Source organism: Streptomyces callyspongiae, from assembly GCF_047200695.1.
Classification (GTDB): Bacteria; Actinomycetota; Actinomycetes; order Streptomycetales; family Streptomycetaceae; genus Streptomyces.
On sequence record NZ_JBJZOM010000004.1, the window covers coordinates 1 to 115,343 of the forward strand.

General features: G+C 71.6%; 71 protein-coding genes, 1 pseudogene and 1 riboswitch. Of the genes and pseudogenes, 24 read left to right on the plus strand and 48 right to left on the minus strand.

What is annotated here, in order from left to right:
• Positions 1 to 326: pseudogene (locus ACL06G_RS04420) on the plus strand (mycothiol conjugate amidase Mca); the annotation flags it as partial.
• A 147-nt stretch (positions 327 to 473) separates the two neighbouring features.
• Here the strand turns inward: ACL06G_RS04420 and ACL06G_RS04425 are convergent.
• Positions 474 to 1,286, minus strand: a complete 813-nt coding sequence (locus ACL06G_RS04425; protein ID WP_412788024.1) for a DUF1028 domain-containing protein — start codon at positions 1,284 to 1,286, stop codon at positions 474 to 476.
• Positions 1,287 to 1,402: 116 nt separating this feature from the next.
• On the opposite strand from ACL06G_RS04425, the gene ACL06G_RS04430 reads away from it, so the two are divergent.
• Both ACL06G_RS04430 and ACL06G_RS04435 read left to right on the plus strand, forming a co-directional pair.
• Entirely contained in the window at positions 1,403 to 2,131 is a 729-nt protein-coding gene (locus ACL06G_RS04430) for a haloacid dehalogenase type II (protein WP_412788025.1), read from the plus strand.
• 77 nt (positions 2,132 to 2,208) lie between these two features.
• Entirely contained in the window at positions 2,209 to 2,832 is a 624-nt protein-coding gene (locus ACL06G_RS04435) for an LAETG motif-containing sortase-dependent surface protein (protein WP_412788026.1), read from the plus strand.
• A gap of 81 nt (positions 2,833 to 2,913) precedes the next feature.
• Here the strand turns inward: ACL06G_RS04435 and ACL06G_RS04440 are convergent, their stop codons facing one another.
• Complete coding sequence (locus tag ACL06G_RS04440; protein WP_412788027.1) at positions 2,914 to 3,495, minus strand: GNAT family N-acetyltransferase; 582 nt, start codon at positions 3,493 to 3,495, stop codon at positions 2,914 to 2,916.
• A gap of 191 nt (positions 3,496 to 3,686) precedes the next feature.
• Between ACL06G_RS04440 and ACL06G_RS04445 the strand changes: the two genes are divergently transcribed.
• The 6 genes from ACL06G_RS04445 to ACL06G_RS04470 all read left to right on the plus strand — a co-directional run bounded on the left by ACL06G_RS04445 (position 3,687) and on the right by ACL06G_RS04470 (position 8,498).
• Positions 3,687 to 4,097 (plus strand): hypothetical protein, encoded by a 411-nt coding sequence (locus ACL06G_RS04445; protein WP_412788028.1) that lies wholly within the window; start codon positions 3,687 to 3,689, stop codon positions 4,095 to 4,097.
• Positions 4,094 to 4,567 (plus strand): thiol-disulfide oxidoreductase DCC family protein, encoded by a 474-nt coding sequence (locus ACL06G_RS04450; protein WP_412788029.1) that lies wholly within the window; start codon positions 4,094 to 4,096, stop codon positions 4,565 to 4,567. The genes ACL06G_RS04445 and ACL06G_RS04450 overlap by 4 nt, the downstream gene beginning before the upstream one ends.
• Before the next feature lie 11 nt (positions 4,568 to 4,578).
• Entirely contained in the window at positions 4,579 to 5,373 is a 795-nt protein-coding gene (locus ACL06G_RS04455; RefSeq protein ID WP_412788030.1) for a TetR family transcriptional regulator, read from the plus strand.
• A 67-nt stretch (positions 5,374 to 5,440) separates the two neighbouring features.
• Complete coding sequence (locus ACL06G_RS04460) at positions 5,441 to 6,247, plus strand: SDR family NAD(P)-dependent oxidoreductase (protein ID WP_412788031.1); 807 nt, start codon at positions 5,441 to 5,443, stop codon at positions 6,245 to 6,247.
• Entirely contained in the window at positions 6,244 to 7,611 is a 1,368-nt protein-coding gene (locus tag ACL06G_RS04465) for a glycosyltransferase (RefSeq protein WP_412788032.1), read from the plus strand. The genes ACL06G_RS04460 and ACL06G_RS04465 overlap by 4 nt, the downstream gene beginning before the upstream one ends.
• Complete coding sequence (locus tag ACL06G_RS04470) at positions 7,605 to 8,498, plus strand: DMT family transporter (RefSeq protein WP_412788033.1); 894 nt, start codon at positions 7,605 to 7,607, stop codon at positions 8,496 to 8,498. The genes ACL06G_RS04465 and ACL06G_RS04470 overlap by 7 nt, the downstream gene beginning before the upstream one ends.
• 60 nt (positions 8,499 to 8,558) lie before the next feature.
• Here the strand turns inward: ACL06G_RS04470 and ACL06G_RS04475 are convergent, their stop codons facing one another.
• The 6 genes from ACL06G_RS04475 to ACL06G_RS04500 form a co-directional block, all read right to left on the minus strand.
• Positions 8,559 to 9,512, minus strand: coding sequence for a helix-turn-helix transcriptional regulator (locus ACL06G_RS04475; RefSeq protein ID WP_412788034.1), 954 nt, complete (start codon positions 9,510 to 9,512; stop codon positions 8,559 to 8,561).
• 233 nt (positions 9,513 to 9,745) lie between these two features.
• A complete protein-coding gene (locus ACL06G_RS04480; RefSeq protein ID WP_412788035.1) occupies positions 9,746 to 9,910 on the minus strand; it encodes a hypothetical protein in 165 nt (54 codons plus the stop codon).
• A gap of 84 nt (positions 9,911 to 9,994) precedes the next feature.
• Complete coding sequence (locus tag ACL06G_RS04485; RefSeq protein ID WP_412788036.1) at positions 9,995 to 11,044, minus strand: polyprenyl synthetase family protein; 1,050 nt, start codon at positions 11,042 to 11,044, stop codon at positions 9,995 to 9,997.
• 316 nt (positions 11,045 to 11,360) lie between these two features.
• Entirely contained in the window at positions 11,361 to 12,119 is a 759-nt protein-coding gene (locus ACL06G_RS04490; RefSeq protein ID WP_412788037.1) for a thioesterase II family protein, read from the minus strand.
• A gap of 94 nt (positions 12,120 to 12,213) precedes the next feature.
• The gene (locus ACL06G_RS04495) at positions 12,214 to 13,410 is read right to left on the minus strand and encodes an NAD(P)/FAD-dependent oxidoreductase (protein ID WP_412788038.1); all 1,197 of its coding nucleotides are present in this window, start codon (positions 13,408 to 13,410) and stop codon (positions 12,214 to 12,216) included.
• Positions 13,407 to 13,601 carry a ferredoxin gene (locus ACL06G_RS04500; RefSeq protein ID WP_412788039.1) on the minus strand — a complete coding sequence of 65 codons (195 nt, stop codon included), beginning with the start codon at positions 13,599 to 13,601 and terminating at the stop codon, positions 13,407 to 13,409. Before ACL06G_RS04500 ends, ACL06G_RS04495 begins: the two co-directional genes overlap by 4 nt.
• 528 nt (positions 13,602 to 14,129) lie before the next feature.
• On the opposite strand from ACL06G_RS04500, the gene ACL06G_RS04505 reads away from it, so the two are divergent.
• The 3 genes from ACL06G_RS04505 to ACL06G_RS04515 all read left to right on the plus strand — a co-directional run bounded on the left by ACL06G_RS04505 (position 14,130) and on the right by ACL06G_RS04515 (position 16,344).
• Entirely contained in the window at positions 14,130 to 14,423 is a 294-nt protein-coding gene (locus ACL06G_RS04505; RefSeq protein ID WP_412788040.1) for a LysR family transcriptional regulator, read from the plus strand.
• Between the two features lie 98 nt (positions 14,424 to 14,521).
• The gene (locus ACL06G_RS04510) at positions 14,522 to 15,022 is read left to right on the plus strand and encodes a cobalamin B12-binding domain-containing protein (protein ID WP_412788041.1); all 501 of its coding nucleotides are present in this window, start codon (positions 14,522 to 14,524) and stop codon (positions 15,020 to 15,022) included.
• Positions 15,019 to 16,344 carry a methylaspartate mutase gene (locus ACL06G_RS04515; RefSeq protein WP_412835449.1) on the plus strand — a complete coding sequence of 442 codons (1,326 nt, stop codon included), beginning with the start codon at positions 15,019 to 15,021 and terminating at the stop codon, positions 16,342 to 16,344. The genes ACL06G_RS04510 and ACL06G_RS04515 overlap by 4 nt, the downstream gene beginning before the upstream one ends.
• 69 nt (positions 16,345 to 16,413) lie before the next feature.
• On the opposite strand, the gene ACL06G_RS04520 is transcribed toward ACL06G_RS04515, so the two are convergent.
• The 6 genes from ACL06G_RS04520 to ACL06G_RS04545 all read right to left on the minus strand — a co-directional run bounded on the left by ACL06G_RS04520 (position 16,414) and on the right by ACL06G_RS04545 (position 22,048).
• Complete coding sequence (locus ACL06G_RS04520) at positions 16,414 to 17,025, minus strand: flavin reductase family protein (RefSeq protein WP_412788043.1); 612 nt, start codon at positions 17,023 to 17,025, stop codon at positions 16,414 to 16,416.
• Between the two features lie 12 nt (positions 17,026 to 17,037).
• Positions 17,038 to 18,108: a MupA/Atu3671 family FMN-dependent luciferase-like monooxygenase gene (locus tag ACL06G_RS04525; protein WP_412835450.1), complete on the minus strand. Its 1,071-nt coding sequence runs from the start codon at positions 18,106 to 18,108 to the stop codon at positions 17,038 to 17,040.
• Between the two features lie 174 nt (positions 18,109 to 18,282).
• A complete protein-coding gene (locus ACL06G_RS04530) occupies positions 18,283 to 19,080 on the minus strand; it encodes an ABC transporter permease (protein WP_412835451.1) in 798 nt (265 codons plus the stop codon).
• Between the two features lie 15 nt (positions 19,081 to 19,095).
• Complete coding sequence (locus ACL06G_RS04535; protein ID WP_412788046.1) at positions 19,096 to 20,247, minus strand: SAM-dependent methyltransferase; 1,152 nt, start codon at positions 20,245 to 20,247, stop codon at positions 19,096 to 19,098.
• A 44-nt stretch (positions 20,248 to 20,291) separates the two neighbouring features.
• On the minus strand, positions 20,292 to 21,080 hold the full coding sequence (locus tag ACL06G_RS04540) for an ABC transporter permease (RefSeq protein ID WP_412788047.1): 789 nt from the start codon (positions 21,078 to 21,080) through the stop codon (positions 20,292 to 20,294).
• Positions 21,077 to 22,048, minus strand: a complete 972-nt coding sequence (locus ACL06G_RS04545) for an ATP-binding cassette domain-containing protein (RefSeq protein ID WP_412788048.1) — start codon at positions 22,046 to 22,048, stop codon at positions 21,077 to 21,079. Before ACL06G_RS04545 ends, ACL06G_RS04540 begins: the two co-directional genes overlap by 4 nt.
• A gap of 352 nt (positions 22,049 to 22,400) precedes the next feature.
• On the opposite strand from ACL06G_RS04545, the gene ACL06G_RS04550 reads away from it, so the two are divergent.
• The gene (locus ACL06G_RS04550) at positions 22,401 to 22,967 is read left to right on the plus strand and encodes a DUF3995 domain-containing protein (RefSeq protein ID WP_412788049.1); all 567 of its coding nucleotides are present in this window, start codon (positions 22,401 to 22,403) and stop codon (positions 22,965 to 22,967) included.
• 31 nt (positions 22,968 to 22,998) lie between these two features.
• Here ACL06G_RS04550 and ACL06G_RS04555 read toward each other — a convergent pair whose 3' ends face one another.
• From ACL06G_RS04555 to ACL06G_RS04640, 18 genes are all read right to left on the minus strand, one after another.
• Positions 22,999 to 23,775 carry a thioesterase II family protein gene (locus ACL06G_RS04555; RefSeq protein WP_412788050.1) on the minus strand — a complete coding sequence of 259 codons (777 nt, stop codon included), beginning with the start codon at positions 23,773 to 23,775 and terminating at the stop codon, positions 22,999 to 23,001.
• Complete coding sequence (locus ACL06G_RS04560; protein ID WP_412788051.1) at positions 23,772 to 25,040, minus strand: cytochrome P450; 1,269 nt, start codon at positions 25,038 to 25,040, stop codon at positions 23,772 to 23,774. Before ACL06G_RS04560 ends, ACL06G_RS04555 begins: the two co-directional genes overlap by 4 nt.
• A 137-nt stretch (positions 25,041 to 25,177) precedes the next feature.
• Positions 25,178 to 36,910: a non-ribosomal peptide synthetase gene (locus tag ACL06G_RS04565; RefSeq protein ID WP_412835452.1), complete on the minus strand. Its 11,733-nt coding sequence runs from the start codon at positions 36,908 to 36,910 to the stop codon at positions 25,178 to 25,180.
• Positions 36,904 to 51,078, minus strand: a complete 14,175-nt coding sequence (locus ACL06G_RS04570) for a non-ribosomal peptide synthetase (protein WP_412835453.1) — start codon at positions 51,076 to 51,078, stop codon at positions 36,904 to 36,906. Before ACL06G_RS04570 ends, ACL06G_RS04565 begins: the two co-directional genes overlap by 7 nt.
• A gap of 2 nt (positions 51,079 to 51,080) precedes the next feature.
• Complete coding sequence (locus ACL06G_RS04575; RefSeq protein ID WP_412835454.1) at positions 51,081 to 65,345, minus strand: non-ribosomal peptide synthetase; 14,265 nt, start codon at positions 65,343 to 65,345, stop codon at positions 51,081 to 51,083.
• A 283-nt stretch (positions 65,346 to 65,628) separates the two neighbouring features.
• A complete protein-coding gene (locus tag ACL06G_RS04580; RefSeq protein WP_412835455.1) occupies positions 65,629 to 67,305 on the minus strand; it encodes a phytoene desaturase family protein in 1,677 nt (558 codons plus the stop codon).
• Between the two features lie 44 nt (positions 67,306 to 67,349).
• A complete protein-coding gene (locus tag ACL06G_RS04585; RefSeq protein ID WP_412785637.1) occupies positions 67,350 to 68,060 on the minus strand; it encodes a 2-hydroxychromene-2-carboxylate isomerase in 711 nt (236 codons plus the stop codon).
• 42 nt (positions 68,061 to 68,102) lie between these two features.
• The gene (gene fabG, locus ACL06G_RS04590; protein ID WP_412785636.1) at positions 68,103 to 68,849 is read right to left on the minus strand and encodes a 3-oxoacyl-[acyl-carrier-protein] reductase; all 747 of its coding nucleotides are present in this window, start codon (positions 68,847 to 68,849) and stop codon (positions 68,103 to 68,105) included.
• 21 nt (positions 68,850 to 68,870) lie between these two features.
• Positions 68,871 to 69,365, minus strand: a complete 495-nt coding sequence (locus ACL06G_RS04595; RefSeq protein WP_412785635.1) for a 3-hydroxyacyl-ACP dehydratase FabZ family protein — start codon at positions 69,363 to 69,365, stop codon at positions 68,871 to 68,873.
• Positions 69,362 to 69,826, minus strand: a complete 465-nt coding sequence (locus tag ACL06G_RS04600; protein ID WP_412785634.1) for a 3-hydroxyacyl-ACP dehydratase FabZ family protein — start codon at positions 69,824 to 69,826, stop codon at positions 69,362 to 69,364. Before ACL06G_RS04600 ends, ACL06G_RS04595 begins: the two co-directional genes overlap by 4 nt.
• A complete protein-coding gene (locus tag ACL06G_RS04605) occupies positions 69,823 to 70,086 on the minus strand; it encodes a phosphopantetheine-binding protein (protein ID WP_412835456.1) in 264 nt (87 codons plus the stop codon). The genes ACL06G_RS04600 and ACL06G_RS04605 overlap by 4 nt, the downstream gene beginning before the upstream one ends.
• 41 nt (positions 70,087 to 70,127) lie before the next feature.
• A complete protein-coding gene (locus ACL06G_RS04610) occupies positions 70,128 to 71,240 on the minus strand; it encodes a beta-ketoacyl synthase N-terminal-like domain-containing protein (protein WP_412785632.1) in 1,113 nt (370 codons plus the stop codon).
• A gap of 29 nt (positions 71,241 to 71,269) precedes the next feature.
• Positions 71,270 to 72,307 carry a thioesterase family protein gene (locus ACL06G_RS04615; RefSeq protein ID WP_412835457.1) on the minus strand — a complete coding sequence of 346 codons (1,038 nt, stop codon included), beginning with the start codon at positions 72,305 to 72,307 and terminating at the stop codon, positions 71,270 to 71,272.
• Between the two features lie 21 nt (positions 72,308 to 72,328).
• Positions 72,329 to 73,183 (minus strand): alpha/beta fold hydrolase, encoded by an 855-nt coding sequence (locus ACL06G_RS04620; protein ID WP_412785630.1) that lies wholly within the window; start codon positions 73,181 to 73,183, stop codon positions 72,329 to 72,331.
• Entirely contained in the window at positions 73,180 to 74,145 is a 966-nt protein-coding gene (locus ACL06G_RS04625) for a beta-ketoacyl synthase N-terminal-like domain-containing protein (RefSeq protein ID WP_412835458.1), read from the minus strand. The genes ACL06G_RS04620 and ACL06G_RS04625 overlap by 4 nt, the downstream gene beginning before the upstream one ends.
• Positions 74,142 to 75,278 (minus strand): beta-ketoacyl-[acyl-carrier-protein] synthase family protein, encoded by a 1,137-nt coding sequence (locus ACL06G_RS04630; RefSeq protein ID WP_412785628.1) that lies wholly within the window; start codon positions 75,276 to 75,278, stop codon positions 74,142 to 74,144. Before ACL06G_RS04630 ends, ACL06G_RS04625 begins: the two co-directional genes overlap by 4 nt.
• A complete protein-coding gene (locus tag ACL06G_RS04635) occupies positions 75,275 to 76,531 on the minus strand; it encodes a beta-ketoacyl-[acyl-carrier-protein] synthase family protein (RefSeq protein WP_412785627.1) in 1,257 nt (418 codons plus the stop codon). Before ACL06G_RS04635 ends, ACL06G_RS04630 begins: the two co-directional genes overlap by 4 nt.
• Positions 76,532 to 76,587: 56 nt before the next feature.
• Positions 76,588 to 76,839, minus strand: coding sequence for an acyl carrier protein (locus ACL06G_RS04640; RefSeq protein WP_412785626.1), 252 nt, complete (start codon positions 76,837 to 76,839; stop codon positions 76,588 to 76,590).
• A 451-nt stretch (positions 76,840 to 77,290) separates the two neighbouring features.
• Between ACL06G_RS04640 and ACL06G_RS04645 the strand changes: the two genes are divergently transcribed.
• Both ACL06G_RS04645 and ACL06G_RS04650 read left to right on the plus strand, forming a co-directional pair.
• A complete protein-coding gene (locus tag ACL06G_RS04645; RefSeq protein WP_412785625.1) occupies positions 77,291 to 78,511 on the plus strand; it encodes a cytochrome P450 family protein in 1,221 nt (406 codons plus the stop codon).
• 170 nt (positions 78,512 to 78,681) lie between these two features.
• Entirely contained in the window at positions 78,682 to 78,903 is a 222-nt protein-coding gene (locus ACL06G_RS04650) for an MbtH family protein (protein ID WP_412785624.1), read from the plus strand.
• 82 nt (positions 78,904 to 78,985) lie between these two features.
• On the opposite strand, the gene ACL06G_RS04655 is transcribed toward ACL06G_RS04650, so the two are convergent.
• From ACL06G_RS04655 to ACL06G_RS04675, 5 genes are all read right to left on the minus strand, one after another.
• Entirely contained in the window at positions 78,986 to 80,950 is a 1,965-nt protein-coding gene (locus tag ACL06G_RS04655; RefSeq protein ID WP_412835459.1) for an ABC1 kinase family protein, read from the minus strand.
• Positions 80,951 to 81,069: 119 nt separating this feature from the next.
• Entirely contained in the window at positions 81,070 to 83,232 is a 2,163-nt protein-coding gene (locus ACL06G_RS04660) for an MMPL family transporter (RefSeq protein WP_412835460.1), read from the minus strand.
• A 167-nt stretch (positions 83,233 to 83,399) separates the two neighbouring features.
• Entirely contained in the window at positions 83,400 to 84,218 is an 819-nt protein-coding gene (locus tag ACL06G_RS04665) for a LuxR family transcriptional regulator (RefSeq protein WP_412785621.1), read from the minus strand.
• Positions 84,219 to 84,369: 151 nt separating this feature from the next.
• On the minus strand, positions 84,370 to 85,113 hold the full coding sequence (locus tag ACL06G_RS04670; protein ID WP_412785620.1) for a hypothetical protein: 744 nt from the start codon (positions 85,111 to 85,113) through the stop codon (positions 84,370 to 84,372).
• Positions 85,114 to 86,653: 1,540 nt separating this feature from the next.
• Positions 86,654 to 87,253, minus strand: coding sequence for a response regulator transcription factor (locus ACL06G_RS04675; protein ID WP_412785619.1), 600 nt, complete (start codon positions 87,251 to 87,253; stop codon positions 86,654 to 86,656).
• A 690-nt stretch (positions 87,254 to 87,943) separates the two neighbouring features.
• Positions 87,944 to 88,101, plus strand: a riboswitch (cyclic di-AMP (ydaO/yuaA leader).
• A gap of 1 nt (position 88,102) precedes the next feature.
• Here ACL06G_RS04675 and ACL06G_RS04680 point away from each other — a divergent pair.
• Positions 88,103 to 88,759 carry a LysM peptidoglycan-binding domain-containing protein gene (locus tag ACL06G_RS04680; RefSeq protein WP_412785618.1) on the plus strand — a complete coding sequence of 219 codons (657 nt, stop codon included), beginning with the start codon at positions 88,103 to 88,105 and terminating at the stop codon, positions 88,757 to 88,759.
• Between the two features lie 27 nt (positions 88,760 to 88,786).
• Here the strand turns inward: ACL06G_RS04680 and ACL06G_RS04685 are convergent, their stop codons facing one another.
• From ACL06G_RS04685 to ACL06G_RS04700, 4 genes are all read right to left on the minus strand, one after another.
• Entirely contained in the window at positions 88,787 to 93,583 is a 4,797-nt protein-coding gene (locus ACL06G_RS04685; RefSeq protein WP_412835461.1) for a DNA repair ATPase, read from the minus strand.
• A 157-nt stretch (positions 93,584 to 93,740) separates the two neighbouring features.
• Positions 93,741 to 95,753 carry an SPFH domain-containing protein gene (locus tag ACL06G_RS04690; RefSeq protein WP_412785616.1) on the minus strand — a complete coding sequence of 671 codons (2,013 nt, stop codon included), beginning with the start codon at positions 95,751 to 95,753 and terminating at the stop codon, positions 93,741 to 93,743.
• A gap of 16 nt (positions 95,754 to 95,769) precedes the next feature.
• Positions 95,770 to 96,381 (minus strand): DUF1449 domain-containing protein, encoded by a 612-nt coding sequence (locus ACL06G_RS04695; RefSeq protein ID WP_412835462.1) that lies wholly within the window; start codon positions 96,379 to 96,381, stop codon positions 95,770 to 95,772.
• Between the two features lie 164 nt (positions 96,382 to 96,545).
• Positions 96,546 to 97,652: a PucR family transcriptional regulator gene (locus ACL06G_RS04700; RefSeq protein WP_412785614.1), complete on the minus strand. Its 1,107-nt coding sequence runs from the start codon at positions 97,650 to 97,652 to the stop codon at positions 96,546 to 96,548.
• Positions 97,653 to 97,882: 230 nt separating this feature from the next.
• Between ACL06G_RS04700 and nhaA the strand changes: the two genes are divergently transcribed.
• The 3 genes from nhaA to ACL06G_RS04715 all read left to right on the plus strand — a co-directional run bounded on the left by nhaA (position 97,883) and on the right by ACL06G_RS04715 (position 101,045).
• The gene (gene nhaA / locus ACL06G_RS04705; RefSeq protein ID WP_412785613.1) at positions 97,883 to 99,298 is read left to right on the plus strand and encodes a Na+/H+ antiporter NhaA; all 1,416 of its coding nucleotides are present in this window, start codon (positions 97,883 to 97,885) and stop codon (positions 99,296 to 99,298) included.
• Between the two features lie 115 nt (positions 99,299 to 99,413).
• Positions 99,414 to 99,893: a cation:proton antiporter regulatory subunit gene (locus ACL06G_RS04710; RefSeq protein WP_412785612.1), complete on the plus strand. Its 480-nt coding sequence runs from the start codon at positions 99,414 to 99,416 to the stop codon at positions 99,891 to 99,893.
• 3 nt (positions 99,894 to 99,896) lie between these two features.
• Positions 99,897 to 101,045 carry a cation:proton antiporter gene (locus tag ACL06G_RS04715; RefSeq protein WP_412785611.1) on the plus strand — a complete coding sequence of 383 codons (1,149 nt, stop codon included), beginning with the start codon at positions 99,897 to 99,899 and terminating at the stop codon, positions 101,043 to 101,045.
• A gap of 20 nt (positions 101,046 to 101,065) precedes the next feature.
• Here the strand turns inward: ACL06G_RS04715 and ACL06G_RS04720 are convergent, their stop codons facing one another.
• From ACL06G_RS04720 to iolC, 4 genes are all read right to left on the minus strand, one after another.
• Positions 101,066 to 101,770 carry a hypothetical protein gene (locus ACL06G_RS04720; RefSeq protein ID WP_412835463.1) on the minus strand — a complete coding sequence of 235 codons (705 nt, stop codon included), beginning with the start codon at positions 101,768 to 101,770 and terminating at the stop codon, positions 101,066 to 101,068.
• A 192-nt stretch (positions 101,771 to 101,962) separates the two neighbouring features.
• A complete protein-coding gene (iolD, locus tag ACL06G_RS04725) occupies positions 101,963 to 103,855 on the minus strand; it encodes a 3D-(3,5/4)-trihydroxycyclohexane-1,2-dione acylhydrolase (decyclizing) (protein ID WP_412785609.1) in 1,893 nt (630 codons plus the stop codon).
• Positions 103,852 to 104,766, minus strand: coding sequence for a 5-deoxy-glucuronate isomerase (gene iolB, locus ACL06G_RS04730; protein ID WP_412785608.1), 915 nt, complete (start codon positions 104,764 to 104,766; stop codon positions 103,852 to 103,854). Before iolB ends, iolD begins: the two co-directional genes overlap by 4 nt.
• A gap of 4 nt (positions 104,767 to 104,770) precedes the next feature.
• A complete protein-coding gene (gene iolC, locus ACL06G_RS04735; RefSeq protein ID WP_412785648.1) occupies positions 104,771 to 105,784 on the minus strand; it encodes a 5-dehydro-2-deoxygluconokinase in 1,014 nt (337 codons plus the stop codon).
• A gap of 301 nt (positions 105,785 to 106,085) precedes the next feature.
• Here iolC and ACL06G_RS04740 point away from each other — a divergent pair, with 301 nt between their 5' ends.
• The 3 genes from ACL06G_RS04740 (at position 106,086) to ACL06G_RS04750 (ending at position 107,698) form a co-directional block, all read left to right on the plus strand.
• Positions 106,086 to 106,988: a sugar phosphate isomerase/epimerase family protein gene (locus ACL06G_RS04740; protein ID WP_412835464.1), complete on the plus strand. Its 903-nt coding sequence runs from the start codon at positions 106,086 to 106,088 to the stop codon at positions 106,986 to 106,988.
• Positions 106,989 to 107,173: 185 nt separating this feature from the next.
• Positions 107,174 to 107,371, plus strand: a complete 198-nt coding sequence (locus ACL06G_RS04745; protein WP_412785606.1) for a helix-turn-helix transcriptional regulator — start codon at positions 107,174 to 107,176, stop codon at positions 107,369 to 107,371.
• A 57-nt stretch (positions 107,372 to 107,428) separates the two neighbouring features.
• Positions 107,429 to 107,698: a heavy-metal-associated domain-containing protein gene (locus tag ACL06G_RS04750; RefSeq protein WP_412785647.1), complete on the plus strand. Its 270-nt coding sequence runs from the start codon at positions 107,429 to 107,431 to the stop codon at positions 107,696 to 107,698.
• A gap of 437 nt (positions 107,699 to 108,135) precedes the next feature.
• Here ACL06G_RS04750 and ACL06G_RS04755 read toward each other — a convergent pair whose 3' ends face one another.
• Both ACL06G_RS04755 and recD2 read right to left on the minus strand, forming a co-directional pair.
• Positions 108,136 to 109,449 carry a citrate synthase gene (locus tag ACL06G_RS04755; protein ID WP_412785605.1) on the minus strand — a complete coding sequence of 438 codons (1,314 nt, stop codon included), beginning with the start codon at positions 109,447 to 109,449 and terminating at the stop codon, positions 108,136 to 108,138.
• Between the two features lie 122 nt (positions 109,450 to 109,571).
• The gene (recD2, locus tag ACL06G_RS04760) at positions 109,572 to 111,854 is read right to left on the minus strand and encodes an SF1B family DNA helicase RecD2 (protein ID WP_412835465.1); all 2,283 of its coding nucleotides are present in this window, start codon (positions 111,852 to 111,854) and stop codon (positions 109,572 to 109,574) included.
• A gap of 193 nt (positions 111,855 to 112,047) precedes the next feature.
• Here recD2 and ACL06G_RS04765 point away from each other — a divergent pair, with 193 nt between their 5' ends.
• Positions 112,048 to 112,977, plus strand: a complete 930-nt coding sequence (locus ACL06G_RS04765) for a bifunctional helix-turn-helix transcriptional regulator/GNAT family N-acetyltransferase (RefSeq protein WP_412785603.1) — start codon at positions 112,048 to 112,050, stop codon at positions 112,975 to 112,977.
• Between the two features lie 4 nt (positions 112,978 to 112,981).
• Positions 112,982 to 113,785, plus strand: coding sequence for a sugar phosphate isomerase/epimerase family protein (locus ACL06G_RS04770; protein ID WP_412835466.1), 804 nt, complete (start codon positions 112,982 to 112,984; stop codon positions 113,783 to 113,785).
• Between the two features lie 89 nt (positions 113,786 to 113,874).
• On the opposite strand, the gene ACL06G_RS04775 is transcribed toward ACL06G_RS04770, so the two are convergent.
• Positions 113,875 to 115,281: a S28 family serine protease gene (locus tag ACL06G_RS04775; protein WP_412785601.1), complete on the minus strand. Its 1,407-nt coding sequence runs from the start codon at positions 115,279 to 115,281 to the stop codon at positions 113,875 to 113,877.
• Between the last annotated feature and the right edge of the window lie 62 nt (positions 115,282 to 115,343).

Below are 115,343 nucleotides of genomic sequence, written 5' to 3' on the forward strand. Positions count from 1 at the left end.
ACTTCAACCCGCAGCGCACCCGCGCCCTCCACGAGGCCCTGCTCGAACGCGGCCTGGCCGTCCGCTGCGGCGCCTGGCTGCGGTTGATGACGCCGTTCCAGCACCGGCACCGGCGGCTCACCACCCGCGTGTCCTGCGGCGACTTCTTCGAGATCCGCGACAAGGCACTGATCGCCCACGCGACGCAGATCGATCCGGACGGCGGCTGGTTCCGCGTCCCGCTGGAGATCCAGCGGGAGATCTGGCCGACCGAGGACTTCGAACTCGCGAGGTCGCTCGTGGAGACCTCGCTCCCCGAGAACGACCTCTTCGCCGGACTCCGTTCCGGCTCCCCGCTCCGGCGGAACGGCCCCCGCCAGGACGCCGCCGCCCCTGCACCGGCGCTCCTCGCCGGCCGTGGCCGGAACGGTTAGCGAGAACCACGGCTCCCACCGCGGGAAGCGGTCCGGTCGGGGCGGGCCCGCCGAGGCGAGTCACCCGTGGGGAGCGCCGCCCCGCAGGTGGTCCAGGACAACGGGGTCGATCCTGCCGGGCACCAGCCGGTCCTCCAGGTTCTCGATCCCCGCCCACGTCTCCAGCGAGGAGTGTCCCCGCACGGCGAGCAGCTCCCGCACCTCCCGCTCCAGCGGACCCGTGAGATCGAGCAGGGAATCCGGGTCGGGCGTGCCGAACAGCATGGTGTGGACCTCGAGGAGGCGTCGCAGTTCCGCCACGGGCGCGGGGTGGTCGTCGACCCGCAGGTCGCAGGCGACGTCGCTGCCGCCGCCGTAGCCTCCTCCCGGCGACACCACGTACAGCGCGGCGCTCTGACGGCCCCTCCGGTCGCCACCGGCATCGTCGCCGGCGGCCAGTGCCTCGAGCAGGCGCCTGTCGAGCCCCTGCTCCCGCGAGGCGGACCAGGCGGCCTCCATGGACTCGACGACCTCGGGCCCGGTGAGGATGTTGCCCTGGATCGCGAACCCGTCTCCGGACGTGCCTCCCGCCCAGTCCAGGCACGCTTCGCCGGTGTAAGTGGCGCCGCGTCCCTCCGGCCCCACGACTCCGACCTGCCGGTGCTCGCGCTCCGCGTCGGCCGCCACGAGCGCACGCACCACCTCGTCCGGCCCGAGTCCGGTGCGCAGCAGTGCCGTTCCCTGCGGCCGGTATCGGAGATTCGCCGTCGCCTGGGTGGCGACCGCGCCCACTCCGGCCTCCGCGGCCGGCACGACAGCACCGACGCCCAGGAACTTGCTGGCCACCGCCACGCCCAGGGCACGCCCCGAGCGCGCCACGATCGAGAAGGTCATGGCAGAGGAGACTAGATCGGGCGTCCGGATGCGCACCAGGGCTGCGGACGGAACGATCCGGAGGGGACGACCGGATCCCATGGCACAACCACCGCACCGAGAGGCAGGAGACGAGCGTGAGGAACACACCGCGTGCCGTACTCTTCGACGTCAACGAGACGCTCAGTGATCTGACACCACTGGCGGAGCGCTTCGAGGACGTGGGGGTCCCACGCAGCCTCATGCCCGGCTGGTTCGCCGGGGTGCTGCGGGACGGCTTCGCCCTGACCGCGGCCGGCGCGTACGCCGACTTCCGTAGTGTCGCCCGTGCCGGATTGCGCACGGTACTCCGCGGAGCGGGCACGACCGGCGACCCGGAGGACGACGTCGAGCATGTCCTCAACGGCCTCGCGGAGCTGACCGTGCACCCGGACGTCCCGGAGGGCGTGCGCGGGTTGCACACGGCCGGGTTCCGGCTGGCCACGATGACCAACGGCTCGGCCGCCGGCGCCACGGACCTGCTCGCTCGTGCCGGCCTCGCGGACTGCTTCGAGGCGCATCTCGACGTCTCGGGGCCGCAGGCCTGGAAGCCGTCGCCCGCGGCCTACCGGTACGCGCTGTCCCGGTTGGGCCTGGATCCGCGGGAGGCCGTGCTCGTCGCGGTGCACCCGTGGGACGTCGACGGCGCGCTGCGCGCGGGGCTGGGCGCGGTGTGGCTCCGGCGGCTCCCGCTCCCCTACCCCGAGGTGTTCCGCGATCCCGACCGGGTCGTGTCCCACCTGGGCGATCTTCCCGCCGCCCTCGGCGCGGGAGGCACGGGTGGAAGCACACGGGGCGGGTGTTCCCACGGAGACGGGGGTGGATGAAAACCTCCCCGAGCAAGGGAGTAGCGTTCGACACTCGCACCACCCCTCTGAACCATCTACCAGCCGGAGTGGGAAAGTTGAGCTCTCAGATACACAGACGCCGTGGCGCCGCCGTCCTCGGCGCGGCAGGCATCGCGCTCGCGGGTTCGGTCCTGTTCGCCGCACCCGCGTCCGCACACACTCCCAACTGGGACGTCACCTGCGACTCGGTCTCGGTCAACCTCAAGTACTACGCCCGCCAGGGCAACTCGGTGACCATCACCGCCGGCGGTGATGAACTGCTGAACGAGGAGTTCGGCAGGAGCTTCGAGCAGAGCGGCATCGCGCTGCCGGAGCACACCGAGCCGCTCGAGGTGCACCTGAAGATCGACGCCTCGGACGACGACCGCTACGACGTGGAGAAGGTCAAGACCTCGCCGGTCTGCGAGGGTCAGGAGGAGCCGGAGCCCACCCCGTCCGAGACTCCTTCCGAGGAGCCGGAGCCCACTCCTTCCGAGACTCCCGAGACCGAGCCTTCGCAGAGCACCAGCGAACCGGCGCCGGAGCCCTCCGAGTCGACCGAGTCGCCCGCTCCCACCGACCTCGCCGAGACGGGTGCCTCCAGCAACGCCCCGCTGATCGCCGGCATCGCCGCCGCCGGCATCGCCGTGGGCGGTGGCCTCCTGGTCGTGGCGCGCAAGCGTCGCTCCTCCCAGGGCTGACGCCCCATAGGGCATGACGAGAGCCCTCCCCGGCCTTCGGGCCCGGGGAGGGCTCTCGTGCGTCCGGCGGCGTCCGCCGTGTCACCACAACTGGTCGATGCGCCCCGGATACAGCTCGAGGCGCGCCTCGTCGAAGTCCGGCCGGTGCTGCCGCGCGGCCGAGGAGAAGAAGGCCGCCATGGTGACCTTGTCGAATCCCGGTACGTCGCTGGGGAAGGGCGCGTCGGGGGTGCCACCCACCAGGACGGTGGCCGGAAGAGCCTCCCAACCGGCGCTCTCGTAGAAGGGCCTGAGGGGCCGGTCGCAGGTGAACAGTCCCAGGTCCAGGTCTTGTTCGACCATGAAGGCACGGCCGGCGGACACCAGGTGGCGTCCGTGGCCGCGCCGGCGCCTCTCGGGGTGCGTGACGACGGTGCTGAGGCCGCCGGCGCGGTAGGTGCGCCCGGCGTGCGTGAGGTCCTTGGTGAGCACGTCGAGCGCGGCCAGCACCGTCCCGTCCTCGACCAGCAGCATCGAGCGGGGATGCAGCGCGGTGTCGTGGACGGGGGCATCGTGCGGAGTGCCGCTGCCGCCCGTGGTGGGCCAGGCGACGTCCTGCAACGCACGTACCTGCACGCGCAGGTCGCGGGGCGTGGACGCTTCGGGGAAGGAGAGGATCTGCACGCCCCGAGTATGCGGACGGGAGGCGGTCCGGAGCCAACCGCCGCCCGGGCGCCGCCCACGCCCGACACCGTTCCGGCACGGTGCAGCACACTGACACTTGAACGCGTTCAACTCGACCTCTACAGTAGGTGCGTCGCAATATTTTGAACGCGTTCAAGAACCCTGGCGAAGGGTTCGCGAAGGGGTGGGACATGGACCTCATGGTGGTCTCGTACATCGTGTACCTGGTGATCAGCGTCGCCCTGACGGTCTGGGTGGCGCGCACGCTGAGCCGCAACGGACGGCTCTTCCTCTCCGATGTGCTCCGCGGGAACGAGAAGCTCGCCGACGCGGTCAACCACCTTCTGGTGGTGGGTTTCTACCTCGTCAACCTCGGCTTCGTGGCGCTCTACCTCAGCAGGGACGGGCACATCTCGACGGTGCGCGGGACCTTCGAGGCCCTCTCGGCGAAGCTCGGTGTCGTCCTGCTGGCGCTCGGCGTGCTGCACCTGGGCAACGTCTGGGTGCTGAACAAGTACCGGCAGCGGAGCACGATGGAGCGCGAGCAGACACCCCCGGTCGAGCCGCAGGGCTGGGTGTCGGCCCCGCGGAGCGGCGCGTGAGGCCCACGGCCGCGGTGACCCCCTCGTACGGGGATCCGCCGCGCAGTGGTGCGCGGCGGATCCCCGTACGGCGACTCCTCGTCCTCCACGACGCCGAGTGCGGGCTCTGCCGCCACGTCACCGCCTGGCTGAGCCGCCAACCGCAGCTCGTCCCGCTGGAACCGGTACCGGCAGGTTCCGCACGCGCCCGGGGCCTCCTGCCGGACCTCGACCACGCCGCCACCCTGGAGGAGATCACCGTCGTCGGGGACAGCGGTCAGGTCTACCGCGGCCCCGCTGCCTGGATCGCCGTGCTGTGGGCGCTCGCAGACCACCGGGCCACCGCCCACCGCCTCTGCACTCCCCTGGGCGCGGGACTCGCACGAGGCATGGTCCTGGCGGCGGCCACGTGGCGGGGGAGCCGCACGGGTCGCGGCGGACGGGACGCCCGCCCCGGGTGCGGGGACGACGGCTGCGGAACCACTGACTAGGCTCGGGTGCCGTGCCAGCAGCGAAGCAGCAGTCGAACGAGGAGACCCCGGGCTCCGCCCGGGCCGCCAAGGGCGAGCAGACCCGCAGCCTGATCCTGGAGACCGCTCTGCGGTTGTTCCGGGAGCGGGGCTACGACCGCACGACCATGCGGGCGATCGCCCGGGAGGCCGGGGTCTCCACCGGCAACGCGTACTACTACTTCGCCGGCAAGGAACACCTCGTCCAGGGCTTCTACGACCGCATCGCCGCCGACCACCGTGCGGCCGTCCGTCCCGTCCTGGACCGGGAGGCGGACCTGGAACCGCGGCTGGCCGGCGTGCTGCACGCATGGCTCGACCTCGCCGAGCCGTACCACGAGTTCGCCTCGCAGTTCTTCCGGAACGCCGCCGACCCGGACAGCCCGCTGAGTCCGTTCTCCCCTGAATCCGCACCTGCTCGTGAGGCGGCGATCGATGTCCACCGGGAGACCCTGGCGGGGTCCCGGGCCAAGGTCTCACCAGAACTGCGCGACGCGCTGCCCGAGTTGATGTGGCTGTCGCAGATGGGACTGGTCCTGTACTGGGTCTTCGACCGTTCCGAGGGACACCGCAGGAGTCGGCGCCTGGCCGACCGCGGCGCCCGCCTCACCAGCCGGGGCATCGCCCTCTCCCGTTTCCGGGTGCTGCGGCCGCTGGTCCAGGAGGTGCACGAGCTGTTCACGGACTTCCTGCCCGGCATGACCCGCCACGCCGCCACCGGAAGCGGCCGCGGGGTTCCGCCCCGCCCGGCGGCGGCGCGGGAGGGGAGCGACGCCCCCGCGACCTGAGCCACGCGGAACCGACACACCCGGACTTGCCGGGCGGAACGGGCGAAAACCGTCATACCGTGGGGTCGTGAGAGACGACTCAGGCGTGGCGCTGATCACCGGCGGGTCGAGCGGGGTCGGCCGCGCGACGGCCCGCGCCCTCGCCCGCCGCGGCAGACCGACCGTCCTGGTGGCCCGCCGACCGGAGCCTCTGGAGGAGGCAGCCGCCGAACTGCGCCGCTACGCCCCCTGCACGCCCGTCGCCCTGGACCTCGCCGGCGGCGACGCCCGCGTCGAGAAGGAGTTCACCCGACTGGCGGAGGAACTGGGTCCGGTGGACGTCCTCGTCAACTGCGCGGGCCACGGCATGTACACCCCGTTCCTGGACGTCAGCCCCGAGGAGACGCGCGCCCTGTTCGAGGTGCACTGGTTCGCCCCCGCGGCAGCCGTCCGGGCCGTCCTGCCCGGGATGCTCTCGCGCGGTCGCGGACACGTCGTCAACATCGCGTCCGTCTCCGCCAAGGCCGGCCCGTGGGGACACGGCGCCTACGCGTCCGCCAAGGCGGGCCTGGCGACCCTCACCGAGAGCCTGGCGGCGGAGTACGGCGGACGCGGGGTGCACTTCAGCGTGGTCCACCCGGGCCTGGTGGACACGCCCTTCTTCCACACCTCCCGCCTGGCGCCGCTGCGCGCGCGGACGGCGCGGCGGATGATCCCGCCCGACCGGGTGGGCCGTGCCGTCGCGGGACTGCTGGAGCGGCCGCGCCCCGAGGTGTGCGTGCCCCGGCACTACCGCGTCCTGGACCTGCTGCGCGCGGTGAGCCCGGCTGCTCTCTCCCGTCTGATCGCCCGGCAGAGCGGCCCCGGCCCCCGCGGGACCGGCGGGCCGTCGTGAGGGCGACGGAGCCGCTCACCGGCCTGCGGGAAACACCTCCGGGGGGCGTGCCGTCGGTCGCCGTCCTGGTCGAGCTGGTCCGGAGCCCGGACGCCGGAGGCCACATGAAGTGCTGGGAGCGCTTCGCCGAAGCCGCCGCGGACCTGGACGCGGCCGCCCTGGGGATGGACCTGACCCTGTACGTCCTGGGGTCGGAGGAACGGGTGGACCGTCTCTCCCCCGCTGTGCGCTTCGTGTCCCTGCGGCCCGTCGTCAGCACCGCGCCGCTGATGCGCGTCAGCGGCGGCGCGGACGTCACGGACCTGGTCCCGTACCACCCGCGGCTGGCGCGGCTGCTGCCCGCGCACGACGTCTGGCACCTCACCCATGTCTTCGGCTTCGCCACGACCGCGGTGCGGCTCGCCCGGCAGGGGCGGCGACGGGTGGGCTCCCGGCTGCGGGCGGGCACGCCGGCCGGGAGACTCGTCGGCTCGGTGCACACCGACGTCCCGGCGCTGGCAGCCGCCTACCTGCACGCCCTCACCGGCCCCCTCACGGTTCCCGGCACGATGGCGGCCCAACTGATCCGGCACCGCCGCGACCGCCTGCTGCGCGCCTGCGACCGGGTTCTGGTGGCCACACCCGAGCAACGCCGTGACATCGCCGCGGCGGTGCCCCCGCACCGGGTGGGCCTCCTCGACCGGGGTGTCGACCACGACCGCTTCGGCCCCGATCCCGCCGCCCGGTCCCGGTTCCACCGGCGTCACGGCATCCCGGAGGACCGGCCCACGGTGCTCTTCTCCGGTCGCGTCGACTCCTCCAAGCGGGTGATGGTGCTGGCCGACGCGTTGCACAGGCTGAACTCCGACGGGGTCCGATCGCACCTGGTGGTCGCGGGCTCCGGACCGGAGGAGGGCGATCTGCGCCGCCTGCTCGGACCGGACGTCACGCTGCTCGGCCCGGTCCCGCAGCCGGTGCTGGCACAGGTGTACGCGGGCTGCGACATCTTCGCGTTCCCGTCGCGGTCGGAGACGATCGGCAACGCGGTGGGCGAGGCCATGGCCTGCCACCTGCCCGTCGTGCTGCCCGCCGGGGCGCGGACCACGCGCTGGCTCTCCCGCCCAGGCGCGGACGGCGTGGTGGTGCGGCGGGACGACGCGGCGGGCTGGTCCGCGGCGCTGCGCCCGCTGCTGCGGGAACCCGAACTGCGGCGCACGCTGGGCGGGAGCGCCGGGAGGACCGCACGCGAGCAGCATCGGACGTGGCGGCAGGTGCTCACCGAGGACCTGCTGCCGGTGTGGCGCTCGGCCGCCGCCCGGAAGGCGCCGGACGCGCCCGGCGGTGCTGCCGTCCCGCCCGGGGGCGGTGACACACACGCATGCTGATCGCTGTCACGGCCTCGCTGGCGGCCGCGGCCTGTTTCGCGGTGGCGGGCGTGCTGCAGCAGCGTGCCGCGACCGGGGAACCGGAACACGAGGCGATGTCCTACCGGCTGCTCACCCATCTGGCGCGGCGGCCGCTGTGGCTGGCGGGGATCGGCTGCGCCATCGTGGCGTACGCCTTCCAGTCCGTCGCCCTTGCGCACGGCCCGCTGTCGCTGGTGCAGCCGCTGCTGGTCACCGAGCTGCTCTTCGCGATCCCGCTGTCCGTACGCCTCTACGGGACGCGGCTCCACCTGCGGGAATGGCTGGGCGCAGCCGCGGTGGCGGTCGGTCTGGCCACGGCCATGGCGGCCGCCGCCCCGCAGCGCTCCAAGCCGGTGGCCGGAGTCGAGGAGTGGACCCTGGCCATGACGGCCGCCGCAGCGGCCACGGTCGGGGTGCTGTTCGTGAGCCGCCGCGTCGGCGGGCCGAGCCGGGCTTCGGTCATCGCCGCGGCCGCGGGCATCGTGATGGGCAGCCAGTCGGTGCTGCTCGCGACGACCGTGGCGACGTTCCGCACCGGTGCCGTCGAACTGTTCACGGCCTGGCAGACCTATCTGCTCGTGCTGGCCAGCATCCTGGGCCTGCTGCTGATCCAGAGCTCCTTCCAGGCGGGCCCGCTGTCGGCGAGCATGCCGGTGATCGACACGGTGGAGCCACTCGTGGCCGTGGCCTGCGGTGTCGTCCTCTTCGACGAGTCGGTGCGCAGCGACCCGATCGCTGTGGGATTCGCGCTGCTGGGCGGTGGCCTCGTACTGACCGGTATCTGGCTGCTGGACACCTCACCGATGCTGCGAGCGCTGCACGAGCGCACCCACCGGCCGGCGGGGGAGGCGGATTGGGACGCTTGACGCGCAGGTGCACGGGGGCCGGCGCAGGATCGGCCGCGCGGCGGGGAAGGCGAGGGGCGGTCAGATGAGACCGACCTGCATCGCCCGTGCCCCGGCCTGGAACCGGCTGCGTGCGTCGAGCACCGCCATGGCGGAGGCGATGTCGTTGCGCACGGTCCGGACACTGCACCCCAGGCGACGAGCGATGGCCTCGTCGGTGAGTCCTTCGGACAGCAGCCGCAGCACGGTCTCGGAACGGTGGCGCTGTGTCGCGGGGCCGGGACTGCGACGTGCCTGTCCCACCGGCGCGCCGTCCGACCAGAGCCGGTCGGCGAGGGCGCACAGGCGTTCCAGCTCGGGACCGGAGCGCACGACGCGGACCTCGCCGGACCTCTCGACCACCACGGACACCGCCCCGTCCATGATCATGGCGCGGACGGGCACCGTCCGCAGGGCCCGTGGTGCGACGGACTCGTCCGCCAGCCATCGGGCATGCGCCGCGGCCGAGGGGTTGCGCAGCACCGGGTCCGCCCACACGGCCCGGAAACCGGCTCCGCGACGCAGCACCATGTCCACGACAGGTCGGGAGAACTCGGACCCGCCCGCCACGAAGTCCGGGACGAGGAACACGACGTCCCGCTCGACCTTGGCGACGATCCGTTCCACCACGAGGGCGACGTCGTGGCGGTGCGTGCCGCCGGATCCGTCCGCGGGTCTCTCGGCCGCCCGCTCGTGCATGGCGATGAACCGGTCGATGTCGGCGGGCCGGGGCTGCGGCGAGCGGCTTCCGTGCATGCGCCGGGCGAGCAGGGCGGGCAGGGTGATGCACGGTTCGACCGCGCGGAACCGCGTCGCGTCGTTCTCCGAGAACGCCGCGAAGCCCTCGGTACGGAGCCCGTCGAGCACCGTCGCGACCTCTTCCTGGGGCCAGCCCAGTGCGCGGGCGAGTTCCCGCGCACGCCATGTCCTTCTCAGGAGCAGCGTCCGGTAGAGGAGTTCCGACCGCCCGTCCAGACCGATCCCGGTGCCAACCACGTCAACCTCTCGGAAATGTCCTTCCCCCCGGGCGATGCCGCCCGTCGTGCACGCCGCAAGCTACTCTTTCGCCAGGGACACGACATGAATGGAGACGGGGTCCGGCAGCTTGGTGCCACGCAGCTCCGCCATCCGTCCGCTGGGCGGTCGGCCGTGGGGGAGAACCGGTCAGAAGCCGGGGCCACCTCGCCGCGGGAACGCCCGTCCGAGGCGCCTCGGACGCCGAGAAGCCCTCAGCATCCGGCCGGGCCCTCTTCGGCGGAGACGGACATGTCGAGCGCGGCGATGTAGTCGTTGAGCAGACCGACCCACGTCTCGCAGGCGTCGCCGGCCGTTGGCAGGTACCCGTGCTCGCGCCCCGGGCCGGTGGCATCCGACTCCGTGTCGTCGCCGTGCATGTGCTCCCCTCTTCCCATGTAACCCCCCTTGCCCCTCCGCGGATCCGCCAGCCGTCGGGCCGGCCGGCGGCGCGGAGCGGCACTTCACTCCCGACGCTCGGCGACGAAGTCGCAGAGCGCCTCCAGTACTTTGACCGCCGGTATGCGCGGCACTGCCGCCAGCGCGAGCCGTGCGCGGGCGAGTCGGTCCAGCATGACGGAACGCGCCTGGACGACGGCGGAGGAATTCTGGAGAATCTGCAGGGTCGTTTCCAGTTGCGCTCCGCGAACGGCGTCGTTCCTCTCGAGAATCTCCTGAAGCTCCCTTCCTCCGTCACCCGGCCCGCACAGGGAGAGGAGCACCGGAAGGCTCGCCACCCCGGAGGCAAGGTCCTTGCCCTGCTCCTTTCCGGTGGCTTCCTGCGGAGCGGTGATGTCGAGGATGTCGTCGGATATCTGGAAGGCGGTGCCCAGGTGTTCACCGTACTCCTCGAGCGCGTGGATCACCTGCCTCGGCGCCTTCGCCTGAAGAGCGCCCATCCGCAGCGAGACCGCGATCAGTGACGCCGTCTTCCCGGCCGTGACATCGAAGTAGTGGAGCAGCTGCGATTCTCCCTTGCCCGGTCCCACCAGTTCCCGCAACTGGCCCTCGACCAGCCGGCCGGAGGTCTCGGCGACGAGTCGCACCGCCTCCTCCCCGAGGCCCGAGGCGACCTGGGCCGCCCGGGCGAGGAGCCAGTCGCCGGTGAAGACGGCGACGGAGTTGCCCCAGCGGGCGTTGGCGCTCTCCACACCGTGGCGGGTGGCGGCCTCGTCCACCACGTCGTCGTGGTAGAGCGAGGCGACGTGCAGCAGTTCGGCGGCCACCGCGGCATCCACGACCCGGTTCGGCTCGCGGGACTCCCCCGTTCCCGCACCCGTGCCGAACCGGGCGCCCAGCAACGTCAGGAGCGGTCTCAGGCGCTTCCCGCCCGCTTTGACGACGTGTCCTGCCGTCTCGGTGACGAACGCGGCGCCCGTCGACTCCACGCAGGAGTACAGACGCCGCTCCACATCGTCCAGGCCGCGGACCAGGATTCCCTGCAGCACGGTGTCGCCACCGGCCAGTTCCCGAACCAGTGAACGCGCACCGACTGCGACGGGCGGTGGTGTCATGTGTGTCCTTCGGCTCGTTTCGGACTCGGGCAGGCCTGAGACGCGCCCCTCCCGCCGGCGCCGTCCGCGGGAGCACGGAATCCGCTCCGGCGCTCGGGGACGGCTCGGTCCCGCACCGGCCCGGGGAGGTTGTCGACACAGGACGTACCGGCATCCGGACACGGAACCGCTGTTCCGGGAAAGCACTTCATCCGCGCCGGACGAATGACACCGGAAATATCGCAGTCGCGATTTTCCCGGTGCAATGCGGATTGCAACTTGCTGCCACCCGCGTCCGGAACGGCCCTGCTCGCACATGCCGCCGGGAGCGCCGCTGTCACGACCCGGCGGAACACCACGCCGGGAGTCCGGCCCACACCTCCGGGGTGTAGAAGTGCCCGCCGGGCAGCTCGAACGCCTCGAACCGCTCACCGGCCACGGTGCGCCACTCGCGCTCCACCTCCGCGAAGGGCTCGCGGTCCTCGGCGCCGTACAGCATCCTGACCGGCATCGTCACCCTGGATCCCGGTGCGAAGCGGTACGACTCCGACACCGCCAGGTCCGCCCGGGCCAGGTCGATCGCCAACCGGCGGAGGTACGGCTCCCGGACCACGACGTCGGGCATCTGACCCAGGTCGCACATCCAGGCCAGCACCGCCTCGTCGCTGTCGTCCGAGCGGGGCAGTCCGGCGCGGACACGGTCCCTCCGGTGCGGTGCCACACCGCCGGAGACGACCAGCGCTTCCGGTGGCGCGGCATCGAGGCGTTCCAACCGGGCCGCGGTCTCGAACGCGATCAGCGATCCCATGCTGTGGCCGAACAGCGTGTAGGGGCGATCGGCGACACCGGCGACGGCCCTCACCACGTCGTCCCGAAGCGTGATCCAGTCGGAGGCGGGCGGTTCGTTGCGCCGCGCCTCCCGGCCCGGGTAGCAGACCAGAGCGAGCTCCACGTCGTCCGGTACCGCATCGGCCCACTTGCGGAACGGGGCCGTACCACCGCCGCAGTAGCTCAGGCACACCAGCATCCGGTCGGCGTGCGGACGTGGTCGGGGGCGCTGGATCGCGGGGGTCGGGGCGGTGGTGGTCCGGTGCATGGGTGGAGGTCCTCCCGGAGTACGGTGCGTCGGTGGCCGGTTCGGGCCGCACCCGGAAGTGCGGCGCCGTCGGATCGGGGCAACGGGCGACGGTTCAGTTCCGCAGTTCGGCTGCGGCCGGTGCTGCGGGTTCCGGGGCGGAGGACTCGGTCACGAGGTTCCGCAGCCGCCGCACTTCACGGGGAGCGTTCCAGCCCAGCACTCCGACGGTCCGGCCCCTCCGGTCGTATGCGGCGGTGAAGCGGCCGTCCGCCGGGTCTCCGCCGAGCAGCCGGAAACCGGCGCCCGGGGGGAAGATCCCGTACGCCTGGATCCGCACGTCGTACTGGTCGGTCCAGAAGAAGGGCACGGGCGCGAACGGACGGCTGTCGCCCAGGATGTCCCCGGCTGCGCTCATCGCCTGCTCGGTGGCGTTCATCCGGTGCTCCGTCCTCAGCCGGAGGCCGAAGCCCGGATGGAACCAGGAGGCGACATCGCCGACGGCGTGAACCGCGGCCGCGGCACGGCAGCGCTCATCGCACTCGACCCCGTCGCCGAGCCGGAGCCCCGAGCCCCGGAGCCACTCGACGGCGGGCGCGGAACCCACGGCCTGGACGACCACCTCGGCCGGCAGCACGGTGCCGTCGGAGAGCTCGACACCCTCGACACGGCCACGGGAACCGCGGAGTCCGGCGACACCGGCCCCGCAGCGGACACGGACTCCGTGGCGCCGGTGCAGCGAGGCCACGAGTCGTCCGACCCGTTCCCCGAACGGCCGGTGCAGGGGCACCGGTGCCGGGTCGACCAGCGTTACCTCGAGTCCGTACGCGCGGGCGGCAGCGGCGACCTCCGTGCCGAGGAAGCCCGCCCCCATGACCACGACCCGGGGGCCGGCGGCCAGTTCGTCGCGCAGCGCGAGGGCGTCGTCCAGGGTGCGCAGCACGTGGACCCCGGCCAGGTCCGATCCCGGCCGCCGGCGCGGCCGGACGCCCGTGGCCACGACCAACCGGTCGTAGGGCACCTCGTCCCCGCTCTCCAGTCGTACGCGCCGCCGGACCGTGTCCAGGGAGCGGGCAACCTGCCCGAGCCGGAGATCGACATCCAGGCCGAGCAGGTGTTCACGGCCGCGCAGCGTCGCACGCTCGGGTGCCCACTCTCCGGTCAGGACCTTCTTGGACAGCGGGGGCCGGTCGTACGGCAGGTGCGGCTCGGCGCCGATGAGCGTCAACGGCCCGTCGTGGCCCCGGCGCCGCAGACTCTCGGCTGTCGTGAGCCCCGCCGCGGAGGCTCCGACGACGACGATCCGGGTCACTCCTCCACCCGGATCGCGAGGGCCGGGCAGGAGTCGGCGGCCAGCCGTACGTCCGCGGCGCGCGCCGGCGAGGGCTCCTCGACGAGCAGCACGGCGATGCCGTCCTCGTCTCGCTGGTCGAACACGTCGTCCGCGGCCAGCACGCACTGGCCGGAGGCGATGCAGGTGTCCTGGTCGATGTGGACCTTCATGCGTCTGCTCCTCGACGGTGAGGCGCGCATCCCGGCCGCGGGCCGGACCGGCCGCGGCCGGAACGTCCCGTCGGCTGCGGAAGCCGCGCGGATGGGGCATGGTGACCGGCCGTCGGCCGAGAGCCGCGGCGGAGGTACGGGAAGGACTCGCGGCACCGCGGAGGCGGCTCCGCAACGGTGCGCACCCGAGTCGGTGGGTCATGCTGCCGGGCGCGGAAGGGGTTGTCCAGACTGCGCCGGGAAGCCGGCACGGCAGGCTCCGGCCATCGCACGGCGGAACAGCCGGGGCGGCGCCGGCAACTGCGGCGCGGCCGCCTCCGCCCCTCGGCCGTCCACCGCCCACGCCACCAGAAACCGGACAATCAGCTGCCCTGCGGCCCGTCCGGAACCCGGCTCCGCTCAGGCCGACTTCCGTTTCCGTTCACCACGTTTTGATCCCTGGCATCTTCCTGCAAGCGCTCGTGACTGCCGAGGGAAAGCCTTGCTAAAGTCCCTCGACACAATATCCCGGTTCCTTGCGAGGCGATAATGCACGAACGTGAATTGCGAGCCTTTGTCGCGATCGCCGAGATAGGCAGAATGGATCTCGCCGCAAAAAAGCTCGGCTACTCCCAACCGGCCATCAGTTATCAGATTATTTGCTTGGAGCGTTCTCTCGGCACGAAACTCTTCACCAGGAATTCCGGTGGAACGACCCTCACCCGGGAGGGCCAGATGGTGCTGTCGTCCGCACGGGCCACGCTGATGCTGATCGACAACATCAAGAAGGAGTGTCGCGAGTTCAGCCGGTCACCGATGGCCGTCTCGGCCCTGTCCTCCTAGCTCGCCCCGGCACAGCGGTGCGAGCGGGACAACTGCCGCGACCACCCCTCCCGTCGACCACTGCGGCGATGTCGCCGTCCTACGGAAAGAGGAGAACCGTGGCACCGCAGGAGAACCAAGTCGTCGCGGCGAGCGGCACGGCGACCGTGCCGCACCGGGGCACCGTGATCGTGTCGGGTCTGGCCAGCGACGCACACACCTGGAACCTGGTCTATCTCCAGCTGCTCATCGAGGAACTGGGCTACCACGTCCTCAACCTCGGCCCCTGCGTGCCCGACGACGTCCTCGTCGAGGAGTGCCGCCGCGCGGAACCACTGCTGGTGGCTCTCGGCAGCGTGAACGGGCACGGCTACAGCGACGGCCTGCGGGTCGTCCGCCGGCTCCGCGCCTGCCCCGAACTCTGCGCCACCACCCTCGTGATCGGCGGCAAGCTCACCGTCTGCGACGAAGCACCGGCGCGGCACGCCCGCGACCTGATGGCGGCCGGCTTCGACGCGGTCTTCCCCGACCGGTCCTCGAACACCACCGACTTCGAAGCCTTCGTGGCCTCGCTGCAGGCCCCTGCCCCACAGCTCTCGACCTCGGGGAGAGGCGCGTGACACGGGTGACGGAACGGCACCGCCTCCCGGCACAGGGAGGGTTCGGCGCGTTCGTCCGCTCCCGCGCAGCAGAAGGCACGCTGGTGGTGCAGCCGCGGATGGGCTTCAGCGACCCGGCACAGATGCGCGCCGGGCTGGCGGCGACGCGGGATGCCGATGCCCCCACCGTCGGCACCCTGACCCTGGACAGCTACACCCGGGTGGGCGAACTCGCCGCCGCCGAGAACGCGCTGCGTCAGGGTATCCCGCTCAACGGCTACCCCATCGTCAGCCACCCCGCCGCCACGACCCGGTCCGTCCTCGAGGGCGTGCAGGACGCGTCCTTCCCCGTTCAGGTACGTCACGGGTCCTCCCGGCCCGGCCACATCGTCCGCGCCCTCATCGGGCTGGGGCTGGACGCCACCGAGGGCGGCCCCGTCTCCTACTGCCTCCCCTACGGGCGAACCCCCCTGGCCGACTCGGTCACAGCCTGGCAGGAGTGCACCGCGGTCTTCTCCCGACTGGGAGTCCTGGGTGCGGAACCCCACATGGAAACCTTCGGCGGCTGCATGATGGGACAACTCTGCCCGCCGAGCCAACTGGTCGCCCTCAGCGTGCTGGAAGCCCTGTTCTTCCGCGAGTACGGCTGCCGCAGCATCTCGGTGAGCTACGCCCAGCAGACGCACGCCGGGCAGGACGAGGAAGCCGTCCGTGCGCTGCGGGCCCTGTGCGAGGTACTGCTGCCGGACGTGGACTGGCACGTGGTCGTCTACGCCTACATGGGGGCGTACCCGACGACCGAGGCGGGTGCCTGTCGCGTGCTGGACGGCGCCGCGGAGCTTGCCGTGCGGACCGGAAGCGAACGCCTGATCGTCAAGACGGTCGCCGAGTCGCGCAGGATTCCCACCATCGCCGAGAACGTGGCGGCACTGGAACGGGCCTCCCGCACCGCCGAGGCCTGCACCCCGAAGGCGTTCGCGGCGGCGGCCACGGATTCGCAGACCTACGCCGAAGCGCTGGCACTGGTCGAGGCGGTGCGGAATCTGGACGCCGATCCGGGTCGTGCGCTGCGCAGGGCGTTCGCACGCGGATATCTCGACATCCCCTACTGCGTGCATCCTGACAACCGCGGACGGACCCGCAGCCTGCTCGACGACGACGGCAGGCTGTGCTGGGCGGACATCGGTTCGCTGCCGCTCACCCACCTCATCCGACCGGGGCGGCGGCGCGAGGTCACCGCCGCGAGCCTGTTGGAGGACCTCTCCCACCTTCGCCGCAAGGCCGATCGGGACGCGGTGGAGGGCAGCTCTCCCACCGCCGTGGGCGGCGCCCCGCAGGACTGACGCGCGACACCCCGTTCCCGCGCCGGACGGCGCGCCGCGCGGAGCGGCCGACCGGGGCGGGGCAGCCGCTCAGCCTGCGGAGGGAAGGGTGGACGCGGGCACCTCGCGGACCTGCTGCCGCGCTCCGGAGCCGACGGAATCCGTCCCGCCGCCGTGGTCGGTTCCGGGCCATCCGACGAACTGTCGGCGCCCGTAGAGCAGCGGCGCGCCCGCGGCGCAGTCCACCCCCACGACCTCCCCGAAGACCACCACGTGATCGCCGACACACTTGGCGTCCATGACCCGGCACTCGGCGAACGCGACGGTGTCGCCCTCCAGCCGGGGCAGGCCGGTGCCGGCGGCCGGCTGCCAGGGCACCTGCTCGAAGTGGCGGCGCGAGGAGTCCGCGAACAGGCGCGCCACCGCGGTGCCGCAGGCACCGAGGAGATTGACCCCGAAGAAACCGTGGGTGCGCACCAGGGGCAGCGTCCGGCTGGTGACCGACAGGCACACGGAGAGCACCGGCGGGTCCAGGCTGACTCCGGACAGGGACGAGCAGGTCATGCCGCGCGGCCGGCCGTCGGTGTCGACGGTGGTGACGACGGACACGCCGGTGGGGAAGGAGCTCATGAACGCGCGATACGCCTCGTCACCGACCGGCTGCGGCTCCACTCCCGTTCCCTTCGTCGCTCCGTGTGTCATCACGGCCCACCGTCACCGGGCCGGCTCGCGGTCCCGCCAGGTCTGCCTGAGCCGGTCCAGGTGCTCCAGACTGCTCAGCACCGTGCCGGTCTCCACACCGAAGTCGATGAGGCAGGCGATCTCGTCGACGCCCACCTCGTGCAGCGTCTCGCACATGCGCAGGCAGTCCTCGACCGTGCCGAACATGCCGCTGGTCTCGAAGTAGCGGTCGAAGGCCTGGCTCACCAGGAAGTCGATGTCGGACGGCCCCATCTTGTCCAGGTCCAGGGCCACTTCGTTCGCCCCGGCCGCCTTTGCAGCGTGGATGACCAGGTCGAAGGAGCTGGCGAGGTACTTGCTGAACGGCTCGCGGACCGTCTCCCTGACCGTCTCGCGGTCGTCGCCGACGAAGGTGTGGAGCATCAGGGCGACATGGCCGTCGCCCTCGGAGGGATCGTGGTGGTCGCGGAAGGACTGGCGGTACTCGCTGATGCGCTTCTCCAGCACGTCCACCCCCTGTCCCAGCAGATGGGTGAGGACGCCGGCGCCCATCTCGCCCGCCTCACGGAAGGTCTGCGGGTTGCCTGCGCTGGTCAGCCATACCGGAAGCTCCGGCTGGACGGGCGGCGGGAAGACCGTGACGTCCACGGTCTCGCCGGCACCGTCGGTGAGAGATGCGGGCTCCTGCCGCCAGAGGCTGCGGATCGACTTCACGGAGTCGATCAGTCCCGACCGCCGGGTGGGGTAGGCCTCGGGCCGCAGGACGAAGTCCGCGGCGTGCCATCCGGAGGCGAAGGCGATGCCCACCCGCCCCTTGGAGAGGTTGTCGACGATCGCCCACTCCTCGGCGATGCGCACCGGGTGGTGCAGCGGTGCCACCACGCTGCCCGCCCGCACCGCGACGCGTTCCGTGACCGCGGCCACCGCCGCTCCCGTCACCGCGGGGTTCGGGTAAAGACCTCCGAAGGCGTGAAAATGGCGCTCCGGGGTCCACACGGAGGCGAAATCGTGACTGTCGGCGAACTTGGCGCCCTCGATGAGGAGCCGATATCTGTCATCGGCGTCTTCCTTGTCGTTCGCGAAGTAGAACAGGCCGAAATCCATGGCGCCTCCAGCCATCGGGCTATGTGCGGTCGGCGGTCGAGCAGAAAGGAAGTACGAGTATTGCTGCCATTCGGCACGCGAAGCCTAGTGGGGACGAAGTGGAATTCCCGGCCACTTCGAAAACTCTGTTCCCGGCGACGGGATTCCCGGTTCCCACGGGATCGCCGAACGGATTCAGCGTGCCCGCCCGTCGCGGTCGTAGACGCGTGTCGCCGCCGGGACGCCGAGAGCGAGCAGCGCCAGGCAGAACGCCACCGCCACGAGGCCGTGGTGCTGGGCGGGCCACGGCGCTGCCGCCGCGACGGACGGGGTGTCGCCCAGCAGCTCTCTCACGGTGCGGTTGACGGCGGTTACCGGGTTCCAGGCGACCACGGCCTGCAGCGGTCCGGGCAGGCCCCCGGGCGGCACGAAGGCGTCGGACAGGAAGGTCAGGGGCAGCAGGCACACCGGCACCACGGCGGTGACGGCCTCGGCGTGGCGGAGTGTCAGGCCGAGCACCACTCCCAGGCAGGCGCAGCCCATCGCCAGCAGCACCTCCAGGCCCATCGCGGCGAGCACGGCGTGCGGTGCCGCCGTGACGGGCCAGCCGAGCACCCGGGCCGCCACCACCACGCTGACCATGGCCGTGCCCAACGGCAGCGCGTCGACGGCGATTCGGCCGCAGAGCAGGGCGGAACGGTCGACGGGCAGCGACCGGAGTCGGTCGAACATCCCGTTCTGCAGATCGTCCACGACACCCAGTGCCGTCAGCGCCGCCAGCGAGACCGCGATGGAGCTGACGACGCCCGCCGAGACGTACGCACCGTAGTCCCCGCCGCCGGGAACCCTCATGCTGCCGCCGAAGAGGATGCCCAACCCCACCACCATGGCGACCGGCATGACGGTGAACCCGATCAGTTTCTCCGGAAGGCGCAGCAACTGGTGGAAGTGCCTGCCGGCGACGGCGCGGGTGGCGACGAGGAACTCGGTCACGGAGAGGACTGCCGCTCAGGCGTGGCCGACCAGCAGGACCCGGTGCATGGGCGTGTCGAGCACCGCCACCCTGCGCAGTCCCGTGGCGGCCAGCCACTCGTCGTACTCGTCCAGCAGGAAGGCGTCGCCTCCGCCGGTGGCCAGCATCGAGGCCGCGAACAGCATCGCGAAGCGGTCCTGGACCGACTTGGCGTCCTTCGCGTCGGTGACCATGTGGTCGGCGATGCAGATGAGGCCGCCGTCGGCCAGCGCCTTCTTCGATCTGTGCAGCAGCTCCTGCGCGGACTCCGGCGTCTGGAGGTGGAAGATGTTGACGAACACCAGCAGGTCGTGCCCGGTTCCCCAGTCCTCCGTCCAGAAGTCCCGCACCTGCACGTCGAAGCGGTCCGCGACACCGAGCCGCTCCGCCTGCGCCCGGGCGATGGGAGCGATGTGCGGGGCCTCCAGGCCGGTGGCGGACCACTGCTCGTACCTCTGCAGCAGCAACTGGCTGTAGAGGCCCGTACCGCAGCCGACGTCCAGCACGGAGGCCGCTCGGTCGGTGGGCCACTCGAGCGTCTCGAACCCGCCGCGCAGTGCCTCGACGATGGGCGGGGCCCAGAAGTTGATGCCCCGCACCAGCGACTCGTAGTTGTGCTCGCTGATCTGGTTGAGCTGGAGTTCCCCGGCCTCGCCCCGGTTGTCGTGCCGCACCGCGTCGGAGAGGTTGCGCCACGAGTGCCAGGCCAGCTGACGGTCGTAGTCCATCTTTCCCACCAGGCTGAACAGCCCGTCGGGAAGGAGGCATTCCCCCATCTCGTCCGACATCCGGTAGAGCGTGGGTCCGTCGTCCGACGGCAGCCGGTCCACGACGTCGTAGGCGTACAGGCCGTCCATCAGGACACGCATCGCACGCCGGTTGGCGCCGCAGGATTCCGCGAGCCGGTCGCTACTCTTCGGGCCGGTGCTCAGTTCGGCGAACACGCCGAGGTCGTGGGCCGACTCGATGATGCCCGGCGCCCACAGCGATATGAGGTGCTCGTAGATCCGGTGCGCCGAGTGCACGACGTTGCCGCTGCCGTGCCAGTCGGGAAGGAGCGCAGTGTCCACGAGCGGGCGGACGTTGTGCTCGGGTGCGGGCACGTCGCCCGCGTCGAGCTCGGTCGGCGTGTTGAGGCCAGGCGTCATCGCAGTGCTCCTTTGGGGTTGGCGGCGCTGTACCGCGGGGCGGTTCACCGGGCTTGGGCGGTCCGGTACCGGCGGGCGGCGAGCGGCATGGCCAGCGCGATCAGGGCCACCACCAGAACCACCGCGATGGGGATGGGGTGCGTCGAGGGGAAGGAGGTGTCACCGGAGGAGATCGGGTTGCCGAACAGTTCGCGCACGGCTCCGACGACCGAGGACAGCGGGTTCCACACGGCGATGGCGCGGAGCCAGTCGGGCAGTCCGCTGAGAGGGATGAAGGCGCTGGAGAGGAAGGTGAGCGGCATCATGACCATGGACATCACGGCGCTGACCGCTTCCACGTTGCGCAGGGAGAGCCCGAGGAGGGCGCCGAGCCAGGAGGCGCCGAGGCCCAGCAGCAGGAGGATGCCGAAGGCGCCCACCACGTCGGCGACACCGGTGTGCAGTCGCCAGCCGATGAGATAGCCGACACCGGACATCACCACGACGGCGACGGAGGAGAGCAGCAGGTCGGAGACGGTACGTCCGATCAGCACCGCGTAGCGCGACATGGGCAGCGAACGGAACCGGTCGACCAGCCCGTTGCGGAGGTCGTCGACCACACCGACGGCGGTGGTCTGCAGGTTGGCGAGCATGACCTGGGCGAAGATGCCGGCCATGATGTACTCGCGGTAGTTGCCGCCCTCCACCTGCATCGCGCTGCCGAAGAGGTACCCGAAGACGATCACGTACATCACGGGCATGAGCGTCACGCTCAGCAGGCGCTCGGGGACCCGGGCGATGTGCCGCAGGTGTCGGCCTGTCAGTGCGATCGAGTCGGTAAGGGCCTCGGTCACGAAACCGCTCCTTCGGTCACCGGCCGCGTGGCGGCGCTGGTCAGGGAAAGGAAGACCTCGTCCATCGAAGGACGGCTCACCTGGAAGTCGGCGACCGGGATTCCGGCTGCGGCCAGGTCGCCCGCCACCGTTGCGATGCCCTTGACGCCGTCGGTCATCGGGACCGAGACGGTGCGCTTCTCCTCGTCGACGAGGGGCTCCTCGCCGAAGCCGCCGAGCACCTTCGTCAGCGCGGCGACGTCAGCCGCGGCGGCGGCGGTGACCCGGAGGCGCTCGTCCCCGACCCGGTCCTTCAGTTCGTCGGGCGTGCCCTCGGCGATGACGCCGCCGTCCCGCAGCACGGCGATGCGATCGGCGAGTTGGTCGGCCTCCTCCAGGTACTGCGTCGTGAGCAGCACGGTGACCCCGCGGCTGACCTGGCTGCGGATGACCTCCCACAGCGTCAGGCGGCTGGTGAGGTCGAGGCCGGTGGTCGGCTCGTCCAGGAACAGCACCGGCGGCTCGGCGATCAGGCTGGCCGCCAGGTCCAGCCGTCGCCGCATGCCCCCGGAGTAGGTCTTCACGGGCCGGTCGGCCGCGTCGGTCAGCTCGAGCCGCTCCAGCAGTTCGTCGGAGCGGGCGCGGGTCGCCGCCCGGCCGAGGTGGTAGAGCGTGCCGATGAGACGGAGGTTCTCCCGCCCCGTCAGTCGCTCGTCGACCGCGGCATACTGGCCGGTGAGGCCGATACGGCGCCGGACCTCCTTGGGGCGGCGGCGCACGTCGAAGCCGGCCACGCTCGCCTCACCCCCGTCCGCGGCGAGCAGAGTGGTCAGGATGCGCACGACGGTGGTCTTGCCCGCGCCGTTGGGCCCCAGCAGCCCGAAGACGGTACCGGCGGGCACGGTCAGATCGACGCCGGCGAGCGCGTCCTTGACCACTTTGCCGCCGTAGCGTTTGCGCAGCCCCTCAGCCCGGATTGCAACGTCCACGCGTTCACCCCATTGATTCACAGTCCGCTGATCGCGGATCAACGGTTCAGCTCGGACAACCCCGGGTTTCCTTCGGGGAAACAAAAACGCTCACGGCTTCACCGGACCGCGGCGGTTGTCGCATCCACGCCGGCGACGCTAGCACCGGAGCTGCACCGCACCGGACTTCTCATCGAAGAATCCGATACGAACCGGAGGGGACTACGGTACGACCAGTGCTAGCATGCATCGGCGTGAACGGGCCGAACCGTGAGGATCTTGCATGACAAACGAGACGTCAACACCGCGGGAATACACCTCGAATTCATCACGGAATGGCCACGGAATAGCACTCGATCCGCGTCCGGGCTGGGTGCATTCCGCCTTCGTTTTCACCCTGGCGTTCACGGCGCTCCATGTCTACTGGGCCGTCGGCGGCACCTGGGGGCTGCCGCTGCTGGCACTGCACAATGCTGAGGCCGTGCGGACGGTCAACTGGGCGGTCTCCGCCCTCATGCTGATCGGCGCCTTCGTGGTCCTGGGGCTCAACCGCCCGGTCGCCCGGAAAGTGCCGTCCTGGATGCTGCTGGTACCGATCTGGGCGGGAACGGTGGTCTGCGTCTCCCATGCCTTGTACGGGTTCGTGACCAAGGGCCTGTACCTGAGCGGGCAGCAGAACGCGGTGGATTTCCCCGTCGTTCCGGGAGTGGACCCGGCGACGGCCGCGGAGAAGAACCACCTCTCGGCCCTGCACGATCTGCTCGTCTTCGAACCGGCCTTCCTGATCCAGGGCGTCCTTCTCGCCCTTGCCGGCCTGCAGTTCCTGACAACCGCGGCCGGGCGCCGCCGGTGGTCGGTGTCGCTGATCGTCGGCGTCCTCGCGATCGACGCCTTCGGTGTCGCACTGGCCCTCGCGGGTCTGCGCTTCGCGGTCAACTGACACCGCACCGACGGCGGCACGGCCGGCCCGTTCAGCCCGCCACGGCGGCCGGGGCGAGCCGGCCCGCGACGTCCAGGACGACGGGCTCGGGGTCCTGGAGGAGATAGAAGTGCCCCCCGGGAAACACCCGGTGGTCGAACGCGGTTCCCGTCGCCGCACTCCACATGCGCAGCCCCTCGACGGGGACGTCCTCGTCGTCCTCGCCGACGTAGGCCGTGACCGGTGTCGCCAGCGGAACGGCCGGCCGCGGCAGGTAGGTCCCGATCAGCCGGAAGTCGGCACGGATCGCGGGCAGTACGAGCTCCCTCAGGTCCGGATCGTCGAGGACCGTGCCGGCCTGCGGGTCGCCCAGCCGGCGGACCTCCTCCATGATCGCTTCGTCCCCCTCGCGGTGGACTCCCTTCGGCACCACCCGGTGCGGCGGGAGCTGGCCCGAGGCGAACAACCCGGCGGCGGCCCGGGATCCGGTGCGCTGCTCCAGCCGCAGGGCCACCTCGTAGGCCACGGAGGCCCCCATGCTGTGCCCGAAGAGTGCCAGGCGGCCGCCGGCCCAGCCCTGCAGCACGTCCGCCACGGCGCTGGTGAGCGGTCCCATCTCCTCGATGCACGGTTCCGTCACGCGGTCCTGGCGCCCGGGATAGCAGACCCCGACCACCTCGATGTCCTCGGGCAGCCACTGCGGCCACTCGCGGTAGACGCTGGCGGCACCGCCCGCGTGCGGGAAGCACACCAGACGCAGCCGCGGCTCCGGAACCCTGCGGTACCACCGCAGCCACCTCGAACCGTTCACGACCGCTGCGCCGTTCACCGTCCCGCCTCCGCACTCTCGTACGCGGCCAGCGCCGCCTCGTCCGGCTCGAAACGCACGGGCAGGCCGCACAGGCCGGTGAGGAAGTTGGAGTGGATGCGCTGCTCCTCGCCCACCACCTCGAATCCGGTGGTGTAGGTCCGCAGGGCCTCCAGCATGGCGTTGACCTCGACCCGGCCGAGGTAGGCACCCAGGCAGAAGTGCGGCCCGTACCCGAAGGTGATGTGCTTGTTGGGCGACCGGTTCAGATCGAAGGTGTAGGGGTTCTCGAACACCTCCTCGTCGCGGTTGGCGGAGCTGTTCCACAGGGTGACGACGTCGTCCGCGGCGATCACCCGCCCGTGCAGCTCCAGGTCGGTGACCGCACGGCGCCCGAAGTGCATGGCGGGCGTGGCCCAGCGAAGGACCTCCTCGGTGGCCGACTCCAGGGTCACCCTGCCGTCGCGCAGCAGCCGCCACTGGTCCGGATGGTCCGTCAAGGTCCGGACGGAGTCGATCATCGAGAGCCGGCTGGTCTCGTCACCGCCGAGGATCAGGCTGTAGCAGTTGAGAACGATCACCTCCTCGGACAGCGGTTCGCCGTCGACCACGCTGTTGGCCAGAACGCTGATGACGTCCTCGGTCGGCTTCGCCCGGCGCTCGGCGACCAGCTCTCCGAAGTACAGCAGGATCTCGTTGCGGGCGAGCCAGGCGTCGGTGTCCGACTGCCCCTCCTCGTCGGAACTCAGGGCGGATTTGGTGAGGGTGAGCAGGAAGTCGCGGTCCGCGGTCGGCACCCCGAGCATGTCGGAGATGGTGTTGAGCGGGATGTGCTCGGCCACGTCCTTCGCGAAGTCGCACTCACCGCGCCGGACGGCGTCCACCACCAGGCGGGTGGTGTTGGCCCGCACCCGCTCGGAGATGTACTGCAGCGCCTTCGGGGAGAAGGCCTTGAGCATCACGTTCCGCAGGTTGCGATGCATCTTTCCGTCGGTGACGGCCAGCATCTTGCCCGCCGCGGAGTCGCCCCCGGCCAGCAGCGTGACCAGCACGTTCCCCTTCTCCGACGTCAACTGCTTGTTGTCCTTGTACAGCGCCATGACGTCGGCGTAGCGGCTGATCACCCAGAAGCCGGGCCGGCCACCCGAGCCGGGGTGCCAGTAGAGCGGTTCCTCCGTCCGCAGATGACGCCAGTAGGCGCTCAGGTCGTTGTCCTCGAACGTCCTGGGGTCCGTCAGGTCCACCGTGGAGAGTTCGTCCGGTATCGGCATCGTCTGCGCGGTCATTGTCCCGCCATTCATAGTCGGCTGCCCAAGGGAGGAATACGACGGCGTGCTCGACGACTCGGCCGGCCGGCGCTGCCGGACGAAATACACGGGTTCGCATTTCCTTCCGGGCGCCGACCGGCCGACCGGTCCTGCGTCTACTTGCTTTCGCGGAGCCGCTCGGCGAGCACGCGGCCGATTTCAGAGGCCGGTTCCGCCTGCATCATATGCGGATGCGTGCAGCGCACTACCTGGTATTCAATTTTTCCAGTTACGTGGGGGCGCCACTGTTCCACCCGCTCAGCCAGTTCCGTTTCCGGTACGGATTCGTCCGGCTCGGCCACGAAGACCAGGAGGTCGCAGTCGAGCGTTCCGGGCTCGAACCCGCCCAGCAGTGTGCGGTTGTTCGCGAACACGTTGGCCAGCGCCCCGATCGCGGATTCGTCGAGGTTGGCGAAGACGCTCTGGCGTTCGCGCAGCACCTCCGCCACCATCGTGTACTCCAGCGGCTCGTCGCCGAGGGAGTCCACGTCGTACCCGACGTAGTCGAGCATGATGCGCAGCGCGTCCTGCTGGTCCGGCAGCCGCTCCGGCTCCGGCTGGCTGCGGTCGATCGGGTACTGGTCGAGGTTCGCGAGCAGTCCGACCTCCTCGCCGGCGGCTCGCAGTTGGGTGGCCATGGCGTGGATGACCAGGCCTCCCAGCGACCAGCCGAGGAGATGGTAGGGACCGCTCGGCTGGACGGCGCGGATCTGCGCCACATAGTCGGTGGCCATGTCCTCGATGCTGGAGGGGAGTTGTGCCTCCGGGTCGGCGAGGCCCCTGGTCTGCAGGCCGTACAGCGGCCGGTCGGACCCGATGGACTTCATCAGGTTCGAGTAGACCCAGCTCAGTCCGCCGGCAGGGTGCACGCAGAAGAGCGGGGCCCGCTCACCCGTGGTCCGCAGCGGCAGCAGGACGTCGAGGGTGTCCTCCTGCGTGTCGCCTCCCAGTTGCTCGGCGAGTTCCGCCACGGTGGGCGACTCGAAGATGGTGCGGATGCTCAGGCGCACTCCGAAGGTCGCCCGCACCTTGCTGACCAGGCGCATCGACATGATGCTGTCGCCGCCGATGTCGAAGAAGCTGTCGTCGACACCGACCGACGGCAGGCCGAGGACCTCCGCGAACAGGCCGCAGAGCACCTCCTCCCGCAGCGTGCGCGGACCCGTTTTGTCGCCGGAGGTGAAGTCGGGGGCTGGGAGGGCCTTGCGGTCGAGTTTGCCGTGCGGGGTGAGCGGCAGTTCCTCCAGCGCGACGAACGCCGCCGGCACCATGTGGTCGGGCAGCCGCTCGGCCAGGCCGCTGCGCAGCCCGGCGGTGTCGATCTCGGCGCCCTCCGCCGGGATCACGTAGGCGACCAGGCTCCTGGCTCCCTCGTCGTTCTCCCGGGCGACGACGACGGCCCGGCCGACGGAGGGTTCCTGGGTGAGTGCGGTCTCGATCTCGCCGAGTTCGATACGGAACCCGCGGACCTTCACCTGCTCGTCCGCACGCCCCACGAACTCCAGCACACCCTCGGCGGTCCACCGCACCACATCACCCGTGCGATACATCCGCTCACCCGCACCACCGAACGGACACGCCACAAAACGCTCCGCCGACAACCCACGCCGACCCAGATACCCCCGAGCCAACCCCTCACCGGCCACATACAACTCACCGGCCACACCCACCGGCACCGGACGCAACCCACCATCCAGCACGAACACCCGCGTATTCACCACCGGAGAACCGATCGGCACCCCACCACCCGGCACCAACGGCCCACTCATCGACACCGCAACCGTCGACTCCGTCGGCCCGTACGCATTCACCATCCGACGCCCCGGAGCCCAACACTCCACCAACTCCGGCGCACACGCATCACCACCCACCACAAGACCACGCAACCCCGACAACTCCCCCGCAGCACGCCCCGGCACACTCGCCAACGCAGCCGGCGGAATCAACGCATGAGACACCCGCTCCGACGCCAGCACACCCGCCAACGCCTCCCCCACCAACGGACCCGAAGGCGGCACCACCAAAGCAGCACCAGCCCCCCACGCCATGCACAACTCCAGCACCGACGCATCGAAACTCGGCGACGAGAACGCCAACACCCGCGAAGCAGCATCCACACCGAACCGCTCCACACACGACACAGCGAACGCCGCCAACCCACGATGCGACACCACCACACCCTTCGGCCGACCCGTCGACCCCGACGTATAGATCACATACGCCGGATGATCGACCCCCAACGGAGCCAACCGCTCACCCTCACCCACCGGCGAACCATCAACACCCTCCAACCCCGGAACCGCACCGACCGACCACCAACGCAACCCCTCGACCACACCGGCGAACCGACCCACCGCCTCCTGCGAGGACAACACCAAAGCCGGCGACGCATCCCCCAACACGAACCGCACCCGCTCCACCGGATACTCCGGATCCACCGGCAGAAAAGCACCACCCGCCTTCGCCACCGCCAGCTGCGCCACCACCATCTCCACCGACCGCGGCAACACCAACGCCACCACCGACTCCGGACCCACACCCGCGCCGATCAACACCCGCGCAAGACGATTCGCCCGCTCGTCCAACTCCCCGTACGACAGCGACTCCCCCTCCGAAACCACCGCCGGAGAACCACCACCACCCGCCACACACGCACCGAACAACTCCGGCAACACCACCGGCACCACACCAGCACGCCCCGAACCGTTCCACTCCACCAACACCCGCCGACGCTCCGAAACCGACAGGAGCTCCGCGTCGCCGACCGGCTGCTCGGGATCGGCGGCGAACCGGTCGAAGAGTTCGACCAGCCAGTCCATCCAGCGCTGCACCTCGGCACGGGCGAACAGGTCACCCCGGTACTCGAACTTCAGCAGCAGGTGCTGCGCGGTCGGTACGGCGATGAGCGAGATCGGGTAGTGGTTCGCGTCGCGCGCCTCGAGACCGGTGATCCGCTGCCCCTCCGTCGGCGTACCGAGGGCACCGGTGTCCATCGGGTAGTTCTCGGTCACGGTGAGGGTGTCGAAGAGTTCGTCGACGCCCTGTGCACGCAGGAGGTCGGACAGGCCGAGGTACTGGTGTCCCATCACCCGGGTCTGCTGCTCCTGGAGCCGGCCCAGCAGTGCCGCCCAGGAGTCGTCGCGGCGCATGCGGACCCGCACGGGAAGGGTGTTGATGAACAGGCCGACCATGTTTTCCACACCGGGGATCTCGGGCGGCCGGCCCGAGACCGTGCCGCCGAACACCACGTCGTCGCGCCCGGTCAGCCGGCCCAGCAGCACTCCCCAGGCGGCCTGGACGACCGTGTTGAGAGTGATGCCGCAGCGTCGCGCGGCAGCTCCCAGCGCGGTGGTCAGCTGCTCGGGGACACGGTGCAGCAGTTCCTCCGGGACTCCGCCCCGGCTGCCGCTGCCGTCGGGAGCGATCAGCGTCGGTTCGTCGACGCCGTCCAGCACGCTCCGCCAGGCGGCGAGGGCGGTGCTCCGGTCCTGCCTGCTCAGCCAGTCCAGGTAGTCCCGGTACGGCGTCGGGGTCGGCAGGTCGCCGCCCGCGTACAGCACGAACAGCTCACGCATGACCAGCGGGGCGGACCAGCCGTCCAGCAGGATGTGGTGCGTGGTGAGCACGAACCGGCACCGCCCGCCGCCGAGGTGCAGCAGGGTGAAGCGGAACAGCGGCGGCTGCTCGACCGCGAAGCGGTCCACCCGGTCGGAGGCCATGAAGTCGGCCAGTGCGGCCTCCTGCTCCTCGCCGGCGGAGGCGCTCAGGTCCACCTCGCGCCAGGGCAGTTCGAGACCGCTGCGCACCACCTGCACCGGTCGGTCCAGCCCCTGCTGGCGGAAGGCGGCACGCAGGTTGGCGTGCCGGCGCAGCAGACCGTGCGCGGCTTCCCGCAGCCGGGACGCGTCCAGGCCGCCCTCGACGTCGACGGCGATCTGGATGTTGTAGACGTCGGGTGCGTCCTCGTCGTACTGCGCGTGGAAGAGCAGACCCTCCTGGAGAGGAGTGAGCGGGAGGACGTCCTCGAGCTGCTCCGGGTCCGCGGCCTCCACCATGTCGATCTGTGTCTGGGTCAGCGGCACCAGCGACAGGTCGGACGGACTGTAGCCGCCCGCCGAGGGACGGTCGACGTGCGCGACCAGGGCCTCCAGCGCCTCGAACCAGGTGTCGGCGAGCTCGCGCACCTCCTCCTCGGAGAACAGTGCCTCGGCCCACGACCAGACGGCGATCAGCCGGGGGCCGTCGGCACGGTCCTGCGTCTGCGCGTTCAGGTCGATGCTGTGGCTCAGCGGAACGTCCGTGTCACCGCCGCCGCCGAGCCCCCCGGACTCCGGAGCCGGGCTCCACTCCTGCGGCGATGCCTGCGTCTCCTCCTCCGCGATGGCGAACCGGCCGAGGTAGTTGAAGCCGACCTGCGGCTTGGGCAGTCCCGCGAGCATGGAGCTGGTCTGCGGGTTGAGGTACCGCAGCAGGCCGTAGCCGATGCCGTTCTCCGGCAGCCGGCGCAGCTGCTCCTTGACCTCCTTGAGCGCCCTGCCCGCGGAGGGGCCTCCGGCGCGGAACTCGTCCCAGTCCAGTCGACCGGGGTCGACGCGGACGGGGAAGAGGCTGGTGAACCATCCGACGGTGCGGTGCAGGTCGACGCCGTCGACGATCTCCTCACGGCCGTGGCCCTCGAGGTCGACGAGCGCCGCCGTGTGGTCGCCCCTGCCGTGAGTCCGCCGCCACCGGGCCAGCGCGGCACCGAATGCGGTGAGCAGAACGTCGTTGACCCTGGCGTGGAACGCCGCCGGCACGGTCGTCAGCAGGCGTGAGGTGAGCTCGGTGGGCAGCACCAGCGACATGGTGCGCGCCGTCGCGGTGATGTCGCGCTTCGGGTCGAGGGGTTCCGGGGTGAGCAGCGGATCGGAGTCGCCCAGCACGTCGGCCCAGGTCTCCAGTTCGCGGACGCGTTCTGTGTCCTGTGCGGCCTCCGTCAGCTTCTGCGCCCACGTGCGCAGCGAGGTACCGACGGGCGCGAGTTCGGGAGTCCGGCCGGCAGCCGCCTGCGCCCAGGCCTCGGAGAGGTCCGGCAGCAGAATCCGCCAGGAAACGCCGTCCACCACCAGGTGGTGCACCACGAGCAGCAGCCGCCCGGCGGCGTCGGGGCCGGCATCGAACCAGACGGCCTGCACCATCGCGCCGGTCTCCGGGTCCAGCCGGTCCCACGCGGCCTGTACATGCTCCCCGATGCGCGCCTGGGTCTCCTCCTTGTCCAGGCCGGCGATGTCCACCCGGCTGACGCAGTCAGCGGCGCGCAGTTCGCCGCGCGGCGGGATGTCGAGGTTCCAGATCAGTCCACCGGTCCGCCGCAGCCGCATCCGCAGCGCGTCGTGGTGGTCGAGCACCGCCTGCAGTGCCGTCTCCAGCCGCTGCAGTCCCAGGTCGGCGGGGGCGACGACCATCATCGTCTGGTTGAAGCGCTTGATGGGCCCGCCACGCTCCCGCATCCAGTGGATGATCGGGAGCAGGGGCACGGTGCCGACACCGTCGTCGTCCCCGCGGTGCTCCTCGACGGAACCGGCGGCGCCGGCCGCCGCGGCGAGCCGCGCGACGGTCTTGTGCTCGAAGACGTCGCGGGCGGTGAACTCGATCCCGGCAGCGCGTGCCCGGCTGACCAGTTTGATGGAGACGATGCTGTCGCCGCCGAGGTCGAAGAAGCTGTCGTCGACACCGACCGACGGCAGGCCGAGGACCTCCGCGAAGAGGGTGCACAGCGTCCGTTCGGCTTCGTTGCCCGCCTCCCGGCTGCTCTGCGCGGGAGCGAAGTCGGGGGCTGGGAGGGCCTTGCGGTCGAGTTTGCCGTGCGGGGTGAGCGGCAGTTCCTCCAGCGCGACGAACGCCGCCGGCACCATGTGCGCGGGGAGTTCGCAGGAGAGCCGTTCGCGCAGCAGCGCCGCGTCGACCTCCGCCCCGGCGGTGGGCACCACGTAGGCCATGAGTTGCTTGCGTCCCTCGTCGTTCTCCCGGGCGACGACGACGGCCCGGCCGACGGAGGGTTCCTGGGTGAGTGCGGTCTCGATCTCGCCGAGTTCGATACGGAACCCGCGGACCTTCACCTGCTCGTCCGCACGCCCCACGAACTCCAGCACACCCTCGGCGGTCCACCGCACCACATCACCCGTGCGATACATCCGCTCACCCGCACCACCGAACGGACACGCCACAAAACGCTCCGCCGACAACCCACGCCGACCCAGATACCCCCGAGCCAACCCCTCACCGGCCACATACAACTCACCGGCCACACCCACCGGCACCGGACGCAACCCACCATCCAGCACGAACACCCGCGTATTCACCACCGGAGAACCGATCGGCACCCCACCACCCGGCACCAACGGCCCACTCATCGACACCGCAACCGTCGACTCCGTCGGCCCGTACGCATTCACCATCCGACGCCCCGGAGCCCAACACTCCACCAACTCCGGCGCACACGCATCACCACCCACCACAAGACCACGCAACCCCGACAACTCCCCCGCAGCACGCCCCGGCACACTCGCCAACGCAGCCGGCGGAATCAACGCATGAGACACCCGCTCCGACGCCAGCACACCCGCCAACGCCTCCCCCACCAACGGACCCGAAGGCGGCACCACCAAAGCAGCACCAGCCCCCCACGCCATGCACAACTCCAGCACCGACGCATCGAAACTCGGCGACGAGAACGCCAACACCCGCGAAGCAGCATCCACACCGAACCGCTCCACACACGACACAGCGAACGCCGCCAACCCACGATGCGACACCACCACACCCTTCGGCCGACCCGTCGACCCCGACGTATAGATCACATACGCCGGATGATCGACCCCCAACGGAGCCAACCGCTCACCCTCACCCACCGGCGAACCATCAACACCCTCCAACCCCGGAACCGCACCGACCGACCACCAACGCAACCCCTCGACCACACCGGCGAACCGACCCACCGCCTCCTGCGAGGACAACACCAAAGCCGGCGACGCATCCCCCAACACGAACCGCACCCGCTCCACCGGATACTCCGGATCCACCGGCAGAAAAGCACCACCCGCCTTCGCCACCGCCAGCTGCGCCACCACCATCTCCACCGACCGCGGCAACACCAACGCCACCACCGACTCCGGACCCACACCCGCGCCGATCAACACCCGCGCAAGACGATTCGCCCGCTCGTCCAACTCCCCGTACGACAGCGACTCCCCCTCCGAAACCACCGCCGGAGAACCACCACCACCCGCCACACACGCACCGAACAACTCCGGCAACACCACCGGCACCACACCAGCACGCCCCGAACCGTTCCACTCCACCAACACCCGCCGACGCTCCGAAACCGACAGGACGTCGACGGACCCCAGGGGGAGCTCCGGTTCGGCGACCACGGCCTCCAGGAAGCGGACCAGCCGCTCGCCCATCCCGTCGACGGTGGCGCGGTCGAAGAGGTCGAGGCGGAACTCCACGAGTCCCTCGATGCCGCGCGGCTCGCCCTCGCGGTCGATGCTCTCGTTGAAGCTCAGTGAGAGGTCGAACTGCGTGGACTTCACCGGGACCTGCCGCACGGTGCAGTCCAGACCGGCCAGACCCATGTCGCTGTCCGGGGTGTTCTGCAGCGCCAGTGAGACCTGGAAGAGGGGGTGGCGGGCGAGCGAGCGCTCCGGGTTCAGCACCTCCACCAGCCGTTCGAACGGGACGTCCTGGTTGGCGTAGGCGGCCAGGTCGGCCTCCCGGACCCGGCCCAGGAGCTCCTGGAAGGTCGGGTTGCCGGAGAGGTCGGTGCGCAGCACCAGGGTGTTGATGAAGAACCCGACGACGCGTTCGAGGGCGTCGTCGCGGCGGCCGGCGATGGGGCTGCCGAGCACCACGTCGTCCGTGGAGCCGAGCACGGACAGCACGGAGGCCAGGCCGGCCTGGAGCACCATGAACAGGGTGGTGCCGGTCCGGCGTGCCAGTGCGACGAGTCCGCGGTGCAGTTCCTCGGGAAGATGGACCAGGACGGAGTCGGCCCGGTAGTCGGCCTCCGTCGGGCGCGGGCGGTCGGTCGGCAGGCGGAGCTCGTCGGGCAGTTCGGCGAGCGTGTCCTTCCAGAACGCGAGCTGCTGGTGGATGCGGCTCTCCGGGTCGTCCTCGGCGCCCAGGATCTCGTAGTTCCACATCGTGTAGTCGGCGTACTGGGCGGGCAGCGGCTGCCAGTCGGGGGCCCTGCCGTCGGCCCGCTCGGTGTAGGCGCGCGCCAGGTCGGCGGAGAACGGGTCGAGCGACCAGCCGTCGCCGGCGATGTGGTGGAGCACGGTCAGCAGGACATGCGACTCCGGACCGGTCTCGAACAGCGTGACCCGCAGCGGCGTCTCGACTGCCAGGTCGAAGCTCTGTGCGGAGGCGGCGGCGATGGCCGTGTCCAGGTCCTTCTCGGTCGTGTGCACCACGGCGAGTTCGCAGCCGGCCTCCGGGGGGAGGATCTCCTGGCGCGGTTCGCCGTCCGTGTCGGGGAAGACGGTGCGCAGACTCTCGTGCCGGGCCACGACGTCGCGCACGGCGGCCCGCATCGCGTCGACGTCCAGCAGTCCGGTCATCTGCACCGCCAGCACGATGTTGTGGGCGGTGCTGTGCCGCTCGAACCGATTCATGAACCACAGCCGGCGCTGTGCATAGGACAGCGGGATCTGCGCGGGACGCTCCACGGGACGGAGCGGTGCCTGGGCCCCGGCGGCGCCGCCGATGCGCTCCACCAGTTCGGCGACGGTGGGCGCCTCCCACAGCTCGCGCAGGGGCAGTTCCACCTCGAAGACCGAGCGGATGCGGCTCACCACGCGGGTGGCGTGCAGCGAGTGGCCGCCGAGTTCGAAGAAGTCGTCGTGGACACCGACCGAGGGCAGGTTGAGCATCTCGGCGAACAGCCCGCACAGGATCTCCTCCTGCGGGGTGCGGGGCCCCTGGCGGGTGACCATGGCCGAGAAGTCGGGAGCCGGCAGGGCTTTGCGGTCCACCTTGCCGTTGGGGGTCAGCGGCAGGGCGTCGAGCGGAACGAAGGCGGCGGGGATCATGTAGTCGGGCAGCCGGGAGCCGGCGTGGTCGCGCAGCGCGTCCACCGGCGGCACGGGGCGGCCGGAGAGCGCCACCAGGTAGGCGACGAGGCGCTTCTCGCCGGACTCGTCCTCGCGTGCCACCACCGTGACCTGGGAGAGGTCCTCGTGCGAGGCCAGCACTGCTTCGATCTCTCCGGGCTCCACGCGGAAGCCGCGGATCTTGACCTGGTCGTCGGCGCGGCCGGCGAACTCCAGTCTGCCGTCCGGGGCCCAGCGGGCCAGGTCGCCGGTGCGGTACATGCGGGTGCCGGGTGCGCCGAACGGGTCGGCCACGAACCGTTCGGAGGTGAGGCCCGTCCGTCCGGCGTAGCCGCGTGCCACTCCGTCGCCCGCGATGTACAGGTCGCCGGCGACGCCACGGGGTGCCGGCGAGAGCGAGGAGTCCAGGACGTAGACCCGCGTCCCGGCGATGGGTCCGCCGATCGCGGGGAGTCCGGGACGCTCGCCGAGTCGTTCCGAGGTGGACCACACGGTTGTCTCGGTGGGGCCGTAGACGTTCGTGACGTCCGCCGCCAGTTCGCGGAGCCGGTCGGCGAGGGCCGCGGGCAGCGGCTCGCCGCCGACCAGTACCCGCAGTCCTGCCAGTGCGCCCGGGTACTCGGCGGTCAGCGCCTGCCACAGGGTCGGGGTCGCCTGCATGAGGGTGGCGCCCCGGTCCGTGATCAGACGGGCGAGAGCGGGCGTGTCCAGGATCTGGTCGCGGGAGGCCAGCACGACGGCCGCACCTGCGCTGAGCGGGACGAAGAGTTCGAGAGCGGCGATGTCGAAGGCGACGGTCGTCACCGCGACGAGGCGGTCCGTCGCTCCGACCGTGAACCGCTGCCGCATGTCGGCCACCAGGTTGGTGAGGTTGGCACGCGAGACCACGACCCCCTTGGGGCGGCCGGTGGAACCCGAGGTGTAGATCGTGTATGCCGGGTGGGCGGGGAGGGCGCGGCGGCCCTCCTCGGGGGCGGTGCACGGCAGTTCCGCCGGAGCGGCCGTCGCGTCGGATGCGTCCGGGGAGATGCGCGGCACCCCGGTGGTCTCGGGAAGGCCGGTGACCGACGAGTCCGTCAGCAGCGCGGCGGGACGCGCGTCGGCGAGGATGTGGGCTATGCGGTCGGCCGGGTACTCCGGGTCGAGAGGGACGTAGGACCCTCCGGCCTTGAGGACGGCGAGCAGCGCGGTGACCAGGTCCGCGCCGCGGGGCAGGGCCACGGCGACCCGGCTCTCGGGGCCGACGCCGCGGCCGACGAGGCGGTGGGCGAGCCGGTTGGCGCGCTCGTCCAGCTCACGGTAGGTCAGCTCGCCACCGGTGTGGACGAGCGCCACGGCCTCGGGCCGCTGTGCCGCCTGCTCCTCGAAGGCCTCCAGGAAGGAGCCGTCGGCGGCCGGGGTGTCGGTGGTGTTCAGCTCCGTCAGGAGGTGGTCGCGCTCGGCGGCCGGCAGTGCGTGGACGCGTCCGACGGGCGCGTCGGGGTCCTCCTGGATCCGGGTGAGGACGTCGACCAGAGCGTCCAGGACGCTCTGCGCACGGGTCCGGTCGAAGAGGTCGGGCCGGTATCCGAGCCGTATGCGCATGCGCCGGCCGGGTGCGGGGAAGAGGGTCAGCGGGTAGTGCGTGGCGTCCTGGCCCACCGCGCCGGTGATGCGCAGCCCCTCGGCGGGCTCGCCGAGTCCGTCGGCCTCCACCGGGTAGTTCTCGAACACGACGAGGGTGTCGAACAGTTCACCGACGACGTCCGAGCGGCCCTGTACGTCGGCGAGCGTGAGGTGGTGGTGGTCCAGTACCCGGACCTGCCGCCGCTGCTGGTGTTCCAGCACGCGGCTCCAGGTTTCCGACGGCCGGGCGGAGACCCGCACGGGCAGCGTGTTGATGAAGGAACCGACCATGTTCTCCACGCCCGGGATCGCGGAGGGTCTGCCGGAGACCGTGCCGCCGAACACCACGTCGTCCCGGCCCGTGAGGCGGCCGAGCAGCACGCCCCAGGCGGCCTGGAGAACGGTGTTGAGGGTGACGCCGCAGCGCTTGGCGGTCTCCGAGAGCCCGTCGCTGAGCTCCTCGGACAGGGTGACCAGCAGGTCCTCGGGGACCACGGCGCCGCGGTCGGCGTCGGGAGCGATCATGGTCGGCTCGGAGACGCCGTCCAGCATCTCCCCCCACGCGTCGAGCGCGGCACGCCTGTCCTGCCGGCCCAGCCAGGACAGGTAGTCGCGGTACGGGGTCACCGGGGGCAGTTCGGCGCCCGAGTAGAGCGCGAACAGCTCGCGCATCAGGAGCGGGCCGGACCAGCCGTCCAGCAGGATGTGGTGGTTGGTCATCAGGAAGCGGCAGCGGTTCTCGCCGAGCCGGATCAGGGTGAAGCGCAGCAGCGGGGCGCGCTTCAGGTCGAAGCGGCGCACCCGGTCCTCCACCATCAGCGCGGCGAGCCGGTCGTCCTGCTCCTCGGCCGGGCCCTCGGTGAGATCGACCTCGGACCACGGCAGGGCGACGTCGCGCTGCACCACCTGGACCGGTTCGCCGTTCCTGCGGCGGCGGAAGCCGACGCGGAGGTTGGCGTGGCGGCGCAGCAGGGCGTCAGCGGCCCCGCGGAGCGCGTCGACGTCCAGCGCTCCCTGAAGGTCCACCGCGATCTGCACGGTGTAGACGTCGAGGGCGTCCTCGTCGTCGCCGGCGTACTGGTAGTGGAACAGCAGGCCTTCCTGCAGGGGCGACAAGGGCAGAAGATCCTCGATGCGCGACTGCTTCACCATGACAACCCCTCGTCGTCCAGTTCGTTCTCGAAATCGTCCAGTTCGTGCTGATCCACCGTCAGGAGGGTGGAGCGGGCCGCCTCCGGCGTTGCGGGGCCGCCGTTCCGCGCCCGGTCGACCATCGAGGTCAGGGCACGGAACCAGGTCTCGGCGAGGCTCCTCACGTCGGCCTCGTCGAACATGCCGTCGGGCCATGCCCAGGCGGCCACCAGGCGGGGACCGTCCGGGTGGTCCTGTGTCTGCGCGTTGAGGTCCAGGCTGTGCGCCATCGGCATGGCGTCGTCGCCGCCGCCGGTCAGACCGGCCATCCCCGGTGGTGGACTCCAGTCCTGCGCCGCGGCCTCGCTCCCGCCTCCGGCGGTGAAGCGTCCGAGGTAGTTGAAGCCGAGCTGCGGGGTGCGCAGCGCCGCCAACTGCTCCGCGGTCCGTTCGTTGAGGTAGCGCAGCATGCCGTACCCGATGCCGCCGTCCGGCAGTTCGGCCAGCTGGGCACGTACCGCGGCGACGGCCGCGTCCACGGCCCGGCCACCGGCCCAGAAGTCGTTGAAGTCCACCCGGCCCGGGTTCAGCCGCAACGGGTGCGAGTCGGTGAACCACCCGACGGTGCGGGAGAGGTCGGCGCCCTTCACGACCGGTTCCCGGCCGTGTCCCTCCGTCTCCACCAGCACCGCGTTGCCCTGGGTGGGCTGCCGCTTGGCGCGCCAGGAGGCCACCGCCACCGCGAAGGCCGTCAGGAGCACGTCCTTGATGCCGGCGTCGAGTGCGGACGGGACGTCGGTGAGCAACGGTCCCGCGGTTTCGGGCGGCAGAGTGAGGCTGAGGGTCTGCGCGGACCCGAACACGTCACGTTCCGGGTCCAGGGCCCGTTCTGCGAGCTGCGGGTCCGGGCCGCCGAGCACGCGGCGCCACAGCGGCAGCTCCTCCAGCCGGCGGGGCGACCGTGCCTCGTCGGCGAGTCTCCGCGCCCAGGTGCGCAGCGAGGTGCCGACCGGCTGCAGCTCCGGTTCCCGGCCCTCGGCGGCCTGCGCGTAGGCGGAGGCGATGTCCGGGAGCAGGATCCGCCAGGACACGCCGTCGACCACGAGATGGTGGACGGCGAGCAGCAGGAGGCCCGGTCGGTCCTCGCCGGCGTCGAACCACACCGCCCGGACGAGCGATCCGGACTCGGGAGTCAGCAGCGCGGCCGCGGCCCGGCCCTCTTCCACGATCACGGCTCGCTGCGTCTCGGTGTCGGCCGCCGCGGTCCCGGCGAAGTCGACGCGCCGCACGACGTCCTCGGCCCGCACCGCGCCGCGGGGCCGCACCTCGGTGCGCCAGGTCCCGTCGCTCCGGTCGAGCAGGACCCGCAGCCCGTCGTGCCGGTCGAGGACGCTCTGCAGGGCAGTGGTGAGCCGGTGCAGGTCGAGCGCGGCGGGCGTCCGGACGATCATGGCCTGGTGGAATCCGTCGATCGGTCCGCCGTGCTCCCGCCACCAGTACACGATGGGCGTGAGGGGCAGGTCGCCGATCCCGGCGTCGGGGCCCTCGGCCCGGGTCTCCGAGGCGTCCTCGGCGACCGCGGCGAGTGCCGCGGGAGTGCGGTGCTCGAACACGTCGGGCACGCTCAGCTCGATTCCGGCGGCACGGGCGCGGCTGACGAGCTGGATGGAGACGATGCTGTCGCCGCCCAGGTCGAAGAAGCCGTCGTCGACTCCCACCGCATCCCGGCCGAGAAGCTCGGCGAAGAGGCGGCAGAGGGTCTCCTCCCGTTCGGACGCGGGGTCGCGGGCGGGCTCACCGGTGTCGAAGTCCGGCACCGGCAGGGCCGTCCGGTCGAGCTTGCCGTTGGCGGTGAGGGGGAGCCCGTCCAGGGTCACGAACGCGGCGGGCACCATGTAGTCGGGCAGTGCCGCTCCGAGTTCCTTGCGCAGCAGGGCCGGTTCCGGGATGTCCGTGCCGGCCTCCGCCACCAGGTAGGCGGCGAGCTGTTTCAGGCCCGGGGTGTCCTCCCGGACGATCACGGCGGCCTGTTCGACCCCGGGCTGCGCCAGCAGGACGGTCTCGATCTCGCCGAGTTCCACCCGGAAGCCGCGGATCTTGACCTGGTCGTCGGCGCGGCCGACGAACTCCAGCTCTCCGGCGACGTTCCAGCGGACCACGTCGCCGGTGCGGTACATCCGGGAACCGGCCGGGCCGAAGGGGTCCGCCACGAACCGCTCCGCGGTCAGGCCCGGCCGCCCCAGGTAGCCGAGCGCCACGCCGTCGCCGGCGAGGTGCAGTTCGCCCGCCACGCCGACCGGTACCGGCCGCAGCCGCCCGTCGAGCACCCTGACCCGGGTGTTGGGTACGGGGCGTCCGATCGGCGGCACGGCGGTGGCCGGGAGGGGGGCGCTGAGGGTGGCGGCGACCGTGCTCTCCGTCGGACCGTAGGCGTTGATCACGGTGCGCCCGGCCGTCCAGCGGGAGAGCAGTCCCGGAGAGAGCGCCTCGCCGCCGGAGACGATGCAGCGCAGGGTGGGCAGTTCGCGTGCCGGCATGGTGCCCAGCAGCGGAGCCGGCAGCATCAGGTGTGTGGCGCGGGCCGCCTCGACCGCGTCGGCGAGGCCGTCCCCGACCAGCTCCCGGTCCGGCCCCGGCAGCGCGAGGGTGGCCCCGGACAGCAGGCTCATCGCCACGTCGCCGACGGACACGTCGAAGTTGGTGGACACCACCTGCAGCACCCTGCTGTCGCCGTCCAGGCCCAGTCGCTCGACGTGGCCGGCGACGAACGGCGCCAGTCCGGCGTGCCTGACCAGCACGCCCTTGGGTCGGCCGGTCGACCCCGAGGTGTAGATGAGGTAGGCCGGGCTGTCGCTGCTCCACGTCGTCGCGGGGGCGGAGTCCGGGCGCGCCGCGACGGCGGCGTCGAACTGCGGGTCGTCGGCCGTCAGCACGGGCACGTCGGCGGACGGCATCCGCTCCTGCGACGCGGCGGTGGCGAGCAGCATGCACGGGGCGGCGTCGGCGAGCATGAACCTCACCCGCTCCGCCGGGTAGTCCGGGTCCACCGGCAGGTAGGCGGCTCCGGCCTTGAGCACCGCCAGGAACGCGGTGACCTGGAGCGGGGAGCGGGGTACGGCGACCGCCACGATCCGGCCCGGCTCCGCGCCACGGGCGATCAGTTCGTGCGCGAGCCGGTTGGCACGCGCGTCGAGTTCGGCGTAGGAGATCTCCTCGCCCTCGCACCACAGCGCCGGCGCTCCGGGGGTGCGTTCCGCCTGCGCCCGGAAGAGTTCCCCGAGGGTGCCGACGGGCACCTCGGGGCCCTCGCCGCTCCAGGCGCCGAGCAGCCGGTCCTGCTCGCTCCCGATCAGCAGGTCGTGCTCGCCGATCGGCCGGTCGGGCTCCGCCAGCATCCGTTCCAGCAGGACCACGAGGCGGTCGGCGAGGAGTTGGACGGAGTCGGCGGTGAACAGGTCGGTGCTGTACTCGACCGTGCCGACGATGCCGTCGGGGGCACCGTCCCGGTCCCAGGTCTCGGCCAGGTTGACGGCCAGGTCGAACTTGGCCACCCGCAGGCCGTTGGGGTGCTGCGTGATGGTCACGTCGTCCCCGAGGCTCAGTTCGGCCGGCGGGGTGTTCAGCAGGTTGAGCATGATCTGGAGCAGCGGGTGCCGGGAGGTGGAGCGGCTGGGGTTGAGCACCTCGACGAGCCGCTCGAACGGCACATTCTGGTTCTCGTGGGCGGCGGCGTCGGTCCGGCGCACCCGCTCCACCAGTTCCCGGAAGGTCGGTTCGCCGCTGGTGTCGGTGCGCAGGACCAGCGTGTTGACGAAGAACCCGACCAGTTCGTCGAGGGCGTCGTCGGTGCGTCCGGCGACGGTGGTTCCCAGGGGCACGTCGGTGCCCGCGCCGAGACGGGTGAGGAGGGTGGCGAGTCCCGCCTGGAGCACCATGAACGGGCTCGATCCCGTGGCCCGGGCCAGCTCGGCCAGCGCGCGGTGCTGCGCCGGTTCCAGCCGCAGCCGCACCAGTTCACCGCGGTGACTGGGCCTGGAGGGCCGGGGGAGGTCCGTCGGCAGGTCCAGTTCCTCCGGCATGCCCGCGAGCTGTTCGCGCCAGAAGTCGAGTTCGGCGACCAGCCGGGAGTCGCCGTCGTCCTCGTCGCCGAGCATGTCGCGCTGCCAGAGGGCGTAGTCGGCGTACTGCACGGGCAGCGGGGTCCACTCGGGTGCCGCTCCGGCCGCGCGGGCCCGGTACGCCCCGGACAGGTCGCGGAGCAGCGGGCCGAGGGACCATCCGTCGGAGACGATGTGGTGCATCAGGAGAACCAGCACGTGGTCGCGTGGGCCGACGCGGAACAGGTGCACCCTGAAAGGCAGTTCGGCGAGCAGGTCGAACCCGTAGGCGGCGGCGCGTGCCACCTCCTCGTCCAGCTCGTCCGGCCCGACCTCGGCGATCCGCAGCCGGGGGGTGGCTGCCGCGGGCTCCAGGATCTCCTGGCGTGCGGAGCCGTCGGTCTCCGGGAAGACGGTGCGCAGGCTCTCGTGCCGGGCGACCAGGTCACCGAGGGCCGCCTGCAGCGCCTCGGGGTCGAGGGGCCCGGTAAGCCGCATGGTGAGCGGAATGTTGTAGGTCGGGCTGGGTCCCTCCAGCCGGTTGAGGAACCAGAGCCGGCGCTGGGCGAAGGACAGCGGGATGCTCTCCGGCCGCTCCTGCGGCACCACGGAGGTGCGGGCGTCGTCGGCTCCGCCGACGAGCACGGCCAGTCCGGCGACCGTGGGGTTCTCGAAGAAGCCGCGCAGCGGCAGTTCGGCGTCGAACTCGCTGCGGATCCGGCTCACGAGTTTCGTCGCCTGGAGCGAGTGGCCGCCGAGCTCGAAGAAGTTCGCCTCGACGCCGATGTCCTCGTCGCGCAGCACCTCGGCGAAGATCCGCTGCAGCCGGGCTTCGGTGTCGTTCCGCGGGGGGCGTCCGGCACCCGGTGCGGCGGACTCGGGCGCGGGCAGCGACTTGCGGTCGATCTTCCCGTTCGGGGTCAGCGGTAGTTCGGGCAGTACGACGAAGGCCGACGGCACCATGTACTCCGGCATGCGCGCGGCGACGTGCTCGCGCAGGTCCTCGGCGGCGGGGGCGGCACGGCCCGTCGCGGCCACCGTGTAGGCGACCAGGCGCTTCTCGTCCGGCTCGTCCTCCCGCACGACGACGGCCGCCTGCACCACGTCGGGGTGGTCGACGAGCCGGGACTCGATCTCGCCCGGTTCGATGCGGAAGCCGCGGATCTTGACCTGGTCGTCGGCGCGGCCGACGAACTCCAGGTTCCCGTCCGGCAGCCACCGGACGAGGTCGCCGGTGCGGTACATGCGGGAGCCGGCCGGGCCGAACGGGTCGGCCACGAACCGCTCGGCCGTCAGCGCCGTCCGGCCCGCGTAGCCGCGCGCCAGTCCGGCGCCGGCCAGGTACGCCTCGCCGGGCGTGCCCACCGGAACCGGTTGCAGCAGCGGATCCAGGACCAGGACGCGCACGTTCCACAACGGCCGGCCGATGGGCGGAGTGGTGCCGCCGGTGAGCGGTGCGCTGACGGTGGCGCACACCGTCGCCTCGGTCGGGCCGTAGGCGTTCAGCAGGCGTCGACCGGATGCCCAGCGGGAGACCAGGCCGGGGGCGGAGGCCTCACCGGCCAGGATGACGTTCATGCCGTCCGGCAGCGCGTCGTCGGGCAGCACCGCCAGCGCGGCGGGCGGAATGTTGGCGTGGGTGACACGTTCGCGGTGCAGCAGCGCGGCCAGCGGATCGCCGACGGCCAGGTCGTCGGCGGGTGCCATCACCAGGGTGCCGCCGACGAGCAGCGGAGCGAGGATCTCCCAGATCGCGGCGTCGAAGCTGGAGGAGGCGAACTGCAGCATCCGGCTGCTCGCGTCCAGGGCGAACTGTTCGCGGATCGCTCCGAAGCTCCCGATGCCCTCGTGGGAGACCACCACGCCCTTCGGTGTGCCGGTCGATCCGGAGGTGTAGATCATGTAGGCGGCGCCTGCCGGGGAGAGGGCACCGGTCTCCGGCGCGGTCTCCGGCAGGTCGGCCAGCTCCGCACGGACGTCCGCATCGTCGAGCAGCACACGCGGCACGTCGGAGTCCGGCAGGCCGGCGGCGGCGTCGGTCCGGGTCAGCACGGCGGCCGGAGCGGCGTCGCCGAGGAGGAAGGCGATCCGCTCGGCGGGGTAGTCGGGGTCGACCGGCAGGTACACGGCCCCTGCCTTGAGGACGGCCAGCAGGGCGACGACGAGTTGCGGTGTGCGCGGCAGAGCGACGGCCACGACGTCCTCGGTGCCGACGCCCCTGCGGGCGAGGAGCTGTCCGAGGCGTGAGGCTTCGGCGTCCAGTTCCGCGTAGTTCAGTTCCTCGCCGTCGTGGCTGACGGCCACCGATGCCGGGGTGGCGGCGGCCTGCCGCGCGAACTGCTCGGCGACGGTTCCGCCGGGAACCGGATGCCCGGTGGCGTTGAAGTCGTGCACCACCTCGCGCCGCTCGGCCGGGGAGAGCACGTCCAGCGCGGCAATGGGCAGGTCGGGGTCGGTGCACGCGGCGTCGATCAGGCGGAGCAGCCGGTCCGCGATGCGGGAGACGGTCTCCGGTTCGAAGAGGTCGTCGCTGTACTCGACGAGTCCCGTCATTCCGGCGGGGCGGCCCTCGTCGTCGTAGCGTTCCCGCAGGCTGAAGGCGAGGTCGAACTTCGCGGCCCCGATGCCGCAGTCCTGCGCTCCGATCTCGAGCCCGGGCAGGCTGATCTCGGTGTCCTCGGTGTTCTGCAGGTTCAGCCACACCTGGAACAGCGGGTGCCGTCCGAGCGACCGCTCGGGGTTGAGCACCTCCACCAACCGCTCGAACGGCACCTCCTGGTGCGCGTACGCGGCGAGGTCCGCCTCCCGGACCCGGCCCAGCAGCTCGCGGAAGTCGGGGTCGCCGGACAGGTCGGTGCGCAGCACCAGGGTGTTGACGAAGAACCCGACCAGTTCGTCCAGGGCCTCGTCGTTCCGTCCCGCCACCGGCGTGCCGAGCGGAATGTCCGCGCCCGCCCCCAGGCGGTTCAGCAGTGCGGCGAGCGCGGCCTGGCCGACCATGAACAGGCTCGTCCGGCTCTCGCGGGCCAGCCGTGCCATCCGGGCGTGGAGTTCCGCCGGCACCGCGAAGGGCACGGTCGAGCCCTTGTGGCTGGCCACCGGCGGCCGGGGGCGGTCGGCGGGCAGCCGCAACTCGTCCGGCAGTCCGGTCAGCGTGGCGCGCCAGTACTCCAGTTGGCGGGCGATCTCACTGCCCTCTTCGCTCTCGCTGCCGAGCACCTCGCGCTGCCACAGCGTGTAGTCCGCGTACTGGATGGGCAGCGGCTCCCACTCCGGCGGGGTGCCCGCGAGCCGGGCGCCGTAGGCCTCGGCGAGGTCACGTGCCATCGGAGCCATGGACAGGCCGTCGCCCGCGATGTGGTGCATCACCAGCAGCAGCACGTGCCGCTCGGCACCGAGCCGGTACAGGTGGACGCGCAGCGGCAGTTCGGTGTCCAGGTCGAAGCCGCTGAAGGCAGCCTCCTGCATGGCCGCTTCGAGTCCCGGCTCGTCCACGTCGCGGACGGCGAGGGCCGGGGCGGCCCGGTCCGCCGGGACCACGTGCTGGCGGGGCGTGCCGTCGACCTCGGGGAAGACGGTCCGCAGGCTCTCGTGCCGGGCCACCACGTCACCGAGCGCGGACTGGAGCGCCGACACGTCGAGCGCCCCGGTCAGGCGCGCGGCCAGCGGCAGGTTGTAGGTCGAGCTGGGGCCCTCCAGCCGGTTGAGGAACCACAGGCGGCGCTGGGCGAACGAGAGCGGCACGTCCTCGGACCGGGGCATGGGCCGCACCGCGGCGCGGGCTCCGGCGGCACCGTCCGTCCTGACCGCGAGGGCGGCGACGGTGGGCGTCTCGAAGACGTCGCGTACGGCCAGTTCGACGCCGAGCGTGCTGCGGATGCGGCTCACCAGCTTGGTGGCGAGCAGCGAGTGGCCGCCCAGGGCGAAGAAGTCGTCGTCCGGGCCGGCCTGCGGGACGTCGAGCACCTCGGCGAACAGGCCGCACAGGATCTCCTCCCGCGGGCCGCGCGGGGCACGCCCCCCGACGACCTCGTCCTCGGGCACCGGCACGGGCAGTGCGGCCCGGTCGAGCTTTCCGCTGGGGGTGAGTGGGAACGCCTCCAGGTGCACGAACGTGCCGGGGACCATGTGGTCGGGGAGCGCCGCGGCGACATGGGTGCGCAGCGCCTCCCTGCCGATCCCGCCGGCCGTCGGTACCACGTAGCCGACCAGGCGGCGGCTGCCGTGCCGGTCCTCGTGCGCGGCGACAGCGGCCTGGGCCACCTCGGGGTGGGAGTCCAGGACTGCCTCGATCTCGCCGAGTTCGATGCGGAAACCGCGGACCTTGACCTGGTGGTCGGCACGGCCGACGTAGGCGAGTTCGCCGTCGGCGTTCCAGCGCACCAGGTCGCCGGTGCGGTACATGCGGGCGCCGGGCTCTCCGAACGGGTCGGCGACGAAGCGCTCGGAGGTGAGGCCCGTGCGGTTGAGGTAGCCGCGCGCCAGCGGTGCGCCGGAGACGTACAGTTCGCCGGTGACGCCGTCGGGAACCGGCCGCAGCACGGAGTCCAGCACGTACACGCGGGTGTTCCACACCGGCCGGCCGATCGGCGCGGCGCCTCCGGCGGTGCCGGAGGTGTCGGCCGGCGCGGAGTGGGCGGTGACGACGTGCGTCTCGGACGGGCCGTAGTGGTTGTGCACCACGCCGTTCCCCACGGCGCGGCACAGGTCGCGCACCCGGTCGCGGAACACCAGGGCCTCGCCGGCCTGGGCGACGTGGCGCAGCACGGGCAGCGGTATCCGCTGCTCCGCGACGGCCTCACCGAGGGCGTCGAGCATCATCGTCGGCGCGTACAGCTCGGTGATCCCGTGCTCCCCGAGCCAGCGGGCGAACCGCGCCGGATCCCGGCGGGTTTCCTCCTCCGGCACCACGAGGGTCTTGCCGTCGAGGAGGGCGGAGAGGATTTCCTGTGCGGAGACGTCGAAGCTGATCGCGGTGAACTGGGCGACGCGGGACCCCGGTTCTGCGGGGATGTGTGCGGCGTGCCAGGAGATCAGGTTGACCAGGGCCCCGGCAGGCATCACCACGCCCTTGGGGCGCCCTGTGGAACCGGAGGTGTAGATCAGGTAGCCGGGGTGCCGGGGCAGCAGGGGCCCCGTGCGCTCGCCGTCGGACAGGTCGCCGGGATCGGCCGCCGCGAGCAGGGCGGTGACCTCGGGGTCGTCCAGGGCCACCGTGGGGGCGGCCGCGGGCAGGCCGGCGGCGCCCGCGCGGGTGGACAGCACCGTGCCCGGTGCGGCGTCGGCCAGCATGAAGGCGATCCGCTCCGCGGGGTACTCCGGGTCGATCGGCAGGTATCCGGCACCGGACTTCAGCACGGCGAGCAGCGCGACGACGAGGTCGGCGGAGCGGGGAAGAGCCAGGGCGACGATGCTCTCCGGCCCGACGCCGCGACCGGTCAGCAGCCGGGCGAGCCGGTTGGCGCGGGCGTTCAGCTCGCCGTACGTCAGCTCCTCGGCGCCGCACAGCACCGCCGGTGCGTCGGGCCGACGTGCGGCTGCGGCCTCGAAGAGGGCCGGCAGCGACAGTTCGGGGACGTCGTGGGCCGTCTCGTTGCGCGTCACGAGCTGCTCGTGGCGGGCGACCGGGTCGAGGGCGTCGACCCGGCTGACGGGCCGTGCCGGATCGGCGACGACCCCTTCGAGGACGCGGACGAAGGAGGCCGCGATCCGCTCCGCGGAGCTCTTGTGGAAGAGGTCCTCGCTGTACTCGACGAAACCCTCCAGGCCGCCGGGGCGTCCGTCGGGGGTGTAGGCCTCCCGCAGGCTGAACAGCAGGTCGAACTTGGCCACGCCGGTGTCGAGGCGCTGCGTGCCGACCTGCACGCCCGGCAGCCGGAACGGCGCGGTCGGGTTGTTGTGCAGGGTGAGCATGACCTGGAACAGCGGGTGCCGGGACAGCGACCGGTCGGGGTTGAGCACCTCCACCAGCCGCTCGAACGGCACCTCCTGGTGCGCGTACGCGGCGAGGTCGGCCTCGCGGACCCGGTCCAGCAGCTCGCGGAAGTCGGGGTCGCCGGACAGGTCGGTGCGCAGCACGAGGGTGTTGATGAAGAACCCGACGAGATCGTCGAGGGACTCGTCGTTCCGTCCGGCGATCGGGGTGCCGAGCGGGATGTCCGTACCCGCCCCCAGGCGGTTCAACAGCACCGCGAGCCCCGCCTGCAGCGTCATGAACACACTGGTCCGGCAGGTGCGGGAGAGCGCCACCAGACGCTGGTGCACCTCCTGGTTGATCCGGAAACCGACGCTTCCGCCGCGGTACGAGGAGGTCGCCGGGCGCGGACGGTCCGCGGGGAGGTTGAGTTCCTCCGGCAGTCCGGCCAGCGTCTCGCGCCAGAAGGCCAGTTGCCGGGAGACGGCACTGTCCGGGTCGTCCTCGCTGCCCAGCACGTCGCGCTGCCACAGGGCGAAGTCGGCGTACTGCACCGGCAGCGGCTCGAACGCCGGCTCCGCGCCTTCGCGCCGGGCGCCGTAGGCCGCGGACAGGTCGCGGCCGAAGGGGACGGCCGACCACTCGTCCATGACGATGTGGTGCATGACGACGAGCAGCACCCACTCCTCGTCCCCGAGGCGCAGCAGCCGCGCGCGGACCGGCGGTTCGGCGGTGAGGTCGAAGCCCTCGGCAGCCGCCGCGCGCAGCGCCGCCTCCACCTCGGAGGGGGCCACTTCGGTCACCGGCAGATCCGGGACAGCGTCGCTCACCTGCTGGCAGGGGACACCGTCGCGGTCCGGGAAGACCGTGCGGAGGCTCTCGTGCCGGGCGGCGACGTCGGCGAGTGCGGCACGCAGCGCACCGACGTCCAGCGGCCCGGTCAGGCGGGCGGCCATCGGCACGTTGTAGGCCGGGCTGGGGCCTTCGAAGCGGTTGAGGAACCACAGCCGTGTCTGCTGCTGCGACAGCGGCACCTGTGCCGGTCGCGGCCCGGGCTCGATGCGCTGCGTCACGGGGCCCTCGGCGGTGAGGTGGCCGGCGAGCCCGGCGACGGTGGGCGCCTCGAAGAGGTTGCGGAGCGAGAACTGCACGCCGAACACCGAGCGGATCCGCGTGACGAGGCGGGTGGCCAGCAGGGAGTGGCCGCCGAGCTCGAAGAAGCTGTCGTCGATGCCGACCACGGACGCACCGAGGATCTCCGCGAACAACCCGCACAGGATCTCCTCCTGCGGGGTCCGCGGGGTACGGCCGGCGCCGACGCCGGAGAAGTCCGGGGCCGGCAGCGCCCTGGTGTCCAGCTTGCCGTTGGGCGTCACGGGCAGTTCGTCCAGGACCACGAACGCGGCGGGCACCATGTAGGAGGGCAGCGATTCCGCCACGCGCGTCCGCAGGACGGCCGCCCCGGGGGCGTCGGAGCCGTTCTCCGCGACCAGGTAGGCCACCAGGCGGCGGTCGCCGGGGCGGTCCTCGCGGACGACGACCGTCGCCCGGGCGACACCGTCCTGCGCGAGCAGGACCGACTCGATCTCGCCCAGTTCGATGCGGAAGCCGTGCAGCTTGACCTGGTTGTCCGCCCGCCCCTGGAAGACGAGTTCACCGTCGGTGCTCCACATCGCCACGTCACCGGTGCGGTACATGCGGGCCCCCGGCCCCTCGAACGGGTTGGCGAGGAACCGCTCCGAGGTGAGCCCGGCGCGCCCCAGGTAGCCGCGGGCGAGGCCCTCACCGGCGATGTAGAGCTCGCCGGGCACGCCGGGCAGCACCGGCCGCAGCGCGGCGTCCAGCAGGTAGACACGGGAACCGGTGATCGGTGCGCCGATCGGGGGTACCGTCTCTCCGGCCAGGGGTGCGCTCATGGTGGCGCAGACGGTGGTCTCGGAGGGGCCGTAGGCGTTGATCATGCGGCGCCCGGGCGACCAGCGGCCGACCAGTTCCGGCGAGGTGGCCTCGCCCGCCACCACCAGTGTCATGCCCTCGGGCAGCGCGTTCCGGTCGAGGACGGCGAGCGCGGCCGGCGGGATCGTGGCGTGCGTGATGCGCTGCTCGGCCAGCAGTTCCGCCAGCGGCTGCCCCGGGCGCAGCCGTTCGGACGGCGCCAGCACCAGCGTCGCGCCGGTGAGCAGGCCCATGACCAGCTCCCAGAAGGCGGCGTCGAAGCTGATCGAGGCGAACTGGAGCACCCGGCTGCCGGGGCCCACCTCGAAGCGTTCGCTCTGGGTGCGGGCCAGCGCGGCGATGCCGTGGTGGGAGACCACGACCCCCTTGGGGCGGCCGGTCGAGCCCGAGGTGTAGATGAGGTACGCGGGCTGATGCACGGACGTGGTCACGTCGGGTGCCCGGTCGTCCGGAGCGTCGGCGAGGAGTGCCGCGGTGCCGGCGTCGTCCAGCAGCATCGGCGCCCGGTCCGTGGCCGGCAGCGTCTCCGCGACGGCGCCGGTGGTGAGCACCGCGGCGGGACGCGCGTCGTCGAGCATGTAGGCGATGCGCTCGGCGGGGTAGTCCGGGTCGACGGGCAGATAGGCGGCACCGGCCTTGTGGACCGCGAGCACGGCCACCGCCAGGTCCGCGGAACGCGGCAGCGCCAGTGCCACGAACTGTTCCGGCCCGACCCCGGCGGCCACGAGACGGTGGGCCAGGCGGTTGGCGCGCCGGTCGACCTCGGCGTAGGAGAGGGTGGTGTCCCCGAACACCACGGCCGGATCCCGCGGTGCCCGCGACGCCCGGTCGGCGAACAGTTCGGGGAACGTGCGCGGCGCCTCGCCGCCGGTGTCGTTGCGGGAGGCGAGAATCTCCTTCCGCTCCTCGCCGGCGAGCACGTCCAGGGTGCCGACCGGGCGGTCCGGGCCCCGCACCACGGCCTCGAGCATCCGTACCAGGCGGGCACCGATCGTCTCGACGTCGCCGGCGGTGAAGACATCGGGCCGGTACCCGAAGCGGATCCGCAGCGTCTCGCCGGGGAGCGCGGCCACGCTCAGCGGATAGTGGTTGGCGTCGGCGCCGTGGGCGTCGACGATCGTCAGATCGGCGAGTTCCCGGAAACCCTTCTCGTCGAACGGGTAGTTCTCGGTGACGGTGATGGTGTCGAACAGCTCACCGTGGACGCCGGCGAGGGCGTGCACGTCGGGCAGGTTGAGATGCTGGTGCGACATCAGACCGGCCTGCTGCCGCTGGAAACGGGCGAGCATGTCCCCGACCGGCTCCGCGTGGTCGATGCGCAGCCGCACCGGGAGCGTGTTCACGAACAGGCCGACGATGTTCTCGACGCCGGGGATGTCCGCGGGGCGTCCGGAGACCGTGCCGCCGAACACGACGTCGTCGCGCCCCGTGAGGCGGCTGAGCACCAGGGCCCAGGCTCCCTGGAACACGGTGTTGAGGGTGAGGTCGTGCCGGCGGGCCGTCTCCGACAGGTCACGGCTCAGCTCCGCGGGGACCTCCACGAGCAGGCGCTCCGGCGGGACGGGCGTGTGCAGCCGCTCCTCGGACACCAGCCGGGTGGGCTCCTCGACGCCGCGGAGCACCGTGCGCCAGGCGTCCTCGGCCGCGTCGCGGTCCTGGGCGGCCAGCCAGGCGAGGTAGTCGCGGTAGGGCGTCACGGGCGGCAGGGCGGAGCCGTCACCACCGGCTGCGTAGAGGGTGAAGAGGTCCGTCATGAGGCGGCCGACGGACCAGCCGTCGAGCAGGATGTGGTGGTGCGCCATCACCAGGCGGTACCGGCGGTCGCCGTGGCGGATGAGCGTGAAGTGCAGCAGCGGCGGCCGGGTCAGGTCGAAGGTGCGGTCCGCCGCGGCGTCGGTGTGCTCGGCCAGTCCGGCGGCCCGCAGCTCCTCGGGCACGTCCCGCAGGTCGATCTCCTGCCAGGGCAGAGGAACCTCGCGCGGGATGAGCTGCACGGGCTTGCTCAGGCGCTCGTACCGGAACGCCGCTCGCAGGTTGGAGTGGCGGCGCAGCAGGCACGAGACGGATTCCCGCATCGCACCGGCGTCCAGCTCGCCCTCGAGGTCGAGACAGAGCTTCGCCGTGTAGATGTCGAGCGAACGCTCGTGGTAGACGGTGTGGAAGAGCAGGCCCTCCTGCAGAGGTGAGAGCGGCAGGACGTCCTGGAATCCAGGCTTCGTCATGATCAGAAGAACCTTCCGTCAGCTTCCAGCACGTCGATGTCGTCCTGGTCCAGGCCGACCAGGGAGAGGTCCGACGGGGTGTGCCCACCGGCCTCGGCCGTCGCGGAGTGGGAGGCGACCGCTCGCAGGGCGTGGAACCAGTCGTCGACCAGTTCCCGCACGACGTTCTCCTCGAGCAGCCCGCCCGGCCAGGCGCAGGTCGCCGTCAGGCGTGGCCCCTGGGGACCGTCCACCACGGCGGCCGTGAACTCCAGGGCGTGCCCGGGCGGAGCCTGAGCGTCGCGGAGAGGTGCCGAGACGGCGAGGCCACCGGTCGACACCGCCCACGCGGCGTCCGTGGCGGAGTCGAGGCGTCCGCGGTAGCCGAAGAGAATGTCGGGCCGGGGCAGGGCCGCCAGTTCGGGAGCGGTGCGGGGGTTGAGGTAGCGGAGCATGCCGAATCCGGCGCCGGAGTCCGGCACGGCGCGCACCTGTTCCTTGACCGTCTTGACCGCCGTGCCCACGGCGGGTCCGCCCGCGGTCAGTTCGGTCCAGTCGATGCTGCCGGGATCCAGCCGCACCGGGTGCACGGTGGTGCACCAGCCGACCGTCGCGGAGAGGTCCTGGCCGGCGGCGAACGGCTCCCTGCCGTCCCGTTCGAGGTCCAGCAGCACTCCGCTGCCGCTGATGTGGTCCCTCAGGTAACGGCGCCGCCAGTGTGCGGCGGCGAGCGCGAACGCGGTGAGCAGGATGTCCTCGACGGCGCAGTTGTACGCCTCGGGGGCACGTTCCAGCAGTACGGCCGTGTCCTCGGCCGCCAGTTCGCCCTCGAGCGTCGACGGAGCGCCGTCGGTGGCCGTGGTGGCCGTGGTGGCCGCGGCCGGCGCGGCCGGCGCGGCCGGCGCGGCCGGCGCGGCCAGCCGCGGCTCCTGGCCGGCCAGCAGCGCGGTCCACCGGTCCAGTTCCCGCTCCCGCTCCGGGTCCTGTGCCGCGGCGACGAGTTCCTGGGCCCAGCGCCGGTAGGAGGTGCCGACACCGATCGGTGCGGGAGCGTCGGACACCACCGCCTGCCAGCAGGCGGCCAGATCGGCGCGGAGCAGCTGCCAGGAAGCGGCGTCGACGACGAGGCGGTGGAGCGTCAGCAGCAGATGACCCCGGTTTCCGGGACCGGCGTCGAACCAGACGAACCGGGCCACGTCGCCGGTCTCCGGGTCGAGTTCCCGTACGGTCTCGCGGGCGTGGTCCTGCACTGTGGCGGCCAGCTTGCCGGCGTCCAGACCGGCGACGTCCACGTGGCGGGCCCGGGGCACCGTGCCGGCCGATCCGGCCGGGCGCACCTCGAGGGTCCAGGTGTCCTCGTCCCCGTGACGGCCCAGCACCAGACGCAGGACGTCGTGGCGGTCGGTGAGCAGGGCCAGCAGTGCGTGCAGGCGCTCGGCGTCCAGATCGGCCGGGGCGTCCAGCAGCAGCGACTCGTGGTACGTGGCGGCCGGTCCGCCCTGCTCCCGCAGCGCGTGCACGTTCGGCGGCAGCGGGACTCCGCCGACGCCGCCGCCGGGCGCCTCGGCGACGATCCCGGACACCTCGGTCGCCACCCGGGCGATCCCCTCCACCGTCCGGTGGACGAACACGTCCTCCGGCCTGATCCGCAGTCCCCGCTTCCGGGCGCGGCTGACCAGCCGGATGGAGACGATGCTGTCGCCGCCCAGGTCGAAGAAGCTGTCCCGGATGCCGACCGACGGCAGGTCGAGGACCTCGGCGAACACCTCGCAGAGCGCCTCCTCGTGCGGGGTGCGCGGTCCCTCGTCGGAGACGAGTGCCCGGAAGTCGGGATCCGGCAGACGGCGCTTGTCGACCTTGCCGTTGGGGGTCAACGGCAGCGCGTCGAGCGGGACGAAGGCCGCGGGGGTCATGTAGTCGGGCAGCACCCGGGCGACGTGCGTCCGCAACTCGCCCGCCTCGGGGACCTCCTGTCCGGCGACCGGCACCAGGTAGGCCACCAGGCGGTTGTCCCCCGATCCGTCCTCGCGGGCAACGACCGTGGACCGGGCCACGGCGGGATGCTCGGCCAGCACGGTCTCGATCTCGCCGAGCTCGATGCGGAAGCCGCGGACCTTGACCTGGTCGTCGGCCCGGCCGGCGAACTCCAGCTCGCCCGCGGTGTTCCAGCGGGCGAGGTCACCGGTGCGGTACATCCGGGAGCCGGCCGGACCGAACGGGTCGGCGACGAAGCGCTCGCCGGTCAGCCCGCTCCGGTCACGGTAGCCGCGGACCACACCGTCGCCGGCCAGGTAGAGGTCGCCCGCGACGCCTACGGGTACGGGGGCGAGACGCGCGTCCAGGACGTACACCCGCGTGTTGGCGATCGGGGTGCCGATGGCCGGCGCGCCCTGCCTGCCGTCGGCCTGCCAGGTGGTGGACCAGACCGTGGTCTCGGTGGGGCCGTACATGTTCCGTACACCGGCCGAGAGTTCCTGCAGCCGGCCGGCCAGCGCCGCCGGCAGCGCCTCGCCGCCGACGAGGACGCGCACCCCCTCCAGCACCTCGGGATGCTCGGCGGCGAGTGCCTGCCACAGCGTCGGCGTGGCCTGGACGAGGGTGGCCCCGGTCCGCTCGATGCGCTCCGCCAGCCGGTCCATGTCCCGCACGTCCTCGGTACCGGCGACCACCAAATGCGCACCGGCCGCCAGGGGCACGTACAGCTCCAGTCCGGCGATGTCGAACGCGACGGTCGTGACGGCCACCAGGGTGTCCGCCGCGCCGACCGGCAGCCGGTCGCGCATGTCCAGGACGAAGTTGGCGATGTTCGCCCGGGTGACCACCACGCCCTTGGGCCGGCCGGTGGAACCGGAGGTGTAGATCACGTAGGCGGGGTTCTCCCCGGAGGCCGTGACCGGCGGGGCGCCGTCGGGCAGTCCGGCGAGTTCGCGCCGCAGCTCGGGGGCGTCCACGGCGACGGTGTCCGTGCCGGGCGGCAGCGGCAGTCCGTCGGACGCGGCGGCCGTGGTCAGTACGAGTGCCGGCGAGGCGTCCGCCAGGATGTACCGCACCCGCTCGGCGGGGTAGGCCGGGTCGAGGGGGATGTAGGCGCCACCGGACTTGAGAACGGCCAGCAGCGCCACCACCAGGTCCAGCCCGCGGGGGAGGCTGACCCCGACCGGGACCTCGGGCCCGACCCCGTGCCGGATCAGGAAGTGCGCCATGCGGTTCGCGCGGGTGACGAGCTCCGCGCAGGTGAGCCTGCCGTCCTCGGCGGTGACCGCCACCCGCTCGGGCGTACGGCCGGCGGCCTCGTCGATCGCGTCCACCAGCGAACGGGTGCCGAAGTCGGTTGCCGTGGCGTTCCAGCCGTCCAGCATCAGCGTGCGTTCGGCGGGCGAGAGGATGTCGAGGTCGGCGACGGCACGATCGGGCTCCGCAACCATCTGCCGGAGCAGGTGCGTGAGTTGCCGGGTCGCCCGGACGACGGTGCCGTGGTCGAAGAGGTCGGCGCTGTACTCGGCGACGGCTTCGATACCGGCGGGGGCGCGGTCGTCGTCCAGCTTCTCGCGCAGGTTGAGGTTGAGGTCGAACTTCGCCACGTTCAGGTCGAGCATCAGGCGCCTGGCGGAGACGCCCGGCAGGTCGAACTCGGCCTCCGGGTTGTTGTGGAGGCTCACCATCACCTGGAACAGGGGGTGCCGGGCCATCGCACGCTCGGGACCGAGCACGTCGACCAGCCGCTCGAACGGCACGTCCTGGTGCGCGTACGCCGCCAGGTCGACGTCGCGCACCCGCTCGACGAGCTCGGCGAACGTGGGGTCGCCGGACAGGTCGGTGCGCAGCACCAGCGTGTTGACGAAGAATCCCACCAGATCGTCGAGGGCCTGGTCGGTGCGGCCGGCGATGGGTGTGCCGAGCGGGATGTCGGTGCCCGCTCCGAGACGGTTCAGCAGCACCGACACACCTGCCTGGAGGACCATGAACATGCTGGCCCGGCAGCGCCGTGCGAGTTCCGCGAGGTTCCGGTGGAGCTCGGCGTCCAGCTCGAAGGTGACCCAGCCGCCGCGGTAGGACGGGGTGGCCGGGCGCTGCCGGTCGACGGGGAGGGTCAGCTCGTCCGGTATCCCCGCCAGCGCCTCGCGCCAGTAGGCCGTCTGGCGTGCCGCCAGGCTCTCCGGATCGTTCTCGTCTCCGAGCACGGAACGGTGCCACAGCGCATAGTCCGGGTACTGGACGTGCAGGGGGTTCCAGTCAGGGGTGGTGCCGGAGCATCGAGCTCCGTACGCGACCGCCAGGTCCCGGCCGAACGGGCCGGTCGACCAGCCGTCGACCGCGATGTGGTGCATGACCACGGCCAGCACCGGAGGGGTGTTCGGGGTGCGCAGCAGGGTCGCCCGCAGCGGGGTTTCGACCGTCAGGTCGAAGCCCGTGGCGGCGACGCGTGCCAGTTCGTCGTCCCGCCGGTCGTCGGGCACGTCGAGTACGGCGAACTCGGGTGCGGCGACCGCGGGATCGAGCACCACCTGATGCGGGCGGCCGTCGCGCTCGGGGAAGAGCGTGCGCAGTGCCTCGTGCCGGGCGACCACGTCGCCGAGCGCCGCCCGCAGCGCCGCCACATCCACTGGGCCGTCGAGTTCCAGCGCGACCGGGAGGTTGTAGGTGGCGCTGCGGCCCTCCATCCGGTTCAGGAACCACAGCCGGGTCTGACCGTGGGAGAGCGGGAGTCGGTCGGGCCGGGGGCCGGGGAGCAGCGGGTGCCGGCCCTGGGGCGCCTCGTCCAGCGCATCGGCGAGGGCAGCCGCGGTGGGTGTCTCGAACAACGCCCGGATCGGCATCTCGGTACCGAAGACCGTGCGCACCCGGCTCACCAGGCGGGTGGCGAGCAGCGAGTGGCCGCCGAGGTCGAAGAAGTTGTCCTCCACCCCGACCTCGGGAACCTTCAGCACTTCCGCGAACAGGCCGCAGAGGATCTCTTCCTGCGGGGTCCGCGGTGCCCTGCCGGTGACCGTTGCGGACCAGTCGGGTTCCGGCAGCGCACGCCGATCGACCTTGCCGTTGGGGCTCAGCGGCAGCGCGTCGAGCGCGACGTAGGCGGCGGGCACCATGTAGTCCGGCAGGTCCGCCGCCGTCCCGCGGGCGAGGGCGGTCCGGTCCAGCGCCCCGTCCTCCGGAACCACGTAGGCCACCAGACGCTGGTCGCCCGGGGTGTCCTCGCGCAGCACGACGGCCGCCCGCGCCACACCGGGGCGGCGCAGGACCGCGTTCTCGATCTCTCCGATCTCGACGCGGAAGCCGCGCACCTTCACCTGGTCGTCGACGCGCCGCAGGAAGTACAGGTCGCCGTCGGGGGTCCACTTCACCACGTCGCCGCTGCGGTACATGCGGGAACCGGGCGGGCCGAACGGGTTGGGGGCGAAGCGCTCGGAGGTCATCCGCGGCCGGTGGAGGTAGCCGCGGGCGATGCCCTCACCGGCCACGTAGAGTTCGCCGGCCACGCCCACCGGAACCGGCTGCAGCTGCTCGTCCAGGACGTACAGCCAGGTGTTGGGCATGGCGCGGCCGATGGGCTGCGGCCCGTCGGCGACAGGTTCACCGGCGGGGATGACGAGCTGGGTGCAGTTGACCGTGGTCTCGGTCGGGCCGTAGCCGTTGTAGATGTGGGCCTCGGGATTGCGGGCCCGCCAGTCCGTGAGGGCTTCTCCCAGCAGGGTCTCGCCGCCGAGCATGAGTTCGCGGCTCGGGGAGAGCGCCTCGGGGAGGGCCTCCAGCAGCGGCAGGTGGCTGGGGGTGGCCTTGATGAAGGTGCAGGGGTCGTCCTGGACTTTTGCCAGCGTCGGCGGGTCGACGTCGTCCAGGGTCGCCAGGACGACCCGGCCTCCGACGGACAGCGGGGTGTAGAGCGCGGTGACGGTGAGGTCGAAGGAGATCGGACTGTGCAGGATCGCCGTGCCGGTGGTGCCGGGGTAGGCGGAGGTGCTCCAGGACAGGTAGTCGCTCATGTTGTGCTGCTCGGCCAGCACGCCCTTGGGCCGCCCGGTGGACCCGGAGGTGTAGATGACGTAGGCGGGGTGGTGCGGGCTGACGGGGTGCAGCCGGTCGGCGTCCGAGGGGTCGCTCGCCGGCCGGCCGTCGAGTGCCGCGACGACGTCCGCGGCGTCCAGCAGCAGGCGGGGGAGGTTCTCGGTCTCCGGGATGTCGGCTCCGACCGTGCCGTCGGTGAGCAGCAGTCCGGCGCGGGCGTCGTCCACCATGTAGGCGATGCGTTCGGCCGGGTAGTCGGTGTCGACGGGGAGGTAGGCGGCGCCGGCCTTGAGGACGGCCACCAGGGCGACCACGAGTTCCGGTCGCCGCGGCAGCGCGACCGCGATCATGTCCTCGGCGCCGTGGCCGAGGGCGATCAGATGGTGCGCGAGGCGGTTCGCACGCTCGTTGAGCTCCCGGTAGGTGACCTCCTCACCGCGGCAGAGCAGAGCGACGGCGTCGGGGGTCTTCGCCGTCTGCTCCTGGAACCGCTCGACGAAGGTCGGCGGGACCTCGGTGCGGATCTCTCCCGTGCCGAGGGCCAGGAGCCGGCGGCGGCCCGCCGCGCCGAGCAGGTCGAGCCTGCTCACGCGCTGTGCCGGGTCGTCGGCGGCGGATTCGAGCAGGCAGCTGAATCGCGCGGCGATGTCCTCGGCGCTGCTGCGGTCGTACAGGTCGGTGTTGAAGTTGAGCAGTCCGGTGATGCCTGCCGGGCTGCCGTCGTCGGCGTACCGCTCCCCCACGGAGAACGACAGGTCGAACTTGGCGGTCAGGGTGTTGACGGGGTGCAGCCGGGTCCGCACTCCGGGGAAGTCCAGCTGCATCTGCGGGGTGTTCTCGAAGTTCAGCAGCACCTGGAACAGCGGGTGGCGCGACAGCGAACGCTCGGGCCGGAGCGCCTCCACCAGCAGCTCGAACGGCACGTCCTGGTTGGCGTAGGCGGAGAGGTTCCGCTCGCGCACGCGGCTCAGCAACTGCCGGAACGTCGGGTCGCCGCTCAGGTCGTTGCGGAGCACCAGGGTGTTGACGAAGAAGCCGATCAGGTCGACCAGGGACTCGTCGTTGCGCCCTGCCACCGAGGTGCCGATGGGGATGTCCTCGCCGCCGCCCATGCGGCTGAGCAGCGCCGCCAGCCCGGCCTGCATGAGCATGAACACGCTGGCACCGGAACCGCGGGCGATCTCCAGCAGCCGGGCGTGCACTTCCGCGCTGATGGTGAGGGGGACGAAGTCCCCGTCGTGGCTGGGGACGGCGGGACGGGGGCGGTCCGTCTGCAGTTCCAGCTGGTCGGGGATCCCGTCGAGGGCTTCCTTCCAGTACGCGACCTGGCGCCCCAGCTCGCTGTCGGGTTCGTCGATGTCGCCCAGGACGTTCCGCTGCCACAGTGCGTAGTCGGCGTACTGGACCGGCAGCGGCGCCCAGTCGGGGGCGTGTGCGGCCCGCCGCGCGGCGTAGGCCCGGGAGAAGTCGTTGACCAGCGTCGCGTAGGACCAGCCGTCGGCGACGATGTGGTGGACCAGGACGAGGAACACCTGCTCGGTGGGGCTGAGCACGAACAGCTCGGCCCGGATAGGCAGTTCGTTCTCCAGGTCGAAGCCCCGGCGGGCAGCGGCGGTGAGCGCGGTGTCGAGTTCCGGTTCCGTCAGCTCCGTGACCGGGAGCTGCGGCCGGGCCTCCTCCGGGGCGAGGATCTGCTGGACCGGAACTCCGTCGCAGTCGAGGAAACGGGTGCGGAGACTCTCGTGCCGCCCGATCACGTCGAGCAGCGCCTCGTGGAGCGCGTCGCGGCTCACCTGGCCGCTGAACCGGAGGGAGACCCCGAGGTTGTAGGTCGGGCTCGGGCCTTCGAGGCGGTTGAGGAACCACAGCCGTTGCTGGGTGAAGGACACCGGTACGCGTGCGGGGCGTTCGGCGGCGACGACGCGGGACCGGGCGGTGCCGGCGCGGGCGATCAGCTCGCCCAGTTCCGCGACGGTCGGAGCCTCGAAGAGGTCGCGGACCGCCAGATCGGCACCGAGCACCGCCTGGATCCTGATGATGAGCCGGTTGGCGATGAGCGAGTGCCCGCCGAGGTCGAAGAAGCTGTCGTCGATGCCGACTGTGGACAGTTCCAGGATCTCGGCGAAGAGCCCCACCAGCACCTGCTCCTGAGGGGTCCGCGGCTCCCGTCCGGTCCGGTCGCCCGCGAACTGCGGGGAGGGCAGCGCGTTCCGGTCGAGTTTGCCGTTGGGGTTGAGCGGGAGCCGGTGCAGCACGACGAAAGCGGCGGGCACCATGTACCCGGGCAGCCTGCCGGCCACCAGATCGCGCAGGCGGGCGGTGTCGGCCTCGGCACCGGTGGCGGGGACGACGTAGGCCACCAGCTGCTTGTGCCGGTGACGGTCCTCGCGTGCCACGACCACGACCTGTGCGACCGCGGGGTCCTCCGCGATCGCGGCCTCGATCTCGCCGGTCTCGATGCGGAATCCGCGCACCTTCACCTGGTCGTCGGTGCGGCCCAGGTACACCAGTCGGCCCTCGTTGGTCCAGCGGACCAGGTCGCCGGTGCGGTACATGCGGGTGCCCGGCGCGCCGAACGGATTCGCCACGAACCGCCCGGAGGTGAGCGCCGACCGGTTCAGGTATCCGCGGGCCAGCCCCGCTCCCGCCAGATACAGCTCGCCGGCGACACCGGCGGGAACCGGCCGCAGGCGGGAGTCCAGCACGTGGACACGGGTGTTGGTGACAGGAGATCCGATCAGCGGCTCGGCGGCGGAGCCGTCCGAGAACCAGGCCGTGGCGTACACCGTGGCCTCGGTGGGCCCGTAGATGTTGGCGATCCGGGCCTGCGGCATCACCGTGCGGATGTCGGCGACCGCGCGGGCGGTGAGGGCCTCTCCCGCGAGTGCCACCAGTTCGGCGGAGGCGGGAGCGGCGTCCTGCCCGATCAGCTGGGCCAGGGCCGACGGAACGGCGCTGATGAGGCCGCCGCTCCAGCCCTCCTGCCGTTCGGTGAGTGCCAGCAGGTCGCGGACCACGTCGATGCTGCCGCCCGCGGCCAGCGGCCCGAAGATCTCGAAGACGGACACGTCGAAGTTGAGGGAGGTCGACGCCAGCGCTCGTGACAGCGCCGACCGTCCGATCTCCCCGGCCGCCCAGGTGACCAGGTTGACGACGTTGCTGTGGGCGACGACGACGCCCTTGGGGGTTCCGGTGGATCCGGAGGTGTAGATGACGTAGGCGGCGTTGCCGGGGTGCAGCGCGGCATGCCGGTCGGTGTCGGTGGGGTGTGCGGCGGGACGTGCGGCCACCGCCCGCTGTGTCGCGTCGTCGTCCAGCGCGAGGGTGGGCACGCCGCCGACCACCTCGTCGGACCAGCCGGCGAGCACACCGGAGGTGCTCAGCAGCAGCGCCGGGGCGGCGTCGGACAGCAGGAAGGCGACGCGCTCCTCCGGGTAGCCCGGGTCGACGGGGAGGTAGGCAGCGCCGCTCTTCAGAACCGCCAGTACGGCCACCACGGCGTCCGCGGTGCGCGGCATGCCGAGTGCGACCACGCGTTCGGGGCCCGCACCGCGCCCGATGAGCTCGTGGGCCAGCCGGTCGGCCTCCTCGTGCAGTTCGCGGTGTGTCAGCGACCGCACGTCGTCGCGCACCGCCGGGGCGTCCGGATGCTCCGCCGCTGCCCGCTCGAGGCGGTCGACGAGTGTTCCGCCGGGCAGGTCGCGGGCGGTGTCGTTCCACTCCTCGAGGATGCGGCGGCGTTCCGGCAGCGACAGCACGTCGATCTCGCGGACGGGTGTGCCCGGGGCGGCGGCGACCGCCTCCAACAGCCGCGTCAGGCGGCCGGCGAGTGCCGCGACCGTGGAACGGTCGAACAGGTCCGTGCGGAATTCGACGACGCCCTCGATTCCTGCGGGGGCCCCCGTGACGTCCGTGGACTCGCTGAATTCGAAGGAGAGGTCGAATTTTGCCATGGTCCGCACACCGGGTTCGGCCACTGCCTGCATCCCCGGGAAGGCGAGCTCATTGTCCATCTTCTTCTGGAGGGAGAAGAGCACCTGGCACAACGGATGGCGCGCGAGGGAACGTTCGGGGTTCAGGACCTCGACGAGGCGCTCGAAAGGCACTTCCTGGTTCGCGTAAGCGGCGAGATTGTTCTCCTTCACCCGGTCCAGGAGTTCCGAGAACGAGGGGTCGCCGGAGAGGTCGGTGCGGAGCACGAGAGTGTTCACGAAAAAGCCGACCAGGCTCTCCAGCGCGTCGTCGGTGCGTCCGGCGACGGGACTTCCCAGCACCACGTCGGAGCCGGCACCCAGTTTCGACAGCAGCGAGGCGAGACCCGCTTGGAGGACCATGAAGAGCGTCGACCCGTTCTGCCGCGCGAGAGCACCGAGCCCCCGGTGGAGTTCCGGCGGGATCCGCAGCTCCACCGTGCCGGACCGGTAGTCGGCCTCCGCCGGACGGGGCCGGTCCAGGGGCAGCGGCGTCTCCTCCGGCAGACCGGCGAGTTCCGTACGCCAGAAGGCGAGCTGACGGGCCATCGTGCTGTACGGGTCCCGGTCGTCCCCGAGGACCTCCCGCTGCCACAGCGTGTAGTCGATGTACTGCACCGGCAGCGGCTCCCAGTCCGGGGCCGTACCGTGCACCCGTGCCGCGTAGGCCGTGGACAGATCACGGGCCAACGGGCCCAGCGACCAGCCGTCCGCGGCGATGTGGTGCACCACGACGGACAGCACGTGCTCCCGGGGGCCGAGTGAGAACAGGTCGATGTGCACCGGCAGTTCGACCGCCAGGTCGAAGGTTCCGGCGGCACAGCTGGCCAGCGCCGCAGGCAGTTCCTCGGCGCTGATGGCGGAGACGGGCAGGTCGACGGTCACCGTCTCGGTGTCGAGCACGACCTGGCTCGGGATGCCCTTCACGTCCGGGAAGACCGTGCGGAGGCTCTCGTGCCGGGCCAGCACGTCGCGGAACGCGGCGAGCAGGGCCGCACGGTCCAGGTCGCCGTGCAGGCGCAGCACCAGCGGGATGTTGTACGCCGAACTCGGGCCGCCCAGCCGGTCCACGAACCAGAGCCGGTTCTGAGCGAACGAGAGCGGCACCTCGCACGGGCGCGGCATCGGGGTGATGCCGGACCGTGCGTTCTCGGCGCAGGTGACGCACTCCGCCAGGGTAGCCACGGTCGGAGCCTCGAACAGGGCCCGTATCTGCAGTTCCACGCCGAAGACGGAGCGGATTCTGCCGACGAGCCGGGTGGCGAGCAGGGAGTGGCCGCCGACGTCGAAGAAGTTGTCGTCGATGGTGACCTCGGGCACGCCGAGGATCTCGGCGAACAGTCCGCAGAGGACCTCCTCGGCGGGGGTGCGGGGTGCCCGTCCCGCAGCGCCGGCGACGACCTCCGGTTCGGGCAGTGCCCTGCGATCCAGCTTGCCGTTGGTGGTCATGGGGAGCCGCGGCAGCACCACGAAGGCAGAGGGCGCCATGTGGTCCGGCAGCGTGGCGGCAGCGGTCGCACGGAGCGCCTCGACGTCCACGCTGCCGGCGTCGCCGGCGGGCGTGACATAGGCGACCAGCCGCTTGTCGCCCGGGCGGTCCTCGCGGACGATCACGGCCGCCTGCCCGACGCCGGGAGCGTTCTCCACCACCGCCTCGACCTCGCCGAGTTCGACGCGGAAACCGCGGATCTTCACCTGCTGGTCGGCCCGCCCCACGAACTCCAGTCCGCCGTCGGGCGTCCACCGGGCGACGTCACCGGTGCGGTACATGCGGGCGCCGGGCGCACCGAACGGATCGGCGACGAACCGGTGGGCGGTGAGCCCGGCCCGGCCGTGGTAGCCGCGGGCGAGCCCCTCGCCGGACACGTACATCTCCGCGGCGACACCGGGCGGAGCCGGACGCAGCGCGCTGTCCAGCAGGTACACGCCCAGGTCGGGGAGGGGGGAGCCGATCACGCTGCCCTGCCCGGCTGCCGCGGCTCCACGGTCCAGTGCGATGTGGGAGACGTGCACGGTGGTCTCGGTGATGCCGTACATGTTGACCAGCACGGGCGCGTCGTCCGCATGCCGCTGGTACCAGCGCTCCAGGCGCCGCAGGTCCAGCGCTTCGCCACCGAAGACCACGTGCCGCAGCGCCAGTTCCGCGCCGGCAGCGGGATTCTCGTCGTCGGCCTGCAGGAGCTGGTAGAAGGCGGTCGGCGTCTGGTTGAGGACGGTGACCCGTTCCCGGGCCAGCAGCCGCAGGAAGTCCTCCGGGGAGTGGCGGACCTCGTCGGGAACCACGACGAGCCTCCCCCCGTGCAGCAGTGGTCCCCAGATCTCCCAGACCGAGAAGTCGAACGCGTAGGAGTGGAAGAGCGTCCACACGTCGTCCGGTCCGAAGCCGAACCACTGCTCGGTGGCGGTGAACAGGCGCAGGACGTTCCGGTGGGGCACGGACACGCCCTTCGGACGGCCCGTGGACCCCGAGGTGTAGATCATGTAGGCCGGATGCCGCGGGTCGAGGCGGTGGCGGCGCTCCGAGGCAGCAAGGTCCCCGGCTCCGTGCCCGGCGATCTCGGCGGCGGTGTCCGGAGCGTCCAGTACCAGCGCCGAGCCGGCCTCGCGGGGAAGGCGGCCGAGGTGGGCGGAGTCGGTGATCACCAGGGAGGGCGCGGCGTCCTGGCACAGGTAGGCGATCCGCTCGGCGGGATAGCCGGGGTCGATCGGCAGGTAGGCGGCTCCGGCCTTGAGCGTGGCGAGGATCGCCACCACCGTGTCCGCCGAGCGGGGGAGCGCCAGCGCAACGAACTGCTCGGGGCCCGCGCCGCGCGCGATGAGGGCGCGGGCGAGCCGGTTGGCGCGGGAGTTGATGTCGCGGTAGCAGTGGCCGACACCGTCGGAGACCACGGCGGTGCGGTCCGGGTTGCCGGCCGCGACCTGCTCGAACAGTTCGGGCAGCGTCGGCGCCACCGGTTCCGCGGCGGGCTGCGGCGCCGCCGGCGTCCGCTCGCGTTCCTCCTCGGTGAGGGTGTCCAGACGTCCCACCGGCGTCGAGGGGTCGCAGGCGCACAGGCGGGCGAGCAGGTCCAGGAACCGGCGCTGGTGCCGGGCGAGCGACTCCTGGTCGTAGAGCGCGGAGTTGCCGTCGAAGTCGAAGCGCAGACCGCCCCCCGTGGAGCGGGTGTCCATCACGACCGCCAGGTCGGTGATGGGGCCGTTCGGCAGGTTGTGCGCGGTCGCGCCGTGCCCGGCGAACTCGATCCCGTAGTCGAACAGCACCAGGTTCACGTGGGGTCCGACCAGGTGCTGGTCCGGGCTCAGTCTGAGGTCCCGGCGGATGTCCTCCTGCCGGTAGCGCTGGTGGCGTACGGCTTCCCGCATCCGTGCGGCCACCGTGCCGAGGAGGGCCTCGACGTCGGTGTCGGGTCGGATGCCCAGGCGGAGCGGCACGAGGTTGGACACGCTGCCCGGCACGTTCCTCGTCGCGCGGGTGCGGCGGGCCGCCACCGGCAGGCCGATGACGACTTCGTCGGTGCCCGTCAGGCGCTGCACGTAGAGGGCGAGTGCGGCCACCACCACGGTGGGCCAGCCCGTGCCGGCCTCGCGGGCGGCGTCACGCACCTGCTCGACGGCGTCCGCACCGAGCGTCTCGCTGCGGCGTATCAGGCTGCGGGGCATGTGGGGGGCTCCCCCGGCGAGAGCCGCGGCGGGCCGGGCTCCCCGCAGGCGGTCCTGCCAGAAGGCGCGGTCGCGTTCGCGGTCGGGGTTTCCGGCGTACTCCCGGCTGTCCTCCACCAGCTGCCGCAGCGGCGGGAACGGAGTGTCCGGGATCGTCCCACCCGTGGCCAGCGCGGTGTAGACCTCGGCCACGCGCGGCACGAACAGGGCCACCCCTGCCCCGTCCAGCAGGATGTGGTGGACGCGGTGGTACCAGAGCCAGCGGTCGTCGGCGACCTTGAAGAGCGCGAAGGTGAACAGGCGGTCGCCGAACAGGTCCACCGGCCGGGCGCCGTCCTCGTCCATCCAGGCCCGGGCGCTGCGGACGGGGTCCTGCTCGCCGGTGAGGTCCCGGACCACGAAGGGGAAGTCGATCCGCGGCATGACGTGCTGCTCGGGAGTTTCCCCGTTCTCGGTGAATCGCACCCGCAGGGCGTCCGTTTCACCGACCACGCGGCGCAGCGCCGTTTCGAACAGGTCGGAATCCACCGGCCCGGCGATGTCGAGATACTCGGCGATGTTGTAGATCGTGAGGGAGGAGTCGATCCGCTGCGCGAACCAGATACCCGATTGGGCCGGTGTCAGAGGGAGTCGGATCTCACCGGTTCGAGGCACGACTACTCACTCCCCTTGATTCGGAAAACACAATGGGCACGGCCTCGCTCCGGCCGCGCCGAATCGGCGCATCTGCGCTGCCGGACAGGAAGACCCGCCGCGCGCTTGGACGCTACCAATCGCCCCGGAGGGCGGGAACGCCTGAATAAGAAGCCTCAATAAGCGATTTCCGCAGGTCGCCCAGGATGCCCGGCTCCATTCGGGGAAGGACGGGTGCTGCGCGGGCGGCACCGGGAATGGGCCGACGGCATTCCGCCGTCGGCCCGGTCGCCCCGGCGTCCTGTCAGCGGACGTGCGTGCCGCGGGGCGCGCTTCCGCCGCACACGTGCAACGGGTCCCAGTCGGGGCCGCGTTCGGGGAGCAGGCCCGGATCTCCCGTCACCGCGCCGGCGTGCACCTCGGGCAGGAGTGGCCGGTCGAGGATCTGCCCGGCGCAGGCGATGCCGCTGACGGCGGCCCCGGTGATTCCGCTGCCGTAGCGTGTGCTCTGCCCCACCACGTACAGGCCGGCCACGCCGGTCCTGGTGTCCGGCCGGGCCCCGGTTCGGCCCCAGCGCGCCAGTCCGAACGGCGACCCTCCGGTGGAGAGCGTGTAGCGGCGCTGGGTGGGAGGCGTCGCGAGTTCGAGGTGCGCCACATGGTGGCGGAACGGGCCGAGTGCGGCCTCCGCGGTGGCGAGCATGGCCTCGGTGACGCGTTCCTTCTCGGCGAGGTATTCCGGGTCCCGGCGGTATCCGCGGCCGTCGCCGGTGGCCGCGGACGGCCCCCACCGGTCCAGTTGTCTCGGACACAGGGCCATGACCTGGAAGTTGGCGTGTCCAGCCGGGCGGAGCGCCGCGGTGCCGGGGTCCTTGTCCGAGGCGAAGGAGATGAAGACCGATGTCGGCGCGTCGAACCGGTCCTCGGCCAGGGAGCGGAAGGAGGCCTCGATGTCGGCGTTCCCGTGCCACCACAGGTTGGCGTTGGTGTCACGGGGCAACTCCCGGTCGAGGCCGACGTAGAGGACGGCCAGCGGGTGGCCCATGACGGCGTTCCGGGCACGTCCGACGACGGGTGCGGGGAGGTGGTCCTCGCCCACGAGGTCCAGGACGGTGCGGGGGTAGTCGGCGTTCGACACCACGATCGGGGCCCGCAGCTCCTGGCCCGTGTCGAGAACGACACCGCATGCGCGGCCCTCCTCGACCCGTATCCGGGCGACCCGCCGGCGGGTCAGGAACCTGCCGCCGTGTGCGGTGAGGGCCTCGGCGAGGGAGGCGGCGAGCACCTGGCCGCCTCCGACGGGGTAGCCGGCTCCTCGGAGGTAGTGGTCGGTCACACTGGCGTGCATGCCGACGGTCGCCTCCTCCGGTCCGATGCCGTAGTTGAGGGCCTGCGCCGCCAGGACGGTCCGGGCCGCGGCGGAGAGTGCGCAGTGCCCGAAGAGGTCGTGCAGGGTGCGGCGCCCCCAGGACACCGCCGTGGAGGTGCGCTTCAGTATCTCGGCGGGTTCCACCCCCACGGCCGAGAGCAGCGCCCAGCGCATCTCGGCCCCGACGGCGGAACACACCTGCACGAAGGTGTGCAGTCCCTCCTTGTCCTCGGGAAGCACCTCGACGAGCCGGCCGAGGTAGCGGTCCCAGCCCACGGGGACGCGCATCCTCAGGCCCGGCAGCACGATCTCGTCGAACCCGTCCGGATCCATCGGGCGGAACGTCACCCTGTCGGCAAGCCCCAGACCGCGCAGCACGGACGGCAGGACGCCGTCGGGCCCGCAGTCCCCGATGTAGTGCACTCCGGCGTCGAACTCCCAGGCGGCACTCCGGCGGAAGACATGACTGTTCCCGCCCAGCACGCCTGCCTGTTCGAGCACGAGGACGCGGCGTCCCGCCGCCGCGAGGTACGCGGCACAGGTGAGTCCGCCCATGCCGCTGCCGATCACGATCGCGTCCCAGTCGGAGGGCAGCCGGCTCTCGTCGCTCATCGCAACCTCTCGGGTCCGTACTCCCACACCTGCTGGGCGCGGCCTCAGCCGCATCCGCCGGCGTGTCCGGCGTCGGCTCCGGCGGGGGCCGTCCCCGGCAGCGCTTCCCGCTCGGCCTCCGACACCGGGGCCGCGGCGCGCGGAACGCCCCGCAGAGCGGCGACGAAGGCCTCCACACGGTCCACGCCCCAGAACTTCGCGTGGCCGTGCACGAAGAACGGCACACCGAAAACACCGTCGCGGGTGGAACCGGCGAGAACGTCGGCGCCGCGCTCACGCAATTCCGGATCGTCGACGGCGCCCGCCGCCCGGTCGGCGTCCAGACCCAGCGAGGCCGCGATGTCACCGATGACGGCCGGGTCGCTGATGTTCTTCGCCTCCTGCCAGCGGGCCCGGTACACCAGGTCCACGAACGCGCGGCCCTTGCCGGCGTCGTCGGCGAGCAGGTACGCCAGGTGGGAGACCTCCCAGACGGGCTCCCGGTCGATGGGCCAGGTGACTTCCAGCGCACGGTCCTCGGCCAACCGGCGGGCGTCCTGGAGGATGTAGAAGTTCTTCTCCCGCGCCATCGGGACCAGGGGCAGCGTGCTGCCCCGCTGCTCGAGCAGCTTCTCGGTGCGCTCGTCGGGTTCCCAGAAGGGAATCCACTGCACGCTGTCGAGGACGTCGGGGTGTCGCGCCGTCAGGTCCCGGTAGGCGAACCAGGAGTAGGGGCTACGCAGGGAGAAGTACCAGCGGGGCGGCTTCTTGGCCATGACCGTGTCCTTGGGTGGAAGGGGTGTCGGCGTCGATCGGCGTCAGATGGTGATGCCGCCGTCGATGTGGAAGACCGAGCCCGTGACGTAGCCGGCCCGGTCGGAGGCGAGGTAGGACACCATGTCCGCCACCTCGTCGGCGCCGCCGAACCTGGCGAGGGGGATCGACTTGAGCATCTCGCCGCGGATCCGGTCGTTCAGCACCGAGGTCATGTCGGTCTCGATGAAGCCGGGCGCCACCACGTTCGACCGGATGCCGTAGCGGCCGGCCTCCTTCGCGACGGACTTGGCGAAGCCGATGATCCCGGCCTTGGTCGCGGCGTAGTTGGACTGCGTGGCGTGGCCGTGGACGCCCGCGACCGAGGAGATCATCACCAGGGAACCGGAACGGGCCTTCATCATCTCGAAGACCACCGACCGGCACACGTGGTACACGCCGTCGAGGTTGACGGACCGCACCTGGCGCCAGTCGTCGTCGCTCATCATCAGCAGCGGGTTGTCGCGCGTGATGCCCGCCGCGGTGACGGCGACGTCCACCGTCCCGAGCGTGTCCTGCGTCTCGGCCACCCACTCGCGCACCGCGTCGGCGTCGGCGACGTCGACCTTCCTCGCCAGCACGCGGACGCCGAGCTCGCCGAGTTTCTTCTCCAGGGCGTTCGCGGCCTCGTCGTCGGACCGGTAGCAGAAGCTGACGTCGTGGCCGTCGGCAGCGAGCCGCTCGACCACGGCTCGTCCTATGCCCCGCGATCCGCCACTGACCAGCGCGACCCGCTTGTCGTCCTGCGTCATGGGACTCTCCTCCTTGTGTGCTCAGCCGGTCGACGACCGGAGCCGGTCGGAGGAACGGAAGGCCATCACCATCCGCTCGACCGACATCACCAGCTCGCCGTCGCACAGCGTCGTGCCGTCGAAAATCACGGTGTCGGACAGGGCCCGGTCGATCCGGGCCTCGTGGCGGAGCACGTCGCCCGGCAGCACCGGCCGGTGGAACGTGATCCCGGTGAGCCCCCCGAGGAGCATCACCTGGTCGGTGTCGGTGCCGGGCGCGTCGTGGGAGTCGTCCAGCGGGCGCCGGGTCGCGAGGATGCCGGCCGTCTGGCCCCACGACTCGACGAGCAGTGCCTGCGGGTATTCCAGCGATGTGCCGGCCGCGTGGGCGCCGACATGCCGATAGCACTGCTCGGTGCGCGTGACCGCCTTCACGGCGGTGATGCGCTCTCCCGGAACCAGCTCCAGCACGCGGTCGACGAGCAGCATGGGGAAACGGTGCGGCAGCAGCTGCTCGACCTCGTGCAGCACGGTCATGCGCTCTCCCCCGCGTACCTCAGGCGGACGGTGGCGGCGTCGCCGCGATCGGTGCTCGCGGTGGCCCTGCACCGCAGGCCCTCGTCGTGGTCGCGCAGTTCCAGTCGCACGGCGAGCAGGTCCCCCGGATACACCGCTCCCACGAACCGGGTGGACTCCACCGCGGACAGCCGCGGCTCCGGCATCCCCGCCTGCTGCGCCACGGCGAGAACACCACGATGCACGCAGTCGACGATGCACACCCCGGGGAAGATCGGGAAGTGCGGGTAGTGGCCCTCGAAAACGGGCTCCTCGACCCCGACAGCGACGGTGACGACGGCGGACAGCGTCCGGCGGGCCTCCGGCGACCCGTCGTGGCCCTCCAGCGAGGCCACCTCGACGGGCGCGTCCACCGGGGTCGCGCGCAGGACCGACGAGCCGGTGGCGACCGGGCCGGCCGCCACCTCGGTCGTCGCCGTCATGCCGTCACCGTCAACTTCCCCCGGAGCAGCTCCTGGGCGTGCCGGAAGGTGCGGGCGCCCCGCATCTCCTGCTCGGAGAACTTCACCCGGTAGCGCTTCTCCAGCACCACGACGAGCTCCAGCAGAAGAAGCGAGTCGACCTCCAAATCGTTCACGAAGTCGGTGTCGTCGCCGATCTCTTCGGGGCCGACGTCGATCACGTCGGCCAGGACGCGGCGCAGTTCCTCGGAGTCGAGCGTGGCGATGGGCTCTGACGTCATGACTACCTCTCTGGGTTCGATTCGGCCGGACGGACCGGCTCTCAGCGCAGTCTCAGCAGCGCACAGCCCACGCCTCCGTCACGCTCCACGGCGGTGACCACCGCGACGCGGCCGGCAACGTCGGGAGTGCGCTCGGCCACTGCGAGGACCGAAGCGATCTGCAGGCTCACCGAGGCCGCAGAAGCGTCCCCGAACAGCGCGGTGTTGCGCAGCGGCTCGAGTGTCCCGGGACCGAACATCCCGACCAGCACGTCGCGTTCCTGTTCGCCGAATGCGTCGGTGGCACTGCAGGGGCTCGCGGCCCACACCTGAGCCGCATCCACGCCGGCACGGTCCATCGCCCGCCGAAGGCAGGCCGCCAGCACGTCGGGCAGCGCGTTCGGGGCCTGCGCACCGAAGACGCCGCTCTCCACGGCCAGCACCTCCGCGAGGACGTGCTCCGAGTCGACGTCGTCCTCGGACTCGAGCAGGACCATGCCGGCCCCTTCACCGAGAACGGCCGGCTCCGTCCCGGACGGGCGGGTGTGCCACTCCAGCCAGGAACGCTCGTCGGAGTACTCCTCGGCCGAGCCGCACAACACGGACGAGGCCCGGCCGCCGCTGAGCAGGCGGCGCGCGTAGTTCAGGGCCAGCAGGCCTGCGGGTCGCCCCCCGGCGATCGAGGCGTTGGGCCCCTTGATCTGGTGCCAGATGGCGCACTGCCCCGCAGCGCAGTTCATGACGGTGTTGGGCATCTGCGCCGGGTCCACGAAGTACGGCTTGGCCCCGGTCAACGAGTCGCGCGTGAAGTCCATCATGCTTTGCGCGCTTCCCGTGGTGGTGCCGAGGACGACGGCGCCGCGCTCTCCGGTGGCCACCTCCCGGTTGCGCTCGGCGTCGTCCAGCAACGCTCCTACGGCACTCACCGCGAGGCCGGTGACCCGGTCCATGGACCGGGTCCCCTTGCGCCCCAGCGCCTCCCGCGGCGTGAACCCGGGAACGAGGCGGGCCCGTTCGTCCGGCACCTGCCACTGCTCCCGGTCCACCGGGGCAGCGGTCTCACCGCCCTCCAGCAGGCCCTTCGCGAACGCCTGGCGACCGATCCCGAACGGGGAGACGGCCGACCACGCGGTGATCACGGGGTTGCGGACAGCAACAGCGACGTCGCCGCTCATGACACCAGCTCCTTACGACCGGGAGGGGCTCAGTTGGCGGGGAGGTTCTTGCCACTCAGTGCGGCCATGACCTCCTCGTCGAAGGTGACCAGCGACCAGTCGCGCTCCGGGGACTCCTTGGTGACGTAGCCGTGGGTGATGCGCCCGGTCGAGACCTGGACCAGGCGGCCCTCACGCACCACGTAGCAGTCCATACGGGCCGTGAACAGCATCTTCTTGAAGATGTCCTCGACCGTGAAGACGGTGTAGAGCTCGTCCTCGATCCCCACCTCGTCGGTGAGCTCCACCTCGCACTTGGTCACCACGGGGATCCAGTTGCGCTCGTCGAGCAGCCGGTGGATGGCGATGTCGCGGTCCGCGACGAACAAGTGCAGGACTTCCTCCATCTGCCGCAGGAAGCCCGACATCTGCATGTGGCTGGTGAAGTGGCAGTAGAAGTAGGGAACACGCCACTTCCAGCCGAAGGCGTTGTCGTCGCCGATGAGCTCGGCGAGCACCGGGTCGCCGGAGCGCGTGGTGACCCCGCGCTGCGCGGAGAGGTCGATGTTGTCCACGGGGACGGCTTCGAGGTGCTGCGGGGTGGCGGCGCCGAGCCGCGGGGTGACGAAGGGGGTCAGCTGCTCGGGAAGCGGCTTGGGGTTCTCGACGTGCTCGATCTTCCGGAGGGCCACCTCGAAGGTGGTGGAGACGGCCTTCCGCTGCTCCCCGTCCCGCTCGACCGTCGCGGCGATCCTGAAGCGGAGACGGCTGTCGCCCTCCTTGGTGACGGGCTTGACCTCGACCGCCACCGCGTCGTCGAGAGTGAGCACGGTGTGCAGGCGGGTGTTCACCGACACGACGTCGAAGCCGACGCCGTACTCGACGTACAGGGTCGTGGCGCCCAGGCCGGCGGCGCGGAAGTGCTCCAGCACCGCCGCCTCGATGAGGTAGTGGACGTGCTTGAAGCCGATGGTGGTGCTGATGTTGCCGCCCTCGTAGCAGGGCCGCAGCGAGTGGTTGCTGACGTCGAAGAAGTCGCGCAGCGTCTGCTCGGTGGGCACGGGCGGGTTGCTGATGGGTGACGTCATCGTGCTGAGGCTCCTCGGGAATCAGGCGGGTTGGTCCACGGAGGCTGTTCGGGCACGGCTCAGGGAGCCGGTGAACTCGCCGAGAGCGGCGGAGAAGGCCTCGGCCCGCTCCACCATGGGGAAGTGGCCGGTGCCGGGGATGACCCGGCAGCGGGCGTGCGGCAGGTCCGCGGCGAGGGCGAGGCTCTCCTCGGACCGGGCGATGAAGTCCTCTTCCCCGCTGATCACCAGGGTGGGCACCGTGATCAGGTCGGTGCGCAGCCACGGGGTGCGCAGGTAGCTGCGGAAGAAGCCGAGGTACCCGTACGGGCCGACGCGTTCGCAGACCCGCTGCGCCATGTCGTGGCGCAGGGACGCCTCCAGACGCGGTCCGGCCATGACCCGGATTCCTTCGTCCATGGTGCGGCGGAAGTTGTCCAGCAGCTCGGCGACCACGCCGTACTCGAAGGCGTCCGCCTCCCGACGGTAGAAGGGGGAGGCGAGCACCAGGCCGTCGATGCCGTACCGGTTGAAGGGATCGCCACCGCGCGACAGTTCGTCGCTCAGCAACTCCAGCAGGAGCAGCGCGGAGAACGAGTGCGCGACCACCACGGACGGCTCGTCGCCGATGCGCTGCAGCGCGTCCGCCACCGCCGAGGTGCTGTCGGGCGCGTACCCCCAGTCGGGTGGGTGACCGGCACCCCAGGGCAGGTCCGCGGTCCACAGGTCGAGTCCGCCTGCCTCGGTGGCTGCCAGCGGTTCCCAGACCGAGGGGCTGTTGGCCAGCCCGTGCAGCAGCAGCGCGCTGCGGCCCGGCCGGGGCCTCCGGTGGCTGACCGTACAGGTCACCGTCCCGGACGGCCCGGCCGCCGGGACCGACGGGTCGGGTCTGCTCACGACGCGTCCCCGGGAGCGAGCAGCAGGGCACCGGCGACCCCGTCGTCGACGCGCCCCGCCATGAGGTGGACGGGGCCGCTCTCCCCCGCGTCGAACCGTGCCACCGCGGCGGCGCACTGGGCGGTGCCGAGGGCTGCCGAAAGGGTGCCCCGGACGGCAGACATGTCGTGACGGACGAGGCCGGACCGGGGGTGCTCGGCACGTGGCGTGCCGTCGCCCGGCTCCTCCGGGGCGTACCAGGCAGCGGGACTACCGGCGCCGAACCGGTCGAGCCGGTGCGCCGTCCGCTCGACGCCACCGGTGCGGGCGTAGCCGCCCCACACCGCCCGAGCCTTCACGCCACGTTCCTCCGCGGTCGTGGCGCTCTCCAGCACGAGGGCGACCGCGCCGTCGACGAGCCGGTCCGTCCGCACGAGCCGGCGCACCATCTCGTTGTCCGGCTCGACACCGATCACCAGCACCTGGTCCGCCCGCGCCGAGCGGAGCAGGCTCGCCGCCCAGTGCAGGGCGTCCAGTCCCGAGGAGTCGCCGTTGCAGACCGTCATGTTGGGGCCCTGCAGGCCGAACCGGATGGCGACCTCCGAGGCGATGATGTTGCTGGAGGCGTTGGGCGAGTCCATCGGGCTGGTGCCGCGGGTGGTCTCTTCGGCGATGGTGGTCACGACCCTGCAGATGGTGTCCGCATTGCCGTAGTTGGAGGCCACCACGCAGCCGACACCGCGCGGCGGGACCAGCGGGCCCTCCGCGTTGCGGAGTCCGGCGTCCTGCAGGCCGAGGGAGGCTGCGCACAGGCCGAGACGGGTCGCCCGGTCCTTGTACTTGAGCCCCTTCTTGCCGAGCAGCGCTGCCGGGTCGACCGGCTCCGCCGGAACGCTCGGGCCGGTCACCAGGTCCTGGACCCCGGCCACGCCCGGCAGCGCCGGACCGACTCCCGTCACCACGATCTGCGGGATCTCGTTCATCGGGCCGCCTCCACGACTGCGACGGCGTTGAGGCCGCCGAAGCCGAATCCGTTGACCTGCGCCACGTCGACATCGCCGCGGCCCTCCTCGGTGTGCACCAGACGCATGGCGCTCACGTTCTCCGTCGGCCGGTCGAGCTCGGTGACCGGCGGGATCCGCCCGGTGGACATGGTCCGAAGGGCCGTGATGAGGCTCAGCACGCCCGCCGATCCAGCGGTGTGCCCGGTCATCGACTTGATGGCGGTCACCCACGGCACGGACTCGTCCTCACCGAAGACCTCGCGCATCGCGCGGATCTCGACCTCGTCGTTGAGCGGGGTTCCGGTCCCGTGCAGCATGACGAGGTCCACGTTCGCGGGCTTCACCCCGGCCCGGTCGTGCGCGTCACGGATGGCGGCGGCCACGCCCGCCTGGTCGGGTGCGGTGGTGTGGTAGGCGTCGCAGTTCACGCCCACCGAACGGAGGCGCCCGTGGACCCTGCGGTCCCCGCGGTCCGCCCTGCCCAGCACGACCGCGCCGGCGCCCTCTCCGAGGATGGTCCCCTTGCGGTGCACGTCGAAGGGCCGGAGCCGCCCGGGCGGCTCCAGCTGGAAGGCGTCGGTCAGCCCGAACATGCTCTCGGTGATGGAGTCGGCCCCGGCCACGATCACGTGCTCGGCCGTGCCGGATTCGAGCTGTTCCTCGGCCAGGGCGAGAGCGTAGAGGGAAGCGGAACAGGCGTTGGAGAAGGTGTGCGTGTCCACCGCACCGAAGCGCTCCCGCAGTGCGGTGCCGAAATGCATGCGCTCCGCGCCGAACTCGGCGCCGTCCCGCCACCACAGTTCCAGGGAACGCAACTCCCGCAGCCCGGTGCCGACCAGGATCGGCACCTCGCTCAGGTCCTCGCCGAGCCCGGCGTCGTGCGCCGCCTGACCGACCGCGTCCAGCAGGAACGCGGTCGCCCTGCCGGGCCGGTCCTCTCCCGGTGCGGGGCGGTCGTCGATCTCGAACAGGTGCCCCGCCTTGAACTGGGCCGGGTCGAAGCCCCGTAGCGGGGCCAGACCGCTGCGCCCCTCGCACAGCCCCTGGAAGAGTTCCTCGGCATTGCGGCCGATGCTCGCCACTGCGCCGTATCCGACGATGGGCCGGCTCATGACGTCTGCTCCTCGTACTTGGCGAGGATCACGACCGCGTTGTTCCCGCCGAACGCCATACCGTTGTTCTGCACGATCTCCAGCGGTGCGTCCACCGCCTCGTTGGGAACGCAGTCGACCTCGCACTCGGGGTCGGTCTCACGGTGGTTGATGGTCGGCGGCACGAACTCGTGCGTGATGGCGAGTGCACAGGCGATGGTGGCCAGAGCGCTGGCGGCACCCATGCTGTGGCCGAGCATGGACTTGAGGGAGACGGTGCGCGGCGGGGTGTCGCCGTACACGTCGCGCACCGCACGGGTCTCGGTCACGTCGTTCGCCTTGGTGCCGGTTCCGTGGGCGGACACCAGGTCGACCTCTGCCGGCTTCACCCCCGCGTTCTCGAGGGCGAGTTCCATGCACCGGGCGATGCTGCTCTGGTTCGGTGCCACGGGATGGTCGGCGTCGCAGTTGAGTCCGTAGCCGAGCACCTCGGCGTAGATGGTGGCCCCCCGCCGCAGCGCGGAGTCGAGGCTCTCCAGCACCAGTACGCCGGCGCCCTCCCCGGTGAGGATGCCCTTGCGGTCCTTGTCGAACGGTCGGCACAGGTCGGGTGCGATGGTGCCGAGCCGGTAGAACCCGGCGAAGGTCTTGCGGCACATGGCGTCCGCCCCACCGCACAGCGCGAACTCCGCCTCGCCGGTCCGCACGGCGTCGAAGCCGTAGCCGATGGCGTAGTTGCCGGCGGCACAGGCTGTCGGGATCGTGACGGCCTCGACGTCGTGCAGCCCCAGTTCGTGGGCGATGCCGGTGGCCAGCCGGCTCGGGGCGATCCGCCGGGCCACCCGGGCATCCGCTGCCGCGTGCCCGTGCGCGATCTGCGTCTCGACCAGGCTGTCGAGATCGTGGGACTCACCGTCGGTGGTACCGATGGAGATCATCCCCCGCCGGCCCCGCAGATCCTCCTCGGCCCACCCGGCGTGGTCGATGGCCATCCGGGCCGCAGCGACGGAGAAACGCGTCGCGGGACCCAGGTCGTCGACGTCCAGGTTCCGAATCCACTCGCGCGGGTCGAAGCCGACCACCTCGCACCCGTTGGCGTGGGCGAAGCCCTCGGTCTCGAACTTGGTGATCGGCTTGGCGCCGCTGCGCCCGGCACGCAGGCCCTCCGCGAAATCGGCCGCGCCCACACCGATGCTCGAGAAGACACCGAGTCCGGTCAGGACCACACGGTTCTCGGGTGGTGCCGACCTTGTACTGCTCGCACTTGCACGCATGGTCTCTCCGTCCGGTTCCGATCGGCGATGCCGCGGCGGTACGCGCCGGTCGTGACTTACTTGCCGGCCGACTCTTCGACGACCTCTTCGACGCCCTTGAGGTTGACCATGCGGCCCAGCTCGGCCTGGTCGATGACGATGCCGAACTGCTTCTCCAGCGCGGCGAGAATCTCGATCGCGCGGAGCGAGTCCGCGCCGTGGTCCTCGTTGAACAGGCTCGTCTCGGTGACCTCGTCCTCCTCGAGTTCGAGGATGTCGCAGACGATTTCCTTGATCTTGGCGGTCTTGCTCTCCGCAGAGGTCGTCATGCCGCTTCTACTCCTTTGTGAGGATGCCGCACACCGGGGAAGTTCCGCACGGGAACCGACTGGCGATTTCGTCCGTACCGGCACGGCCCTTTCCGGCCCCGCACTGGCGACTTCTTGGTGAATTCAGCACGTGGTGTCACGCGCCTCGCTGAACCTAACGGGGCCGCGCCGTACCCACCACGTCGGTACGAAGAATTCGAACCAGCCTCGTACACCGGGGCGACGCAGTCGGCGTTCCCGTCGTTCGCGGGCCAGTGGAAACAATCGCACCCGCACCCGACAACCCTGGAACGAACTTTTTGCAGCAGCTGTTCTCCACTCTGCCGCGCCACGGTGTATTGAAATCTCCGCAGCGGCGGTGACGCCTCCCTCCGCCGCGTGCCAGGCTGCCCCGCGACGCGCCCCGTGAGCGGTGCGGACGCCCAACCGGACGATCGCAGGGAGAGCATCGATGGCAGCCGGCGGAGCGCTTTCGAAGTACTGGATGTTCAGCGACGAGTACACGCAGGACCCGTATCCGTTCTTCGCCAGACTGCGCAGCGAACAGCCGGTCACCAGGGTGGACACGCCCGACGGGGCCCGGGCGTGGGTGCTCACCCGCTACGAGGACATCCGCAGCGCCCTGGCCGATCCGCGGCTGAGCCGGGACATCGGCAAGCTGTACGAGGCACTCGGCCGGCAGATCGGCAAGGACCTGAAGCCGGCGGACGAGATCTCCCACCACCTGGCGAACTCCGACCCGCCGCGGCACACCCCGCTCCGCAAGGCGCTGGTGTTCGCCTTCACCCCGAAGCGGGTGGCGAACATGCGTCCCCGCCTGGAGAAGGTGGTCGACGAGCTGCTCGACGACCTGCCGTCCCAGGGGGAGACGGACCTGCTCGGCGGACTGACCGAGCCGCTACCCATCATCGCCATCGCCCAGCTGCTGGGTGTTCCGGACTCCGACTGGCGGCAGTTCCGGACCTGGTCGAACACCATGCGGTCGGCCGACGCCTCGGACCCCACCGGCATCCTCGCGGAGCACACCCGTGAGCTGTCCGCCTACATGGCCGACCTGATCGCCAGGAAGACCGAGCATCCGGCCGACGACCTGCTGTCGGCGATGGTGCACGCGGAGGGCGACAAGCGCCTGGAACCGCAGGAGATCCTCTCGACGGCCTTCGCGCTGATGACGGGAGGCAACGAGACCACGACGGCGCTCATGACGGGATGCTTCGTCGGGCTGCTCACGCATCCGGAGCAGGCGGCACGCGTCCGCACGGACCCCGACCGCATCCCGCAGGTGGTCGATGAACTCATCCGCTGGTCGAGTCCCATGCTGTACACACTGCAACGGCTCACGCTGGAGGACGTCGAGATCGCCGGAACCACGATCCCGGCAGGTGAGATCGTGATGCTCTCGCCGGCCAGCGCCAACCACGACCCCGAGGCGTTCCCGGACCGCCCCGAGGAACTGGACATCGAGCGTCCCAAGCCGGTCCATCTCACGTTCGGACACGGCATCCACTACTGCATCGGAACCCATCTCGCACGGGCACAGGCGGAAATCGCCATGCGCCGGGTCTTCCAGCGTTTCCCCGACATCCGCCTCGCGGTCCACCCGTCGGAGCTCCGCTACCAGCCCACGCTGCTCGCCAGGGCGCCGTCCGCGCTCCCCGTGAAACTTCGATAACGCCCCGTCCGCCCCTCGACGACGTCCACAACGGCCGGAAGAACAGAAATGTCGAAGCAGCGGGAACCTCCCGCCCCGGCACGGAGATGATTCTTCGGCAACACTCCGCCGCAACGACGGCGAAGTCCATGCCGTACGGCACCGGTTCGCAACGCAGGATGGAGAGAAACATGAGCACGAATCCCTTCGAGGACAACGAGGCCCGCTACTACGTGCTGGTGAACGACGAGGGCCAGCATTCACTGTGGCCGGCTTTCGCCGAGGTCCCCGCCGGCTGGACGGTTGCACACGGACAGGATTCCAGGGAGGCATGCCTGAACTACGTTGAGGAGAACTGGACCGACATGCGGCCGCTCAGCCTCGTGCGGGAGATGGAAGCCGCCGGCAAGTAGACGGCGCGGGTGCCGGTCCGCGCGTCCGCGGCGGAAGTCGTCGGAGCACGGACCGGCACTTCTGCGTGCGCGCGACGCCGGCTCAGCGCTGTGCGCGGAACACCGTGAAGAGCAGCCGGAGACCGATCAGTGTGCTGATCACGAGAAGGTTGTATCCGAAGACCTGGTACAGCGTGACGTCGGACGCCACGCGCGGCCCGTTGGTGGCCGTCAGCAGCACGGACATCACACCGCTCGTGGCACCCACGCACACCAGCGCGATCAGGTGCACGATGTCGTGGACGACCCTGCGGTCCCGTTCGTCGGCGAGGAGCCGCACATTGACCGACAGCCTGCCCTTCTCCATCGCGGCGGTGATCCGGTCGAGCCGGCGCGGCAGTCGCCGTACGACGGGCAACAGCGCCATGAGTTCACCCGAGAGCGTGTCGCCCGCGTCCCCGGCACGCAGGCGTTCGGCCACCCTGCCCGACATGAAGGCGCGGGCCTCGTCCACCAGCCCGAAGTCCGGATCGAGCAGTGACAGGGTCCGCTCGAGCGTGGCGAGCGCCCGGAAGACAGCCGCGACCTCAGGCAGCACAGCGAGCCCGTGGCGCGTGACCAGCCCGAACAGGTCGGTGAACATGTCGATGTCGGCAGCGGTACCGGTGGCCGTGCAGTACTTGGCCAACAACTGACCGACCGCCCTCTCGAGCCGGTCCTCGTCGACCCCTTCCGGCCGGCTGACGATCTCCCACAGCCCGTCGCAGGCAGCCGCCGTGTCGCCGCGGTCGACGGCGAGGAGCAGATGCTGCAGCCCCGCTCGCAGGGATCCGTCCAGCCTGCCGACGGACCCGAAGTCCAGGAGGCCGAGCCGTCCGTCGTCCAGCAGCAGCACGTTGCCGGGATGAGGATCGGCGTGGAACACCCCGGACACCAGCACCTGGTCGAGCACGCAGCCGAGCAGGGCCCGCGCCAGGGCGGTGCCCTCCGGGCCGCTCCGTACGGTCCGTCCGGCTGCGGAGCCCAGCGGCGTGCCGTCCATCCGCTCCATCACCAGCACCCGCCGCGTGCAGAGGTGTTCGTGCACCTGGGGCAGTACCACAGTGCCCGAGTCGGGGTGGCCGGTCGCGACGGCGGCGATGTTTCCCGCCTCGATCCGGAAGTCGAGCTCCTCCCGGAGCGCCTCCGCGTAGCCGCGCACGAGTTCCCGAACGCCGAGCCGACGGGCCCACGAGGTGCGCCTCTCCAGCGAACGCGCCACCCGCTGGAGGATGTCCAGGTCCCGTTCCAGGACGCAGCGGGCTCCCGGACGCTGCACCTTCACCACGACGTCCACCAACTCGCCGGTGCCGGCGCGCAACCGCGCCCGGTGCACCTGAGCGACGGATGCCGCCGCCAGCGGCACGGGGTCGACTCGCCTCACCTCCCAGGAGCTCGGGGCGAGTTCCTCCCGCAGCACGGCCTCGACGTCGGCGCCCCCGACGGGAGCGACCTGGTGCTGCAGGCGGCTGAGCTCCTCGATGAACGGCGGGGAGAGCAGATCCGGGCGCGTGGACAGCAACTGCCCGAGCTTGACGAAGACCACGCCGGCCTCCTCCAGGGCGTACCGCAACGACCGGGCCAGGCGGAGATCGCGCTGGAGACTGCCGTACCGCGCGACGCGTCGGCCGCGCACGTACGGCCCCAGACCGTGGCGGACGGCGATGCCCGTGATGTGGGCGTAGCGGCGTCCGCGCTCTCCCCGGCGACGCAGGGCCCGTCCCCATCCCAGAACCCCCCAGCCCTTCCCGGCGGGACGGATCAGTTCGGCGATGAAGAGCACGACCAACGTCGTGATCAGAGAAACGCCCGCGATGGGAATGCCGAGTGCGATCGCCTGGCCCGTCGTGCGCATGGCCGGCAGTGCGGCGAAGGCGGTTCTCACCGCGACCAGCCATCCCACGGCGGCGGCGAGCAGCGCCCTGGGGGCGCTGATGCGTACGGCGAGGACCCTGCGGGCACCCGCCACCAGCGGCCAGACCGTGAGCAGCCAGATCGGCAGACCGAGCAGGGTGATCAGGAAGCGCATCCGGGCACCTCGTCCGTTCGGGTCGCGGCGGGTCCTGCCCTCCGGTCGGCGACAGCGCAGATCCGCCGCCTCCCCGCCGTATCGGCGGCCGGGAGGGCGACGGACCGACGCCTACCGGGTCACGGGGTCCGGACCGGCGCGAGGGGCTCCCGCTCCTCCTCGTCCACCGGGTCGGCCCCAGTCTCCGGCGATTCGGGCGCCGCACGGTTCCCGGGCCACCACGCCTTCCGTCCCAGCAGCGTGGTGAGGGCCGGCACCAGCAGTGTCGCCATGACGAAGGCACTGAGCAGGATGCCGAACGCGACCGCGAAGCCCATCTGGCGGAGCATGGAGTTCTCGGCGAGCATCAGCACCCCGAAGGTGCCCGCGAGGATCACCGCGGCCGCTCCGATCGTGGGCGCGGACTGCTTGACGGCCAGTGCGGCCGCCTCCCGCGGGTCGCGGCCCTCGCGGATCTCCTCCCGCAACCGGGCGACCATGAGGATGTTGTAGTCGGTCCCGATCGCGACCACGAAGAGGTAGACGATCACCGGCAGCATGAACAGCAGGCCGTCGTCTCCGCGCTGGAACACCCACACCGTGGCGCCGAGTGTCCCTCCGAAACCGAGGCCGACAGAGAGCATCAGGAACCAGGGGGCCACCAGGCTGCGCAGCATCAGGGCGAGGATCACCATGATCGCCAGGGCGGCCACCGGGAAGACGAGTGCGTAGTCCCGGTTGACGGCGTCGCGGATGTCGGCGAGCACGGCGGTGGTGCCGCCGACGTACTGCTCGGTGGCCTCGGGCGCCGCCGCGTGCGCGGTCTCCCTCAGGTCACCCGCCACCAGGTCGATGGCCTGGTCCTGGGTCGGCCGGAAGTCCAGGACGACGCTGAAGCGGGCGACGTCCCCCGTCTCGTCGAGCTGCGCCGGGGACACCGTGTCCACTCCGTCGACCCCGGCCAGTGCGGTGCGGTACTCGGCGAGGCCCTCCTCGTCGAGGGAGGCGTCCCCCGCGGCGCGCACGTAGACCATGGTGGGGTCGGACTGCCCGGCTGCGAAGCTGTGCCGCATGTCCTGCATCGCCTGCACGGACTCCAGTTCGCTGTTCATGGAGCTCTCACTGTCGTACTCCGCCTTGAAGCCGAGGACGCCCGCCGCCATGACGGCCAGCAGAGCGCCCGTGACGCCCGCGACGATCGGCGCCCGGCGGGAGGCGAGGCGGCCCACGCGTTCCGCCAGCGTGTGCCGGGGCTGCTTGCGCCAGGACTTCGAGGGCCAGAAGGCCTTGGTGCCGAGGAGGGAGAACACGGCGGGAACGAGCGTCAGCGCGGCGAGCAGGGTGACTGCCACCGCCAGCGCCAGCGAGAGACCCATGTTGCTGAGCATCCCCATGGAGGACAGCAGCAGCGCGAGGAAGGCCACGATCACCGCTCCGGCGGCCGAGGCGATCGTCTCGCCGACCCGGCCGGCGGCAGCCGCCAGAGCTTCCTTGGGCTGTTGCTCCTGGCGGAGGTTCTCGCGGTAGCGGAACAGCAGGAAGAGCGTGTAGTCGGTGCCCACGCCGAAGAGGACCACGATCAGGATCGCGGAGATCGACGAGGAGGCCTCCAGCCCGGTGACGTCGCTGGCGATGCCGATGACGCCCATGGCGACGAGGAACACGAGCCAGATGATGAGCACCGGGAGCAACGCGATGACGGGGCTGCGGAAGATGGCGAGCAGCAGCACGACGATGAGCACCAGCGTGGCCATCATGATCATGGCATCGGTGCGCGACGAACCCTCCTGGGCGTCCAGGGCGGTCGCCGCCGGGCCGGTGAGGCCCAGCTCCAGTTCGGTGCCCTTCAGTTGCCCCGGTACGGCCTCGCGCAGCTTCCGGACGGATTCGACCAGTGCCTGGTCGTACGCCGTGTCGGTGGTGGCGAGGACGTATCCGAGGGCGACCTTGCCGTCGGGGGACACGGCCGAGGGGTCGGCCACCACCTTGTCCACCTTCGGGAAGTCCTTCGCCTGCAGGCCGGAGGCGACCTCGACGACGTCCTTGCTGTCGGCATCCGTCAGCTTCCCGCCGTCGGCGCGCTGGAAGACCGCTATGGCGGCGGGTTGCCGTCCCTGGGGGAACGCCTCCTGCTGCAGCGAGACGGCGCGCACCGACTCGTAGTGGGAGGGGAGGAACTCCGATTGGTCGCTCGTCGCCTTCAGCTGCGGCGCCAGCACCACAAGGGCGACCGCCGCCACGAGCCACCCGAGGGTGACCAGCCAGGGGCGGTTCACCGAGAACCGCCCGATTCCTTGGAACATGGGAATCCTCCACGAGTTCGTCCGCGGGCCGTCCCCGCCGCCGAATTCCGACACTTGGACGTCCACGCTCCGGGGAGCGCAACGGTGGTGCAACGGGCTGTGCAGTTACCTGCAGGCGGTGCCCCGTCCGGGCATCGGTGCCGCACTCTTGACGAGTGCCCGCCGCCTCAGCGGCGTTGACGGGGAATGACCTCGGTCGAGGCCCGGTTCCGGGCCCCGCCGTTGCCCCGCACCCCGGCGCTGCAGGCCGACAGCAGGCCCAGTTCGGCGGCACGCACACCGGCCTGGAACCGCGAACTCGCGCCGAGCAGGGTCATGATCTCCGCGACGTAGCGCCGGTAGGTCCTCACCGAGACCCTCAGGTCGCGAGAAGCGGCCTCGTCGGTCACGCCGGCCTGGAGTTTCGCCAGGATCTGCTGGGTGAGGTCGGACCGCGCGCGGCCGACGAAGTCGGCGCGCTCGGACGCCACGGCCGCGTTCCGCCAGACGCCGTCGAAGAGCGTCATCAGCGTACCGATCACCGAGGAGGCGCGGATGACGGACGCCCGCCGCCCTTGGACCGATTCCGCGCAGGTCAGGGCTGTTTCGCCGTCGGAGATGATCAGCGACAGGGCGGGGACTCTGCCGACACGCACCTGGCAGCGGTCGTCGGCCGGGCACAGCATCGCGTCGAAGACTCCGGTGTCGAGGAAGGCCTGCGTGCTCAGCACGCGTATGCGTGGCCCGGCCGCGCCTCCGGCGGCGAGGTGGGGCATCGCCCGCTGCACCGCCCGCGCGGGTTCACCGGGAGCCGCGAGCACCACGTCGAGACTGCCCGCCGCGTGCCGGACCATCTCCGCGGCCGTCTTCGCGATGGCGGTGTCGTCCACCTTCACCTCCGCGACGAGGTTCCGTTCCGACGACTGGTCGCGGTGCTTCGACACCGTGGCCTCGATCAACCTGCGGACCTTCAGCAGCGTCTCTTCGAGGTCTTCGTCGTGCTCCACAGTCCCGGTCTCCCCTCTCGCCCGCGCCCCGGGTCCTGCCGGCAGGTGCGGGCTCAGCGAATGATGCGGTTCGGCCACTCCGGAGGCTTCGGAGGACGCAGTGCACAGCGCGGTGCGGCGGGCATGGTCCGCCGCCGTCGCGCAGGCAGCCTCACCGTCCGGGTACCAACCCCAACTCGACCGCTCTTACGCCGGCCTGGAAGCGCGAACCTGCTCCGAGGACCCGCATGATCTCTGCGACGTGCCGCCGGTACGTCCGCAGAGAGACACTCAGCTCACGAGCGGCGGGGCCGTCCTTGCACCCGGCACACAGCCTCTCCAGGATGCGCTGTGCGAAGCCGCTGCGCAGGCACTCCTGCAGCCGCATGAACTCCGTGAGGCGTGCGGCACTCCCCCAGGCGCCTGCGAAGAGGAAGTCGAGGCCTCCCACGGCGGCGGGGACGCGGAAGACGGCCATTCCGCCGTGCGACCGGTCGTGCCGTACGACCGCCAGCCTGCCGTCCGCGACGAGCATGGACTGCAGTTCGACGTGCACGAGCCGTACTTCGCAACCATGGGTGCGACGACCGAGGGCGACGACGTCCTCGTTGCGCAGCAGGCGCGGCGAGCACAGCAGGCGGACGGTCACACCCCGGCCGGCGGCTTCCCGCAGCGCGGCGAGGGTCGCCGCGAACACCTGGGGCCTGCGGTCGGCATCGGTGGGCAGGGTGACGCTGACGTTGTGCCGGGCGCCGGCCACCGCACGGACGATGGCCGCAATCCGCGCCCCGTCGTCCGCCCGGGTCACGGTCACCATGCCCGCGGCGGTCCTGCTGCGGCACAGGGAGACAGTCGAATCGATCAGGTCCTGAGCCTGCATCAGGGCGAGCTCGACCTCGTCGGTTCTCCCACTCACAGGTGACTCCAGCACGTCAGGCACGACTCTCCCCCGATATCATCGGTTTCCGCGGACAGCAGGCGATATAAAACTTTAACGTTGCACAAACTCGAAATCTGGCTTCACTCATTTCGCGTTCACTCCAAATTGGGCTCAGCGGCACAGCTTTCCGGGCCTCCACAAGAGTGGGTCACGCACCTTTCTTCGGCGCGCACCCAGCCCTTCGAGGCTCACTGGCCCTCAGCCAGTCAACGCGATTCGAGAGCAGAATAATCGAGCGCCTGACGGTACTCAACAGTTAGCCAGAGAGGGTCAATCGAGGCGCAGCAAGATGCCAAGTCCGTGTTATCCACAACCGGCTTTCCGGCCCTGACCCCCACAGAAAGTCACCATATGCGACGATCGCGTGACGCACAGCGAGAATGACGTGCGGGGCGTGTCCCCTTGCTGTCACGGCGAAGAGCCGCCGCACCTCCGGCACCCCGGGCCCTGACCCCCGCGACAGGAACCGTGCGCTACGAACACGCCGCCGGGACACGTGAGTTCGGCTGCCCCAGGGGCTCCTGCGGGCTTCAGGTGGAGCGCCGGCGACGGAAGCCGCCCCGCGGGCCTCGACGCGACCGCCGCGTCCTAGCCACGGGGAGCACTCGGCGCACATCATCCGCTCACGCACCGGGAAACGGAGACCTCCGCAAGAGGCCCGACCACAGCAGAACTGCCTCACGTACAGCGGCCGAACCGGTGAATTCGCCTCGACGTTCGGAGATTTCTGACACCGAGACCCCGGAGAAGGGGAATATCTCCTTCTCCAGGGAGCGCAGCGCATTGCGAAGGCCGTCAACTCCGAAGCGGCACATCGATCTTCGACCGCGCCCGAGGAGCACATTGCGCGACCGAGACGTCGCCGGGCAATGCAGTCGCCCGGCCGCACCGCAATCGAATCGTGACTTTCTCTCAGGTGCCGGAGCCAGAGATTAATGACGGTCCTGGCAGTTGTAAACACGTCGCCGGCGCCGACCATGACCTCCCTATGGCGGATGCGGCCGCCACGGACACCCTCGACGAGCCGGGAGGCAGGCAGCCGAGCAGGTCGCGGACCGGTGACGCGCTGCCGCGCCGGTGCGGCGCGGAGCCCGCCCGGGGGCCCCAGCCGCGTGCGGTGCATGACGTTTGTCATGCAGTGCCATGACGGGCTTGCGGAATCCCCGGCGGGCCGGGGCCGGTGACACCCCGTCACACTCGGTGACAGCGGGAGCGGGAAGGACGCACGAGGTCGGGGCGACTCCGGCACGGTGCCCCAGCCACAGTGAAATACAACGGAGTTGTTCGCGCCGCCCACTCGACCCCACATTCCGACCCGTTCCGGAACAAAGGGACATCATGCACCGCACCGGGACACCTCCGTTCCCGGCCGGAGTCCCGACCGTCCGGGCCCTGTCCTGCCGGGCTCGCTCGCCTGACGTTTGTCCCGCTCTTCGTGACAGAGGTCACCCCGGAAGGGTCATTCATCCGGGGGATGCGCTATCGTCATTTCCCGAGCAGCGAGAGAGGCGACGCTCTACAGCAGGCCGCGGCCACCGGCAATGCGAGCGGCGTCGAAGCGGTTTCTGCCCTCGAGCTTCTTGATGGCACTGGAGGTGACATTCCTGACGGTACCGGGAGACAGGTAGAGCTCGGCCGCTATCTCCTTGATCGGAGCTCCGTCAGCCGTCAATCGCAGCACCTCCCTCTCCCGCTCGCTCAGCGGACGACCGGTGCGCCGCGCCCTCAGGAGCGACGGGTCGATCGTGTGACAGCCCGCCACGATCCCCCGGATCGCATGGATCAGATGGTTCAGTCGCGCATGACTCGGGATCACGCTGAACGCGCCGCCCGCAGCACGTCTCATCACCTCCCTGGACGGACGTGAGGTGATGACGGCAACTCCGCAGCCGGGCACGGCGACGCGGAGTTCATCGGCAAGCCGGATCTCGTTCCCGGCGGGCTCGCAAACCCCCAGAACCGCAACCGACGGTTTGGTGCGCCGCACCGCAGGAATGATCTGGCGGCTGTCGTCGAGCGTTTCCACGACTTCGAAACCCCGTACCTGCGCGAGTGCTCCCGAAAGGGTCTCCGCGATGAGGCGTCGATCGTCGGCCACAATGATACGAATTGTCACTGCTCGGTCTCCCCGCGAAGACCCCGGCCGTTCCCGACGCATCGAGGCAACCGAAATCCAGGCATGTGAATGCGAACGTACACTGGCCCGTACCGTCGAAACGCCGCGGAGAGTCACCTCTCCGACCCCCAGTGCCGGCACACAAGTTCAAGAGGAAGCAGACTTCACTCGGTAATTTCTGCCACCTTCCATCCTTGGTTCTCCCCCTGCCGGCCACCCCGAACAGGGTGCCTCCATGGACGGCGACCACTCCGCCCATGGCGATCGTAGCGTTACAGATCGACCGCGAAGCGGTCAACGCACCTTCACGCCCCGGGCCACCCGAGACGTCGACATATGCCCGTTCGTGCCCGTTTTCACATCGAGAATTTGAGAGCAGGCACCCCCGCGCCACACACGTTCGTCACACGGCGGACGCCTCGGTGTCGGATCGACGCGGCGTCAGGACCGCCAGTGGCGCGTCGCATTCGGTCTGCGCCCACCCGGGTGACGTCCCGCCGAGCGCCCCCTGTTGCCGACACGCCGCACCCACCAGCGCGAACGCCTGGCGCCACAGGTGCGACACCAACTCCGCACCCCGAATGTCGGTTTTTGAACACTCCGGTCCGATGTGCTTACGGTCGCATCGCTCGTCACCTGACGGGCACCGCGACCGTCACGCCGAATCCTGCCGGCGGTCGCGGCAACTCCGTCGCGTGAGCGCCGTAGGCAGGAGCGGGGGACCCAGGTAGGCCGCCGCACCCGAAGGAGGGAGCGGCTCGGGGCGTATCCGCCCGCGGCAGCGGACGGACGGGCACTCTCCGGCCCGAGCCCGACAGCTCACCTCGCAGGCGTCGGTGAGGAGACATCATGCTGTTCACTGGCAAGTATCGCGCTCGTCTCTCCAGTACGCGTGCCCGCATCGCCACTCTGGCCGGAACGGCGGGTGCCGCGTTCGCCCTCCCCCTGATCTCGGCATCGAACGCCAGAGCGGCTTCCGTGGACACCTGGGAGCAGGTCGCCCAGTGCGAGTCGAGCGGCAACTGGGGAATCAACACGGGCAACGGCTACTACGGCGGCCTCCAGTTCTCCCAGTCCAGCTGGGAAGCGGCCGGCGGCACCCGGTACGCCTCGCGTGCCGACCTGGCGACCAAGAACCAGCAGATCAGTGTGGCCGAGGAGCTCCTGGAGATGCAGGGGCCGGGTGCCTGGCCGATCTGCGGCAGCCAGGGCGGTCTGACCTCCACCGCACCGTCCGCCGACGTGGCGCCGGAGCCCGCTCCCCAGCCGCCCGCCCCCCAGGAGACGGCCCCGCAACCGGCGCCGCCGCAACCGTCCGCTCCCCAGCAGAACACCCAGGGGCCCGCGTCGTCCGGCACGGCCTACACCGTGCGCTCCGGCGACACCCTCAGCGGAATCGCCGCGGCCCACGGCACCACTTGGCAGCAGATCTACCGCGACAACCGCTCCGTCGTGGGGGGCGACCCGGACCTGATCCTGCCCGGGCAGCAACTCGTGATCAGGTGACCGCCGCGCGCGGACCCCGCCCGCGCCCTACCCGAACTCCCGCTTGAGCTCGGCCCAGCGGGTCCGCTGGGCCGGGCCGAGGCGTCCCCGCAGCTCCGCCAGCTTCAGCAGCGCGGCCTCTGCGCCGGAGGCCAGCGCTTGCGCCTCGGCCGCGTAGTGGTCGTCGAGCAGCTGCTCCAGCTCCTCGTCGTTCATGACTCCGGAGAGACGTCCGGCCAACCGGTTGGTGTCGCGGTAGGACCCCTGGAGCAGGAAGGGTGGCTCCGTACGGAACTCCTGCGCCTCTCCCGCCGACGCGATGTAGGCGGCGTTCACGCGCAGCACGGTGTCCCGCACCCGCAACAGGTTGCGCAGCACCGCGACGACGCGCTGCCGCTCCTCCGGGCCGTAGGGGTGGACGAGACGGTCGGCGGTCGCGCCCGGGTCGCCCTCGGCCATCCCGACCAGCAGGTCCAGGTCCTCCCGCTCCCGGTCGGCCAGCGGCGCCAGCACCGGGTGTGCGGTCAGGGCGTTCTCGACGTGGCTCAGTGCGAACAGGTCCTCCCTTCCTCCCAGCACGTCTCCGAGGTTCCACACGTCCGCCCGGTTCGCCAGCATGTCCGGGATACGGAAGCGGCCGCCCGACTCGGTGAACGGATTGCCCGCCATGCACACGGCGAACCGTTTGCCCCGCAGGTCGTAGGCGCGGTCGGCGCCCTCGATCCGCCGCTGCGCATCGCACAGCGGGATGAACTTCTGGAGCAGTTCCGGCGAGGTGTGCTGGATGTCGTCCAGATGGAGCAGCACGTTGTCCCCGAGGCGCAGCGCGAGGTCGATCTTCTCCAGCTCGCGCCGCGCCGCCGCGTCGGGTGCCGCCGCCGGGTCGAGCGAGGTGGTGCGACGGCCGAGCGCCGGCCCGTCCACCGTCACGAAGAGCATGCCGAGTTGCGCCGCGACGTACTCCATCAGCGTGGTCTTGCCGTAGCCGGGCGGGGACAACAGCAGCAGCATGCCCTGCCCCGCGGCCCCGCCGTCCGCTCCCGCCGTGCCGATCTGGCGGGCCAGCGCGTCCCCGACGAGCGGCAGGTACACCTCGTCGATCAGCCGGTTCCGTACGAATCCGGGCTGCACGCGGGGGCGGAACCGGTCGAGGCCCAGCCGGTCGCGGGCCGAGGCCAGGACCGCCTCGCGCCGCTCGGTCCAGGCACGGTGGGCCGGCACGCGCACGGTGCGGAACTCCTCGGTGCGCGCCAGGAACTCGTCCAGGCGGACCGTCAGCCTCCCTTCCCGCACCCGGGGGTGGACCCCGAGCAGGCCGTCGACGGTGACGGGGCGCTGCGCCTCGGCGTCGTGTCTGCGCAGCACGGTGCCGCAGGCTTCGACAGCCGCTGCCTCGACGAGTACCGACCGGTCGGCGTCGTGTGCATCGGCATAGGCGTCGAGCCAGGCACGGATGAGATGACGCCGCGCGGACAGGTCCTCGCCCAGGGTGCGCAGTTCTTCCGCGTACTCCTTGACCCCCGCCGAGTCGGGTCCGCCCAGCGCTTCGCGGAAGTCGCCGAGGAGGGCCCGCGCGGCGCTGTCCGTGACGAAGCAGGGGCCGTCCGGTGCTGCGATCTCCTCGAAGAGGTAGGCGCCGGAACCGGGGCGGCGCTCTCCCGGCAGGAACCCGGCGATCAGCGCGTCCAGTTGCTCCACCAGTTCGCCGATGGCGGGCACCGGCCCGAAGGTTCGGCGGGCGCGTCCCAGGGAACGGGCCCGCGCGGCCCAGACCTCACGGGTGCGGTCGTCGGTGCCGTGCGCCCAGTAGAGCTGTGCGGCGGCCCGCGCCTCCGGGGTGAAGCGGAGCAGTCCGGCGCGGCGGCGCAGCTCCAGCACCGTGTGCAGGATCCGCGCGGCGTCGTGGTCGTGCACCCCGGCGTCGTATCCGCAGTCGTGGGCCGTCCCCGCCGCGCGACGCACCAGGTCCGCCGGTGCTTCCGGGTCCACGGCCCCGGAAGCGGGGTCCACCGGCCCGGGGCGGGAGGCCAGTGCGGTCGCCGCCAGGTACTCGGCCCGGTAGACCGAGGGAGATTCCGAGACCAGTGGCTGGTCCCAGAACTCCTCGGTCCCGGCGAGGGCGTCCTCCGGTACCGGCTCGCAGAAGTCGGTACCGGTGACGGCCAGATGGAGGCGGCCGCCGTGGCGTGACAACGTCAACGACATCCTGCCCCCGTGCACCGGGAACCGGTGGCGTCCCAGCCGTACGGTGCCGGGCACGTCGTGGAGTTCGGCGCGGTCCCGCAGGGCGCGGCCGGCCTCCTGCCGGGCGGCGCCGAGGCGTCCCTCGAACTCTGCCGCCCGTACGGTCTCCCCCGCGTCGCGCAGTTCCGCGAGGGTCTCCCGCAGCCGGGACACCATGGGGTCGGCGGCGAAGTACGCCCGGATCTCCTCCGGCCCGGTGAGTGCCGCCGCGCGCCGTGCCACGGTGGCCAGGCCGCGTTCGGCGGAGGCTGCCAGCCGTTCGGCACGGCGTGCCTGCTCGTCGACCAGCGACTGCCGGCGGGCGGCGAACGCCTCCTCGGCCTCCTCCCGTCGTGCCTCCAGCACTTCGGCCCGCTCCGGCAGGCCCCCGAACCGGGTGGTCAGGCCCTCGATGCGGACGAGGAGGGTGCCCAGGTGCTCGTCGCAGGCCTCCGAGGTGTCCGCGGCGGCCAGCGCCTGGCTCAACGCCTGTCCCAGCAGGGCGAGTTCGGCTTCGAACTCTGCACGCCCCTCCGTTTCGAGCAGCGTCCGCCGTCTGCCGTCCGCGACGGCGCGTGCCCGGTTGAGGGCAGCGGTCACTTCACCGAACCGGCTCAGCAGAGCGGTGCGCACCGTCGTGTCGGCGACCTCCAACGCCTCGAACACGTCGGTGATCCCCCGCAGGCGGGCGGCATGCTCGCCGAGTTCCTCCAGGGGCCGCTCCAGGGCAGCGACCCGGGGCGCCCGGGTGGCGGCCTCCTCGATCCGGGCGATCTCGTCGACGATGCCGGAGAAGGCGTCCGGCTCGGCGAGGTGGCCCACCGCGCGATGACCGGCCGCCGCGAGTGCCTCGGCGACCTGTTCCTCGAGGCCCGCCACCCGGTCCTGGTCGGTGTGCCGCAGGTCGTACAGGGCTTCCACATCGCCGCGGGCGCGCCGCAGGCCGGTCAGCAGGGCGACCCACCCGGTCGCGTCCGCGGGAGTCTCGCCGCCGGCGCGCCGCAGCAGGCCGTGCACCTCGTCCTCCGCGGTGTCCAGGGCCGCGGCGGTGCGGGCCCGGGTCTCCTCCTCCCTGCCGTACTCCGCGACGATGTCCACGGCGGTCTCACGCAGCAGGCGGAGCGGCTCGTCCAGCGCGACCGGGTCGTTCTCGCCCAGCCAGGGGTAGCGGTCCTCGGCCCGCGCCGCGGACTCGGCGATCGAGGCGAACACCTCCGCGCCGGGTGCGAGTTCGGCCGCCATGCGCGCCACGGCCAGGCACTCGGCGATGCAGCGGACCAGTTCGGCGTTGCCGATCCGGGCGAGCGGTCCCGCCTCAGCGGGCGGTGCGACGGCGTCGTGGCGCTCCTCGGCGAACGGAGTGTCCCAGACCTGGACGGGGTGCACGCGGACCGTCCCGCCCTCCCCGTCGTCCGGCCCGCCGCGGAGGACGGCGAGGGCACCGTCGTCGAACAGCGCCCAGCCGAGACCGGTGACCGGCGCGGCCGGCTCCTGCCGGACGCGGTTGTACGGGAGGAGCAGGACGCCCCCTCCCGCCCGGTCGCGGCAGACGTGCAGCACGTCCTCGCCGTTCGGCGCGTGCAGTACCCGCTCGAACTCCCACGCACCGGAGGGGACGTCGAAGGTTCGGGCGGCTTCGCCCGCCGGGGCGTTGGCGAGGTGGAAGCCGCCGGGGAAGACGATGCCCTGCTCGTCGGGAAGCGGTCGGCAGCCACGGGCCATACCGTCGAGCCGGACGACTTCCCCGGTCCGCCGGTTGTGCACCAGATACCGGTGCCGGGGCTCGTTGTAGGGCAGGATCCGCAGCAGCACCAGCGGACCCACGCGGGCGCGGGCGATCTCGGCGTCGGCGAGGGACTGGAGCGGTTCGTCGACGGGCTCGGACCAGATCCCGTCCCGCGTCTCGGTGTCGTTCTGCGTCCCGAGCGTGAGCGATCCGCCCTCGGTGCTGACGAACAGGGCGTCGTCGACGCGCACGTGGGGGTGCCGGCCGGCGACGTGTGCGTCACGCCCGATCTCCCTCCACACCAGGTCGCCGGCGGCGGGCGCGGTGTCGTCGCGGGAGCCGCGGGCCTCCAGGTACGCCGGCGGTCCGCCGTCGGCGGGCATCCGCCACCGCAGCACCCGCCGGTCCCCGGCGCCGTCGCCGGTACGGAAGACCGCCAGCAGCTCGGAGTCCGTGCGGCGCAACCGCAGCAGTCGGGCGTCGCGGTAGTAGCGGTACAGCTCGGCGAAGTCCTGCCGGAAGCGCGGATCGTCCAGGAGTCCGGGCACCGCCTCGGAGGCGGACTGCTCGAAGCCGTCCTCGGGGCCCCGGTGCAGCGTGAGAACGTCCTCCACGGCCACCTCACCGGTACCCGGCGCAGGGTCGCCCCCCACCAGGAGCAGACCGCCGACCTGCACGAGGTCCCGCACGGTGCGTGCCCGTCCCGGGGCGAGACGGTGGGTCGCCACGAGCGCGAACCGGCGAGCTCCGAAGGTCTCGGTCCGGCGTTCGTTGAGCAGCTCGGCGCGTCGTGCGAGCTCCTGTCCGGCGCTCTCCAGGCGCCGCCGCAACACCTCGTACGTGCCCTCGTCGACACTGGCCGTCCCGGCGTCCGCCGTGGCTGTCCCGCTGCTCATGCTCCTGCCCCTTCGCCCTCCCGCACCCGTCCGGCCGTCCGCCGCGCCCCTGCCCTACCGGGGCCGCTCCCGCCCACCACCGTCCGGCCGCTGCGGCCCGGAGGCCGGGACCGCAGCGGCAGTGCGGAACAGGAGCGGAGCGGCCCCGGGGAGGACCTCAGGCGGCCAGCCGCGACAGCGGCACCTCTGCCGCCTCGGTGCCCCGCACGGCGTCCAGCAGCGACGTCAACTGCGCCGTGTGCGGGCCATCCTGGGCAGCGAGGCGGCCCAGCAGGCCCGCCAGGGTCATGTCCCGCATGCCGTGCGCACCGAGACCGGCGACCATCCGGGTGAGGTCCTGCGTGAACGTGGAGCCCTCACCGTCGCTGTCGCCCAGCCAGGGCCCGGCCATGGCCTGTACGGACTTGCTGCCGCCGACGAAGGCGTCCACCCCGCGCCCGGCCGCGAGCGAACCGACCAGCTTGTCGAAGAACACCGAATCCCCGCCGACGATGTCGATGTTGGCCTTCTCCAGCCCGGCGGCGACCATCGTGGCCTGGGCCTCCGCGATCTGCCGGTGCACGTCGATGCCGGCGATGCGGACCTCCTTCTCAGCATCCAGCCGCAGCCGGTACTCCTCGTGCTCCCGGCCCGCCTCGTCCAGGGCCGCCATCGCCGCGGCCTTCTCGTTGAGCCCTTCGGCCTCCGCCCGCAGCGCCTCGCGCCTGGCCTCCGCCTCGGCCACGCCCATGTCCTTCGTGGCCTGTGCCTCGACCTGCCGGGTGCGGGCGAGCGCGTCGGCCATCCGCTCCTGCACCTCCGCCTCGGCCAGGCCGGACGCGGCGGACTCGGCACGCTTGCCCTCGGCGAGGCGCACGGCCGCCTGCGCGTCCAGGTCCGCGGCCTTGCGCCGTGCCTCGGCCATCGTCAACTCCTCGGCGGCGCGGTGTTCCGCGGCCTGTTCGGCAGCCTCCGCGGCCTTGATGTCCTTCACCAGACGCTCCTGCGCCTCGGCCTCGGCGGCGATGATCAGCGCCTGCCGCTCGCGCTCGGCCTCCTCCACCGAACGCAGCTTCTTGATCTCCTCCTCCTGCTGCGCCACGGTCTTCTCCACCGCGATGCGCTCGCGCACCACGTCGGCGATGTCGCGCCTCTCCGCCTCGACCTCCTTGTCGGCGGCGATGCGGCGCAGTTCGGTCTCGCGGTCGCGGGCGATGACCTCCAGCAGCCTGTCCTTCTCGATGCGCTCGTTCTCGATGGCGACGACGCGGTCGCGATTGAGTTTGGCGACCGCGATCTCACGCTCGCGGTTCTCGCCCTGGACTCCGAGAGCCTCCTCGGTCTTCAGGTGCGCGGTGTGCGCACGCAGCCGCTCCTCGGCCTGCACCCGGGCGGTCTCCGCCTCCTCCCGGGCCCGCACCGTCTCCACTTCGCGCTGCTGCCGGATCTCCGCGTCGGCCTGGCGCCGCTCGAGTTCGAGGACGGCCTCCCGGGCGTCGACGTTCTGCCGGGTGATCTCCTTCTCCTCGTTCCGCGTCCATTCGTTGGTGCGGATGTGCTCCGCCGCGGTGAGTTCGGTGATCTTGCGGATGCCCTGGGCGTCCAGGATGTTGTCGCGGTCGAGCTGGGCGAGCGGCGTCTGCTCCAGGTAGTCGATCGCCGCGTCCTCGAGGCTGTAGCCGTTGAGGTCGGTGCCGATCACGGCGACGATCCGGTCGCGGAACTCGTCGCGCTTGGTGTAGAGGTCCGAGAAGTCCAGCTGCTTGCCGACGGTCTTGAGGGCCTCGGAGAACTTCGCGTTGAACAGGTCCTGCAGGGTCTCCCGGTCGCTGGCGCGCTCGGTGCCGATCGCCTGCGCGACCTTGATGACGTCCTCCGCAGTCTTGTTGACGCGCACGAAGAACGAGATGCGGATGTCGGCCCGGATGTTGTCCCGGCAGATCAGTCCCTCCTGCCCGGTGCGGCCGATCTCGATGGTCTTCACCGAGATGTCCATGACTTCCGAGCGGTGCAGCACCGGAAGCACGACGGCACCGGTGAAGGTGACGTCGACCTTCCGCATCCGCGAGACGATCAGCGCCTTGCCCTGCGGGACCTTGCGGAACAACCGGCCGATCACGAGCAGCAGGGCTATGCCCATCAGCAGGACCACGGCGACCATCAGGCCGAGTCCCGTCGAGATCACATCCATACGGACCTTCCTCGGTTCAGGGAGCGTCGTAGGGCGCGACCAGGAAGTGGCCGCCCTCGGCGTCGTACGCGTAGATCAGGGCACGGGTGCCGGCGGTGAGGCCGGCGGCGAGTGCTTCGTCCGCCCGCACCTGCAGCAGGGAGGAGGCGCCGTCCGGCGCCGCTGCCTCGGCCTGGCCGAAGCGGTCGTCGACCCTTCCGGTGCGGATGACGCACACGCGGCCGACGAACTCGGCGTGCGAGACGCCCTCCTCGCGCCGTGCCAGGTGACGCAGGGGCCGGAGCAGCAGCCGGGTGATCACCCAGGCCGCGCTCACGACGAACGGCACGGCGACGGTGCGGAGCAGTGTGCCGGGCACCGTGACAGCGACCACCAGGGACAAGAACCAGGCAATCACCGTCAGCAGGGAGAGGCCGAGCGGGACGGGTGCGCCCCTCAGCCCCAGGGCCGCCCACGCACCCGCCGCTCCGGCTTCCGGCGTGTCGGCGCCGATACCCCCACCCCCGTCGAGGGTATCGGCGCCCACGCCTCCCACCAGCACGAACAACCAGTATCCGAGCACCACCACCAGGGCGGAGCCGAACAGAACGGCGGGGAACTCCCACGCGGTGCGCAGAAACCCACCCATTGCCGAACCCCCCGTGCCGGTTGCCGTGTGACGTCATCGTGGCATGCGGCAGGCTCGCGTCACATTGCCAGATCCCGGCAATTTTCACGCAGTGTTGACGTCCGGCTCCGGTGCGGGACCCTCGGGCACGCGGTCGGCACGGCGGGAGAGCGCGGGGACAGCGACTACAGCGCCTCGGCGGGCCACCCCAGCAGCCGGGCGCCCATGGCCGCGGTCTCCAGGGTGTAACGGTGCAGGGAGTCGCCCGGGTCGTACCCGGTCAGGGTGCGGATGCGTTCCAACCGGTAGGAGAGGGTGCGGACGCTGACCCCCAGCTGCCGGGCGGCCTCGGCGTTCACGTACCCGGCAGCCGCGCATTCGGTGAGGGTGTCCAGCAGCGGTTCGGCCCCGCCCCGGGCCTGGGTGAGCGGCCCCAGCACCGTGCGCACCAGGTCCGCCATGGCAGCCCGGTCCCGGAGCAGCACCGGGAAGACGAGCAGCTCGGAGGCGTGCAGCCGGACCGTGCGCAGGGCGAGCCGGTCGGCGAGGTCCAGGGAGTTCAGCGCCTCCTCGTAGGAGCGGACGACACCGCCGGCCCCGCTGTGCTGCCGGCCCAGCGCCACCCGCCGGGCGGGCGTGTAGCCGGGTCCCGGGGACTCGGCCTTGCGGGCGAAGGCGTCGAGCACGGCCGCCTCGCTGCTGGGGGCGATGCAGATGAGGCGTCCGTCCTTGGTGGAGAGCAGCACGTCGCGCTCCCCGAACCGCCCAAGCAGCTCCCGCTCGATGCTGCGCACCATCGGATGGACGTCGTCGTACTTCTCCGGGCCGGTCGCGACGGCGACGGCGTGGGCTCCCGCCAGGCGGAGCCCGAACCGCTGGGCGCGTTCGGCGAGGCGTCCGAGGTCGCTGCGGCCGTAGAGGAGGTCGTCGATGAACTCGCGCCGTTCGCCCTCCTCCTGCCGCATGGCGATCCGCACCGCACGCTCGTGGCCGTCGCCCAGGGCGGCGGTGACGGCGTCGAGCGTGGCGAGCAGCGCGTCGCCGGTGCGGGCACGCTCGGTGGCGGTGGCGGACCGGGCGATGCCGGGCAGGCCGCCCCAGAGTCCGCGGGTGCTGCCGATGAAGAGGCCGACCAGGTGGCGCAGGCCGTATCCGCGTTCGGCCGCCTGCTCACCCAGCGCGCGGAAGGTGTCGAGTTCGTCCCGGCGCGGGAGGCGTCCCGTCTCCGAGACTTCCGCGAGCAGCTCCGGGTAGGGACCGAGGAATTCCTCCGACTTCGCGTCGTCCTGCACTGTCCGTCCGCCCCCAGGTCGTGCGGCCGCCTCGCGGCCCTTCCGGCCGCTCAGGGTAGGCCAGGTCCGGCCCGTTCGGCGACGGGACGCGTGTGACTGCGGCCACTGCATCATCGCCCGGCCATGCGGGTACGGTGGAATGACAACGCCCAAAATCGCACACAGGTGAGCCGGGAAGTCTGGTCGGCAGCGCTTTGTCCTGCCCGAACGCACCCCTCCGGAGTCCCCTCATGTCCCTCCCCCCGGGCAAGCAGCCGACCCGCGTCTTCGGGCTTCCCTCGGCCCACGAGCGGAAGCTGCTGACCGACGCCCTGCGCACCGAGACCGTCGGCGGCATGGTCCTGCTGGCCGCCGCCGTGATCGCCCTGGTCTGGGCGAACAGCCCGCTCAGCGACGTCTACGAGTCGGTGCGCGCGTTCCACTTCGGCATCCCGGCGCTGGGGCTGGACCTGTCTGTGGGGCACTGGGCCTCGGACGGCGTCCTGACGATCTTCTTCTTCGCCGCGGGCATCGAACTCAAGCGTGAGCTGGTCGTCGGGGAGCTGCGGCGGCCCGCCGCGGCGGCCCTGCCGATCGTGGCCGCGGTGTGCGGCATGGCGGTTCCCGCGCTCGTCTACGTGGGGGTCAATGTCGCGGGCGGCGGGCAACTGCACGGCTGGGCGGTGCCGATGGCGACGGACATCGCCTTCGCCCTCGGCGTGCTCGCGGTGATCGGCACCAACCTGCCCAGCGGTATCCGCGCCTTCCTGCTCACCCTCGCGATCGCCGACGACCTCGGGGCGATCATGGTGATCGCGGTGTTCTACACCTCCACCCTCAACTGGTACGCCTTCGGCGGCGCCCTGGCGGGACTGGTCCTCTTCTGGCTGCTGCACCACAGGCTCCGGGTGCGCGGATGGTGGGTGTACGTGCCGCTGGGCCTGGTCATCTGGGGCCTGATGTACAACAGCGGCATCCACGCCACCATCGCGGGCGTAGCGATGGGCATGGCGCTGCGGGTGAAGCCGCTCCCGGACGACCCCGACGGCAACGCGGACAGCAAGCAGGTGTCCCCGGCGGAGCACATCGAGCACCTGGTCCGACCGCTCTCGGCGGGCTTCGCGGTCCCGGTGTTCGCCCTGTTCGCCGCCGGAGTGAGCGTGTCGGGCTCGGCGCTGGCGGAGACCTTCCGGCAGCCGGAGGCGCTGGGCGTCATACTGGGCCTGTTCGCGGGCAAGCTCCTCGGCGTGTTCGGCGGTACCTTCGTCGCCGCGAAGTTCACCAAGGCCAAACTCAGTCCCGGGCTGACCTGGACGGACGTGGCCGGGGTGGCGCTGCTCGCGGGTATCGGCTTCACCGTGTCGCTGCTGGTCGCGGAGCTGGCGTTCGACGACGCCACCACCCGCGAGCATGTGAAGGCCGCGGTGCTCATCGGCTCGTTGCTGTCGGCGGTGATCGCCTGCGTGCTGCTGAAGCTGCGGGACGCGAAGTACGCGCGGCTGTGGGAGGACGAGATCCGGGACGAGGACCTCGACGGCATACCGGACATCGACCAGCCCGAGGACCTCGATCACCGCCCCACGGAGTACAAGCGCCGGGCACGGGCAGCCGCCAAGGCCCGGATCGAGGCCGAGACGCAGCGCCGCATGGAGCAGGACGAGGACTGACGGTCCGCTCCGGCCGCGACGCGCGACCGCCGGGCGCACCCCGTTCGGCGTACCCGCCCGCATGTCCGTCGGCGCCGCACGGGCCCGGGCCCCCCGCGGGGCCAGGATGGCGGACATGGACGTGAACGAGGTGCTCCTGCCCGGGGTGGGACTGCGGTACGAGTTCACCAGCCGGGACGGTGATCGGGTCGGGATCGTCGCACGGCGGTCGGGCGACTTCGAACTCCTGGTGTACGCGGGCGACAACCCGGATGTGGCGCGCCCCCTGCTGCGGCTCACCTCGGAGGAGGCGGACACGGTCGCGGAGATCCTCGGCGCACCGCGCATCGCCGAACGTTTCGCCGACCTGACGCGGGAGGTGCCGGGGCTCAGCGCCGGGCAGGTCGAGGTCCGGCACGGCACCCCCTTCGCGGGCCGACGGCTGGGAGACACCAAGGCACGGACGCGTACCGGCGCGTCGATCGTGGCGATCGTGCGGGAGGACGAGGTGATCGCCTCCCCCGGCCCGGAGCGTGTGCTGCGCGCAGGGGACGTGCTGGTGGTGATCGGCACGCAGGACGGCATCGGCGGCGTGGAACAGATCATCCGGGGCTGACCGGTGCACACCTCGGTCGCGCTGCTGCTGGAACTCGGCATCATCCTGGCGGCGCTCAGTGTGCTGGGCAGCCTGGCGCGGCGGTTCGCACTGTCCCCGGTGCCGCTCTACCTGCTCGCCGGACTGGCGCTGGGCGAGGGCGGCGTCGCCCCGGTACCGGCGGCGGGAGCGTTCGTGGAAACCGGGGCGGCCATCGGCCTGGTCCTGCTGCTGCTGGCCCTGGGTCTGGAGTTCACGCTCCCCGAGTTCACCGTCAGCCTGCGGCGCCACCTGCCGTCGGCGGGAGTGGATCTCGTGCTGAACGCCGCTCCGGGAGCCGTGGCGGGATGGCTGCTGGGCATGGACGCGGGCGGTGTGGTGGCGGTCGCCGGCATCACCTACATCTCCTCGTCGGGGATCGTCGCGCGGCTGCTCGGGGACCTGCGGCGCCTCGGCAACCGGGAGACTCCGGCGGTGCTGTCGGTGCTGGTCCTGGAGGACTTCGCGATGGCCGCGTACCTTCCCGTGCTGGCCGTCGTGGTGTCCGGCGGATCCTGGCAGGAGGCGCTGTTCGGCGTGCTCGTCGCGGTCGGTGCCGTCTCCGCCGCCTTCACCGCCTCGTACTGGTGGGGGCATCACCTGGGGCGCCTGATGGCGCACCCGGACGCGGAGCAGGTGCTGCTGCGCGTGCTGGGGCTCACGCTGATCGTCGCGGCACTGGCCGAAGCGGTGTACGTCTCGGCGGCCGTGGGTGCCTTCCTCGTCGGCCTGACGCTGACCGGTGAGGCCGCGGACCGCGCCCGTGCCGTCCTCGGCCCGCTGCGGGACCTGTTCGCCACGATCTTCTTCCTGGCCATCGGCCTGTCCGTGAGTCCGGCGGCGCTGCTGCCGGTGCTGCCGGCGGCCGTCGCGCTGGCCGCGGTCACGGCCGTCACGAAGGTGGCGGCCGGATGGTACGCCGCGGCCCGCGACGGAGCGGGGGTGCAGGGCCGGCTGCGGGCCGGCACCGCGTTGATCGCCCGCGGTGAGTTCGCCCTGGTCATCGTGGCGCTGGCGGGAGCCCGGTACGAGACCCTGCGGCCGCTGGCGGCGGCCTACGTGTTCGTGCTCGCGGTGACCGGCCCGCTGCTCGCCAGGGCCGCGGGCCGCAGTCGGAGTCCGGTGGACGGCTGAGCGTCCGGCCCGGGTGGGCGTCAGCCGGAGCCGACGCCGTTGCCCGGAGGGTCGTGGTCGTGACCGCTCCGCTCGCGGCCACGGCATCGTCCGGATTCGCAGGGCGTCGGATCGGCCGGGGTGGCCGGGGTGGCCGGGATGCTGGTAGCGGGTGCGGGCGGCGCCGTGGCGGGGACGGAGGTCTCCGGGTCCGGCGGCTGCGTCGCGGAAGTGCCGGCGGTGGCGCCGGACGCGGAGGGCTGCCCCGGCTGCCGTGCACCTCGCTCCGTTCCGGAGCCGGGGGAGGACGGCGGGTCGGAGGGGCGGGTCGTGCCGGCTGGGCTGCTCTGCGGGTGCGTCCCGGGACCCGTGACGCCCTCGGGAGCCTCCGCGTCGCCCAGCGAGAGTCCGGCGACCGACACGACGGCAGCGGCGACGAGTGCCACTGCGGCGAACGTGCCCCTTCTGCTCCGCCTGCGGCGGGCCGGTTCGGGCGATGCCCCGTTCGGCTGCTCCCCGGCTCCGGCCTGCGGGCCGGGGCACGGCGGGTCGGCCGGGCTTTCGGAAGGGAGCGCCTCTCCGGGGAGGGCACCTCCGGGGGTGGACCGCACGTGCTCCGCCGTCAGCTGAAGCGTGGTCTCCGCGGCGGCCTCGTGGTGCTCGGCCACGGCGGTGCCGCAGTCCGGGCAGCAGAGGGCACCGTTCAGGATTCTGCCGCACATGTGGCAGGGCGTGGGGCTGTTCAAGAGCGGGTCACCTTGTCGTTCGGGTGGCGGCGCGAGGCGGTGCGGGCACATCTTCCCACTTTCTCCACCGGACCTCCCGGTTCCGTTGCCACGCGACGCCGGCACGGGAGCCGGGTGGCCCGACAGCGCGTCAGGGGAGCTGCCGGTACCGGCACATCGCGGCTCGGGAGCGGCCTTGCCGGAGGGCGTCGCTCACAAGTGGTGGCGCCGCCGCTGCACCTCGCGGTCGTACGCCCCGCGCGCCGTGACCGCCGCGGGCCGGGTGGCCGTCCCGGCGACGGGTACGTCCCACCAGGCGTGCGCCGCCAGCGCGTGGTCCAGCGCGGGCTCCAGACCGGGCGCTGCGACACGGGTCTCGACGTGCACGACCGAGGGGCCCGCGTGGTCCCGCGAGTCGCGGAGCGCCGCACGCAGCTCGTCCACGGTGCGGGCGCGCAGCACCCTGGCCCCCAGGGAGGCGGCGTTGGCGGCGAGGTCCACCGGCAGCGGGGCACCGGTGAAGGAGCCGTCCTCGGCCCGGTAGCGGTAGGCCGTGCCGAAGCGCTCACCGCCGGTCGCCTCGGACAGGCCGCCGATGGAGGCGTACCCGTGGTTCTGCAGCAGCACCACGTTGAGGTCGACGCCCTCCTGCACGGCGGTGACCAGTTCGGTGGGCATCATCAGGTAGGTGCCGTCCCCCACCAGCGCCCACACGGTGCGGTCGGGGGCGGCGAGGCGGACGCCGATGGCGGCCGGGATCTCGTACCCCATGCAGGAGTAGCCGTACTCCAGGTGGTACTGGCGTCGGGACCGTGCGCGCCACAGTTTGTGCAGGTCGCCCGGGAGCGACCCGGCCGCGTTGATGATCACGTCCTCGTCGCCGACGACGCCGTCGAGCGCGCCGAGCACCTGGGTCTGGGTGGGGCGCACCCCGCCGTCCTCGGCGGCGAACGCCGCGTCCACGGCCCGCTCCCAACGGGCTTTCGCCCCCTGGTACTCGGCCTCGTAGTCCGGGCCGACCCGGTGCTCGTACAGGGCGGCGGTGAGGGCTTCGAGCCCCGCGCGCGCATCGGCGACCAGCGGCAGCCCGCCCATCTTCCCGCTGTCGAAGGCGGTGATGTTGAGGTTGATGAACCGGACATCCGGTTCGGCGAAGAGCGTCTTCGACGCGGTGGTGAAGTCGGTCCAGCGGGTGCCGACGCCGAGCACCACGTCCGCCGCGGCGGCGCGTGCGTCGGCGTTGGCGGTACCGGTGTGTCCGAGACCGCCCAGGTCGCAGGGATGGTCGTAGGCCAGCGCCCCCTTGCCGGCCTGGGTGGAGACGACCGGGATGCCGGTCGCCTCGGCCAGCCGTGCCAGGGCGTCCTCCGCGCCGCTGTGGTGCACGCCGCCGCCCGCGACGATCAGCGGCCGGCGTGCCCGGCGCAGCAGGGCGGCGGCGTCCGCGAGTTCGCGGGGGTCGGGGGCCGGCCGGCGCACCCGCCGGACGCGCTCGGCGAAGAACTCCTCGGGCCAGTCGTGGGCCTCCGCCTGCACGTCCTGCGGCAGGGCGAGGGTGACGGCACCGGTCTCCGCCGGGTCGGTGAGGACCCGGACGGCCTCCAGCGCTGCGTCGATCAGTGCCTCCGGTCGCGTGACGCGGTCGAAGTAGCGGGAGACGGGCCGCAGCGCGTCGTTGACCGACACGTCGCCCGCGGAGGGGACTTCGAGCTGCTGGAGCACGGGATCGGCGGGGCGGGTGGCGAAGGTGTCTCCTGGCAGCAGCAGAACGGGGAGCCGGTTGACGGTGGCGAGCGCGGCGCCGGTCACGAGGTTGGTGGCGCCCGGCCCGATGGAGGTGGTGACGGCCTGGGTGCGCAGCCGGTCGCTCTGCCGGGCGTAACCGACCGCCGCGTGCACCATCGCCTGCTCGTTGCGCCCCTGGAGGTAGGGCATACGGTCGCCGTACTCCAGCAGGGCCTGGCCGATGCCGGCGACGTTTCCGTGACCGAAGATGCCCCAGCAGGCGGTGACGAGGCGCTGCCGGTGTCCGTCGCGCTCGGTGTACTGGGCGGAGAGGAAGCGGATCAGGGCCTGGGCGACCGTCAGTCGTCGCGTCGCGGTCATGTCGCGCCTCCTTCTGCTGCTTCCGGGTGCCGGGCCGTCGTCAGCGGCAGCCGGGGGTCGGCAGGCAGGCCCTGCCAGCTCTGCCGGATCCAGGCGTGGTCGGGGTGGTCCCGGATGAGCCACTGCCGTTCGGGGCCGGGGCCCGCCATCACGTTGAGGTAGTACATCGGGTGGCCGGGTGCGGCGATGGAGGGACCGTGCCAGCCGTCCGGGACGAGGACGACGTCGCCGGTGCGCACCTCGGCGAGCACATCGGTGCGGCTGCCGTCTCCGGACGGCGTGACCCGCTGGTACCCGACGCCCGGGGTGCCGTCGTGCCCTGCGATCTCGAAGTAGTAGATCTCCTCCAACTCGCTCTCCGTGCCGGGGCGGTGCTCATCGTGCTTGTGGGGCGGGTAGGAGGACCAGTTGCCTCCGGGCGTGAGCACCTCGACGGCGATCAGCCGATCGGCCTCGAAGACGCCGGCGGCGGCGAAATTGTTGACCTGGCGGGAGCAGCTTCCGGCTCCGCGCAGTTCCACCGGGACGGCCGGGGCGGGGCCGTAGCGGGCGGGGAGGCGGCCGGTGCAGCGTGCCCCGGCGAGGGCGAAGCGGCCGCCGTGGGAGCTGTCGATCCGTACGTGGGCGTCGCGGGGCACGTAGGCGAAGTCCGTGACGGCGGCGAAGACGTTCTCGCGGCCGTCCAGCACGAAGGTCTCCCCGTCTGCGTTGACGCCGCAGGCGCCCGCGAGCGGCAGCACGATCCATTCGCTGTCGCCGGAGTCGAAACGGTGACTGCCGCCCGGCGGAAGTTCCAGGACGCGCAGCGAGGAGTACTGCCAGCCCGCGTTCCCGGGCGAGACGTCCAGGCGGTAGGCATCGCTGCCGGAGGTGCCCGCGGGGCGGTGATGGCGTCCGTCGAACCGGTTCATTTCCTCAGCCTTCCCTGTGCGGAACGTTGCGTCCGGTGTGTCGCGGCATGCCGACCGCATCGTCAGCCGCGTGGCGCAGCGCGGGTTCTCCCTCGCCGACCAGCGCGTCCACCTCCTCCGCCGTGGGCATCGCGGAGGAGCACGCCAGCCGGGACGCGACCAGGGCGCCGGCTGCGTTGGCGCGACGCACGGTCCGCTCGAGGTCCCAGCCGGCGAGCATTCCGTGGCAGAGCGAGCCGCCGAATGCGTCGCCCGCGCCGAGACCGTTGACCACTTCGACGGGGTGGGGCGGCACCTCGGTGCGTTCCCCGTTCCGGTGCGCGGCCAGCACCCCGGCCGGCCCCTGCTTGACGACGGCGAGGTCCACTCCGCAGGCCAGCAGGGCGTCCGCGCAGGCCTGCGGGTCGCGCGTTCCGGTGGCGACCTCGCACTCGTCGAGATTGCCGACGGCGACGGTGGCGTGGGCGAGTGCCTCGCGGTAGAGCGCGCGCACCCGGCGCGGTTCCTCCTGCCAGAACATGGGCCGCCAGTCCAGGTCGAGCACGGTGGCCGCCGGGGCCGCCGCGTCGCGCCGGGCCGCGAGAGCGCTCAGCGTGGCCTCCCGGCTGGGCTCCCGGCACAGGCCGGTGCCGGTCGCCCAGAGGATCCGGGCGGCGCGGACGGCGTCGAGGTCGAGCTCCTCGGCACGGATCAGGAGATCGGGGGCGACGGGCCGGCGGTAGAAGTACAGCGGGAAGTCGTCGGGCGGGAAGATCTCGCAGAAGGTCACGGGCGTCGGATGGTCCGGGACGGGTGTGGCCCAGCGTGCGTCGACGCCGAAGTCGCACAGGGCGCGGCGGCAGTAGTCGCCGAACGGGTCCGCTCCGGTGCGCGTGACCACCGCGCTGCGGCGGCCGAGGCGGGCGGCGGCGACGGCCACGTTGGTCGGCGATCCGCCGAGGAACTTGCCGAAGGTCTCGACGTCGGCGAGCCCCACGCCGGTCTGCAGGGGGTAGATGTCCACACCGATGCGGCCCATGGTGACCACATCGAAGGGTTCGGTCACGGAAGGCGTCCTCCTTCGCGGGGCCCGCACGGTCGGGTGCGGGCCGACGTGTCCGGTCGGGCGGGTGCGGGCCGCGCGGACCCCGGCACGGCGCGCACACGGGTGCCGCCCCGCCGCTCTCCGGCGGCAGTTGTGCTTCACCCTCCGGGCGGGTACCACCACCGGGTGGCGCCACGCTTCCGGACCGTACACCGGCGCACCGCTGCGTGACGCGACGCGAGGGCGGGAACGCGTCAGGGGCGTCGAGCACACCGAGACTCCGAGGAGGCCGCACATGACCGCGACCCTGGACCGTCTGCGGGTCGGCTCCGCGCCGGACTCGTGGGGCGTCTGGTTCCCCGACGACCCGCAGCAGGTGCCGTGGCGCCGTTTCCTCGACGAGGTGGCGGAGGCCGGGTACTCCTGGATCGAGTTGGGACCGTACGGCTACCTGCCGACCGATCCCGCGCGGCTGCGCGAGGAGGTCGGGCACCGCGGCCTCCGCGTCTCGGCAGGCACCGTGTTCACCGCACTGCACCGCGGCCCCGGGGTCTGGGAGGAGACCTGGGCGCACGTGAAGCAGGTCGCGCGGCTGACCAGGGCGACGGGAGCGGAGCATCTCGTGGCCATTCCCTCGTTCTGGCGGGACGACCGGACCGCGGAGCCGCTCGAGGCCCCGGATCTGACCGCCGAGCAGTGGCGGCATCTGGCGCACGGCACGGAACGGCTCGCCCGTGCCCTTCTGGAGGAGTACGGCCTGCGCACCGTGGTGCATCCGCACGCCGACACGCACATCGCGACGGAGGAGGACGTGAAGCGCTTCCTCGACGCGACCGATCCGGACCTGGTGGGCCTGTGTCTGGACACCGGTCACTACGCCTACTGCGGCGGGGACAGTGTCGAACTGATCGAGACCTATGGCGAACGGATCGGCTACCTGCACCTCAAGCAGGTCGACCCGGAGGTGCTGGCCGAGGTGCGCGCCCACGACACACCGTTCGGCCCGGCCGTGGCCAGGGGCGTGATGTGCGAGCCCCCGCTCGGCGTGCCGGCGCTGGAGCCCGTCCTGGAGGCGGCGCAGAAGCTGGGCGCCGACCTGTTCGCAATCGTGGAGCAGGACATGTATCCGTGCCCGCCCGACCGCCCGCTGCCCGTGGCGCTGCGCACCCGGCGGTTCCTGCGCGGCTGCGGCGCCTGAGTTCCACCCGTGTCCGTCCTCCTCCCGGGCGACCGCCGATCGGACGTATCCCCGCGGTAACAGGAGTCACCGTTTCGCATGTTCCGCGTCACAGAGCCACGACAGCCCTCCTCCGGTGTCACCTGGTGTCACGGGCCGCTCACACGATGGGCCGGGCGTGAAGCCGCCCTGTGGAGGTGCACGAGATGGCCGACCGTCGGCTCTGGTCGTACAAGGAGATCGCCGCGCACATCAGTGTCCAGCCGGACACGGTGCGCTCGTACCGGAAACACGGCCTGCTCCCGCCGCCGGACCTGGTGGAGAAGGGACGGCCCTTCTGGTACGCGGACACGGTCCGCGAGTGGGTGGCCCGCCGCCCGGGGAACCGGGCGAGACGGCAGTAGGAAGCACGGCAGCACGCGCCCGGCCGTTCCCCCGAGCGGCCGGGCGCGCGTTATACCCTGAGGGGGTATCCAGATCGCCGCGCGAGCCGAGGAGTACCACGCATGGACGCCACCACGACCAGCCGGACGTACCGGGTCACGGGCATGAGCTGCGGCCACTGCGAGGGAGCGGTCGTGGAAGAGGTTTCCGCACTCGCCGGGGTGGTCTCGGCGGAGGCCAGCGCACAGAACGGGACGCTGATCGTCGTCAGCGACAACGCGCCGGCCGAGGAGGCGGTACGAGCCGCCGTGGAGGAGGCGGGCTACGAGCTCGCGGGCCGCGCCTGACGGGCCCGCCGAACCGGTCCGGGGCGCCGACAGCCCCGCCCGGCACGCCCGAAGACCGAACCCACGCACAGAGGTGGAGAGCACCCCGCCCGGCAGGTCCCCCCACGGGCCCACCGGCGGGGCGCTCCCCTGTCCCGGTCACGGATTCCCCCCACGGGATCCGGGCCGGGTGTCCAACGGGCTCGCACTCCGGAAGAGGCCGCTCAAAGCACTCCGGAACACTCACCTCGTGACGGCGACTCCGCCGGGTGCCGCTGTCACACCCCTTAGACCCCCGACCCCCTCGAAGGGTTGGCCTCCCAGTACTGTGACCTACGTCACATCTTCGCGGGTTCTTCACAGGACCACAAGGCGGTGCGCACATGCGCGAGGCCCCGGTCCGACCGCCGTCACGGCAGCCGACCGGGGCCTCGCGCAGTGCGTCGCGGCGCAGCGCGTCAGCGGGACTCGACCGGAACGTAGTCGCGCTCGACGACACCCGTGTAGATCTGCCGGGGACGCCCGATACGAGAACCCGGCTCCTTGATCATCTCGTGCCACTGGGCGATCCACCCCGGGAGGCGGCCGATGGCGAACAGCACGGTGAACATACTGGTCGGGAACCCCATGGCCCGGTAGATGAGGCCGGTGTAGAAGTCGACGTTCGGGTACAGCTTGCGCTCGACGAAGTAGTCGTCCGCGAGCGCGTGCTCCTCCAGGCGCAGTGCGATGTCCAGCAGCTCGTCGCTCTTCCCCAGGGCGGAGAGCACATCGTGCGCGGCCGCCTTGATGATCTTGGCGCGCGGGTCGAAGTTCTTGTAGACCCGGTGCCCGAAGCCCATGAGCTTGACGCCGTCCTCCTTGTCCTTGACCCGGCGGATGAAGGAGTCGACGTCACCGCCCTCGCGGCGGATGCGCTCCAGCATCTCCAGCACGCTCTGGTTTGCGCCGCCGTGCAGCGGGCCCCAGAGCGCGTTGATGCCGGCGGAGATGGAGGCGAACATGTTCGCCTGCGAGGAGCCGACCAGACGGACGGTCGAGGTCGAGCAGTTCTGCTCGTGGTCGGCGTGCAGGATGAGCAGCTTGTCCAGGGCGTTGACCACGACCGGGTCGAGCTCGTACTCGGCCGCCGGAACCGAGAAGGTCATGCGCAGGAAGTTCTCGACGTAGCCCAGGTCGTTGCTCGGGTACACCACCGGGTGGCCGATGGCCTTCTTGTAGGCGTAGGCCGCGATCGTCGGCAGCTTGGCGATCAGCCGGATCGTCGAGAGGTGGCGCTGCTCCTCGTCGAACGGGTTGTGGCTGTCCTGGTAGAACGTCGACAGCGCGCTCACCACGGAGGAGAGCATGGCCATCGGGTGGGCGTCGCGCGGGAAACCGTCGTAGAAGCGCTTGACGTCCTCGTGCAGCAGCGTGTGCTGGGTGATCTCGTTCTTGAAGTTCGCCAGCTCGTCGACGGTGGGGAGTTCGCCGTTGATCAGCAGGTAGGCCGTCTCGATGAAGGAGCCGCGCTCGGCGACCTGCTCGATCGGGTACCCGCGGTAGCGCAGGACGCCCTGCTCACCGTCGAGGTAGGTGATGGCGGACTTGTACGCCGCCGTGTTGCCGTAACCGGAGTCCAGGGTCACCAGACCGGTCTGGGCACGCAGCTTGCCGATGTCGACACCACGGTCTCCCACCGTGCTGTCGACCAGCGGGTAGCTGTATTCGCCGTCCCCGTAGCGGAGTACTACGGCGTTGTCATCGCGGTTGTCGCTCACGTCTTCCCTCACCCGACGTAGTGCCTCTTCTTCGAGGTGCCCTGACTGGTTCCACTGTCCCCCATACGGTGCCGTGCGGTGCACTCGGGGTCGGCCAGCAGACCTCACAATGGCACGGAGTGCCGCCGTGAGGCCTATCCTGCACCCTCCCGGGTACGCCGGTCATCCCCGCCGACGTCTTCCGGAAACCCGCCGCCCGGTCGCTGCGAGGGCACACTTCCCCGCAGGCGGTGGTCCAGCGCCGTGCAGCGACGGCCGGCGGAGACCGTCCGCACGGCCTGCGCGACGGCCCTGCGGGAACCGACCAGGACCACCAGGCGCTTGGCGCGGGTGACCGCGGTGTAGAGCAGGTTGCGCTGCAGCATCATCCAGGCGCTGGTGGTGACGGGGACGACCACGGCCGGATACTCGCTGCCCTGCGAGCGGTGGATGGTGAGGGCGTAGGCGTGGGCGAGTTCGTCGAGCTCGTCGAACTCGTACCCGACCTCCTCGTCCTCGTCGGTGAGGACGGTGAGGGTCTGCTCGTCGGGGTCGAGCGCCGTGACGACGCCGACGGTGCCGTTGAAGACGCCGTTCGCACCCTTCTCGTAGTTGTTGCGGACCTGGGTCACTTTGTCGCCCACCCGGAAGACCCGGCCGCCGGCGCGCTTCTCCTCAAGACCCGGCCGCGGCGGGGTCACGGCCTGCTGCAGCAGGCCGTTGAGCGTGCCCGCCCCGGCCGGGCCGCGATGCATGGGGGCCAGGACCTGGACGTCGCGCCGGGGGTCCAGCCCGAACTTCGCCGGGATGCGGCGCGCCACCACGTCCACCGTGAGCCGTCCGGTCTCCTCGGTGTCGTCCTCGACGAAGTGGAAGAAGTCCGGCAGCCCGCTCGTCACCGGCGGTTCGCCGGAGTTGATGCGGTGGGCGTTGGTGACGACGCCCGACTCGCGGGCCTGCCGGAAGATACGGGTGAGGCGCACGGCCGGCACCGGCCCGCCCTCCGCCAGCAGATCGCGCAACACCTCGCCCGCACCCACCGAGGGCAACTGGTCGACGTCGCCCACCAGCAGCAGGTGCGCCCCCGGCGGCACCGCCTTGATCAGCTTGTTCGCCACCAGCAGATCGAGCATGGACGCCTCGTCCACGACCACCAGGTCCGCCTCCAGCGGGCGGTCGCGATCGTAGGCGGCGTCGCCCCCGGGCTTGAGTTCCAGCAGCCGGTGCACGGTCGACGCCTCCGCCCCGGTCAGCTCCGCCAGGCGCTTGGCGGCGCGCCCCGTGGGAGCGGCGAGCACGACCCTGGCCTTCTTGGCCCTGGCCAGCTCGACCACGGACCGTACGGTGAAGGACTTTCCGCACCCGGGCCCGCCGGTGAGCACGGCCACCTTCTCCGTCAGTGCCAGCCGTACCGCCTCGGTCTGCTCGGGCGCCAGGTCGGCTCCGGTGCGTCGGGCGAGCCAGCCCAGCGCCGCCTCCCAGTCCACGTGTCGGAAGGCGGACAACCGGTCGTCGCCGGTGCGCAGCAGCCGCAGCAGCTGCGCCGCCAGGGACACCTCCGCGCGGTGGAAGGGGACGAGATAGACCGCGGTGGCCGGCTGCCCGTCCTCACCGGGCACCTGCTCGCGCACGACCCCCTCGTGGTCGGCCGCCAGATCCGACAGGCACTCGATGACCAGGCCGGTGTCCACCTGGAGCAGTTTCACCGCATCGGAGATGAGACGCTCCTCCGGAAGGAAGCAGTGCCCCTGGTCGGTGGCCTGCGAGAGCGCGTACTGCAGTCCGGCGGCGACCCGGTCGGGGCTGTCGTGCGGAATACCGACCGCCTGTGCCAGCCGGTCGGCGGTGAGGAACCCGATCCCCCACACGTCCGACGCCAGGCGGTAGGGCTGGTTGCGCACCACGGAGATGGACGCGTCGCCGTACTTCTTGTAGATGCGGACCGCCAACGAGGTGGAGACCCCGACGCCCTGCAGGAAGACCATCACCTCCTTGATGGCCTTCTGCTCCTCCCAGGCCGCTCCGATCTTCTTCGTGCGCTTGGGGCCGAGCCCGGGTACCTCGATCAGCCTGCCGGGCTCCTCCTCGATCACGTCGAGCGTGCCGAGCCCGAAGTGGTCCACGATCCGCTCGGCGATGCGGGGGCCGATGCCCTTGATGAGGCCGGAGCCGAGGTAGCGCCGGATGCCCTGCAGCGTGGCCGGCAGAACGGTCGTGTAGTTGTCCACGCCGAACTGGCGGCCGTACTGGGGATGGGAGCTCCAGCGGCCCTCCATCCGCAGCGACTCCCCCACCTGGGCGCCCAGCAGGGAGCCGACGACGGTGAGGAGCTCCCCGCCGCGGCCGGTGTCCACGCGGGCGACGGTGTACCCGTTCTCCTCGTTGGCGTAGGTGATCCGCTCGAGCACACCCTCGAGCACCGCGGGCTGGAACGACATGTCACCGAAGGTAGTCCGCAGCGCGGACACACGGCACCCCGCGGTGAGGGCTCCGCCCGCGGATCCGCAGGGGTCACGGGCGGCCCGAGCCCTTCCCACTCGGCGGGCGCGAGGCGTATCTTTGCCGGAGTCAAACATTTACCGTCTCGCCCGCACCACCCGCACCGGTGGCGCGACACCCCCGGAGCACGCCGTGACCGTCCAGGACGTCCGCGCCTTCAACCGCTTCTACACCAACCTGATCGGCGCCCTCGACTACAGCAGGCACCTGTACACGCCGTACACGCTGACCGAGGCCCGCATCCTCTACGAACTCGCCCATGCCGACCGCGTGGACGCGGCGGACCTCCGCACCTCGCTCCACCTCGACGCCGGGCACCTGAGCCGGCTGCTGCTGAAGTTCGAGAAGGACGGCCTGCTCACCCGCGAACCCTCCGCCCGCGACGCGCGCCGCCAGCGCATCACGCTGACCGACCGCGGCCACGTAGCCGCCGCACTCCTCGAGGAGCGCTCGCTGGAGTCCGTGGGCGCGATGCTGGAACCCGTCCCGGAGCCGGATCGCGACCGCCTCGCCGCCGCGATGCGGACCATCCGCGGGATCCTCGCCGACACCGGCGGACCCACCGGGGCTCCGGCGGCCGGCCGGGTGCGGCTGCGCCCGCCCGAACCGGGCGACCTGGGCTGGATCGTGCAGCGGCACGGCGAACTCTACTCCCGCGAGTACGGCTGGAACGGCGACTTCGAGGCCCTGGTGGCGCGCATCGTCGGCGAGTTCGCGGCAGAGCACGACCCGCACAAGGAGCGGGTGTGGATCGCCGAACTCGACGGAGTGCGGGCGGGCTGCGTGATGTGCGTCGCGGACGCCGCGCCCGGCACCGCGCGGCTCCGACTGCTGCTGGTCGAGCCCTCCGCCCGGGGGCACGGCATCGGCGACCGCCTGGTGCGCGCCTGCCTGGACTTCGCCCGGGAGGCGGGATACCGGGAGACGGTGCTGTGGACCAACAGCGTGCTGGACGCCGCCCGGCACCTCTACCGGCGTGCCGGATTCACCCTCACGGGGGAGAAACGCCACCACAGCTACGGCAAGGAACTTGTCGGACAGGACTGGCATCTGGTCCTCTGACCGCATGCGCCTGGCCCTCTCCACCCTCGGTGTCCCCGGCATGCCCGTGGCGGACGCCGCCCGTCTCGCCGCCGACGGCGGCTTCCACGGCCTCGAACTGCGGGCCCACCCCCAGGAACCGGTACACACCGGCCTCCCGCCCGGCGAACGTGCCGACACGGTGGCGATCTGCCGGGACGCGGGCGTGGAGATCCTCGCCGTCGCGGGCAGCGTGCGGGTGGCGCAACCCGGCGAGGACGAGCAGGTACTGGAGGAGGCGGCCGCCCTGCTGGAACTCGCCCGCGACCTGGGCGCTCCCTGTGCACGGGTGTTCCCGGGCGCAGCCGCCGACGCGGGGCGGGACACCTCGGCGGACACCCTTGCCGTACGACGCCTGTGCGCCGTGGCGCGCATCGCGGCCGACACCGGAGTGCGGGTACTGCTCGAGACCCACGACTCCCACGCCCGCGGCGCGGACGTCGCACGGGTGCTGGAAGGTGTGCGCCGCCGGGAGGTGGGCGCCGTGTGGGACGTGATGCACACCTGGCGCGCCGGCGAGGACCCGGCCGACACCTTCGCGCACCTGGCCCCGTACCTGGGCCACGTCCAGGTGAAGGACATCGCCTCGAGGGACGACATCGCACCGCTGCCGCCCGGCTCGGGGGTGCTGCCGCTCGCGGACACGACCGATCTGCTCATGCGGGCGGACTGGGACGGCTGGTTGTGCTGGGAGTACGAGAAGCGGTGGTATCCGCAGGCACCGGCACTCTCCTCGGTGCTCGACGCAGGACGGGAACACCTCCTCCGCCTGCTGTCCGCGGCCGCCTGACCGGGCCGGGGGTCCGCCGCGCGCCGGGGCGCGGCGGACCCCCGGTGACTGCCGCCCCGGAGGCCGTCCCGGGGCGGCACGTCATCCCGTCACAGCCTCGGGCCTCGGGCGAGCTGCCGGTCGAGTGCCGGGTCCGGCGTCGTGAGGCGCCCCGTGCCGCGCGCCGCGTCCTCGGCCTCCCGGCCGAGGCCCGCCCAGTCGAGCACCGCGGCGGTGGCGGTCGCACGCTGCCCCGCCGTCAGGTCGACGATGTCCGCGCCGTGGTTGGCCCCGGGCGCCGTGAAGACGTACGAGTCGCCGGCGTGCCGCCCGACGCGGAACGGCTCCGCACCCCACGGGTCGTTCCCGCCGTACACGAAGAGCATCTCGGAGGAGCGCTTGCGCACCCAGCGGTCGATGTCCCGCATCGCGTGCCGGTCGAACTCCATCGGGACGTCCCGCGGCACGAAGGTGCGCGGCGCGTTGATGCCCGGGTAGCGCAGCACCCCGTCGAGGTGGGCGTTCTCCAGATCCGGATTCCCCAGCTGGGTACCGGCCTGGTAGAAGTACGGCACGTACGGCGTCATGCCCTGGTCGGTGTAGAACGCGAACCCGGAGACCTGGTCCACGAAGTCCCACAGCGCGTCGTCGGACGCGTCGTCGGCCGGGACTCCGGCGCACTCCGAAGCCGGCTGGTACTGCCAGAACGCGAACACCAGGTCGAGCACCGCGACCTCGTAGGCACGGTCGGCGTCGCCGATCAGGTCGAAGGTGTAGCCGTTCGCCTCCGCGTACTCCTCGTAGCGTGCGACCAGCGGCTCACGGCGCACGAGCGCCTCGCGCTGCACGGCGTTCAACCGTTCGCGGCACTCCTCGGTGCCGACGGTGGCGAGGAAGTCGTCGTACGCGCCGTCCCGGCGGTCGTTCACGTTGTTCGGGGCCACGTAGGCGACAGTGCCGTCCATGTCCTGCGGGTGGAAACGCCGGTAGTAGGTGGCCGTCATGCCGCCCTTGCTGCCGCCCGTGGCGAGCCAGTTCCCGGCGTAGATGCCCTCCAGCGCCTCGTGGATGCGATGCTGGTCGGCGGCCGCCTGGCGGATGGTGAGCGTGTCCCAGTCGGCCGGCTCCGGACGGGACGGCGTGAAGAACCGGTACTCCATCGACACCTGGTTGCCGTCGACGATCTGCGTCGGCTCACTGCGGTGGGGCTGGTCGTAGAGCTGGTAGCCGGAGGTGAAGAACACCGTCGGGCGGTCCTCGCTGCGGTGCAGGATCGAGATCCGCTGCTGGAAGGTGCCGGCCCCCGGGTCTCGGTGGTCGATCGGCTGTTCGTAGTTCAGCAGGAAGAAGCGGTACCCGTCGACGGGTTTCTCCTCGATGAGGCTCATGCCGGGTATCGCCAACAGCCTCTCCTCGATGTCGGCCGCCGCCGGGTCCGCGGTCGCGGTTCCGGCGCCCGCACCGACGGTGCCGACCAGCACCACCAGTGACAGCAGCCATCCGAGCGCTCTGCGCATGGGTCCCTCCCCTGGGTCACGTGGATCGCCCGCGAACCTATCCGTCCGGCACCTGCTCCGCC

Coding starts and splice junctions, on each gene's coding strand:
- ACL06G_RS04425 (WP_412788024.1), bottom strand. CDS start 1,286: ATGACCTTCTCGATCGTGGCGCGCTCGGGGCGTGCCCTGGGCGTGGCG.
- ACL06G_RS04445 (WP_412788028.1), top strand. CDS start 3,687: ATGGACCTCATGGTGGTCTCGTACATCGTGTACCTGGTGATCAGCGTC.
- ACL06G_RS04470 (WP_412788033.1), top strand. CDS start 7,605: ATGCTGATCGCTGTCACGGCCTCGCTGGCGGCCGCGGCCTGTTTCGCG.
- ACL06G_RS04480 (WP_412788035.1), bottom strand. CDS start 9,910: ATGCACGGCGACGACACGGAGTCGGATGCCACCGGCCCGGGGCGCGAG.
- ACL06G_RS04485 (WP_412788036.1), bottom strand. CDS start 11,044: ATGACACCACCGCCCGTCGCAGTCGGTGCGCGTTCACTGGTTCGGGAA.
- ACL06G_RS04490 (WP_412788037.1), bottom strand. CDS start 12,119: ATGCACCGGACCACCACCGCCCCGACCCCCGCGATCCAGCGCCCCCGA.
- ACL06G_RS04500 (WP_412788039.1), bottom strand. CDS start 13,601: ATGAAGGTCCACATCGACCAGGACACCTGCATCGCCTCCGGCCAGTGC.
- ACL06G_RS04505 (WP_412788040.1), top strand. CDS start 14,130: ATGCACGAACGTGAATTGCGAGCCTTTGTCGCGATCGCCGAGATAGGC.
- ACL06G_RS04520 (WP_412788043.1), bottom strand. CDS start 17,025: ATGACACACGGAGCGACGAAGGGAACGGGAGTGGAGCCGCAGCCGGTC.
- ACL06G_RS04525 (WP_412835450.1), bottom strand. CDS start 18,108: ATGGATTTCGGCCTGTTCTACTTCGCGAACGACAAGGAAGACGCCGAT.
- ACL06G_RS04535 (WP_412788046.1), bottom strand. CDS start 20,247: ATGACGCCTGGCCTCAACACGCCGACCGAGCTCGACGCGGGCGACGTG.
- ACL06G_RS04560 (WP_412788051.1), bottom strand. CDS start 25,040: ATGACCGCGCAGACGATGCCGATACCGGACGAACTCTCCACGGTGGAC.
- ACL06G_RS04565 (WP_412835452.1), bottom strand. CDS start 36,910: ATGGTGAAGCAGTCGCGCATCGAGGATCTTCTGCCCTTGTCGCCCCTG.
- ACL06G_RS04570 (WP_412835453.1), bottom strand. CDS start 51,078: ATGACGAAGCCTGGATTCCAGGACGTCCTGCCGCTCTCACCTCTGCAG.
- ACL06G_RS04580 (WP_412835455.1), bottom strand. CDS start 67,305: ATGAGCGACGAGAGCCGGCTGCCCTCCGACTGGGACGCGATCGTGATC.
- ACL06G_RS04585 (WP_412785637.1), bottom strand. CDS start 68,060: ATGGCCAAGAAGCCGCCCCGCTGGTACTTCTCCCTGCGTAGCCCCTAC.
- fabG (WP_412785636.1), bottom strand. CDS start 68,849: ATGACGCAGGACGACAAGCGGGTCGCGCTGGTCAGTGGCGGATCGCGG.
- ACL06G_RS04595 (WP_412785635.1), bottom strand. CDS start 69,365: ATGACCGTGCTGCACGAGGTCGAGCAGCTGCTGCCGCACCGTTTCCCC.
- ACL06G_RS04600 (WP_412785634.1), bottom strand. CDS start 69,826: ATGACGGCGACGACCGAGGTGGCGGCCGGCCCGGTCGCCACCGGCTCG.
- ACL06G_RS04605 (WP_412835456.1), bottom strand. CDS start 70,086: ATGACGTCAGAGCCCATCGCCACGCTCGACTCCGAGGAACTGCGCCGC.
- ACL06G_RS04610 (WP_412785632.1), bottom strand. CDS start 71,240: ATGAGCGGCGACGTCGCTGTTGCTGTCCGCAACCCCGTGATCACCGCG.
- ACL06G_RS04615 (WP_412835457.1), bottom strand. CDS start 72,307: ATGACGTCACCCATCAGCAACCCGCCCGTGCCCACCGAGCAGACGCTG.
- ACL06G_RS04625 (WP_412835458.1), bottom strand. CDS start 74,145: ATGAACGAGATCCCGCAGATCGTGGTGACGGGAGTCGGTCCGGCGCTG.
- ACL06G_RS04630 (WP_412785628.1), bottom strand. CDS start 75,278: ATGAGCCGGCCCATCGTCGGATACGGCGCAGTGGCGAGCATCGGCCGC.
- ACL06G_RS04635 (WP_412785627.1), bottom strand. CDS start 76,531: ATGCGTGCAAGTGCGAGCAGTACAAGGTCGGCACCACCCGAGAACCGT.
- ACL06G_RS04640 (WP_412785626.1), bottom strand. CDS start 76,839: ATGACGACCTCTGCGGAGAGCAAGACCGCCAAGATCAAGGAAATCGTC.
- ACL06G_RS04645 (WP_412785625.1), top strand. CDS start 77,291: ATGGCAGCCGGCGGAGCGCTTTCGAAGTACTGGATGTTCAGCGACGAG.
- ACL06G_RS04650 (WP_412785624.1), top strand. CDS start 78,682: ATGAGCACGAATCCCTTCGAGGACAACGAGGCCCGCTACTACGTGCTG.
- ACL06G_RS04655 (WP_412835459.1), bottom strand. CDS start 80,950: ATGCGCTTCCTGATCACCCTGCTCGGTCTGCCGATCTGGCTGCTCACG.
- ACL06G_RS04660 (WP_412835460.1), bottom strand. CDS start 83,232: ATGTTCCAAGGAATCGGGCGGTTCTCGGTGAACCGCCCCTGGCTGGTC.
- ACL06G_RS04680 (WP_412785618.1), top strand. CDS start 88,103: ATGCTGTTCACTGGCAAGTATCGCGCTCGTCTCTCCAGTACGCGTGCC.
- ACL06G_RS04685 (WP_412835461.1), bottom strand. CDS start 93,583: ATGAGCAGCGGGACAGCCACGGCGGACGCCGGGACGGCCAGTGTCGAC.
- ACL06G_RS04690 (WP_412785616.1), bottom strand. CDS start 95,753: ATGGATGTGATCTCGACGGGACTCGGCCTGATGGTCGCCGTGGTCCTG.
- ACL06G_RS04695 (WP_412835462.1), bottom strand. CDS start 96,381: ATGGGTGGGTTTCTGCGCACCGCGTGGGAGTTCCCCGCCGTTCTGTTC.
- nhaA (WP_412785613.1), top strand. CDS start 97,883: ATGTCCCTCCCCCCGGGCAAGCAGCCGACCCGCGTCTTCGGGCTTCCC.
- ACL06G_RS04710 (WP_412785612.1), top strand. CDS start 99,414: ATGGACGTGAACGAGGTGCTCCTGCCCGGGGTGGGACTGCGGTACGAG.
- iolD (WP_412785609.1), bottom strand. CDS start 103,855: ATGACCGCGACGCGACGACTGACGGTCGCCCAGGCCCTGATCCGCTTC.
- iolB (WP_412785608.1), bottom strand. CDS start 104,766: ATGAACCGGTTCGACGGACGCCATCACCGCCCCGCGGGCACCTCCGGC.
- iolC (WP_412785648.1), bottom strand. CDS start 105,784: ATGGGCCGCATCGGTGTGGACATCTACCCCCTGCAGACCGGCGTGGGG.
- ACL06G_RS04740 (WP_412835464.1), top strand. CDS start 106,086: ATGACCGCGACCCTGGACCGTCTGCGGGTCGGCTCCGCGCCGGACTCG.
- ACL06G_RS04745 (WP_412785606.1), top strand. CDS start 107,174: ATGGCCGACCGTCGGCTCTGGTCGTACAAGGAGATCGCCGCGCACATC.
- recD2 (WP_412835465.1), bottom strand. CDS start 111,854: ATGTCGTTCCAGCCCGCGGTGCTCGAGGGTGTGCTCGAGCGGATCACC.
- ACL06G_RS04770 (WP_412835466.1), top strand. CDS start 112,982: ATGCGCCTGGCCCTCTCCACCCTCGGTGTCCCCGGCATGCCCGTGGCG.
- ACL06G_RS04775 (WP_412785601.1), bottom strand. CDS start 115,281: ATGCGCAGAGCGCTCGGATGGCTGCTGTCACTGGTGGTGCTGGTCGGC.